This is a genomic window from Shewanella sp. 30m-14 (assembly GCF_052977125.1).
This window is the reverse complement of record NZ_JBRILW010000004.1, coordinates 115,344-230,686: the sequence shown is the minus strand read 5'-3', so window position 1 is coordinate 230,686 and position 115,343 is coordinate 115,344. Positions and strand designations below refer to the sequence as shown.

Annotated in this window: 101 protein-coding genes (2 of these 101 cut by a window edge); 42 read left to right on the top strand and 59 right to left on the bottom strand. The window is 43.8% G+C overall.

The window, feature by feature from the left end; translation table 11 throughout:
- The 3 genes from ACVBIU_RS05015 to ACVBIU_RS05005 all read right to left on the bottom strand — a co-directional run.
- On the bottom strand, positions 1–1,155 hold the 5' portion of the coding sequence (locus tag ACVBIU_RS05015; RefSeq protein ID WP_447160269.1) for an AAA family ATPase. 315 nt of this gene lie to the left of the window's left edge; the window shows 1,155 of its 1,470 coding nt (coding positions 1–1,155); the start codon lies at positions 1,153–1,155; its stop codon lies beyond the left edge, outside the window.
- A gap of 121 nt (positions 1,156–1,276) precedes the next feature.
- Positions 1,277–2,413 carry an HlyD family secretion protein gene (locus ACVBIU_RS05010; RefSeq protein WP_447160268.1) on the bottom strand — a complete coding sequence of 379 codons (1,137 nt, stop codon included), beginning with the start codon at positions 2,411–2,413 and terminating at the stop codon, positions 1,277–1,279.
- Position 2,414: 1 nt separating this feature from the next.
- Complete coding sequence (locus ACVBIU_RS05005) at positions 2,415–2,849, bottom strand: DUF3302 domain-containing protein (RefSeq protein ID WP_447160267.1); 435 nt, start codon at positions 2,847–2,849, stop codon at positions 2,415–2,417.
- 311 nt (positions 2,850–3,160) lie between these two features.
- On the opposite strand from ACVBIU_RS05005, the gene purT reads away from it, so the two are divergent.
- On the top strand, positions 3,161–4,336 hold the full coding sequence (purT, locus tag ACVBIU_RS05000; RefSeq protein WP_447163220.1) for a formate-dependent phosphoribosylglycinamide formyltransferase: 1,176 nt from the start codon (positions 3,161–3,163) through the stop codon (positions 4,334–4,336).
- 231 nt (positions 4,337–4,567) lie between these two features.
- On the opposite strand, the gene ACVBIU_RS04995 is transcribed toward purT, so the two are convergent.
- The 5 genes from ACVBIU_RS04995 to ACVBIU_RS04975 all read right to left on the bottom strand — a co-directional run bounded on the left by ACVBIU_RS04995 (position 4,568) and on the right by ACVBIU_RS04975 (position 8,739).
- Entirely contained in the window at positions 4,568–5,521 is a 954-nt protein-coding gene (locus ACVBIU_RS04995; protein ID WP_447160265.1) for a D-2-hydroxyacid dehydrogenase, read from the bottom strand.
- Positions 5,522–5,619: 98 nt separating this feature from the next.
- Positions 5,620–6,231, bottom strand: coding sequence for an outer membrane beta-barrel protein (locus ACVBIU_RS04990; protein WP_447160264.1), 612 nt, complete (start codon positions 6,229–6,231; stop codon positions 5,620–5,622).
- Positions 6,232–6,264: 33 nt separating this feature from the next.
- On the bottom strand, positions 6,265–7,044 hold the full coding sequence (gene djlA, locus ACVBIU_RS04985; protein ID WP_447160263.1) for a co-chaperone DjlA: 780 nt from the start codon (positions 7,042–7,044) through the stop codon (positions 6,265–6,267).
- A complete protein-coding gene (gene murU / locus ACVBIU_RS04980) occupies positions 7,044–7,712 on the bottom strand; it encodes an N-acetylmuramate alpha-1-phosphate uridylyltransferase MurU (protein ID WP_447163219.1) in 669 nt (222 codons plus the stop codon). Before murU ends, djlA begins: the two co-directional genes overlap by 1 nt.
- Before the next feature lie 25 nt (positions 7,713–7,737).
- Positions 7,738–8,739 carry an aminoglycoside phosphotransferase family protein gene (locus tag ACVBIU_RS04975; RefSeq protein WP_447163218.1) on the bottom strand — a complete coding sequence of 334 codons (1,002 nt, stop codon included), beginning with the start codon at positions 8,737–8,739 and terminating at the stop codon, positions 7,738–7,740.
- A gap of 156 nt (positions 8,740–8,895) precedes the next feature.
- Between ACVBIU_RS04975 and lptD the strand changes: the two genes are divergently transcribed.
- The 7 genes from lptD to ACVBIU_RS04940 all read left to right on the top strand — a co-directional run bounded on the left by lptD (position 8,896) and on the right by ACVBIU_RS04940 (position 17,995).
- A complete protein-coding gene (gene lptD / locus ACVBIU_RS04970) occupies positions 8,896–11,220 on the top strand; it encodes an LPS assembly protein LptD (protein WP_447163217.1) in 2,325 nt (774 codons plus the stop codon).
- Positions 11,221–11,347: 127 nt separating this feature from the next.
- Positions 11,348–12,652, top strand: coding sequence for a peptidylprolyl isomerase SurA (gene surA / locus ACVBIU_RS04965; protein ID WP_447160259.1), 1,305 nt, complete (start codon positions 11,348–11,350; stop codon positions 12,650–12,652).
- Between the two features lie 5 nt (positions 12,653–12,657).
- Positions 12,658–13,641 (top strand): 4-hydroxythreonine-4-phosphate dehydrogenase PdxA, encoded by a 984-nt coding sequence (pdxA, locus tag ACVBIU_RS04960; RefSeq protein WP_447160258.1) that lies wholly within the window; start codon positions 12,658–12,660, stop codon positions 13,639–13,641.
- Positions 13,642–13,657: 16 nt separating this feature from the next.
- Positions 13,658–14,461 carry a 16S rRNA (adenine(1518)-N(6)/adenine(1519)-N(6))-dimethyltransferase RsmA gene (gene rsmA / locus ACVBIU_RS04955; protein WP_447160257.1) on the top strand — a complete coding sequence of 268 codons (804 nt, stop codon included), beginning with the start codon at positions 13,658–13,660 and terminating at the stop codon, positions 14,459–14,461.
- A 153-nt stretch (positions 14,462–14,614) separates the two neighbouring features.
- A complete protein-coding gene (gene apaG / locus ACVBIU_RS04950; protein WP_447160256.1) occupies positions 14,615–14,995 on the top strand; it encodes a Co2+/Mg2+ efflux protein ApaG in 381 nt (126 codons plus the stop codon).
- 44 nt (positions 14,996–15,039) lie between these two features.
- A complete protein-coding gene (locus ACVBIU_RS04945; RefSeq protein WP_447163216.1) occupies positions 15,040–15,873 on the top strand; it encodes a symmetrical bis(5'-nucleosyl)-tetraphosphatase in 834 nt (277 codons plus the stop codon).
- A gap of 100 nt (positions 15,874–15,973) precedes the next feature.
- Positions 15,974–17,995, top strand: coding sequence for a methyl-accepting chemotaxis protein (locus tag ACVBIU_RS04940; protein ID WP_447163215.1), 2,022 nt, complete (start codon positions 15,974–15,976; stop codon positions 17,993–17,995).
- Positions 17,996–18,226: 231 nt separating this feature from the next.
- Here ACVBIU_RS04940 and ACVBIU_RS04935 read toward each other — a convergent pair whose 3' ends face one another.
- The 7 genes from ACVBIU_RS04935 to rplU form a co-directional block, all read right to left on the bottom strand.
- On the bottom strand, positions 18,227–18,622 hold the full coding sequence (locus tag ACVBIU_RS04935; protein ID WP_447160253.1) for a DUF3718 domain-containing protein: 396 nt from the start codon (positions 18,620–18,622) through the stop codon (positions 18,227–18,229).
- Positions 18,623–18,723: 101 nt separating this feature from the next.
- Positions 18,724–19,206 carry a type 3 dihydrofolate reductase gene (folA, locus tag ACVBIU_RS04930; protein ID WP_447160252.1) on the bottom strand — a complete coding sequence of 161 codons (483 nt, stop codon included), beginning with the start codon at positions 19,204–19,206 and terminating at the stop codon, positions 18,724–18,726.
- A gap of 113 nt (positions 19,207–19,319) precedes the next feature.
- Positions 19,320–19,793, bottom strand: a complete 474-nt coding sequence (locus tag ACVBIU_RS04925) for a threonine/serine exporter family protein (protein WP_447160251.1) — start codon at positions 19,791–19,793, stop codon at positions 19,320–19,322.
- Entirely contained in the window at positions 19,790–20,551 is a 762-nt protein-coding gene (locus ACVBIU_RS04920) for a threonine/serine exporter family protein (RefSeq protein ID WP_447160250.1), read from the bottom strand. The genes ACVBIU_RS04925 and ACVBIU_RS04920 overlap by 4 nt, the downstream gene beginning before the upstream one ends.
- A gap of 29 nt (positions 20,552–20,580) precedes the next feature.
- Positions 20,581–21,744, bottom strand: coding sequence for an Obg family GTPase CgtA (gene cgtA / locus ACVBIU_RS04915; protein ID WP_447160249.1), 1,164 nt, complete (start codon positions 21,742–21,744; stop codon positions 20,581–20,583).
- Between the two features lie 137 nt (positions 21,745–21,881).
- Positions 21,882–22,136 carry a 50S ribosomal protein L27 gene (gene rpmA, locus ACVBIU_RS04910; RefSeq protein ID WP_012154114.1) on the bottom strand — a complete coding sequence of 85 codons (255 nt, stop codon included), beginning with the start codon at positions 22,134–22,136 and terminating at the stop codon, positions 21,882–21,884.
- A gap of 15 nt (positions 22,137–22,151) precedes the next feature.
- The gene (gene rplU, locus ACVBIU_RS04905; RefSeq protein ID WP_028765847.1) at positions 22,152–22,463 is read right to left on the bottom strand and encodes a 50S ribosomal protein L21; all 312 of its coding nucleotides are present in this window, start codon (positions 22,461–22,463) and stop codon (positions 22,152–22,154) included.
- Between the two features lie 282 nt (positions 22,464–22,745).
- Between rplU and ispB the strand changes: the two genes are divergently transcribed.
- Positions 22,746–23,717, top strand: coding sequence for an octaprenyl diphosphate synthase (ispB, locus tag ACVBIU_RS04900; RefSeq protein WP_447160248.1), 972 nt, complete (start codon positions 22,746–22,748; stop codon positions 23,715–23,717).
- Positions 23,718–23,828: 111 nt separating this feature from the next.
- On the opposite strand, the gene mdh is transcribed toward ispB, so the two are convergent.
- Positions 23,829–24,764 carry a malate dehydrogenase gene (mdh, locus tag ACVBIU_RS04895; protein WP_447163214.1) on the bottom strand — a complete coding sequence of 312 codons (936 nt, stop codon included), beginning with the start codon at positions 24,762–24,764 and terminating at the stop codon, positions 23,829–23,831.
- Positions 24,765–25,116: 352 nt separating this feature from the next.
- Between mdh and argR the strand changes: the two genes are divergently transcribed.
- Both argR and ACVBIU_RS04885 read left to right on the top strand, forming a co-directional pair.
- Positions 25,117–25,587, top strand: coding sequence for a transcriptional regulator ArgR (gene argR, locus ACVBIU_RS04890; protein ID WP_439267726.1), 471 nt, complete (start codon positions 25,117–25,119; stop codon positions 25,585–25,587).
- A 253-nt stretch (positions 25,588–25,840) separates the two neighbouring features.
- The gene (locus ACVBIU_RS04885; protein WP_447160246.1) at positions 25,841–26,302 is read left to right on the top strand and encodes a cupin domain-containing protein; all 462 of its coding nucleotides are present in this window, start codon (positions 25,841–25,843) and stop codon (positions 26,300–26,302) included.
- An 80-nt stretch (positions 26,303–26,382) separates the two neighbouring features.
- Here ACVBIU_RS04885 and ACVBIU_RS04880 read toward each other — a convergent pair whose 3' ends face one another.
- The 5 genes from ACVBIU_RS04880 to ACVBIU_RS04860 form a co-directional block, all read right to left on the bottom strand.
- Entirely contained in the window at positions 26,383–27,315 is a 933-nt protein-coding gene (locus ACVBIU_RS04880; protein WP_447160245.1) for a Dyp-type peroxidase, read from the bottom strand.
- 246 nt (positions 27,316–27,561) lie between these two features.
- Positions 27,562–28,590, bottom strand: coding sequence for an ABC transporter ATP-binding protein (locus tag ACVBIU_RS04875; RefSeq protein WP_447163213.1), 1,029 nt, complete (start codon positions 28,588–28,590; stop codon positions 27,562–27,564).
- A 1-nt stretch (position 28,591) separates the two neighbouring features.
- The gene (locus ACVBIU_RS04870) at positions 28,592–30,223 is read right to left on the bottom strand and encodes an ABC transporter permease (protein ID WP_447160243.1); all 1,632 of its coding nucleotides are present in this window, start codon (positions 30,221–30,223) and stop codon (positions 28,592–28,594) included.
- Between the two features lie 307 nt (positions 30,224–30,530).
- A complete protein-coding gene (locus tag ACVBIU_RS04865) occupies positions 30,531–31,538 on the bottom strand; it encodes a Fe(3+) ABC transporter substrate-binding protein (RefSeq protein ID WP_447160242.1) in 1,008 nt (335 codons plus the stop codon).
- 226 nt (positions 31,539–31,764) lie between these two features.
- Entirely contained in the window at positions 31,765–32,514 is a 750-nt protein-coding gene (locus tag ACVBIU_RS04860) for a ferredoxin--NADP reductase (RefSeq protein ID WP_447160241.1), read from the bottom strand.
- A gap of 170 nt (positions 32,515–32,684) precedes the next feature.
- On the opposite strand from ACVBIU_RS04860, the gene ACVBIU_RS04855 reads away from it, so the two are divergent.
- The gene (locus ACVBIU_RS04855; RefSeq protein WP_447160240.1) at positions 32,685–33,251 is read left to right on the top strand and encodes a histidine phosphatase family protein; all 567 of its coding nucleotides are present in this window, start codon (positions 32,685–32,687) and stop codon (positions 33,249–33,251) included.
- Positions 33,252–33,898: 647 nt separating this feature from the next.
- Here the strand turns inward: ACVBIU_RS04855 and ACVBIU_RS04850 are convergent.
- Together ACVBIU_RS04850 and ACVBIU_RS04845 are read right to left on the bottom strand one after the other, a co-directional pair.
- Positions 33,899–34,162 (bottom strand): hypothetical protein, encoded by a 264-nt coding sequence (locus ACVBIU_RS04850; RefSeq protein WP_447160239.1) that lies wholly within the window; start codon positions 34,160–34,162, stop codon positions 33,899–33,901.
- Between the two features lie 103 nt (positions 34,163–34,265).
- The gene (locus ACVBIU_RS04845) at positions 34,266–36,047 is read right to left on the bottom strand and encodes an ABCB family ABC transporter ATP-binding protein/permease (RefSeq protein WP_447163211.1); all 1,782 of its coding nucleotides are present in this window, start codon (positions 36,045–36,047) and stop codon (positions 34,266–34,268) included.
- Positions 36,048–36,390: 343 nt separating this feature from the next.
- Here ACVBIU_RS04845 and ACVBIU_RS04840 point away from each other — a divergent pair, with 343 nt between their 5' ends.
- Positions 36,391–36,567 carry a hypothetical protein gene (locus ACVBIU_RS04840; RefSeq protein WP_447160237.1) on the top strand — a complete coding sequence of 59 codons (177 nt, stop codon included), beginning with the start codon at positions 36,391–36,393 and terminating at the stop codon, positions 36,565–36,567.
- Between the two features lie 73 nt (positions 36,568–36,640).
- Here ACVBIU_RS04840 and aroG read toward each other — a convergent pair whose 3' ends face one another.
- The 4 genes from aroG to ACVBIU_RS04820 form a co-directional block, all read right to left on the bottom strand.
- The gene (aroG, locus tag ACVBIU_RS04835) at positions 36,641–37,696 is read right to left on the bottom strand and encodes a 3-deoxy-7-phosphoheptulonate synthase AroG (protein ID WP_447160236.1); all 1,056 of its coding nucleotides are present in this window, start codon (positions 37,694–37,696) and stop codon (positions 36,641–36,643) included.
- A 619-nt stretch (positions 37,697–38,315) separates the two neighbouring features.
- On the bottom strand, positions 38,316–38,654 hold the full coding sequence (locus tag ACVBIU_RS04830) for a hypothetical protein (RefSeq protein ID WP_447160235.1): 339 nt from the start codon (positions 38,652–38,654) through the stop codon (positions 38,316–38,318).
- Between the two features lie 162 nt (positions 38,655–38,816).
- Entirely contained in the window at positions 38,817–40,067 is a 1,251-nt protein-coding gene (locus ACVBIU_RS04825) for an ammonium transporter (protein WP_447160234.1), read from the bottom strand.
- An 11-nt stretch (positions 40,068–40,078) separates the two neighbouring features.
- A complete protein-coding gene (locus ACVBIU_RS04820) occupies positions 40,079–40,417 on the bottom strand; it encodes a P-II family nitrogen regulator (protein ID WP_447160233.1) in 339 nt (112 codons plus the stop codon).
- A 266-nt stretch (positions 40,418–40,683) separates the two neighbouring features.
- Between ACVBIU_RS04820 and ACVBIU_RS04815 the strand changes: the two genes are divergently transcribed.
- Positions 40,684–41,226 (top strand): isochorismatase family protein, encoded by a 543-nt coding sequence (locus tag ACVBIU_RS04815; protein ID WP_447163210.1) that lies wholly within the window; start codon positions 40,684–40,686, stop codon positions 41,224–41,226.
- A gap of 89 nt (positions 41,227–41,315) precedes the next feature.
- Here ACVBIU_RS04815 and nrfA read toward each other — a convergent pair whose 3' ends face one another.
- On the bottom strand, positions 41,316–42,719 hold the full coding sequence (nrfA, locus tag ACVBIU_RS04810) for an ammonia-forming nitrite reductase cytochrome c552 subunit (RefSeq protein WP_447160231.1): 1,404 nt from the start codon (positions 42,717–42,719) through the stop codon (positions 41,316–41,318).
- Positions 42,720–42,962: 243 nt separating this feature from the next.
- Here nrfA and narQ point away from each other — a divergent pair, with 243 nt between their 5' ends.
- Together narQ and ACVBIU_RS04800 are read left to right on the top strand one after the other, a co-directional pair.
- Positions 42,963–44,675: a nitrate/nitrite two-component system sensor histidine kinase NarQ gene (gene narQ, locus ACVBIU_RS04805; protein WP_447163209.1), complete on the top strand. Its 1,713-nt coding sequence runs from the start codon at positions 42,963–42,965 to the stop codon at positions 44,673–44,675.
- Positions 44,676–44,770: 95 nt separating this feature from the next.
- On the top strand, positions 44,771–45,400 hold the full coding sequence (locus ACVBIU_RS04800) for a response regulator (protein WP_447160229.1): 630 nt from the start codon (positions 44,771–44,773) through the stop codon (positions 45,398–45,400).
- A 111-nt stretch (positions 45,401–45,511) separates the two neighbouring features.
- On the opposite strand, the gene ACVBIU_RS04795 is transcribed toward ACVBIU_RS04800, so the two are convergent.
- Together ACVBIU_RS04795 and fkpA are read right to left on the bottom strand one after the other, a co-directional pair.
- A complete protein-coding gene (locus ACVBIU_RS04795) occupies positions 45,512–45,883 on the bottom strand; it encodes a YacL family protein (protein WP_447160228.1) in 372 nt (123 codons plus the stop codon).
- Between the two features lie 267 nt (positions 45,884–46,150).
- On the bottom strand, positions 46,151–46,906 hold the full coding sequence (fkpA, locus tag ACVBIU_RS04790) for an FKBP-type peptidyl-prolyl cis-trans isomerase (protein WP_447160227.1): 756 nt from the start codon (positions 46,904–46,906) through the stop codon (positions 46,151–46,153).
- Positions 46,907–47,330: 424 nt separating this feature from the next.
- Between fkpA and ACVBIU_RS04785 the strand changes: the two genes are divergently transcribed.
- The 5 genes from ACVBIU_RS04785 to ACVBIU_RS04765 all read left to right on the top strand — a co-directional run bounded on the left by ACVBIU_RS04785 (position 47,331) and on the right by ACVBIU_RS04765 (position 53,117).
- Positions 47,331–47,573, top strand: a complete 243-nt coding sequence (locus ACVBIU_RS04785; protein WP_447160226.1) for a SlyX family protein — start codon at positions 47,331–47,333, stop codon at positions 47,571–47,573.
- 298 nt (positions 47,574–47,871) lie between these two features.
- Positions 47,872–49,239, top strand: a complete 1,368-nt coding sequence (locus ACVBIU_RS04780; protein WP_447160225.1) for a COG3014 family protein — start codon at positions 47,872–47,874, stop codon at positions 49,237–49,239.
- Positions 49,240–49,262: 23 nt separating this feature from the next.
- Positions 49,263–49,856: a penicillin-binding protein activator LpoB gene (gene lpoB / locus ACVBIU_RS04775; RefSeq protein ID WP_174208590.1), complete on the top strand. Its 594-nt coding sequence runs from the start codon at positions 49,263–49,265 to the stop codon at positions 49,854–49,856.
- Positions 49,857–50,072: 216 nt separating this feature from the next.
- The gene (gene pepN / locus ACVBIU_RS04770) at positions 50,073–52,715 is read left to right on the top strand and encodes an aminopeptidase N (RefSeq protein ID WP_447160224.1); all 2,643 of its coding nucleotides are present in this window, start codon (positions 50,073–50,075) and stop codon (positions 52,713–52,715) included.
- Between the two features lie 189 nt (positions 52,716–52,904).
- Positions 52,905–53,117, top strand: coding sequence for a hypothetical protein (locus ACVBIU_RS04765; protein ID WP_439267534.1), 213 nt, complete (start codon positions 52,905–52,907; stop codon positions 53,115–53,117).
- A gap of 518 nt (positions 53,118–53,635) precedes the next feature.
- Here the strand turns inward: ACVBIU_RS04765 and ACVBIU_RS04760 are convergent.
- Positions 53,636–54,196: a phosphoribosyltransferase gene (locus ACVBIU_RS04760; protein ID WP_447160223.1), complete on the bottom strand. Its 561-nt coding sequence runs from the start codon at positions 54,194–54,196 to the stop codon at positions 53,636–53,638.
- A 491-nt stretch (positions 54,197–54,687) separates the two neighbouring features.
- On the bottom strand, positions 54,688–56,451 hold the full coding sequence (locus ACVBIU_RS04755; protein WP_447163208.1) for an alkaline phosphatase D family protein: 1,764 nt from the start codon (positions 56,449–56,451) through the stop codon (positions 54,688–54,690).
- A gap of 207 nt (positions 56,452–56,658) precedes the next feature.
- On the opposite strand from ACVBIU_RS04755, the gene ACVBIU_RS04750 reads away from it, so the two are divergent.
- Positions 56,659–57,159 carry a toxin-antitoxin system YwqK family antitoxin gene (locus tag ACVBIU_RS04750; RefSeq protein ID WP_447163207.1) on the top strand — a complete coding sequence of 167 codons (501 nt, stop codon included), beginning with the start codon at positions 56,659–56,661 and terminating at the stop codon, positions 57,157–57,159.
- A 306-nt stretch (positions 57,160–57,465) separates the two neighbouring features.
- On the opposite strand, the gene ACVBIU_RS04745 is transcribed toward ACVBIU_RS04750, so the two are convergent.
- Both ACVBIU_RS04745 and ACVBIU_RS04740 read right to left on the bottom strand, forming a co-directional pair.
- Positions 57,466–58,617, bottom strand: coding sequence for an endonuclease/exonuclease/phosphatase family protein (locus ACVBIU_RS04745; RefSeq protein WP_447163206.1), 1,152 nt, complete (start codon positions 58,615–58,617; stop codon positions 57,466–57,468).
- 68 nt (positions 58,618–58,685) lie between these two features.
- Positions 58,686–59,630, bottom strand: coding sequence for a DUF808 domain-containing protein (locus ACVBIU_RS04740; RefSeq protein WP_447163226.1), 945 nt, complete (start codon positions 59,628–59,630; stop codon positions 58,686–58,688).
- 282 nt (positions 59,631–59,912) lie between these two features.
- On the opposite strand from ACVBIU_RS04740, the gene rpiA reads away from it, so the two are divergent.
- On the top strand, positions 59,913–60,572 hold the full coding sequence (rpiA, locus tag ACVBIU_RS04735) for a ribose-5-phosphate isomerase RpiA (protein ID WP_447160218.1): 660 nt from the start codon (positions 59,913–59,915) through the stop codon (positions 60,570–60,572).
- Positions 60,573–61,146: 574 nt separating this feature from the next.
- Positions 61,147–61,578 carry a hypothetical protein gene (locus ACVBIU_RS04730; protein ID WP_447160217.1) on the top strand — a complete coding sequence of 144 codons (432 nt, stop codon included), beginning with the start codon at positions 61,147–61,149 and terminating at the stop codon, positions 61,576–61,578.
- 535 nt (positions 61,579–62,113) lie between these two features.
- On the opposite strand, the gene ACVBIU_RS04725 is transcribed toward ACVBIU_RS04730, so the two are convergent.
- Both ACVBIU_RS04725 and ACVBIU_RS04720 read right to left on the bottom strand, forming a co-directional pair.
- A complete protein-coding gene (locus tag ACVBIU_RS04725; protein ID WP_447160215.1) occupies positions 62,114–63,442 on the bottom strand; it encodes a hypothetical protein in 1,329 nt (442 codons plus the stop codon).
- 908 nt (positions 63,443–64,350) lie between these two features.
- On the bottom strand, positions 64,351–65,652 hold the full coding sequence (locus tag ACVBIU_RS04720; protein WP_447163205.1) for an L-cysteine desulfidase family protein: 1,302 nt from the start codon (positions 65,650–65,652) through the stop codon (positions 64,351–64,353).
- A 207-nt stretch (positions 65,653–65,859) separates the two neighbouring features.
- Between ACVBIU_RS04720 and ACVBIU_RS04715 the strand changes: the two genes are divergently transcribed.
- On the top strand, positions 65,860–66,339 hold the full coding sequence (locus ACVBIU_RS04715; RefSeq protein WP_345773631.1) for an Lrp/AsnC family transcriptional regulator: 480 nt from the start codon (positions 65,860–65,862) through the stop codon (positions 66,337–66,339).
- Positions 66,340–66,666: 327 nt separating this feature from the next.
- On the opposite strand, the gene recJ is transcribed toward ACVBIU_RS04715, so the two are convergent.
- The 4 genes from recJ to brnQ all read right to left on the bottom strand — a co-directional run bounded on the left by recJ (position 66,667) and on the right by brnQ (position 72,377).
- Positions 66,667–68,391 carry a single-stranded-DNA-specific exonuclease RecJ gene (gene recJ / locus ACVBIU_RS04710; protein ID WP_447163204.1) on the bottom strand — a complete coding sequence of 575 codons (1,725 nt, stop codon included), beginning with the start codon at positions 68,389–68,391 and terminating at the stop codon, positions 66,667–66,669.
- Between the two features lie 139 nt (positions 68,392–68,530).
- Positions 68,531–69,259 carry a bifunctional protein-disulfide isomerase/oxidoreductase DsbC gene (dsbC, locus tag ACVBIU_RS04705; protein WP_447163203.1) on the bottom strand — a complete coding sequence of 243 codons (729 nt, stop codon included), beginning with the start codon at positions 69,257–69,259 and terminating at the stop codon, positions 68,531–68,533.
- Positions 69,260–69,593: 334 nt separating this feature from the next.
- Complete coding sequence (gene xerD, locus ACVBIU_RS04700) at positions 69,594–70,496, bottom strand: site-specific tyrosine recombinase XerD (RefSeq protein WP_447163202.1); 903 nt, start codon at positions 70,494–70,496, stop codon at positions 69,594–69,596.
- A gap of 537 nt (positions 70,497–71,033) precedes the next feature.
- A complete protein-coding gene (gene brnQ, locus ACVBIU_RS04695; RefSeq protein ID WP_447160210.1) occupies positions 71,034–72,377 on the bottom strand; it encodes a branched-chain amino acid transport system II carrier protein in 1,344 nt (447 codons plus the stop codon).
- 518 nt (positions 72,378–72,895) lie between these two features.
- Between brnQ and ACVBIU_RS04690 the strand changes: the two genes are divergently transcribed.
- Together ACVBIU_RS04690 and srmB are read left to right on the top strand one after the other, a co-directional pair.
- On the top strand, positions 72,896–73,636 hold the full coding sequence (locus ACVBIU_RS04690; protein WP_447163201.1) for a tRNA1(Val) (adenine(37)-N6)-methyltransferase: 741 nt from the start codon (positions 72,896–72,898) through the stop codon (positions 73,634–73,636).
- 78 nt (positions 73,637–73,714) lie between these two features.
- Positions 73,715–74,941, top strand: a complete 1,227-nt coding sequence (gene srmB, locus ACVBIU_RS04685; protein WP_447160208.1) for an ATP-dependent RNA helicase SrmB — start codon at positions 73,715–73,717, stop codon at positions 74,939–74,941.
- Positions 74,942–75,011: 70 nt separating this feature from the next.
- Here srmB and ACVBIU_RS04680 read toward each other — a convergent pair whose 3' ends face one another.
- A complete protein-coding gene (locus ACVBIU_RS04680) occupies positions 75,012–75,590 on the bottom strand; it encodes a hypothetical protein (protein WP_447160207.1) in 579 nt (192 codons plus the stop codon).
- A 357-nt stretch (positions 75,591–75,947) separates the two neighbouring features.
- Here ACVBIU_RS04680 and ACVBIU_RS04675 point away from each other — a divergent pair, with 357 nt between their 5' ends.
- The 4 genes from ACVBIU_RS04675 (at position 75,948) to ACVBIU_RS04660 (ending at position 83,561) form a co-directional block, all read left to right on the top strand.
- Positions 75,948–77,177, top strand: coding sequence for an efflux RND transporter periplasmic adaptor subunit (locus ACVBIU_RS04675; RefSeq protein WP_447163200.1), 1,230 nt, complete (start codon positions 75,948–75,950; stop codon positions 77,175–77,177).
- Complete coding sequence (locus ACVBIU_RS04670) at positions 77,177–80,320, top strand: efflux RND transporter permease subunit (RefSeq protein WP_447160205.1); 3,144 nt, start codon at positions 77,177–77,179, stop codon at positions 80,318–80,320. The genes ACVBIU_RS04675 and ACVBIU_RS04670 overlap by 1 nt, the downstream gene beginning before the upstream one ends.
- 276 nt (positions 80,321–80,596) lie before the next feature.
- Positions 80,597–81,205 (top strand): TatD family nuclease-associated radical SAM protein, encoded by a 609-nt coding sequence (locus tag ACVBIU_RS04665; RefSeq protein WP_447160204.1) that lies wholly within the window; start codon positions 80,597–80,599, stop codon positions 81,203–81,205.
- A 136-nt stretch (positions 81,206–81,341) separates the two neighbouring features.
- On the top strand, positions 81,342–83,561 hold the full coding sequence (locus tag ACVBIU_RS04660; protein ID WP_447160203.1) for a PAS domain-containing protein: 2,220 nt from the start codon (positions 81,342–81,344) through the stop codon (positions 83,559–83,561).
- Between the two features lie 42 nt (positions 83,562–83,603).
- Here ACVBIU_RS04660 and ACVBIU_RS04655 read toward each other — a convergent pair whose 3' ends face one another.
- The 8 genes from ACVBIU_RS04655 to tkt form a co-directional block, all read right to left on the bottom strand.
- The gene (locus tag ACVBIU_RS04655) at positions 83,604–85,025 is read right to left on the bottom strand and encodes a hypothetical protein (protein ID WP_447160202.1); all 1,422 of its coding nucleotides are present in this window, start codon (positions 85,023–85,025) and stop codon (positions 83,604–83,606) included.
- Between the two features lie 402 nt (positions 85,026–85,427).
- Positions 85,428–85,955: a hypothetical protein gene (locus ACVBIU_RS04650; RefSeq protein ID WP_447163199.1), complete on the bottom strand. Its 528-nt coding sequence runs from the start codon at positions 85,953–85,955 to the stop codon at positions 85,428–85,430.
- Complete coding sequence (locus tag ACVBIU_RS04645) at positions 85,948–86,685, bottom strand: winged helix-turn-helix domain-containing protein (RefSeq protein WP_447163198.1); 738 nt, start codon at positions 86,683–86,685, stop codon at positions 85,948–85,950. Before ACVBIU_RS04645 ends, ACVBIU_RS04650 begins: the two co-directional genes overlap by 8 nt.
- A 327-nt stretch (positions 86,686–87,012) precedes the next feature.
- Entirely contained in the window at positions 87,013–87,753 is a 741-nt protein-coding gene (locus ACVBIU_RS04640) for a DUF481 domain-containing protein (protein ID WP_447160199.1), read from the bottom strand.
- A 244-nt stretch (positions 87,754–87,997) separates the two neighbouring features.
- Positions 87,998–89,062 (bottom strand): class II fructose-bisphosphate aldolase, encoded by a 1,065-nt coding sequence (gene fba, locus ACVBIU_RS04635; protein ID WP_447160198.1) that lies wholly within the window; start codon positions 89,060–89,062, stop codon positions 87,998–88,000.
- Positions 89,063–89,354: 292 nt separating this feature from the next.
- Complete coding sequence (locus ACVBIU_RS04630) at positions 89,355–90,530, bottom strand: phosphoglycerate kinase (RefSeq protein ID WP_447163197.1); 1,176 nt, start codon at positions 90,528–90,530, stop codon at positions 89,355–89,357.
- A gap of 732 nt (positions 90,531–91,262) precedes the next feature.
- Positions 91,263–92,279, bottom strand: coding sequence for an erythrose-4-phosphate dehydrogenase (gene epd, locus ACVBIU_RS04625; protein ID WP_447163196.1), 1,017 nt, complete (start codon positions 92,277–92,279; stop codon positions 91,263–91,265).
- Between the two features lie 215 nt (positions 92,280–92,494).
- Positions 92,495–94,486 (bottom strand): transketolase, encoded by a 1,992-nt coding sequence (gene tkt, locus ACVBIU_RS04620; protein WP_447163195.1) that lies wholly within the window; start codon positions 94,484–94,486, stop codon positions 92,495–92,497.
- A 495-nt stretch (positions 94,487–94,981) separates the two neighbouring features.
- Here tkt and metK point away from each other — a divergent pair, with 495 nt between their 5' ends.
- The 3 genes from metK to ACVBIU_RS04605 all read left to right on the top strand — a co-directional run bounded on the left by metK (position 94,982) and on the right by ACVBIU_RS04605 (position 98,643).
- Positions 94,982–96,136 (top strand): methionine adenosyltransferase, encoded by a 1,155-nt coding sequence (gene metK, locus ACVBIU_RS04615; protein ID WP_447162158.1) that lies wholly within the window; start codon positions 94,982–94,984, stop codon positions 96,134–96,136.
- Between the two features lie 460 nt (positions 96,137–96,596).
- Positions 96,597–97,049 carry a GNAT family N-acetyltransferase gene (locus tag ACVBIU_RS04610; protein ID WP_447163194.1) on the top strand — a complete coding sequence of 151 codons (453 nt, stop codon included), beginning with the start codon at positions 96,597–96,599 and terminating at the stop codon, positions 97,047–97,049.
- 307 nt (positions 97,050–97,356) lie between these two features.
- Complete coding sequence (locus ACVBIU_RS04605) at positions 97,357–98,643, top strand: ImmA/IrrE family metallo-endopeptidase (RefSeq protein ID WP_447163193.1); 1,287 nt, start codon at positions 97,357–97,359, stop codon at positions 98,641–98,643.
- Positions 98,644–99,131: 488 nt separating this feature from the next.
- Here ACVBIU_RS04605 and ACVBIU_RS04600 read toward each other — a convergent pair whose 3' ends face one another.
- From ACVBIU_RS04600 to ACVBIU_RS04590, 3 genes are all read right to left on the bottom strand, one after another.
- Positions 99,132–99,827 carry a VC0807 family protein gene (locus tag ACVBIU_RS04600; RefSeq protein WP_447162161.1) on the bottom strand — a complete coding sequence of 232 codons (696 nt, stop codon included), beginning with the start codon at positions 99,825–99,827 and terminating at the stop codon, positions 99,132–99,134.
- Positions 99,828–100,228: 401 nt separating this feature from the next.
- A complete protein-coding gene (locus ACVBIU_RS04595) occupies positions 100,229–100,579 on the bottom strand; it encodes a hypothetical protein (RefSeq protein WP_447163192.1) in 351 nt (116 codons plus the stop codon).
- An 8-nt stretch (positions 100,580–100,587) separates the two neighbouring features.
- Positions 100,588–101,145, bottom strand: coding sequence for an N-acetyltransferase family protein (locus ACVBIU_RS04590; protein ID WP_447162163.1), 558 nt, complete (start codon positions 101,143–101,145; stop codon positions 100,588–100,590).
- Between the two features lie 296 nt (positions 101,146–101,441).
- Between ACVBIU_RS04590 and ACVBIU_RS04585 the strand changes: the two genes are divergently transcribed.
- Complete coding sequence (locus ACVBIU_RS04585) at positions 101,442–102,362, top strand: GGDEF domain-containing protein (RefSeq protein WP_447162164.1); 921 nt, start codon at positions 101,442–101,444, stop codon at positions 102,360–102,362.
- Between the two features lie 471 nt (positions 102,363–102,833).
- Here ACVBIU_RS04585 and ACVBIU_RS04580 read toward each other — a convergent pair whose 3' ends face one another.
- A complete protein-coding gene (locus ACVBIU_RS04580; RefSeq protein WP_447162165.1) occupies positions 102,834–103,049 on the bottom strand; it encodes a hypothetical protein in 216 nt (71 codons plus the stop codon).
- Between the two features lie 77 nt (positions 103,050–103,126).
- On the opposite strand from ACVBIU_RS04580, the gene ACVBIU_RS04575 reads away from it, so the two are divergent.
- Positions 103,127–103,540, top strand: coding sequence for an META domain-containing protein (locus ACVBIU_RS04575; RefSeq protein WP_447162166.1), 414 nt, complete (start codon positions 103,127–103,129; stop codon positions 103,538–103,540).
- Between the two features lie 215 nt (positions 103,541–103,755).
- On the opposite strand, the gene ACVBIU_RS04570 is transcribed toward ACVBIU_RS04575, so the two are convergent.
- Together ACVBIU_RS04570 and ACVBIU_RS04565 are read right to left on the bottom strand one after the other, a co-directional pair.
- Complete coding sequence (locus ACVBIU_RS04570; RefSeq protein WP_447162167.1) at positions 103,756–105,054, bottom strand: dicarboxylate/amino acid:cation symporter; 1,299 nt, start codon at positions 105,052–105,054, stop codon at positions 103,756–103,758.
- A gap of 168 nt (positions 105,055–105,222) precedes the next feature.
- On the bottom strand, positions 105,223–105,456 hold the full coding sequence (locus ACVBIU_RS04565) for a hypothetical protein (RefSeq protein ID WP_447162168.1): 234 nt from the start codon (positions 105,454–105,456) through the stop codon (positions 105,223–105,225).
- Between the two features lie 157 nt (positions 105,457–105,613).
- Here ACVBIU_RS04565 and ACVBIU_RS04560 point away from each other — a divergent pair, with 157 nt between their 5' ends.
- Entirely contained in the window at positions 105,614–106,057 is a 444-nt protein-coding gene (locus ACVBIU_RS04560) for an N-acetyltransferase family protein (RefSeq protein WP_447163191.1), read from the top strand.
- A 102-nt stretch (positions 106,058–106,159) separates the two neighbouring features.
- Here the strand turns inward: ACVBIU_RS04560 and ACVBIU_RS04555 are convergent, their stop codons facing one another.
- Complete coding sequence (locus ACVBIU_RS04555; RefSeq protein ID WP_447162170.1) at positions 106,160–107,527, bottom strand: L-serine ammonia-lyase; 1,368 nt, start codon at positions 107,525–107,527, stop codon at positions 106,160–106,162.
- A 172-nt stretch (positions 107,528–107,699) separates the two neighbouring features.
- Positions 107,700–108,986, bottom strand: a complete 1,287-nt coding sequence (locus ACVBIU_RS04550; protein ID WP_447162171.1) for an aromatic amino acid transport family protein — start codon at positions 108,984–108,986, stop codon at positions 107,700–107,702.
- Positions 108,987–109,542: 556 nt separating this feature from the next.
- On the opposite strand from ACVBIU_RS04550, the gene yjjX reads away from it, so the two are divergent.
- The 5 genes from yjjX to ACVBIU_RS04525 all read left to right on the top strand — a co-directional run bounded on the left by yjjX (position 109,543) and on the right by ACVBIU_RS04525 (position 114,565).
- On the top strand, positions 109,543–110,082 hold the full coding sequence (gene yjjX / locus ACVBIU_RS04545; protein ID WP_447162172.1) for an inosine/xanthosine triphosphatase: 540 nt from the start codon (positions 109,543–109,545) through the stop codon (positions 110,080–110,082).
- A 93-nt stretch (positions 110,083–110,175) separates the two neighbouring features.
- Positions 110,176–111,147 carry a bifunctional helix-turn-helix transcriptional regulator/GNAT family N-acetyltransferase gene (locus tag ACVBIU_RS04540; RefSeq protein ID WP_447163190.1) on the top strand — a complete coding sequence of 324 codons (972 nt, stop codon included), beginning with the start codon at positions 110,176–110,178 and terminating at the stop codon, positions 111,145–111,147.
- 76 nt (positions 111,148–111,223) lie between these two features.
- The gene (locus tag ACVBIU_RS04535) at positions 111,224–112,267 is read left to right on the top strand and encodes an NADP(H)-dependent aldo-keto reductase (RefSeq protein WP_447162174.1); all 1,044 of its coding nucleotides are present in this window, start codon (positions 111,224–111,226) and stop codon (positions 112,265–112,267) included.
- A gap of 97 nt (positions 112,268–112,364) precedes the next feature.
- Positions 112,365–113,576 carry an aminotransferase class V-fold PLP-dependent enzyme gene (locus ACVBIU_RS04530; protein ID WP_447163189.1) on the top strand — a complete coding sequence of 404 codons (1,212 nt, stop codon included), beginning with the start codon at positions 112,365–112,367 and terminating at the stop codon, positions 113,574–113,576.
- Between the two features lie 545 nt (positions 113,577–114,121).
- Positions 114,122–114,565, top strand: a complete 444-nt coding sequence (locus ACVBIU_RS04525; RefSeq protein WP_447163188.1) for a SufE family protein — start codon at positions 114,122–114,124, stop codon at positions 114,563–114,565.
- An 11-nt stretch (positions 114,566–114,576) separates the two neighbouring features.
- Here ACVBIU_RS04525 and ACVBIU_RS04520 read toward each other — a convergent pair whose 3' ends face one another.
- Together ACVBIU_RS04520 and ACVBIU_RS04515 are read right to left on the bottom strand one after the other, a co-directional pair.
- The gene (locus tag ACVBIU_RS04520; RefSeq protein ID WP_447163187.1) at positions 114,577–114,999 is read right to left on the bottom strand and encodes an HNH endonuclease; all 423 of its coding nucleotides are present in this window, start codon (positions 114,997–114,999) and stop codon (positions 114,577–114,579) included.
- 275 nt (positions 115,000–115,274) lie between these two features.
- On the bottom strand, positions 115,275–115,343 hold the end of the coding sequence (locus ACVBIU_RS04515) for a PH domain-containing protein (RefSeq protein ID WP_220759134.1). Its footprint extends 306 nt past the window's final position; 69 of the gene's 375 nt are visible here — the last part of the coding sequence; its start codon lies off the right edge, out of view; its stop codon occupies positions 115,275–115,277.

Here is a 115,343-nt window from a genome sequence, read left to right as displayed (position 1 = left end):
CTCATCCATACGCCCCTTACGCATCAACTCGGGGGGTAAGGCGCTAATATCATTAGCCGTAGCGACTAAGAACACATCTGATTTTCGCTCTGACATCCAGGTTAGAATTGTGCCAAGAATTCGCTTTGAAGTGCCATCATCACTACTACCACTGCTTAAGCCCTTTTCTATTTCATCAATCCACAACACACAAGGTGCCATTAAATCCGCAAGTTCTAACGCCTTTCGCAAGTTCTTCTCTGTCTCACCAATGTACTTATTATAAAGTGCTGACATATCCATCTTAAGTAATGGCCTTTGCCACAAGCCCGCGACAGCCTTAGCAGCCAAGCTTTTACCACTGCCTTGCACGCCCAGTAGCAATATACCTTTGGGTTTATCCTCCAGTATCTGCGTCTTTAATGACGGCGTTCTATAGCTCAACCATTGTTTAAGGTTATGCAATCCTGCAACTTGCGAAAAGTCACTGGTATCATATTCAAATTGAAGTACACCTTGCATATCGAGCAATTCAAACTTGCCTCGGTTAATACTGTCGATATCGGAATGGGTGATTGCGCCATCATCGACAATCGCTTTGTGCGCGAGTCGCCTGGCATCATCAAAGGTCACGCCACGTAGGTTTTCTGCAAGCTTAGCGACCGCACTATCATCGACATTGAGCCTGATCCCTTCACTGCGCACCTTATCTATTTGCTCATAAATTAGATTCAATAACTGAGCGCTATTAGGAAGTGATAGCCTAAAATGAGCACAATAGTGTTTGATTTCGGGAGGGATAGTGAAGGCATGGCTGACCAGCACCAGCGTATGTTTAAGTGACTCATACTCCAGCGCGATCTCTTTTAGCAAACGTACGTTTCTAGGCGCATCGTCAACAAAAGGGTGAAAATCACATAAAACATATATCCCTTGCTGCGTTGTCGACTTGATCTGCCCAAGAATATCGCCAGGTTCACAGTTAAATTTTTGTCTTCCCATGCCGCTATCGACTCGCATCAAGCCTTGGGTAATGCTCCAGCTAAACAGGGGTTGATACAGAATATTCGAAACTTTTCTAAGTAACTCTATCACCCGGTGCTCTTCATAGGTTTCTATGATAACTATCGGTGTATTCGATCGCAGTACTGCGGTGAGATCTTGAATATCTTGCATGTCATCTATTGCCTACACAGATTTAAATAGAAAAGGGGCCTATAGCCCCTTTATAGCCACTGTGGTTCTGTAAGTACCAGTAGTTAGTACCTGCAAATTCCACAGTGTTAAGATATATAAATTAATGGAACAGGTAATTGAGCCAGCCTTGCATTCTCAACAATACTTTTCGCATAATCGATACATGGGCAAAATGGTCAGTATAAATAGCTGCATGCCCAGAAACACCAGCTGGAAACTCAGTTTTCGCCTCATGATCTTCAAGCTTAATCAGTACTAATGCGCGGCCACGACTCATCACTCGCTGAGATGATATCAGTGAACCCGATGACTGAATTTCACCTTCAGCCATAGCAGGCAAGACTTTAGCCACTTTACCTTTAAATACTTGGCCCGGCGCAGCATCTAGAATGATTTCAGCTTCATCACCCTCTTTTAATCTGAGCAATGAGTTTTGCCAAAACGCGCCGACAAACATACGATCTTCATTTGGAATAAAGCTAATTAACGGCCTTAACGGCATAGGAACAGCAATAATACCTGGGCGCAATGCCATCTGAGTCACCATGCCATCGGCAGGCGCTTTGACTACCGTCTGATCTAGGTCAAACTGTGCTTTTTCAAGTTCGCCCTGGATCCCTGCGACCTTGGTATTCACTCCATCAACGTTTGACTCATAGGCTAAACGTACTCTTAGCTCTTCAGCATTAGCAGCAGTTAATAGTGCTTCTGATGCAAAATAAAGCTGACGCCTATTATCGAGTTCGAGCTCTGTAAAGGGTGAGTTAGCACCGCCACGCTTACGGCCTTTCTCATAACGGTCGAACGCAGACTTGGTTCTATCTCTGTCAGCGGTTGCTCGCGTCACTGCAGCTTTTGTCGCTTCCCATGCCGCTTCTAATTGTGGTACTTCAAGCTCCGCCGCCACTAATGCCGCACGTTTTTGCTTTACAATAGCCTGAAAAGGAGTGGGATCGATTTTAAATAATACATCACCTTTCTTAATCGGCGTATTGGGCTCCACCTCGACAGATACAACCATGCCCCTAACCGCTGGGTTGATGGGCGTTGTTACAAAATACTCTTTAGCATAAGGTGTATACGGATGGTTATAGTTCATCAATAAGATCAAGGCACCAACAATAAATATGCCGCCTAATATCGCCGTTGGAACGGTCCACTTAGTTAATGGGATCTTAAATATTTTAAAAATGGCAATACAGATTGCGGTGTAAGTCAGTACAAGTAGTAAATCCATATTACACCTCTGCTCTGTCTGTTGAACTATCGTCGATTTGAGTATCAACTTTAGTACCGGACTGATGATTACCAGAGCCTCTTACTTGTTTAGGCTGTTGTTTTGATAATTCCATCTCAGTGATTCTTTGTTCTAATTTTCTCACAGTTTCAGTCAAGCCTTGCACTTCACTCTCTAACAGTTGTTCTTTCTCGACGACCTCTTGGAATCCCCAACCACGGTCTTCACGATAAAGGGTTGCCCAGATCCATAAGAATGGCCAAATAGCATGTAAGGTAAATAGGCTCACCCACCCCGCAATATGCAGTGCATCTTGCTGTGGATGATTGCGCTTTTTGGCTATCTCATAGGGGATATCATGAATGGCAATGACCCCATAGAAAATAAAAATCGCAACGAAAAAAATAATTCCTAACGCAAAATAATCTAAAAACACATCGCTCTCCTTGTGAAACCTTGAGTTACAACGATAGACACTAAAAACATCATAGCAACATTAAAGCAATATTAACCCTACAACTGCATTTTTTCGACTTAAATCTGCATATTAGCGATCCCATATTTAGCATAACAAAGTGATCTTTCGCACACTTGCCACTAAATCTAACCTAGAGAAATACACGTCACGTTACACTAATCACAAATAAAATGGGGCACTAGAATGCCTCAGTAAAGTGTTGCTAGCTTGAGTGCCATACAGGCTCTGTAACCAATAACTACTCCCTACAATCTCAAAAGGTAATCATAATGATAGGTACTGCATTATCAGCTAATGCTAAACGCGCCATGTTGCTAGGCTGCGGCGAACTCGGGAAAGAGGTCGCCATTGAACTTCAGCGCTATGGTATTGAAGTGATCGGCGTAGACCGCTACCCCAACGCCCCTGCAATGCAAATTGCTCACCGCTCTCACGTTATTAATATGCTTGATAGTGTGGCATTAAAGGCGGTTATTGAACTTGAAAAGCCTGATTTGGTGATCCCTGAGCTAGAAGCGATTGCAACTCAAACCTTGGTAGAAATGGAAGCTAAAGGTGTCAACATCGTGCCAACAGCTAAAGCCACTCAACTAACGATGGACCGAGAAGGCATACGTCGCTTAGCAGCCGAAACCCTATCAATCCCAACATCACCTTTCTTTTTCTGCGATACCGAGCAAGAGTTTACCGATGCTGTCGCCACTATCGGGCTCCCTTGCGTCATCAAACCAGTGATGAGCTCCTCAGGTAAAGGCCAAAGCGTTATACGCACCCAAGATCAAATTGAGTCGGCTTGGCAATATGCACAAGAAGGTGGCCGTGCGGGCAAAGGACGGGTCATTGTTGAGGGGTTCATTGCCTTTGACTATGAGATCACCTTGTTGACCATCAGCGCGGTGAACGGCGTGCATTTCTGTGATGCTATTGGCCATCGTCAGGAAGATGGGGATTACCGTGAGTCTTGGCAGCCGCAAGCGATGTCAAATATCGTATTAGCTAAATCACAAGCCATAGGTAAAAAGGTAGTTGAAGCCTTAGGTGGTTATGGCCTATTTGGTGTTGAGTTATTTATCAAGGGCGATGAAGTTTACTTTTCTGAAGTGTCCCCTCGACCACACGATACCGGTATGGTGACCCTTATTAGCCAAGACTTATCGGAGTTTGCTCTGCATGTTCGTGCTATCTTAGGTTTGCCAATTAGTAACATCACTCAGCACGGTCCAAGTGCATCGGCGGTGATCCTTGCCCAAGGCAGCTCAAACAACATCCAGTTCTCAGGTTTAGCTGATGCATTAGTTGAGCCCGATACACAGGTTCGATTATTTGCCAAACCTGAGATTGACGGTAAGAGACGTTTAGGTGTGGCATTAGCCAGAGATACTGATATCGATAAAGCCGTTGCAAAGGCGCTAACTGCGGCAAGTAAGGTTAAGGTTACTTTTTAACTCTACATTAGAGTGACTGATAGATAATTTCAAAATTAAAAAGCCTCAGCCTTGATTAAAAGGTTGAGGCTTTTTTAAAGTGTTTATTATTCTCTTAGTGCCTGCATAATGCGCTAACGTTTAATACATTAGCTTTTAATGCACTAGCCATTAATGTATTAGACTTTGACGCACCAAACTTTGATGCACCAGACTTTAATGCGTCAGCCTTTAATCGCCAACTCCTATGTGCTAGTTAACCCGATTGTTCGCATTATCTGTTCTAAAGCTCACTAAATTTTCAATCGCAATATTAAGCAAATTCTGCCGTGCCTCTCGCGTTGCCCAGGCGTTATGGGGAGAGATGCTGATATTGTTAGCGCTAAGAAGCGGATTATCAGCCTTAGGAGGTTCAGTTGACAATACATCAACGCCTGCAAATGCCAGTTGCCCTTGATTTAACGCTGCCGCTAATGCCGCTTCGTCAACAAGCCCTCCACGAGCGGTATTAATTAATATGCTGTTAGATTTCATGGTACTTAATACATCTGCATTAATCAGCTTATCTGTCTTTACGGTAAGCGGGCAGTGCAAAGAAACAATATCTGCCTGCTTAAATAACTCCGCTTGTTCTACCCAACTACAGTTTTCAGGTAGTGGAACTTGCGAGTTTCGAGTATTGACTATGACCTTCATGCCAAAAGCCAGTGCAATCTGAGCCACAGTTTGCCCGATATCACCAAAACCAACTAACCCTATTGTTTTATCTTTAAGTGATTGTAGTGGCGTAAGAGTAAAACAAAAATCTGCCGACTCAGCCCACATACCACGCTTTACTGCATCGGAGTGCAGACTCACTTGCTGAGTGGCATGAAGAATATGAGCAAATACCATTTGAGCAACCGCATCTGGGCCATATCCAGGCACGTTTGTGACCACAATGCCGAGCGTTTTGGCCGCTGCGAGGTCGACCACATTAGTGCCGGTTGCGAGAATGCCGATATATTTAAGCTTTGTTAACTGCTTAAGTATCGTTTCATCAAGCACGGTTTTATTGGTCAGGATAAACTCAGCATCAAGGCTACGCGCTATCACGTCATTCGGTGCGCTGCGATCATAACAAGTGAGCTCGCCGAACTGCGCTAGAGCTTGCCAGCTTAGATCTCCAGGATTGAGTGTGTATCCGTCCAATACTACTATTTTCATCTAACACAGCCCTTGTTTATAAAATGATCGTCAGTCTCGTGGCTCTTGAAAGAAAGACTGCAAGCCGCACACTTGAGCTAAGAACTAAGAACTTAAAGCTAGAACTTAAAACTGGCACCCAGATTGGCTTGCCCTTGCCACATAATATCTGACTGAATATTCCATATACAGCCGTCATTACCACAGAACAAAGCGTTATCAGCATTGATAAACGTCGCGTAGCCCTTTACTTCAGCAAACAATGAAAAGGCTTCACTGACCTGGTATTCAATACCACCACCAAGAGCCACTGAAAAACGCGTTTCATTAGAGTAAGCGCCGCTTGGTCGCATATGGGTAAAGCCAAGGCTAGTGGTGACATAAGGTTTAACGCTTTGCATAGGGAAATATAAACTGCCACCAAAATGAAAGTAATCCACATCCATAGAGGTAATCACATTAGGGCTAAAGTTATCACCTGTTTTTAAATCGGTTGATTGGTGGCTATAAAGAAGATAGACGTTACCAGGGTCTTTTGTGGTAAAGCCCAGCATGACACCATAGTTTTGCGCCTCAGCTATTTTAACCTTTCCCGCTTCGTCGGTTTCTGTGCTAGCAATATCAAACTCACTAGCACCAAAGCTATAGCCACCAAAAGGGGCCACATATACTTCAGACACTGCAGGAAATGCACACAAAAAAACCAGTAATATTGCTAAGCTTCTTTTCATCATATATCCCTATTATTTTCTGATTATTAGTATTTAGCGCATGCCTCTATCAGCCTTAACTCTATCATAAGCAGCTTGAATATCTTGGGCTTTTGTTTTAGCAAGCTCCATCATCTCAGCAGGTAACCCCTTAGCGACTAGCTTATCGGGGTGATGCTCATTCATCAACTTTCTATAAGCTCTTTTGATCTCTTGATCAGACATCGACTCTGTCACCCCCAGCACACTGTAAGCATCTTCAATCGATGTTTGATGTCCAGCCCCACCACTACGATGAAAATTAAACTCTGCCTGCCAACGTGCTAATAAGTCATTGAGTTGCTGTTGGCTAAATCCGAGCTCTTTGGCAACCACGGACAGAATTGATAACTCTTTTTGATCTAACTGAGCATCGGCAAGCGCTGTCTGAATTTGGATCTCCAAAAACATCTGTAGCACTTCTTTACGACCCATAGAGATGAGTCTAAAGGTTTTTAGGCAAGCATTAAGATCAAAGTCAGGCTCCCTGCCTTCACGAAATGCCGCCTGTGCATCGGCTCTGGCTTGGCCACTTAAGTTAAGCTGATCCATTAACGAGCTCGCCATGCGAATATCGTTTTCAGTCACTTGTCCCGACGCTTTTGCTACATGCCCCATCACCGAAAAGGTGGTATTAAAAAACAGTGCCTGACGTTTTCCGCCGCCCGCGAGCCCCGCTTTTTGGCTCTGCCTGCGGTCATACATATGCCCTAGCCAAAGCCCAAAGATGGCGCCACCAAGACGACCCGCCATATAACCAATAATAAAACCGAAAACCTTACCCCAAATACGCATTATCTAACCTTTTTTGTTTCACGTTCTGTTATTTGTGCGAGTCGCTCAATCGTACCAACATCACACCAATACATATTAAAATGCTCACCACTAACCTGACTATGACTCATGGCTTTACGGAGCAAAGGAGCCAGTGCAAACGCACCTTCTGGTGTCTCTTTAAATAAAGCCGGATGGTAAATGCCCATACCAGAGAAAGTCAGTTTTTCTGCGCCACGATCACTCACCTTGCCACCTTGCAAAGCAAAGTCTCCTTGGGGGTGTTGCGATGGATTATCCACTAACCATAGATGCGCCAGCACTCCGGTATCGAGCGCCTTGATTCTCGGTAACTCATCAATAAAAATATCACCGTTTATCACTAAAAATGGCTCGTCACCTAACAGGCCTAACGCTTGTTTGATGCCTCCACCCGTCTCCAGTGCCGAGGTTTCTTCGCTATAACGAATCTTAACTTGCCACTGACTACCATCACCTAACGTCTCGACTAACTTATGGCCAAGCCAAGCATGATTAATGATGATTTCTGAAATCCCAGCCGCAGCGAGCTTTTCGATGTGATAAACAATTAGCGGCTTGCCCGCCACCTCAACAAGAGGCTTAGGCACTGAATCTGTTAAGGGGCGCAGTCGTTCTCCACGCCCCGCCGCAAGGATCATTGCTTTCATTGATCAGCCTTTTTGATATGAATCATTATTTATGAGCATTGAATGTTGGGATGATGACTTCACCAATCCATTGAGCAAATGGTTGCAGCTCGATATAACGACCTGCAATATCGCGAATATACTCAAGAGTCAGTGGAATATCGGCCATATAAGCCGGTTTATTATCGCGATAATTAAGCCTTGCGAAAATGCCCGCAGCTTTAATGTGTCTTTGAATCCCCATCAAATCAAACCAGCGTCGATACAGCTCAAATGTGACTGCCACATCAATCAGCCCAGCGCTAACACACTGGCTGTAATGTTGATGCATTAAGGCTTCCACATCGCTATCTGGCCAACGAATGTAGCAGTCTCGCAATAGTGAAACCGCATCATAGGTTACAGGTCCAAGCACTGCATCCTGAAAGTCGATAACCTTTAACTTGCCATCTTGCAGCATAATATTACGGCTATGGTAATCACGGTGCATGCCAACTTGTGGCTGAGCCAGTGCATTATCTACTAGCAGTTTAAATGCACTACTGGTGTGCGCTTTAACGTCATCAGTATCCAGCCCAAGATGATGCACGGCTAACCATTCAATAAAAATATCCAGTTCTCGTACCACAAAATCGGCATCATATTGAGGCAATGAAGCTGTTTGCGTCTCTGTCACATTGGCAATATCGTTAAGTAACACTAATGCTTGAGAATAATATTGCTGTAAGTTATCGCTTTTTAACACCGATAATAATTGCACGTCACCAAGGTCGCTAAGCAGCATAATGCCCTGTTCTTTATCGCTAGCGATCACCTTAGGCACAGCAATACCTTGACGCGCATAACTGTCCGCTAATTGAATAAACGGGGTGATATCGATAAGCTTAGGAGGGGAATCGACTACAATATAAGACAAGTTGTCGACAACAACTCTGAAGTAACGCCTAAAACTTGCGTCGCCTGAAATCAGCTGTGGCGAAACTTTTACATTAAAATACTGGTTTAGCCATGCATTTAACTGAAGAAATCTAGGATCTGACAAGGGCACCTCATGGCTCTTAAGAAGAAATTGCTTTATTATAACGACAAAATGGAATCAGCTAAGCAATTGAAAAGAATTATTTTGGCTGAGTTGCCCAAGAAAGGGTCAACTTTTCTCCTCTTTCACCGTCCAGACTAAGAAATCATAATTAATTGACCTAAGATGCAGATCCGTTATTTTCTGGCCTTGAGCCTGCTTCCCCAATTAGTCTTAGCAGACGAACCCGAAACTGTGACAGCCCCTGCGTCGCAGTGCGTAGTTGAACCTCCGGTAAAGCCGTACGTTCCGCTTTACGACATCAATAATCCAGCCGACTTAGCGCGGATCTATATTAGTTCTGATAGTTCTTCAGCCCAAATGGGTAAAGAAGCAACTTTTATTGGCGATGTAAGCTTCAGCCAGGGCGGTCGCAACATTGCAGCCGATGAAGCAATTTTAAATCAACAAACTGAAGAACTTCATGCCAATGGCAACTTAGTGTTTCAAGACGCTATGTTTACCGTTACAGCTGACTCTTTAGTTGCCAAAATGCGCAGTAACAGTGCGATCTTAAGTGGCGCTCAATATTGGTTACACGGTCAACAAATCCATGGTGATGCCGAAAGACTGGAGATCACTAAAGATAATAATCTATTGTTGTCTGGCACAAACTTCAGCACTTGTCCTGATAAAGATCCAGCTTGGCTATTAGAAGCTGACCGAATCAAGATTGATAGCTCCGAAGAGTGGGGAGAGATTTGGGACGCTAAAATTAAGATTGCTGGCGTACCTGTAATGTATGTGCCTTATATGACCATTCCGGTATCAGATAAGCGTAAATCTGGCTTTTTATTCCCAACATTTAGCACTAGTACCACCAACGGTGTTGAAGTTGCGACGCCATATTACTGGAATATTGCACCAGAATACGATTTAACCTTTACGCCAAACTATATGTCGGCTCGTGGACTATTCACCAAGACAGAGTTTAGATACCTAGCTGGCGAGAAGCAGAATGGTCAGTTAAATTTTGAATATCTAGCCAACGATAACAAGCTAGAAAATAGTCCAGATAGATACCTGTATCACTGGGAGCATACTGGCGCATTTAATCAAAACTGGCGCGTTCATGCAAACTACACTGATGTGTCAGATAACAACTATTTCAATGACTTGAATTCAGATGTTCAACGCGCGACAGATAATCAATTAAACCGAATTGGTGAAATATCTTACTTTGAGCAGAACTGGGATTTAAGTGCACGAGTACAAGATATTAAAGTACTTGGTGAAGAGGAAAAGCCTTACCAAGTGATGCCGCAGTTTACGTTTAACTACCGTGCGCCAAGCTATTGGCACGGCTTAGACTTTAACCTATATAGTCAAGCGACTAACTTTGAACATCAAGATAGTGAATACTCGGCTGCCACTCGTGTGCATATAGAGCCAAGTATCTCCTATCCCATTCATGGTCCAGCAGGCTCGCTGACCAGTGAAGTCAAATTGCTGCAAACTAACTATTGGCAAGATGATAAGGGCAACCTCTCTGATTCAGAGCTTCGCGATCGCGTCAACCGAACGCTGCCAGAGGTACGCATTCATGGTCAAATTAACTTTGAGCGCTTTACTGATTACTTCGACACCAACTACCGCCAAACATTAGAGCCACAGTTCCAATATCTTTATGTCGGTTACCAGGACCAATCTGATATTGGTATTTACGATACTGCGCCGTTACAAGAAGATTACAACGGTCTGTTTAGAGATCGACGTTTCTCAGGCCTAGATCGCATAGCCGATGCAAATCAGTTCACGCTCGGTTTAACCACTAAGCTATTTAACGAACAAAACCGCGAAGTATTTAAATTCAGCTTGGGGCAAATTATTTACCTCGAAGACAGTCGTGTTGGTATTAACGATGTCATGGGGAGTAACGATACTTTCACCCAAGAGAACACCTCGAACTCTGCAATTGCAGCCGAATTAAGTACTCAACTCTACGCAGATTGGTTTTTAAGTGGCTCGATTCAGTATGATGCTAAAGAGAGTGAAAATAAGAAGAGCGAAGTCACCGTTGACTATCGTCCGGGTACTAATAAGCTACTGCAAGCTAGCTACCGCTACGTACCGGATCTACTGAACACCAATACCAATGAGTCTGTCGATATTAAGCAGCTTGGTTTCCGGGGAGCCTGGCCGATTAACGACAGCCTCTACTTAGTGGGTAACTGGTATTACGATCTCAATGAAAGCCGAGCAGTTGAAACCTATACAGGTTTTCAATATGAATCATGTTGCTGGGCAGTCCGTTTGAGTTATCATTACCGCATCAAGACCAATTATATTGACGAAGATAATCCGGTACAGGATACTCGAGAACTATTTGAAAGCGGGATCTACCTAAACTTTATCCTCAAAGGACTCGGTGGTTCAGGCCCATTAGGGGTATCAGATATGTTAGATGACGGCCTATTTAATTATCGTAAACCGCTTTATTTGAAGAATTAGCAGATAAATAACGTAAATAAATGCTGAACCTAGCTGACGACATGCAGTCAAAGCAGAACTAAAGAATCATTAACCCGGTGAGTAATCACCGTAAATGACACTCAATAAATGCCAAGGATTTTAGTGGATGAAACGCTGTAACCAATTGATTTTTGCCCTTATAACATTGGCAATGAGCCAGACAATTCACGCTGCGCCAGAACCTCTAGACCGTGTAACAGTGCAAATAAATGAAGGGATCATTTTAGAAAGTGAAGTGACCGGAATGGTAAAGACCATCCAGGCAAATGCTGCTAATGCAGGTCAGAAGCTGCCGTCAGACACTGCACTGCGGACTCAGGTTATTGAACGTTTAATCCTAACTCGTCTGCAGTTACAGATGGCCGATAGAATTGGTCTACACATTGGTGACTTACAGTTAGACCAGACTATCGAAAATATTGCTAAAGAGCAGAAGATGACGGTTGCGCAAATGAAAGCGCAAATTGAAAGTGAAGGTACAACTTTTGCTCAATACCGCGAGCAACTACGTGAAGAGATCACCTTAGGTGAAATTCAACGTATTCAAGTTCAACGTCGCATTCAAGTCTCTACGCAAGAAATCAATAACCTTGTAAAGCTAATCAATGAGCAAGGTCTGAAAGAAGTTGAGTTTCAAATTGGTCATATCCTTATTGATGTACCAAGCGACGCTAACAGTCAGCAGCTAGAAGCTGCAAGTAAGCGCGCCGCAGTCGTGATGAAACGATTACAAGATGGTGATGACTTTAGAAGTATCGCAATTGCAGCCTCTTCAGGCCCTAAAGCACTAGAAGGTGGTATTTGGGACTACATGAACATCAACGAGATGCCAACCTTATTTGCAGAAGTGGTCACTGATGCGAAGACTGGTGATATCATAGGTCCAATTAAGAGTGCATCGGGCTTCCATATCATCAAGGTGATGGATGCTCGCGGTCTAGAAACCAAAGAAGTTAAAGAAGTTAAGTCTCGCCACATTCTACTTAAGCCGTCTCCAATTCTTTCGGAAGAACGCGCTAAGAGCATGATGGACAGATTCCTAGCTCAAGTTAAATCAGGTGAAGCTAAGTTTGAAGATTTAGCACGTCAGTATTCAGAAGATCCAGGTTCTGCTGCTAAAGGTGGTGAACTGGGTTGGGCCGATCCGAACATCTATGTTCCAGCATTTGCCAAAGAGTTAAATAGCCTTGAAATTGGTGGCTATAGCGAACCATTCCGTTCGACTCACGGCTGGCATATTGTTCAACTAGAAGAAAGACGTACAACAGATGCAACCGATAAATTTAATACGAACCGAGCTCACCAGCTGATCTATCGTCGTAAATTTAATGAAGAGTTACAAAACTGGCTAGATGAAATGCGCGCTGAAGCATTTATCGATATTTTCGAGCCAGAAACGAATCGAGGTTAATACTATTGTCAACTAAACGAATTGCCATCACGCCGGGTGAACCGGCGGGTGTAGGTCCCGATTTAGTGATACAACTAGCTCAGCAGGCTTGGCCTGCTGAGCTAGTTGTTTGTGCTGATCCCGAACTACTAAAGTCTCGCGCTAAGAAGCTTGGGCTGTCGATTACGCTACGCCCATACCAACCGAACCAGCCGCCTAAAGCACAGGAAGCTGGAACATTGACTATTGTGCCATTTACCCTTGAAGCCGACGCGGTGTGCGGGAAACTAAATGAAAACAATAGTGCCTATGTTGTTGAAACACTGAGATTTGCTGGTGAAAAGAACATGGTTGGTGAATTTGATGCTGTTGTAACTGGCCCAGTCCATAAAGGCATCATTAACCAGGCCGGCATTCCGTTTAGTGGTCATACTGAGTTTTTCGCAAACCAAGCAAATTGCCAGGATGTGGTGATGATGCTTGCAGCCCCAGGTTTGCAGGTTGCACTGGTAACAACTCATATACCATTGGCTTATGTGTCTAAAGCCATTACCCGTGATCGCTTGCATCAGATTGTCAAAATTTTACATACCGATTTAGTCGAGAAGTTTGCAATTGAGTCGCCGCGGATCTATGTCTGCGGTTTAAATCCTCATGCAGGTGAAGACGGCCATTTAGGCAGAGAAGAGATCGATATCATCATCCCTGCCCTTAATGAATTAAGAGAACTCGACATGGATATCGTTGGCCCATTACCAGCAGATACCCTGTTTCAACCTAAATACTTAGAAGATGCTGACGTTGTACTCGCTATGTACCACGATCAAGGGCTTCCAGTACTAAAATCTAGAGGATTTGGCAGTTCAGTCAATATCACTCTAGGATTACCCTATATAAGAACGTCGGTCGACCATGGTACGGCCCTAGAGCTTGCAGGCACGGGTACTGCTGATATTGGCAGTTTTGTCTGCGCATTAAATAAAGCCATTGATTTGGCTGCAAAGAATTAGTGATAAAAGTTACCTCATGAGCAATAAAGTACATTTAGGCCACACGGCCAGAAAACGTTTTGGACAAAACTTCTTAACTGACGAGAATGTGATTAATCGCATTGTTGGTGCTATTTCACCTGATAATGATCATGTGATGGTAGAAATTGGTCCCGGTTTAGCGGCATTAACTGAGCCTGTTGCAAGCGGTATCGACAAGCTTATTGTTGTCGAACTCGATAAAGACTTGGTTGAGCGTTTACAAACGCACCCGGTCCTTAAAGATAAGCTTGAAATTCACCAAGGTGATGCACTTAAGTTTGATTTCAATCAACTCGTGCGTGAAGACAAGCAGATGAAAGTGTTTGGTAACTTACCATATAACATTTCAACTCCGCTTATGTTCCATCTGTTTGAGTTTGCTCAGCATATTGAGAACATGCACTTTATGCTGCAAAAAGAGGTCGTATTAAGACTCTCTGCAAGCCCGGGTACTAAAGCTTATGGCCGCCTTACCGTAATGGCTCAATACCATTGCCAAGTCATGCCTGTGCTTGAAGTCCCACCAGGATGCTTTACACCACCACCTAAAGTGGACTCAGCTGTTGTGCGTTTAGTGCCATACAAAACTAAACCTTGGCCATGTAAAGATGTCGACCTGCTTAGAAACTTAACCACGACAGCATTTAACATGCGCCGTAAGACGCTTAGAAATAACCTTAAGCAGCTATTATCTGATGAAGACTTCGCCGCGTTAGGTATTGATGCAACGTTGAGGCCTGAACAGATCCGTGTTGACCAATACGTCGCTATGGCTAACCACGTTTTCGATAGGAAGTAGATTTATTCTCTGAATAATATACTGACCAACAAAAGGGCAATAACTGCCCTTTTTTTATACCTGCTCATAAATAATTACCTGTTAATTCAGATACTCTCCATTTAATATGGAAGCTCGTTAAAAATCAGATAACTCCATCTTTTAGAGGTCTATATGAGTCAATTAACAACGCCTGTTAGCGTCGACGTAAAAACAGAGTATATTGAAAATCAATCCTCCCCTGATGAAGAGAAATATCTATTTAGCTACACTATTACCATCAGTAATCTCGGTGATGATGACGTCACACTAAAAAGTCGCCATTGGTGTATTACAGACTCCAATGGGCAAAAAAGTGAAGTTCACGGTGCGGGCGTGGTAGGCCAAACTCCGACAATCAAGCCCAATAGCTCATATGAATATACCAGCGGCACCGTATTAGAAACCCCATTGGGTGTGATGGAAGGCAGTTATACCATGGTCGACAGCAGTGGCAATGAATTTACAGCCCCCATATCCGCCTTTCGTTTAGCCGTCCCAGGTTTACTTCATTAATCACAAAACATAATTAACAAAACATAAATAATGCATAGGTAAAAATGGCGAACTATTTTGTAGGTGATATCCAAGGCTGCTTTGACGAGTTAACGTTGCTACTCGAAAAGGTAGCCTTTAATCCATCAAAGGACTGCTTATGGACCGTAGGTGATCTCGTTGCTAGGGGGCCAGGTTCCCTTGAGACACTGCGTTTTTTTAAGTCCTTGTCTGGTTCAGCTAAAATTGTCCTCGGTAATCATGATCTTCATCTGCTGGCTATTCACGGAAAGTTAAAACGTGCTAACCCAAAAGATCATTTAACCCCTCTACTAGCAGCAGATGATATCGCTAATATTATCGACTGGTTGAGACTGCAGCCACTCTATCAAGACTGGCCTGAAAAGAACCTTATTATGACCCATGCGGGTGTGCCGCCTAACTGGGATCTGCACACCTTACGCACTCAAGCAGATCGAGTCAGCCTAACATTGCAATCTCCCAACTATCTAAATGATTTGATTAGTGAGATGTATACCAATTCAGTCGATGAGTTTAATTCAAATTTAACAGCGCTTGAACAACAGATCTATTGCATTAATGCACTCACCCGTATGCGTTACTTAAAAGCCGATGGCCGCTTAGATTTTGACTGTAAGTCACCACTACAAGATTGTAATCATGACTCCTTAGTCCCTTGGTTTAACCAACCTAGTCAGCTACCCACCGACTACACTGTGATTTTTGGCCACTGGGCTGCCATTATGGGGCAAACTCACCTCGCTAATAGGCAGGCACTAGATACTGGCTGTTGCTGGGGGGAGCACATGACACTTTGGCATATGGAGTCAAACCAGAAAATTACTCAAAACAAAATAAAAGCCGTTAAAAGAAGTTAAAAAAGAGTTAAACTATTGCAACATTTGGCCGATACAGTATACGAAATAGATGTCGGCCAGATGCTGAGACTTAGATAAAAATAATAATAATGGAGCTCATATGAAGTTAAATGTAGCCACTAGAGTGATAGGTGGGTTTACGGTAGTCACTTTACTGCTAATTGTACTTGGCGCAGCTTCTTGGTTTACTAACAACCAGTTAAAGACCAGTACTCAAGTCTTACAGGAGTTAAGTCTTCCTGCATTAAAAACCAGCAATCAGCTTTCTCAGACTCTTTCTCAACAAGAAAAACAAGTTTTGATGGCCTACCATAGCCAAAGTGCAGCGATGATCCCTACAATCAACGCTCAATTTACTACTGCCAGCCAGACCTTTGAGCGTGAGCTTAAAAAACTAACCGGCCTAGTCAGTAGCAATTCAGAATTAAATTCTGTTATTCGAAATCTTGATAATCAATACGCTAAATTCAATAGCATTAGTCATGAAATGATTACGACTCATGAAACTGCTTTAGTCACTACAAATAAAATTATCAGTAAATACGATGATATTGAGATAGCCGTCGATGATAGCGCCTCTTTATTACTCGACTTAATTGACCTAGATATGAGTGAAGATGTTGTTGAGCAAGAGATAGCAGCCACAGCAAGTTCGCTCGAACTCAGTTTTAGCAGCATCGCCAGCACCAGTTTTGACTTGATGGGCAGCACTGAAAAAGCAAAATTCGACATCATTTCAAAAGAACTCGATTATATTGTTAGCGATACAAAGAGCAAAGTTGATTATGTTACTAACCACTGGGACGGCGTTGTCGATGCCGAACTTATTGACGAGCTTAATGCTGAAGCCAGTAACGTATTTAGCATGGTTAGAGGCAATAACTCCCTCACAGCGTTAAAGCAAAAAGAACTTGAGCTTAATCGTAATACAAGCCGTTTGCTTGCTGATGTTGAACAAGCAGCAGCTAACGTCAACAAGCAGATGAAAACCTTAACGGCTAACATCGAGACCATCTCTGCCGAGATCAGTCACGATGTCATTGCTAATATCGATAGCGCGAGTATGCGCACCGTTTTATTGATGCTAGTCGCTATTATCGTTGCAGTCGTTGTTAGTATCGCAGTCGTTCGCCCACTGACTCGCTCATTAGAGAAAGTCAATCATGCTCTAAATGTACTAGCATCAGGTGATTTAACCCACAAACTTGATGAATCAGGCCATGATGAATTCGCAAAACTGTCAGCCAACTGCAATAAACTCGTCGATAGCCTAAGAGAGCTGATCCAAGGCATTTTAGAGCGCTCAGATCAGCTTGCCGCTGCAGCAGAAGAGACTTCAGCAATTACTGCCCAAACCACTGTTGGCATTCAAGAACAGAAGAGCCAAGTTGATCAAGTTGCAACAGCAACGACTCAGCTAAGCTCAAGTGCTCAGCAGGTGACGGCCAGTGCTGATGAGGCGCTAAGCCAAATCAAAGCCGCCGATGATGAAAGCCAACATATGCGCCTGATTGCTGATGAAAATAAGCGTACCATTCTAGCGCTAGCCGATGAAGTGTCTAAAGCCAGCGTCGTCATCAACAAGGTGCATGCAGATAGTGCCTCTATTGGATCTATTCTCGATGTTATTCGAGGCATTGCAGAGCAAACAAACTTACTCGCGCTAAACGCTGCAATTGAAGCCGCTCGAGCCGGAGAGCAAGGTCGAGGCTTTGCCGTTGTTGCCGATGAGGTGCGTAGCCTTGCATCAAGAACTCAGGATTCTACCCAAGAGATCCAACAGATGATTGAGGTCCTGCAACAAGGAACCCAAGAAGCGGTAGCCGTAATGGATTTGGGGCGCACACAGGCTAACTCTTGCGTTGATAAGACTGAACAGGCTAATAATGCACTTGAAAGTATTAGCGATGCTGTACATCGCGCTCACGACTCAGGAACACATATTGCTCATGCTGCGCAAGAGCAAAACTTAGTGAGTCAGCAAGTATCCGAGAAACTAGAGCATATTGCGGCGATTTCAGAGGAAACGTCGACTGGAGCCGACCAAACAGCCCAGTCAAGCCATCAAGTGGCCCAACTCGCAGAAGAACTGCAGGCTTCTGTTAAAGAGTTCAGAGTCTAATTTATACCCATTGCATTAAGTATCTGTTCATTCAGTGGGAAGCGCTATATTTGCAGCGCAATATTGACCGAGCTTAAGCAACAGATATAAATAAGCTCAATCAAGCTTAAAAATAAAAAGAGGCGCTAAGTTTAGCGCCTCTTTTTTGTTTTCTACCTGGTAAGTTCACTCGCTACAGACAAAAAAATACTGGGATAAGCCCAGTATTTTTTATTACATTGATTTCACGGTTTAACCACCTGCGATACGCTCTTTAATCGCTGCGGTTATCTCACTGCCACTGTGACCGTTACTTTCTGCCCAAGCAACAATTGTACTTCCATCACTTTCAGCAGAGCCTAAGTCAGCTGCAGGTAAGCGCTTTGCCACAAAGGTACCCACTTTATTTGAACCACTTTTCAGCGCTACTCTTAGCAGGCTATCACCATTACAAGATACGCCACTATAAATGTTGCGAAGCTTAACACGACTCTCTTTAAGCTTTTTACGTAGGCGATTTTTATCATCAGCCTGAACATAATTACAGATATTCGCGGTCAACTGGTCTTGGTTAGCAAGTGCAGTTGAAGGTACAGAAATTAAAGATGCAGCAATCAGTGTAGCGAGGCTCAGAGGCAACAAGCGCATCGGACACTCCTTATTTTTAGTTTTTATTTATTATTAGTAAAGTAGCGCTAACTAGTAGGCTTTCTTTATCGTTATACAGGGTACTAAACAACCCCTTAAATTTAACATTTTTTTACCAACTTGATAAAGCTATATTCAAGCTGTTTATCATTTTTCGCTACATCTCGAGAGACTTCTTGCCAGCTACCATCATTCCACTCAGGAAAGAAGGTATCACCCTCGACAGTTAATGCAATTTCAGTGAGATACAAGATATCTGCTTGAGCCAGTAACATTTCATATAGCTGGCCTCCCCCTATCACAACAAGCTCCGCACAGTCTCCTGCGGCAAGTTTAGCCTGCTCAAAACTCGTGACGGTTGTCACCCCTTCAATAACGAGATCTGCTTGACGGCTAATGACAATATTATGTCGTCCGGGCAATGGGCGCCCTATCGACTCATACGTCTTTCGCCCCATGACGACAGGCTTGCCCAAGGTCATGGCCTTAAAGTGGCGTAAATCTTCAGGAAGGTGCCATGGCATTTGGTTATCTTTACCAATGACGCGATTATTTGCCATTGCGGCAATCATAGCTATTTTCATGAAACTTCCTTTTATTTTTATATTGTCAGATACAGTATGTTTGGCTTACCTAAGCGTTAATGATTGAACACGTATTAGCTAAGAACGAATAACTATCGAATGAAAGATTCTAGTTACTTAATGACTGGACGCGAACGGAAATAGAGCAGACTCGGCATCGCAAGCCCCACAGAGAGTGCGCCTAAGATAAACACCGTTTTAAGGCCGTTACTGACAACTTGGTAAATCAGCTCAGGGCTCATATCGGCTTGCGCTGTTAGCTGCACCAAACCTATTACGGTATTAAATGCATAGGTGCCTGGGATCATAGGAATAATTGCAGCTACAGCATACATTAATGGCGGCGCTAAATGCTTTCTAGCAAACGCTATCGTTATAACGCCGACCAAAGCTGCGGCTAAAAATGTCGCCCACTCGATAGGCAAACCAAAGCTTAACCACATGGTACGGCTACCATGTCCCATTGCTGCCGCGATTGCACAGTAAGGCAAAAATCGACGCGGTACATTAAATACCATAGCAAAACCAATCGCTGGAATAGCAGAAAAAATGGCGTCATTGAGCATGGTTAATAATAATGAGATCACAGGAATAATCCTCCAATCTGCATTGCGATAGTAATGCCTATAACCGACGCTACCGTAAGCAAAGTGGCCTGTCCCCAGCGAGAGATCCCCACATTGAGGTGACCTTTAACCATATCCGATATGGCGTTAATCATTGGGAAACCAGGCACGAGCATTAATACACTTGCCGCCATAGGCAACTTAGGGGTATCAGTCAGGTCAAATTGATATCCCGTTTGTGCTATTAGCGTCGTCACGAAGGCTGTCACACTAAAGTTAAGCAGTAAATTATAATGACGTTTAGCAATTGATAATCTGACAAACATACCCGCTGCCGAGGCGAAAAAGGTAATCAAACAGGCCGTTAAATCACCACCAAATAAGTGGCAAAAACTTGCACATGATAAACCAATCATGGGCACGACATATTTAGCGGGGTAGGTTTTTGGTTGGATCCGGCCAACACGCTTACGTACTTCCGTTAGGCCATAAATGCCTTTTTCGGTGAGTAAACAGATACGTTGGAGTTCGCAAACTACGGTCATATTAATGCCATGTTCGCGAATGCGCCGCGTCGTTGTAATACAACGGCCGACGGCCAAGCTGGTAAGTACTAACGAGTTGGAAGAGATGGATATCTCAACGCTTTCTAAACCTAAGGCGTGGCCTAAGCGCTGAGTGATCTCTTCAACAAGTTCAGATTCAGCGCCATAAGCTAGCAGAAGTTGAGCAACCCTAACGACTTGACGAGTAATGTCATTTTGCGTTGTAGCGTACACCTTTTCTCAACTTCCTCTTATGCGAATAATTATCTTTGGTAGATAATCTCTACATCGTAGTCATCTTCATCAAAGTCGTCATCGAAATCATCGTCAAAATCTTCATTGACTGATTCGTTAGCGTTCTGATGATAGTTATCCCACTTGAACTCGACTTCGGCATCGGCATCAACTTCTTCTTCAGGAGGAAGTGAAGCAATAAAGTCTAGTAGTTTAAGGGCTAACTCAGCAGTACCTTCACGGTTATAAGCTGAAATCGTATAGATATCGCCATCCCACTCAAGTTCTTTAACGATATGGTCGATTCGCTCTTGTAGCTCTTCTTCCAACATCAAATCTGCTTTGTTAATCACTAACCAGCGCGGCTTACCCGCAAGCTTTGGAGAGTGCTTTTCAAGCTCACCTACGATAGCACGAGCCGATTCAACTGGATCGCTACCATCAATTGGCTCAACATCTAGAATATGCAGCAATACACGACAACGCTCTAAGTGCTTCAAGAATTGAACACCAAGACCTGCGCCATCAGCAGCACCTTCAATAAGACCTGGAATATCGGCGATTACAAAGCTTTGACCCGGTCTAGGGTTAACAACACCTAAGTTAGGAACCAAAGTTGTAAACGGATAGTCAGCCACTTTCGGCTTAGCCTTAGACACTGAGCGAATAAAGGTCGACTTACCTGCGTTAGGCATACCTAACAAGCCTACGTCTGCTAACAATAACAGCTCCAGCTTAAGGCTACGCACTTCACCGTCGGTACCTAACGTCTTCTGCCTTGGCGCACGGTTAGTACTACTCTTGAAACGAGTATTACCTAGACCATGGAAACCACCTTTAGCCACAAGCAATTTTTGCCCGTGAGTGGTTAAGTCACCCAGTGACTCCTCAGTATCGTTATCGATAGCGCGAGTACCTACAGGCACTTTAAGGATCAAGTCTTCACCGCCGTGACCGGTACAATCACGTCCACGACCATTCTTACCGCGCTCGGCAATATGGAAGCGTTCAAACTGAAAAGTGATCAGTGTGTTAAGGTTCTCATCGGCTTGTAGATAAACACTACCACCGTCGCCACCATCACCACCATCAGGACCACCATCAGGAACATATTTTTCACGTCTAAAGCTAACGCAACCACTGCCACCATTTCCGGCTTCTACACGGATAATAGCTTCATCGACAAACTTCATACCAACTCCTGGCACCACAGAATGAAAGAATTATACTCTTAACGATTCTAGTCGCCAAAACACAATTTACTTAATTTTGAAAAAACAAAGCCCCACCAATGGCGGGGCTTAATATTAATTATTAGCTGAGCTAAGAATTAATCTTCGATGCTGATGAACTTACGGTTCTGTGGACCTTTAACTTCAAACTTCACTTTACCATCGGTAAGTGCGAATAAAGTGTGGTCACGACCGATACCAACATTAACACCAGCGTGGAATTTAGTACCACGTTGACGAACGATGATGTTACCAGCTAGAACTGATTCACCGCCGAAGCGCTTTACACCAAGACGTTTACTTTCTGAATCGCGGCCGTTACGAGTAGAACCGCCAGCTTTTTTATGTGCCATGAGTTATTCTCCTAATTAAGCGTTGATAGCTGTAATTTTAACTTCGGTGAACCATTGACGATGGCCCATCTTCTTATCGTGGTGCTTACGACGACGGAACTTAACAATAGTTACCTTCTCCGCACGGCCGTGGCTGATAACTTCAGCAACAACCTTTCCACCTTCAACTAAAGGTGCACCTACGTGTACAGTTTCACCATCAGCAACCAAAAGAACTTGGTCAAATTCGATAGTTTCGCCTGTAGCGACTTCTAATTTCTCTAAACGAACTGTATGGCCGGCTTCAACGCGATGTTGCTTGCCGCCACTTTGAAAAACAGCGTACATAGCTATTTTACTCCGATATTTCTAACACGCCGCTCAAAACATATTTGTTTGATGCAGGGGTGCTATAAAAGCTTTAATGACAATGGTCGCGGAGTTTACGCTAAGAACAGGCTGCTGACAAGCCTTAATTAACTTAGAATAAAAAAAGACCCAAATAACTCTCACATTCATCTACAACTACTGTCTTGTACCGTAAATTTAGGTAGAATCCAATTATTATAACATTAAGCCTTAATTGAGCTGCAATGTTACTCAGCAGCCAACAAGAACTAGAGCCTACTTATGGATTTAAACGCCATTCGTCAATTGACTGATAGCGATATGCAAGCTGTCAATCAACTGATCTATAAACAACTAGAGTCAGATGTTGCCCTAATTAATCAACTTGGGTTCTACATTATTAACGGTGGCGGTAAACGCTTGCGACCTCTGCTATCTATTCTAGCAGCTCGCGCCATTGACTATAAAGGTGAATCTCACCTTAAATTAGCAGCCATTATCGAATTCATTCACACCGCGTCACTTTTACATGATGATGTTGTTGACGAGTCGATGTTGCGACGCGGCAGAAAAACTGCCAACGCCCTATTCGGTAATAGCGCTAGTGTATTAGTCGGTGACTTCTTATATACCCGCTCGTTCCAAATGATGACGGAACTCAAGTGCCTAGACGTGCTAGAGATCCTCGCTGACGCAACAAACGTGCTCGCGGAAGGTGAAGTCCTACAATTGATGAATTGTAATGACCCTGACACCACAGAAGACAGCTACATGCGCGTCATCTATTGCAAGACAGCCAAGCTATTTGAAGCCGCTACTCGCCTTGCAGGTTTGCTCGCAGACAGCCCTATTGAGGTGCAAACCGCACTAGCTGAATACGGTAAGTATTTAGGTACAGCATTCCAGTTAACCGACGATCTTCTCGATTACACAGCAGAAACAGAAGAGCTAGGTAAAAACATCGGTGACGACTTAGCTGAGGGTAAGCCTACACTGCCGCTTATTTTTGCTATGGCAAATGGTAACGACACTGAAAAGACGCTTATCCGTGAAGCTATCGAGAAAGGTGACGGAACTGAGCATATCGAGGTGATCCTTGCCGCACTTAAAAACTGTGGTGCATTGGAGTACACAGAGAAGCGCGCTATCGAGGAGTCTGACAAGGCCATTGCAGCACTGGCCATCATTCCAGAGTCCGATTATAAAGAAGCGCTCATCTCGCTTGCGAGAATAGCAACTCAACGCAGTAACTAAGAGAGAAGTAACTAATTATTCTCTTTAAATTAGCACCTTGATGCCATTGAGAAACAAAAAAGGAGCCTAAGGCTCCTTTTTTATTATGACCCACAAGAGGTCAGTCATCGTTTATTTAACGAATTCGATACCCAGCACAATATCAGCCTTTAGTGTATCTAGCATAGCGTCACGAGCATTCGCTTCAAATGCGCTTACATCGCCATAAGCAAGGACTTGCTCAACACCGTTCTTACCAAGTACAACAGGTTGTGCAAAGAACTCAGTATGCTCACTGCCGCCATCAACATAGGCGCATTCAATCACATTTGCTTCACCTTGAAGACCACGAACAAGTGATAAGCCGAAACGACATGCAGCTTGCCCCATAGATAGAGTTGCGCTACCGCCACCCGCTTTAGCTTCAACAACTTCCGTACCCGCATTCTGGATACGTGTCGTTAATGCTGCAACTTCTGCATCGGTAAAGCTTACGCCTTCAATTTGTGACAGCAGCGGAAGAATCGTCACTCCACTGTGCCCACCGATAACATTAACTTTAACGTCTGCAACGTTTAAGCCTTTTGCTTCAGCAACGAACGTTTCTGAACGGATAACATCCAACGTTGTAACACCGAACAAACGGTTCTTGTCGTAAACACCCGCTTTTTTCAATACTTCAGCAGCAATGGCTACGGTTGTATTTACAGGGTTTGTAATGATACCGATTAATGCCGTAGGGCAAGTCGCGGCACATTTTTCAACTAGATTACGAACTATACCTGCATTGATGTTAAATAGATCTGAACGATCCATACCCGGCTTACGAGCAACACCCGCAGAGATAAGTACAACATCAGCACCTTCTAGTGCAGCAGTAGGATCTTCACCAGCGAAACCTTTTACTTCTACCGCAGTAGGGATGTGGCTTAAGTCAACCGCAACACCTGGCGTAACAGGGGCAATATCATAAAGCGACAATTTTGAACCCGCAGGTAATTGAGTTTTTAACAGTAGGGCAAGCGCCTGGCCAATACCACCAGCAGCACCAAGTACAGCAACTTTCATAATGATCTCCGTCAATTCTCAGATTTTTGTGATTTAGATCCACCTTTCCAATGCCGCAACAGTACTGGATTCACAAAAAAAATTCAATTATCCCTTAGTCGTGTTGAATATAATCTAGAACGCTAATGTAAGATGGTAAATGAGTAAAGTGAGTGTACATCAGCGATACAGAGCTAAAACCATAATAAATTAGCATAACAAAATTTAGAATAATCATTCTAACTTAAGTTGAATCATTGAGTCTAACTGGGTTTATTAATGAATTTTTATTCAAAAAAACGAATACCAATTGACAAAAACGGCGAAAATATTCATGATGAAGCAGATTTTTTTGAATAAAGAATAATAATATATGCAAGCTAGTAAAAGCCCAGATGATTTAGTTAAGACGTTCAAATCTATTTTAAAAGAGGAGCGTTTTGGCTCTCAAAGTGAAATTGTTATCGCCCTTCAAGCAGAAGGCTTTAGCAATATAAACCAATCTAAAGTTTCTCGTATGCTAAGTAAGTTTGGCGCGGTTAGAACCCGCAACGCAAAGCAAGAGATGGTTTACTGCCTTCCAGCAGAGCTTGGCGTTCCTACTGCCGGAAGCCCGCTTAAAAACCTGGTACTGGATGTTGACCATAACCAAGCCATGATTGTTGTCAGAACTAGCCCTGGTGCAGCGCAATTAATCGCGCGTCTACTCGACTCAATAGGTAAGCCTGAGGGTATTTTGGGGACTATTGCTGGTGATGATACGATTTTCATCTGTCCATCTAGTATCCATAGCATTGAAGACACGCTAGAGACAGTTAAGTCACTGTTTAATTATGCTGATTAATTACGCCGACTAAACATAAAGCGACGATTTTTTTAAATGCTGTACCCTCAGGGCTACAGCATTTTTTGTTTGTTGCATAATCAGCCTCCATCACTCGACCGTTTACCTAGGCTCTGCACCGTAACCCAATCATTTAGCTTAATGCCCCCTGTATGAAACACTATGTTTTATACAATATATTGAATAGCAGCTTCTCTCTCGAGCAATAATCGTTATAATCCTCAATGACAGTACTGTTAGTCGAGGGCAAATAATGAATAAAAGTAAAATAATAAATATCAACGATATATGCTGGGAATCTTGGCAGCATGAAGATCAGTATGCCAGCGAGCAAAAGCACATTGGCGATACCGCCGGTGGAGAAAAAATTGGCGTGACCATGGAACGCTTAGCGCCAGGTAAGTCCTCAGCTGTTGCCCATTACCATACAAAAGAAGAAGAGCATATCTACGCGATGCATGGCGAAGCGACGCTATACATTGACGGCGAGCCTCACCCTTTTAGTCAGGGAGAATATATCTGCTTTAACGCTGACACGGGTGTGTCTCATAAACTCGTCAATCATAGTGAGCAAGAGTTTGTTTTTCTGGTCGTTGGTAACCGAGACATACATGACGTAGTTGTGTACCCAGAAAATAACAAGGTGCTAGTAAAATCTGTCAACGAAGTTTACGCCAAACGCCCCACCAATTATTGGGATAAAGACGAAGCTTAGCGCGAATAATTCACTTTGTTACGCCCAATAAAAAACGCACTTTACTGTGCGTTTTTTATGAGTCAGTAAAACCTTGCGAATTAGCCCGCTGTAATCATAAAGTCTAATGATGGCGCAAAGAATGACGAACCTGTTAATGCTTGAGTAAAATGCATTAAATGGTCATGGTTGCCTTCACTATCGCCATGCACCATGCTCTCTAGCATCTTTTCGAAATTAACTGAATTGCGGCAAGTAGAGATAAACATCAAGCCTTGCTCTTTAACTGAACCATAAGGCATGCTTTGCCTTAAGATCTCCATAGACTTACCTTCACTGTCTTTCAGGTTAACACGCTTAATGTGGCTCGTAAGCGGTTTATCAGCCGATGCATACTCGATATTGTCCGCTTTAGTACGCCCAATAACATCTTCTTGCTTCTTGACTGGCAGACGGTTCCACTTACTTAAGTTATGGGCAAACTTTTGTACATGAATATAACTTCCGCCTTTAAAACGGCTGTCTTCCTCGCCGATTAATGCAACTTCCTGACGACTACGTCCTTTAGGGTTCTCGGTGCCATCAACAAAGCCGCTCAAATCACGAGAGTCCATGAATCTAAAGCCACGCTCTTCATCAATGAGTTCAACTAAGCCTTCAAACATTTGATTAACTTCGTTAGCCACCAAGTGCAGAATATCAAAACGATCACAACGGATATGTACAAATAGATCATACTCGATAGCCGGCGCATCTCGATTACCTCGATTCATCGCAGGGAAAGGTTTTAGCTCTTCTGGTCGAGCATGGGGGTATAAGGTGTCCCAATAATTAGCACCAATGGCAACAAAACCATTAAAGGCACTATCAGAATATTGATCTGCTAATTCATAAATATACTGAGCCACATTCGCCACACAAGGGCGCATGTCAGACTCAACACTATCATTAGCATTAAACATTAAGTAGACACTGTGCAAGTTTCCTTCTGCACAAACTCCAAGCTGTTCACGAGGCATAACCTGACTATCCATTATTATAAGTAACCCTTAGCATAATTAATTTTCGGCAACATTATGGACAACTTTAGTGATTAATATCATTAACTGACGCACAATAACTAAAATCAATAGTCAATTCCTTGAACTAACTACAACTTAAGCAAGCAAGAAAATCTACTTTGCTCACATTATCTCACATGTAAAATAACTAAAACGCGTCTGTAAGCGGTGATGGCTTAACGATTAAGCGACTAGGACTGAGTGATTAAACTCTTTTAACTAGAACAAAACCAAACTATGGTTCTGACACGCTATAGCGACCCGCTGGCCAAGTACTAAGTCTCGCTGCGGACTGTGGATCTCTATGACAGTTTCATCGACCTGAACTTGATATTGGCAGATATTTCCTAAAAAGCGTCGCTCAATCACTTCGCCAACACCGTTAGCATCCGCTTTCAATAATAAGTGCTGAGGCCTTAGCAGCACTTCAGCCGTGGAACCGACTGGCAGCTTAAGTAAACTTTCACTCACGATTTCACCAATGCTAGTGGCAATGCAATAGTCACTAATAACTTCAGCCTTAAGGTAATTCCCCGCTCCTAGAAAATCTGCGACATATTTATCTGATGGCGCTAAATATAAGCCTTCGGCATCACCACACTGCACGATTTCACCGTGATTAAATAGCGCTAGCTTATCTGCAAATACAAACGCTTCATCTTTACTGTGTGTCACGAAAACCGCACTAACATTATGCTTTTTCAAAATATCGCGGATCTCGAGCATCATTTCACGGCGTACTTTGGCATCAATATTTGAAAACGGTTCATCGAGCAATAACACTTCAGGCTCATAAGCCAGCGCTCTTGCGATTGAGACCCTTTGTTGTTGACCACCCGATAACTCATGGGGGTAACGTTTCGCCAATCCTTCGAGTTTGACTAACGCTAACATCTCTTCTAAGCGTGATCGCCTGACTGCTTTATCACGAGTTCGTAAACCAAAAAGAATATTGTCAGCCACAGTTAAATGAGGAAAAAGCGCATAATCCTGAAAAATCATCCCAACGCCTCGCTGCTCGCTAGGAATAAAACAATCATCGGATGCCACGACTTTATTATTAATGATTATCTGGCCATGAGTAATCGCCTGAAGCCCCGCAATTGCGCGCAACAAAGTGGTTTTACCACAGCCGCTTGGACCAAGTAACGCGACAATCTCACCTTTCTCAACGGTTAAATCTAAGCCCTTTAAAACGACTTGCCCCTGGTAGTCGCTAACAACCTGTTGTACTTGTAATGTGGCCATATTAATTATCATGCTCCAAGGAACGATTTAGGTAGATAAGCGGAATAAGACCGACTAATACAATGACAATCGCCGCCAGTGCCCCGTGCTCTAGCTGCTCATCAGATACAAACTGAAAAACATAGGTGGCTAAGTTTTCAAAACCTATCGGCCTTAGCAATAACGCTGCAGGCAACTCCTTCATACATTCGATAAATACCAGCAATAAGCCAGCAAAAATACCTTTTCTCAGAAGAGGAATATGCACCTGTCGTAAAAGTCCTAATGGCTTAAGGCCCATAGTGATCCCCGCCATATCCAGTGAGGGGGAGATCCGTTTATAACTGTTTTCTATACTGCCGATAGCAATTGCGGCAAAGCGAATACAAAAAGCGCACACAATAATAAAGCTGCTGCCCGTTAAGATGAGCCCTGGGCCCTCAAAGCCAAAGTATTCGGCTATATCATTGATTGCAAAATCGAGTTGGGTAAAAGGTACTAAGATCCCAATGGCTAACACGGTACCTGGCAGAGCATAGCCCGTTGATGCTAAGCGAGAAGGAAGAATATCGGCCCGCCTAGGGCTAACCCTACGAATGAACATCAACACAATACCAATAGCCACACAGATGCAGCTCACCACCACCGCTATCCATAAGCTATTAAAGCTATATTCAAAGAACTCTTGATTCCAGCTTTCGGCAAAATAGCCATAGGCATACTGCACTAATATAATAAAAGGCAGTAAAAAAGCGACAAAGAGTAAGGCTGCGCAGTAACTCATTGCAGCCAGAGCTTTCAGCCCGGTCAGAGGATAGATATCGAGTTCGCCTGGCGTTGATTGTTTCTGAAACAACTTTTGTTTTCGCCTCGCGAAACGCTCAAAACCCACCATGGCAAAAATCACTAATAACATAATGGTTGAAAGCTTTGCAGCCGCTGCTAAGCTGCCATATTCAAACCAGGTATCGTAAACAGCCGTAGTCAATGTTGGCACGGCAAAATAGCTTACGGTGGCAAAATCTGCCGCTGTTTCCATAGCAACCAATGCCGCACCAACAGCCAATGCTGGACGCGTCATAGGTAAACTTAAACGCCAGAAGCTTTTCCAAGGCCCACAGCCCATCACTCTTGTTGCTTGACTTAAACTAGCGGATTGCTCCATAAAAGCCGTTCGTGCCAGTAAGTAGATATACGGAAACAACACGAGCGACAACATAATGGCAGCGCCGCCCAATGAGCGTACCTCTGGAAAGTAATAGTCTTGAGGTGTTTGCCAACCAAAAAATGTGCGCAAGCCGCGCTGCACAGGGCCAGCATAATCAAATAAGTCGGTATAAACATAAGCCACGACATAAGCTGGCATGGCTAAAGGCAGCAGTAACGCCCACTGAAAAATTCGACGCCCAGGGAAATGACATTTAGCCACCAGCCATGCGGCTGGGACCGCGATGATAAGTGAGCCAATAACGACCCAAAACATCAGCCACAGGCTATTACTGATGTAGGTGGGTAATACAGTATCAAATAGATGGGTAAATACAGAACCATCAGGCAAGAATGATTGACCGATAAGTGCAATAAGTGGCATAACAATCAATAGTGCCAAGGTATAACTTGCTACAGACCAGCCCTTGGCTAAGCCTAAAACCATAATCTTTACTACCTACATATAACGTGAAAAATTTTAGCCAAAAATAAGAAAACCTATCTCGATAGATAGGTTCAATGGTATTTCAATTGTTGGAACTAACACACTGCGAATATGACTATATACACACTTAGCAGGCTTTTCTAGAAGACTTAATCTAGAGGCTTGATCTAGAGGCTTAATCCAGAGAGCTTAATCAAGTAGAGTTGCTCTAGAGAGTTAGCCTAGAGGCTTTAACCTATCTGATTAACCTCAATAATTGAGTTTACGCCGAATATGTTAGCCCAACCTTAAATATTTTCACCATCAATTACAGATCGAACTTCACTTCATCAAGCAACTTAATCGCTGCACCATGATATTCAGCTAATTTGTAGATAGGTAAATCATCAGCTTTAAACGTTCCCCAAGAAGCTACTATCTTAGATGGTGCGACGTTGGCTTTAACTGGATATTCAAAGTTCACTTCAGCGTAAGTGTGCTGGGCTTTATCACCAGATAAGAACTCCATCAACTTAAGTGCAGTTTGTTTATTTTTGGAATATTTCGCCAGCGCCATACCCGAAACGTTAATGTGGGAGCCATAATTGTCTTGATTAGGGAAGTTAATCTCTATGGCATCAGCCCAAGCTTTTTGCTTAGGATCTTGTAACATCTTACCTAAGTAGTAACTGTTACCAATCGCGAGATCACACATACCTTCGCTTACCGCTTTAACTTGTGCGCGATCATTTCCCTGTGGCTTTCTGGCTAAATTGGCCTTCCACCCCTCTAACCAGGTTTTAGTTTCTTGCTCACCGTGATGTGCAATCATTGAAGCCACAAGAGAAACGTTATATGGGTGTTTACCACTACGCGTACAAATTTTACCTTTATATTTAGGATCCGCTAAATCTTCGTAGTTGATATCAAGTTTGCCGAGCCTGTCTTTAGAGCTATAAATATTACGCACTCGCATTGTGAGCGCATACCACTCATCATCTGGTGAACGGTATTTTGCAGGGATATTCTGTTTTAAGGTATCGCTGTTTGCTGGAGCAACTAAATCTTTTTCTACTAACTCCATCAAACGGTAAAAGTCAGATGTCAGCACTATGTCGGCTTTAGATAAACGCCCTTCACGCATCATACGTTCAGCAATACCCTTCTTTGAGAAAACCACGTCAACTTTAACGCCAGTCTCTTTAGTAAAGTCAGCCAATATGGGGTCAATAAGAAAAGCTTGGCGATAGGAATATACCGTCAGTCTTTCAGATGCATTTGCTATTGATGCAATACATGCAAGCCCCATAACAGCAAGACTCTTTACTATTTTCATTACGCTTCTCCCTTCAAGTGCTACCCTGCGACCACCAACTGATAGTGATAACAATTCTCAATTGCGTTAAGGGTAATCAAATTGGTAAGAAACAGCAAGTCATTGTGAGCGATTTAAACAAACAAAACTAAAATTGATAAAAATCAGTAAACACTTAACTTACATGCATTTAAATTAACAAATACTGATTAAACGATCCTTGTGGCCGAGATGCTAACAGTGCCGCTTACCAATATTTCTCAACCGTTATCTGCCCAGGTGCACGGCGTAGGTTTTTAGTGAGTCCTTTGTCTTTCAGCGCCTGCTGCGCCTCTGTAATCATTCCTGGATTACCACAGATCATCACCTGGGATTCAGTAGCACTTAGGGATAAGCCTGCTTTAGCTTCAAGTTCACCGCTTACAATGACATCTGGGATCCGCTTAGTTAATGCGCCATCAAATGGTTCACGAGTTACCGACAATATTAACTGAAACCGTTCAGGATAAGTTTGTTCAAATCGCTTTAAGTGCTCAAGATAGGCCAAATCTTTCCCTTCTCGTACACCATATACCAGCACCAGTTTTTCATAGTTAAGCCATGGCTCAGGGGTATCCATTATGGAGATAAAAGGTCCGACTGCTGTGCCAGTCGCTAAAAACCACAAATGCTTGCCCTGCTCTTCATCTTTAGGCAACTCATCTAAGGTCATAAAGCCGGTCGCTTTAGTAGCGACATCAATAACATCACCGACTTCTAATGCCTGTAAGTTTGGAGAGAGTTGACCATCATCGACGGCAACGGCTAACACCTCGATATAATCGCAACCTGGTGGATTAACTAACGAGTAGGCTCGTCCAATCCTTTTATCGTCAACAATGCGACTAAGCTTAATGAACTGCCCAGCAATAAAGTCACCAATATCAACTTTAATTTTGAGCGAAAACAGTTTATCGCTCCAATCTAATCTTTCAATAACTTGCCCTTCTATCCACATAAGACACTCCCCTTTCGTTTAATTGAGCATAAGCTTTTATTCTAACTTCAGAAAGATTAATCTAAAGACTGTTGTTATTTCATACAAGCAGACCCTCTATACCTTTGCTCCTCCTAGGGGAAAGTGATTTTTTAATTCGAAATTTTAGACGTTAATTCAGTAGGTAGTCGATGATTCAGGCCAAGAAAGCCCTCGCAATAACGCTAACCACCTTAGCGATTATCACTACAAGTTTTAGTTGCTACGCCCAAGAAAAGCTTGAACCTAAAGCAGACCATCAGGCAAAAATCATCGTATTGGTTAGGCATGCAGAAAAGCGTGATGATGGTTCTCGCGATCCCGAACTCAGTCAACAGGGCAGTATCAGAGCCAAGGCGCTAACAGAGGCTTTAGCTGATGTAGACTTGTCACAACTCATCGCGTCAAACTACCAAAGAACGCAGTTAACTCTGGCTCCTATAGCGCTTCAAAGAGGCTTGGATGTCGAAATCGTTCAAGTAAAATCAGGGATTAAAACCCACATAAATGACATCGTATCCTTAGTGCGTAGCTCACCGGGCAATAGCCTTATCGCTGGTCATTCCAATACTGTGCCCCTAATCATTAACGCGTTAGGCGGCCCTTTAGTGCAGCAGATAGATGAGGATAATTATGGTGAGTTATATCAATTACGCATTTCAACAACGGGGAAGGTCAGTTTGTTAAAGACCCGCTTTGGCCAACCTTTTATAGATTAAAGGGCTAGCTTACTCAGCAATAAAACCGATGACCCCCTATTCAAAGTGAAAACAAAATAAAGACAGAATGAGGGTAAAACAAAGACAATATGAAGACAATATGAAGACAATATGAAGACGAAATGAAATATAACAAATTAGGCTTGGTATATTTGTATTTAAGTGATTAAATACCTTCCTCACAAAAGCACTAAAAATGCAATCTTGGTCACACAAATAAAGTCTTGTTTATGCAAAATCTTGTGACCATCAGGAAGAGTAAGCGCTGAAAGAATACGCACAACAAACAACGCAAAACTTAACCCACTACTTTTAAAAGTGAACCAAAGCAGATCAGCGATTGCTTTATCATACGCCATTGCTGCTTGCTTTAACCAATGACAATGTTCAAATACGGCTTTAGCTTAATAAAAGATGAGCTAAAGACAAGCTAGCGCTTACTGGAGATCAGATATGGGCAACTTAAATACACAGCCAAACAATAGATCACTTTCATCTAGCTGTAGCAGTTGTGAGCGAATGACTGTGATAGAAGGAGAGTACATCTGCTTTATAGAGGGAAAAATCATAGGGTTAACCCAGATATCCGATCCCTCTCCAAAACCTAAACTCATTTGTGATGGTTGGAAAATTGGTAAGTTACACTTTTAGGCGCTCAGCATGCCTGCATAATCTCGAGCCGAGAATTTAGGCTCATGCAATAAGCCCGGTAACGAAGCGACAGGCGCAGCCTTCGCGAGACTTAGGCCACGGGTTGTCACTCGCATTCCAGCACATAATTCAAAATACGCTACTTCAAGTTCATCATTTTCTAGCCCGCGCTTTTTTAGCGTTGCCATAATCGCAAGCCAGTCAGTATTTACTTTACTCTCTTGCCCTTCAATCTGGGCCAGTATAGGTATATTTTTCATTGTGACCTTCTGCATTAGCTTCCCGTTAAATTATGTTCAATTATAGACATATGAAACTGAACCTATGCTGAACCCGAAACAGGCTTTTCTTAATCAATCAACTCTATCGACCTGATTCTTGCTGTACTCGCCATAAATTAGCATAAAGACCGTTAGCCGCAAGTAAATCACTATGGTTACCGGTTTCGACAACCTTGCCCTTACTCAATACTATGATTCTATCCGCATCAACCACAGTTGAAAGTCTATGGGCAATGACTAAACTCGTGTGGCCTTTTGCCACCTCCTTCAGTGCCGTTAAGATTGCCTGCTCCGAATGACTATCTAATGAGGAAGTCGCTTCATCAAACACTAAAATGGGCGACTTTTTCAATATGGCTCTGGCTATTGCGACGCGCTGCTTTTCCCCACCCGACAATTTTAAGCCTCGCTCACCGACTCGAGTTTGACCACCCTCGGGTAAGCTTTCGATAAATTGACTGAGATGCGCCATCTTTATCGCGCTGTTGACCTCTTCCATAGTGGCACTTGGTCGGCCATAACGCACATTTTCAATCAAGGTATCATTAAATAACACCGTATCTTGAGGGACTATAGCAATAGCCTGCCGCAAACTGTCTTGAGTAACGCTGCGAATATCCTGCCCATCAATACAGACTCGCCCACCAACCACATCGTAAAAACGAAATAGCAATTTAACTAAGGTCGACTTACCCGCGCCACTATCACCAACTATGGCCACTTTTTGGCCCGCTTCAATGGTAAAACTGACATCATCTAAAATAGTCCGAGAGTCATATTGAAAGCTTACATTTTCAAATGATACTCGCCCTTGCATTAGTGCTTGAGCTTTGGCATTCGCGGCATCGTTAATCATAGGAGCCCTGTCCAATAGAGCAAACATACGCTCAATATTGGCAAATGCGCCTCTTATCTCTCGATACACAAATCCTAAGAAGTTAAGCGGAATAAATAACTGCATCATAAAAGCGTTAACCAACACAAAGTCACCTATGGTCATATCGCCTTGAACAACATCGAAGGCCGCCATGCCCAGCATCAATGTCATCGCAACGGAGATGATACAAGCTTGCCCCGCATTTAACGCAAACAGGGATAAGCGATTCTTGCGCTTAGCCTGTTCCCATTGCGCCAATGCAGCATCATATTGGTTAGCTTCGTATTGCTCATTATTAAAATACTTCACTGTTTCATAGTTAAGTAAACTATCGATCGCCCGTGTACTAGAGATTGAATCTGCTTTTGCTGCGTCACGAACGTAGCCAGTACGCCACTCGGTAGCCACGATAGAATAGGCGCCATAGGCGATAACCGACAGTAATGTCACGCCAGCAAATGCATAGCCATAGTTATAAAATAAAATCCCTACAACCAAAATGATCTCTAAAATCGTCGGTACAATATTGAACACCATAAATCGCATCAAGAAACTCATGCCGCTGGTGCCTCGTTCAATATCTCGAGATAAGCCCCCGGTCCTACGCTCTAAATGAAACGCCATATCTAAACGATGTAGGTGCTCAAAGACTGCCATGCCTAATCGCCTAATTGCACGCTCGGTTACCCGTCCAAATAGGGTGTCTCTTACTTCCGAAATAATGGTATTGAGTAATCGAATACCGCCATAGGCGATAACTAATGAGATAGGGACTGCCACAAGCTCTTTCGGTGATGTACTTGATAACCCATCCACCAGCGCCTTAAGTAAAAAAGGCAGCCCAACACTGGCAAGTTTTGCTACGACCAAACACAGTAATGCCAGGCCAACCCTTTGTTTAAATTCTATTAAATATGGCCATAGCATACGCAGAACATGCCAATTTATGTTGCCAATCGGTTCATCAAAATACAGAGAGGGGCGCATTTTTTATCCCAAAGAAAATTTACAATTGACCCACTGACCACGACTCATTTAAATGACAATCAGCGAGTGATCTTAAGTACTATTAAAAAGCCATTAATGTAGCAAAAAAGTTAACAGACTCTGACGACTGTCTATGTTATCGTGCAACTTTAGCCTTACTAGGCTAAAGGAGTGGCTTTCTAAATGGGTTAGTTTGCACGTTTTTCGACAAACTTGTACGAATTAACGCAAATTCTGTTAACCCAAAGAAAAGAATTTGCTACTCTCTGCGCAATAAAACGAAGAGTGACAGGTTAAGAGCCAACTACAGCTCTTTCAAGTTAACTAGATAAAGGATGCAAACATGCTTGACTCATCCCAGCCAAAATATCCCCCCTTACCACTCATCCAAACATGGATATGGATGATGACTCAATCAGGAAATCCGGAAATTCAGGAAAAGGGTCAAAACAATCTAATTACTTCGTTTGGCAGCTTAGCTAAAGCCAATGAGTACTTACTTGAGCAAGGTAAGAAGTAATGCTAATCGAAGCTAATTGAATAAATTACTCGATCAAAAAAGGAGGCCTATGCCTCCTTTTTTGTATTGTAAATTAAGCGACTCTGCGCTTAACAACACTATCATTCAATGTTGCCAGCAGCTTTTCACTATCTTGCCACCCAATGCAAGCGTCTGTCACACTCTGACCATAGCAAAGAGACTGCCCTTCAATATGATCCTGACGCCCTTCAACCAAGTTACTTTCAACCATCACACCAAAGATAGACGTATCACCATTAGCCATTTGCGCTCCAACATCATCGCCAACCAACATCTGGCGCTCGAACTGTTTGCTACTGTTTGCATGGCTAAAATCAATCATGATGTTATTCGCTAAACCTGCCTTGTCTAATTGCTTATTAATCGCAGCAACATGCTCAGCGCTATAGTTTGGCTCTTTGCCACCACGCAAAATAATATGACAGTCAGGATTTCCTTTGGTCTCAACAATAGCCGAATGGCCAAACTTAGTCACAGATAAGAAATGATGCGGCGCGCTTGCAGCACCAATAGCGTCAATCGCCACCTTAATTGTGCCATCTGTGCCATTTTTGAAACCCACTGGACTTGATAGACCCGATGCTAATTCGCGATGTACTTGAGACTCGGTAGTACGTGCACCAATTGCCCCCCAGCACATGAGATCGGCAACATACTGCGGCGTGATCATATCTAAAAACTCACCCGCGGTAGGTAAGCCCATGTTGTTTAAGTCTAACAAAAGCTTACGTGCGGTACGTAAACCATCATTTAGCTTGAAGCTATTATCCATATCGGGGTCGTTGATCAAACCTTTCCACCCCACCGTGGTGCGTGGCTTTTCAAAGTAGACTCGCATCACGATTTCTAGCTGGTCTTTATAACGCTCTCTAAGTTCAACTAAACGCTTACCGTATTCAAGTGCTGCGACAGGATCATGAATAGAGCACGGCCCAATAACCACTAATAGGCGGTCATCTTTCTTCGCTAAAATATTATGTATGCTTTCGCGGGCATTAAATACGGTCGCTGATGCGTTCTGTGTTGCGGGAAATCGCTCCAAAATAGCAATTGGAGGTAACAACTCTTTTATCTTATTAATTCGAACATCATCATTTTGGTAATACATGGTAATACTTAGCTCCGTCTAGCCTATGAATACAGATCTCTCAATTGCGATACTGCATTCAATTTATCCAGTATGAACTTAGATTGCAATCAAGTTATGATTATTTCATATAATTATTTTTAACTATTTGTTTAAAAAGAAATTAGAAATTAAAAATTTATATAAAGTGTCAAAGTAAGCTGCAAATAAGCCCACTAAACTGTTAATTATTCCTAAAGATTACAATTTAAAAGCTAAAGCCTGCTGTACGCAAAAAATAATAAAATTTATCCATAAAATAAGCCTATACGGCTTGCCCGCGAGCCAATTTAAAGCGCAGTAGGCTCAGAAGTAAGTTCACCCTGTCAGTGAAACAAATGGACTCAATTAAGCTGCTTGGCGAGATAGAGCGAGACTATTAAGCGAAGCAGTTAAAGCGAAGCAGTTAAAGCGAAGCAGTTAAAGCGAAGCAGTTAAAGCGAAGCAGTTAAAGCGAAGCGAAAATAGTCTAGCAATATATGTGCGCTGACACTTGGCAGGACTCAAGATGAATCCCGAGTAACTCCTAAACTGCCGCGATGAATATACTAACAATACCTAAATCGAACGATTAGCGCAGTTGCTCTCAAGGACTCAAGCTCTAATCGAGCGGTACCTTAGCGCCCTGCTCTTTAGGAGAGTCGATTTGAATAAAAAGCTCCTTATTTTGGTAAGCATAAGGTCTGTAAAATAAACCTTGGCAGGAAAAGTATCGATAAGGCATTGCGAAAGGCACACAACCAAAAGGTAAGCTTTGCAATATTTGGATCTGTTGCTGATAACGCAGCGCTTCACGCCATGCATGCTGCCTTTGCACTTCATCCCTAACCGCAAATGCATCAAACGGCTCACTGGACTTTCGCACTATAACTTGGCCAGCGCTGGCACTTGTCGCCAGCGCCATAAGCAATATAGTGCTCAGTAGTTTCAATGCTTTCATAAAAGATCCATGCTCAACCCGCTGATAACTTACTTTAGCCTAATTCTGTTGAGCCTTAAACTCTCTGATCACATAACAATACATGAAACAAAAGAGCTTATACCCATAGGCATAAGCTCTTTATTTATATCACGGCTTGTAACGGTTGGTTACTCTGAAAGCCTAACTACCACTCTTAACCGATACAAACTCTGGATAAGCATCAATTCCGCAATCAGAAGCATCCATTCCATTATATTCTTCTTCTTCTGTAACACGGATCCCCATGGTCACCTTCAGTGCAAACCAAACCACAGTCGACGCTAAAAATACCCAGCCAAAAATTACGGCCGCGCCATATAACTGGGTCAAGAGTGACGCATCAGCATTTGATACTGGCACTAATACCAGTCCAAGCAATCCTGCAACACCGTGAACAGAAATCGCACCAACTGGATCATCAATCTTGATCCTATCGAAGGCAACAATCGAGAACACCACTAAGCCACCCGCGACAGTACCAATCACACCAGCCATGACTAATGAGGGTGACAATGGATCCGCTGTAATCGCTACCAGCCCAGCTAAGGCACCATTTAAGATCATGGTCAAATCAGCCTTCCCCCAAATCAGTCGACATACAATCAGCGCAGCAATCGCGCCAAATGCTGCCGCCGAATTGGTGTTAACAAATATTTTAGCCACAGCGCTGGCATTCTCAGCATCCGATATCAAAAGCTGCGAGCCACCATTAAAGCCAAACCAGCCCATCCATAAAATAAACATACCCAGCGTTGCCATAGGTAAATTTGAACCCGGAATAGGGTTCACTTGACCGTTAGCGCCATACTTACCTTTACGCGCACCGAGCAGTAATACACCTGAAAGCGCTGCTGCAGCCCCCGCCATATGTACAATGCCACTGCCTGCAAAATCAACAAAACCAGCTTCAGACAGAAAACCGCCGCCCCATGTCCAATAGCCTTCAACAGGGTAAATTACCGCCGTCATAAATACTGAGAAACACAAAAATGCCCATAATTTCATACGCTCGGCAACCGCGCCAGATACAATAGACATTGCCGTAGCCACAAACACGACTTGGAAAAAGAAGTCTGACTCCAATGCATGATCAGCCCCTTCCCCTTGAGAGCCAATTAATGAGCCGAATGAGGGCAACCATCCCCCTTCGGCATTACCAACATACATGATGTTGTAGCCCACAATCAGGTACATCACACAAGCAATAGAATATAGACACACATTTTTAGTGAGAATTTCAGTGGTATTTTTAGAGCGAACTAACCCAGCTTCTAACATGGCAAATCCTGCAGCCATCCACATGACTAGTGCGCCTGAAATCAAAAAATAAAATGTATCTAGGGCAAAGCGTAACTCTGTTACCGTCAGTCCCAACTTAGTTAAATCATCCATCAGCTTTCCCCTTACAGTGCTTCGTTATCAACTTCGCCAGTTCGAATACGGATAGCTTGCTCAAGATCCGTAACAAAAATTTTGCCATCGCCTATTTTCCCTGTTCTCGCTGCGCCAGTGATCGCTTCGAGTAACAGTTCTAGCCTGTCAGCTTTGATGGCAATTTCTAATTTCACTTTTGGTAGAAAATCCACTTGGTACTCTGCGCCACGATACAGTTCGGTATGGCCTTTTTGACGACCAAAACCTTTTACCTCTGTAACCGTCATCCCCTCAATGCCCACTTCAGCTATCGCTTCTCTAACATCGTCTAATTTAAATGGCTTAATTATCGCGCTTACCAATTTCATGGTTATCTCCCCAATTACATTCCCTATTTGCTTAAACATAATTCAAGCATTAGGCCAAAGTTATTAACCATTTAAATTCAACAAGATAAGATTTTACGCGCAATTAACACTGCATATTAACGCACCAAACAAGTGCAAGCATGCAGGGGCTGCACAAAGATAAAGCAGCAATATCGAGCCAGGTTAGACCTATTTCTAATTGGATAAACCAAACAGATCCGCTTTACTGAACAATTAACTCCCCTTGCAAAATAGAGAAGCCTAAGATGCTAAAAGCAGAAGAATGTGTATTGGTTGTGGTCGATGTACAAGGTCAACTCGCACGGGTTATGCACCAAAGTGAGCAACTGCATCGTAAGCTAGAGATATTAATTAAGGGGATACAGCTATTTGATATTCCAATTTTGTGGCTCGAACAAATACCACAGAAGTTAGGACGGACAAGTGAAAACCTAGCCCTGGCGCTGGCAAAAACCACAGAACCTATCGCCAAGGATCATTTTAGTGGTTGGCAAGCTGATACATTTAGAGAAAAGCTCAGCTCGATGGAGCGTAAGCAGGTTATCTTAGCGGGTATTGAAACTCACGTGTGTGTTTACCAGACCTGCAGAGATCTGTTAGATCACGGCTACCATGCTCATCTTGTAACTGATGCGATGTCGTCAAGAGAAGAGAGTAATAAGGTAAGCGGATTAGAGATGATGTTAAGTTATGGTGCAATGCAGACCAATGTTGAGTCACTACTGTTTGAGTTACAACATCAAGCTAATGGCGATCGTTTTAAAGCCTTGCTTAAACTCATCAAGTAAAAGCCAAAAAAAGCCCTCCGAAGAGGGCTTCTATGCTAAAGACTTATTCTAGACACTTAACTTATAAGCACTATATAGTGTCAGTAGACTTATTTGTAAGTCGCTTCACGCTTTTCAGCTTCTGCATCCCACTTAGGTAGCACAGTCTTCTTGAATTCAGCTTTATCAGCATTCATCTTATCCATATCCATACCTAGAGCCGCTTGCGCCTTAGCTTTAGTAGAGATATCTGGAAGAGCGATAGGCTGTGGTACGCCTTTCTTAGCAAGTAGTTGAGCTAGCTTAACGCGAGCATCAGCAGCTTTGTTTAGTGCAGTACCTAGTACACGTAGCGCTTCATCTGGAGCATGAGATGCTACACCATGAGAGGCGATTGCATAATCCCAGCGCCATTGACCGTGACGGATATCCAATAAGATTGGAGCCATTTCAGCTTCTGTTGCGCCGGCTTCCCAAGCTGCACCAGCTTCGAAGTGAGCTTTAACTAACTGCTCTTCAGCTTGAAGTTGGATCTGCTTAACCTTCGCTTTACGCTCGTTATCTAGGTTAACCATGAACTCTTTGCTTTGATCATGACAAGTACCACACGTTTCTTCGAAACGATCGAACGGGTTACCCACTTTGTGATCGGTAAACTTACGACCTTCAGCATTCTTAACTTTAGGCATGTGACAGTCAGTACAACTTACGTTGTTTTTACCGTGCATACCTAGCTGCCAAGTTTCATAACCTGGGTGCTGTGCTTTTAGCATTGGCGTCTTAGAGATGGCGTGAGTCCAATCTGCGAAATCGATAGCATCATAGTATGCTTCCATATCTTCTACAGTTGTGCCCTTGTCCCATGGGAACTTAACAAAACCTTTCTTATCAGCAGTTTTTTCGAAGTAGTACTCTACGTGACACTGACCACAAACCATTGATTGCTTGTCTTTACGAGAAGCTTCATCGAATGGTGTGCCAATTGCTTCCATACCGCGCTCAGCGAATGGACGAGAGATGCGTAGCTTAGACTTGCCTTTTTCGTGACAATCAGAACAGCCGATAGAGTTAACGATTTCTGGACCGCCTTTAGACCACTTACCTTTAAAGTAACCGTCTTCACCTTGCTCTTCGATCATGCGAGGTACATCTGGGCTCTTACAAGACCAACATGCCATTGGCATTGGACCATCTTCAGCAGTCTTTGGTGCACCAGAACGTAGTGTGTTACGTAAATCTGTCACTGCGTAAACGTGACCACGAGCCTTGTTATAATCTTTAGCAAAACCATAACCCGCCCAAAGAATCACTAGATTTGGATCTTGCTCAAGTGCATCAATAATTTCTACACTTTCAGATGTGTCGTGCCAAGTTTTATATTGGTTAGAAAATTTATCTTTATAAACTTCGTTACGCGGCTCAGTTTTATCACTTGCGAATGCACTGCCCGCCATTAGGCTTGCTGCTACGATTGCACTCAGTGCAAAAGACTTTTTAGTTAATGTTTTCACCATCTCATCTCCATGTTACTTTTATAATATTTATATAGTCCCACCTATTTCTAGGTCGAACTTAATCACTTCCAGTTAACAAAGACATACCCCTAAGGGGGTATCCGTGGTGAAGTTTGCGTTAGATCAAATTGTGAACGTGTTGTTGCTCACACTTTTGCATTTTTGTTAATGTAATCAAGTAACCACTAATGTAGAACCGCTACCAATGAATAACTCAAATACCATAACGATGAGATTTTATAAATGAAAAAAGGCAGACTCACTTCAGCGATTTGGGGCTTCATGTTAACGCTAATTTTGCTGTCGAGTGGACTGGCTATTTTTGCGATTATCAACCTGTCTTATAGCCTTGGGGATGCTAGAGCTATAAACGCTTCAGGTTCACTTAGAATGCAGAGTTATCGCTTAATGTTCTACGCCAATTCAGGTAGCGAAGCGGCTAATGAAAAAATTAAAGAGTTTGAAAATACATTAAATTCTCAGGCACTTAAGCGCTCACTTACCTGGTATACCCCTCAAGATCTTAAAAACAAATACCTTACGGTTATCGATAAATGGCAAGTGATGCGTTACTACATAGAAACAGAAAATTCACGCCTCTATGCGGAATCGCTTAAAGACTTTGTCGATACGATTGATTTATTTGTACTCGAAACCGAACAATACGCGGCACTCAAGCTCAAAATTTTGGCCATCAGCCAGATAGGTGGATTGGGCTTAATGTTACTGATTGCCTTTATTACGGTCAGAATTGCCAAACGCAAAGTTGTTAAACCGCTGCAACAATTAATGCAAGCCGCCGATACTATTTCACAAGGTGATTTTAATGTAGAGATGCCTAAAACAGAGTACCTAGAATTAAGTGCATTAAGCAGCGCGCTAGACTCAACCGTAAAAAAATTAGCCAGTGTATATCAAGGACTCGAAGAGCAAGTCCAAGAAAAGACCATAGCCTTAACTCGTGCCAACAATGAGCTAACCTTACTTTACGATACGTTAGTGATGCTGCACTCGAGTAAACTCGATAGTTACACTTTGACCCAAGCGCTCAATCAACTTCAGGCGCATGAAAAAGGCATACGCTTACGCCTTGTTCTAGTTCAAGACGCTGATGTAGTCGATATTATTGCAGCTGAAAGCACAACGGATTGGCCACTGCATAGCGAAAACAGCAAACAATTTCCGGTTAAATTTGAAAACAACAACTTAGGTTACCTTGAAGTCGTTTCCTCTAACGCCTTCTCTTTTCCTCTGTTTAATAACTTTGCCATCATGCTTGCGCGTTCAATGGTGATCTACAATGCGGGTGAACAACGTCAGCAACTGGCCTTGATGGAAGAGCGCGGCGTCATTGCCAGAGAGCTACACGACTCTTTGGGTCAATTGTTATCTTTCTTAAAAATTCAAGTGAATCTGCTTTCTAAAGAGCTAGATAAAACTTCAAAAAGCCCACGAGCTGCCGAGCAGTTACAAGAGATAAACGAAGGTGTTAATACCGCATACGTGCAATTACGAGAATTATTGTCTACGTTCCGTCTAACCATTAAAGACCCTAATTTAGGCCATGCTATGGAAGCGATGATAGAACAGCTACGTGGTCAGTCCAATGCCAATATTACGCTAGACTACAAGTTACCCGCACAGCTCTTAGGTGCCCACCAACATATTCATATTTTGCAGCTCACCCGTGAAGCGACATTAAATGCAATAAAACATGCAAGTGCGAAGCACATACATATTAGCTGCCAAACAATTTCCGATAAAAAAGTCGTGATCAGCATCAGTGATGACGGCGTAGGCATTGAAAAATTAAAAGAAAGGGATCAACATTTTGGCTTAGGAATTATGCACGAACGCGCCAGTCGCTTGTCGGGTGTGGTAGAATTTAGCCAGAATAAAAAAGGTGGGGCCACAGTGACCCTTAGCTTCTCTCCCCAACAGGAGCCAGCTGAATAACGATAATCGCTATTCCCGCTTGCTTTTTTAAGGGAATAGCATGATTTTATTAGCTGTTTTACTTAGTCGCACATACCTCAGCAGGAGGCCTAAAGATGGGCAAACCCTATTCAGTTCTAGTTATTGATGATCACCCACTACTACGGCGTGGGATCTGTCAACTTGTCACTTCGGACTCAGACTTTACCTTATTTGGTGAAGCGGGAAGTGGCCTAGATGCATTATCAGCGGTTAGTGATAATGAGCCCGATATTATATTGCTCGATCTTAATATGAAAGGCATGACAGGCTTAGATACACTGAACGCTTTAAGGCAAGAGGGCGTCACTTCACGTATCGTTATTTTAACCGTATCCGATGCAAAACAAGATGTGATCCGTTTAATGCGCGCTGGCGCAGACGGCTATTTATTAAAAGATACCGAGCCAGACTTACTGCTTGATATGCTCAAAAATGCCATGCTTGGCCACCGTGTGATAAGCGATAATGTTCAAGACTATCTATCGGAGTTAAATACTTCGGTCAATGAACAGGAATGGATTGAAAATTTAACACCTAGAGAACTTGAAATTTTGCAGCATCTCGCTGAAGGTCAAAGCAACCGTATCGTTGCCGAACAACTTCATATTAGCGAAGGCACAGTAAAAGTGCATGTGAAAAACTTACTGCGCAAAGCCAATGCGAAATCACGTACAGAAATGGCAGTACGCTATCTCAATCAGTGATCCTGCTTAGGCAATACAAATCAGTATTATGATAGAGTTTTAGATCAAAAAAGCAGCCAAAGGCTGCTTTTTTGGATTTATTTGTTCAGAAATAAATCTGAAGATCGGCAATCATTTTTCGTCTAAGAAATGACGCCAGCTGACAAGGACCTCATAAAAGTCCTCTAAACCACAAAACGCTTCGGACTCTCCGTCATAAAATGACATCGACTCATCGAGTTCTTGATCTTCGTTATCTTCAATATCATTAGCAAATATTCTTGCCTGCTCAGTATCAAGCTCAAGCGATAGCGCTTTACCTAGCAAACGCCATTCATTGCCCTGACCGTTTTGCAATCGCTCGATTTGCTGGCAGATCTCAACATACAACGGCCTATTATCGGCAAGCTCTTCCGATAACCAAAAACCTACCGCTTCATGATCCATACTAAAACGGGCAAACACCGTGTCAGTAATAGTATTGCGTAAAAATTCGTATTCCATAACTTGGCTCAAAATTAAAAATCACTCTCAGTGTTCATTTTAACGCACTTATACCAATCAGCATAAGAAACTGATCTACTCAGAGTGAATTTGGCAAACTAATTCAAGGCAAATAGATGGCACAATGGTTATCCCCTTGTGAGTCTATTCAACGCAGAAGTAGACAATTGCAGACGTAAAAAAGGACGCATCTGCGTCCTTTTTAAATTTGCTGAGATTAGCGTTACCTCCCCCGATATAAAGGAGTCGATAGCAATAACCTACAAATTAGTGTGCATGTTCAGCAGCTGGAGCCGCCTTTTCGATATCTAGCAGTTCAACTTCAAATACTAAAGTTGAATTAGCAGGGATAGTACCGGTATCACGATCGCCATAAGCAAGATTTGCTGGGATAACAAACTTGTACTTAGAGCCGACAGGCATCAACTGAACGCCTTCAGTCCAACCTGGAATAACGCGGTTCAGTGGGAAAGTAGCTGGCTCGCCACGTGCAACAGAGCTATCGAATTCAGTGCCGTCAGTCAATGTGCCCACGTAGTGAACTTTAACAGTATCTTCAGCAACAGGCTTGTCACCCGTACCTTCAGTGATCACTTCGTACTGTAGACCAGAGTCTGTCGTCACAACGCCTTCTTTAGCCTTGTTCGCATCGAGAAAAGCTTGGCTTTCAGCTGACGCTTTCTCAGCCAATACTAGCGCTTGTGCTTGACGCTTTTCATTTAGCTTCTCGTCAAGCGTTTGCAAAATTGTTTGCATCTCTTCTTGAGTCAGCTTTAACTCGTCGTTCAGGCCTTCGCTAAAACCAGTAACGATTAGACTTCTATCCACATTTAGACCAAGCTCTTCTTGCTCTTTAATGTGACCTGCCATGTAAGTACCAATAGACGCACCAACGCTGTAAGCTTCTTTTTGCGCTTCAGTTTTTAATTCTACAGGAGCTGTCGCAGCTGCTTGCTCTTGATTACAAGCAGTTAGACCAACTACGGCCAAAGCCACTAGTGAATATTTATAAATCGATTTCATGAAAGCTTCCTCAGCATTTACACGTGGTTACACAAACCTAATACTTTTATTTAGGCGAACCACTTTATACTAGTTAAATAGGTTATTCCAATCTGATTAATCAAATGCTTATCAACTGAAATTAAACGTACTTTTTCAATACATATTATGACAGTAGCGATGATTACGGTTTTGACCTACTAACTTAGCAATGATTATCTTATTAGTCATCTAACAGACAACAGAAATCAGCGTGAGTTCATTCACTTTGCCATACTAAACACGCTTTTATCAGCTTTCATTCAGCTTGCTGACTATTATTGACTTTGCGCCTAGTGCTTTTAAAAAGCGAGTTTCCATAAACCTAGGCAGGCGTTGTATACTCATACTCACCAATAGGGTCGCCCATTGATCCTTATGTTCCATTAAGCGGTGCACTCACATAATGAGCTCACCCTATCCATCAGAGGTCAATTTGGATAATTTAGAAAGCCGTGTCGAAGAATTAGAAATGAAGATTGCGTTTCAAGATGGCACCATTGAAGAGCTAGATCAGCAAGTTATCAAACTGAACCAAGCACTTGCCTTACAACAAGAGCAACTTAAGCTCTTAATCAGCAAATTTCAGTCGGTTGAGCCGAGCAATATGGCAAGTCAAGCAGACGAAACACCACCACCTCACTATTAACCGCCACACCTTTATAATGAGTCGTGTTAATCAAAGCGTAAATAGTACAAGATATCGAGTACTATTTACGCATAGGTTTACAGTATTCATGTTACGTTCAGCTTTCAAACGCTATAAAAGCCTTGATATAACCATGAAATATTGTAAGTTTTTATAGATACACTCTTGAGTAAACTTTTATCAACCTATAATGAATTGAAACACTCGGCTGATCCAATAAGGCTAAGAGCCTGTCGGCCTAACACTGTTAGCACTCAAGGAAGGCGATGCAACTAACGCAAATCAAAGAGAACCGAGAATGAGACGTTTGCTACTGCTGGCTACAATAATGCTCAGTCTAAGTGGCTGCGCGTTTAACAGTATCTTTATTAATTACCCTTCTCAAATTGCCCCAGTTAAGGCTCAGCTCAACTCGCCGACGCCGCAAAATGCAGCCAAAATAGTCGAATCTGAAACTAATGGTGCCGATGGACTCCTCTATGCGCAGGAGGCTGGACGAAGTGCACAGATTGCAGGCAACTTTGAGGCCAGTAAAAAATACTACCAGCAAGCCGTATCGGCCTATAAAGCTTTCGATGATAAAGCCAAACTCAGCCTTAGTGACGCAGGCGCCACTGCCAGCAGCCTACTAATCAACGATAACGTTATCCCGTACCGCGGCCCCGGATACGAACGTATCATGCTGCATCAGTATCAGGCCCTTAATTATCTATTTGCTGGCGATCCACAAGGCGCATTAGTCGAAGTTCGCCGCAGTAACGAGCTACAAAGCCAAGAGCAAAAGCGCTACCAAAAATCGAATAAGTCAGTGCAAGCTATGGCCAACGGCACCATTGACGCTGAAATGGACAAGCTCAGCAAGGCCGCAGGCACAACCACCAGCTCATTCTTAAATGCCTACAGCTACTACACAACGGGCATGTTACATGAGATTTTAGGTGAGCCGAATGACGCCTATATCGATTACCGCAAAGCTGCGCAGATCTCGCCTAACAATCCATACCTGCAAAAAGACTTAGTCAGGCTAGCCAAACAGTTATCAATGCCGCAGTACGAAGAGTTTAAGAAGCGTTGGGGTGATGCTATAGAGCCTAAGAAAGGCGAAGGCCAGGTCATCATCATGCTAGAGCGTGGTTTCGTCCCTGAAAAGCAAAGCTTCACCGTGCCTTTTACCATTAACGGTAATTGGCAAACCGCGTCGTTGGCAACCTATTACCCCAATAGACAACATGTCAGACCGGGGCAGATCCAAGGCTTAGGCACAGTACTTAAAACGGCACCGATTGCCAATATCGATGCCCTGGCCATCAATGCATTAAAAGAAGAGTTACCGGCAGCCCTCGTTAGGCAAGCGGCACGTATCTATGCTAAATCAGAGATGGCGCAGAGCGTTGAAAGTAAAACAAAAAAACGAAACAATGATATCGATTATGCCTCTATCGCCATGCAGATTTTTAACGTGGTTTCAGAGCAAGCCGATAGACGCAGTTGGCTTACGCTACCTCAGCAGGCACAAATAGCTCGTGCATACGTAAAACCAGGAAAATATTCATTAATGCTGGACAATGATCCGGCTGACCCCATTGAAGTTAAGAGCGGACGTACTACCTTAGTCTGGATAATTGACACTGGTAATTACACCCGTTTTTATTCAATAATCATTTAGCAATCACTTGTATGGAACTTACTATGAAACATTTAAAAGTCGTTTTTATTCTTGCAGCAGTAATAGGTTTATCAGCCTGCCAATCAAAAGTTGAATACGGTGATGCCACAGAAGTGGAAACCGTTAACGAAAACTTTGGCTCTACCGATCTACAGGCTATCGCCGCTAAGATGGTCGATAGCATGCTGACCTTCCCACCCGTTGTTGCCATGACAGCCAATGACCGCCCAATCATCTTCGTCGATAAAATTAAGAATAAAACCTCTGAGCACATCGATACCGAATCTGTTACCGATTCAATCAGCAATAAGCTACTTCGTTCTGGTAAGTTCCGCTTTATCGACATGACAAAAGTGGACTCAGTACGTAAGCAGCTAGACTACCAAAACAATTCAGGCATGGTTGATCCATCGACTGCGATTAACTTCGGTCGTCAAATTGGTGCTCAGTACATGCTATACGGCAACCTATCTAGCATAGTGAAGCAAGATGGTAGCACTAAAGATGTTTACTACAAGATGACCATGCGTTTAATGGACTTGGAAACGGGTCTTATCGAATGGTCTGACGAAAAAGAAATTCGTAAGGTTAAGTCTAAGTCTTTCTTAGGACTATAATTCTTTAACGAATTTTCTCGTCATAAATAAGCCAGCATCACGCTGGCTTTTTTATTGGCAAAAATTGAAGCGCGTTAATACTTCTTCGCTAACTAGAAATAAGGTAACTTATGGCCTTGCTGCTAGGATTAGACTGCAATTGCGTCACCAGCAGAGACTCTATTTAAAAAATAATAAACGCTAAGGGTCATTAGCTTTGATATTAAGGATGCTGTTTTGAAGTTGCTGCATATCGGTTTAACCGCTTTATTTTGTTCTGTGATTGCCGGAAATGCCAGCAGTAAACAAGTCAATATCCCGCGGGATAATACGCCCTACATCAGCCAAGAGGTTGCTGCGCAGCGCTCTGCTGTCATATCTGATGTGCATTATGATCTCGATTTCACCTTAACCGATCAGCAAAGCTTTAGCGCTACAAGCAAAGTGAGTTTTGAGCTTAGCGATACAGATCAACCGCTGAGCTTAGATCTCAACCAAGCAACCATTAACAGCTTCATTATTAATGGTACTAAGGTCTACCCCAACTATAACAACAGCTACATCAGCCTAAATCCACGCTTACTCAACAGCGGTAGCAACACCATTGAAGTGGCATTCACGCGAGATTACAGCAGTAATGGCGAAGGCCTGCACCGCTTTGTCGACCCTGTCGATGGTCAGGTCTACCTCTATTCTCATTTTGAGCCCGCTGCTGCCCAGCAGATGTTTGCCGTTTTCGACCAGCCCGATCTTAAAGCCCGTTACACCTTAGCGGTGACAGCTCCAAAAGAGTGGACGGTGATCAGTGCGATGAGAGAAACCTCAGTTAGCGACCAAGGAAAGCTGCGCCGCTGGCTATTTCCAGAGTCTCCTAAACTTAGCCCCTATAACTTCTCCATGCACGCAGGCCCTTATCACGAATGGCAAGATAACTCAGGCAAGTATCCACTGCGCTTATTTGCTCGACAATCAGTGGCCAAACAAGTTGATGAAAAAGACTGGTTTACCTATACCCAGCAGGGACTCACTTTCTTTGATAACTACTTTGGGATCCCGTATCCATTTAAAAAATACGATCAAGTTTTAGTGCCGGATTTTCTTTATGGTGCAATGGAAAACGCCGCAGCAATTACCTTTAGTGAAAGTCGTTTTCTCACCGATGGTGAAATGAGCCGCGTGCAACAACAACGGCTAGCCAGCGTGATCATGCACGAAATGGCCCATCAATGGTTTGGTAATCTGGTCACCATGAAATGGTGGAACGGTTTATGGCTAAATGAAAGCTTTGCCTCATTTATGGGGACACTTGCCACCAGCCAAGCCACAGAATTTAGCCATGCCTGGCGCAGCTTTTACGCCAAAAACAAACAGAGTGCTTATCATCAAGATAGCTCTGCCAGCACCCACCCTATAGAAGTGCCCGTTGCATCGAGCCAAAACGCCTTCGATAATATCGACGCTATCACCTACTCCAAAGGCGCATCGACACTTAAGCAGCTCAACTACTTGTTAGGGGAAAAAACGTTCCAACAAGGGGTTCAACATTATTTAACTCAGTTCAGCTATCAAAATGCTGAGTTAAAAGACTTTATTACCAGCCTTGAACTGGCCGCTAAACGCGATCTTAGCCAATGGAGCCAAGATTGGTTGAATCATGCGGGAGTCAACACCCTGCAAGCTGAGTTTAGCTGCAACAATGGCCGCATTAGCCGTTTTAGCCTAAAACAAACGGCTCCGAGTGGATTACCCACCTTAAGAGAGCAAAAAGTGCTGCTTGGTCTATTTACCCAGGGCCGAGATCGCTTACACCACAACATTAGTGTTCCCGTGATCTACAGCGGTGAAACCACAGAGGTTAAACAGGTCATCGGCCTGCACTGCCCAGCTCTAGTTTATCCCAACTATCAAGACTGGGGCTTTGTCAAAGTCAGTCTTGATAAAACATCATTTAACACTGCGCGCACGAACTTATCATCCGTAGATGACCCATTACTTCGATCCATGTTGTGGCAAAGCCTATGGGACAGTGTTGAAAACGGCGACTTATCGCTAAAAGACTACATGGGCACTGTGCTCATCAACTTACCCGGCGAACGCGACCTGATCATCTTAGATCAAGTGTTAACAAGTCTGTCTGATACCCGAGTTTATCTTGATAAAATGGAGCCTAGCCACCAGCACTACGCCAAGATGGCCATACGAGCGATTGAACAGATGAGTCTGCGTAAAGTGATGGTCAATACAGGCAATCATGATATTCAGCGGCGCTGGCTTGATACCTACATCGAATTTAGCCGCAGTAACAGTGCCTTAAATCATATCGATTCACTATTAAAGCAAACCGCCAATATTAAAGGCATAAAGATAGACCAAGATCTTCGCTGGAAAATGGTCATCCACCTCAATCGCTATGGGCACCGTAACGCAGGCTATTGGCTCAACAAAGAACGCTCTGCCGATAACTCTGATAGCGGCCAAAAATCGGCAATCGCCGCAGAGGTCATTCGTCCAGAACCGGGGAGCAAGCAGCTATGGTTAAGCCGCACGCAAGGTGTTACCAACCTGCCTTTTGCTAAGGTGCGCACCGTTATGCAAAACCTATATCCAAGTGAGCAGAAACGCCTTAGCGCCACGACCGCAGAGCAGCGCTTAAGCGCACTTATAAAGCTCGACGTAAATAAAGGCCCAGTGTTTATGCGAAGCTATAGCGAGACACTGATCCCACAAGATTGTAGCTACGGCAATGTTGTCACATTAAAGCAGATTATCGAGTCTGAAACGTCACTGTCGGCGCTCGCTGTGCGGGCATTAAAAGATGCGGTGCAGCAAGAACAAACCTGTTTACGGATCAAAACTAAGTTAGCGTTGGACGGGAAATAAGGTTCTAGGGAAAGCTAAGACCAATCAGTATAAGACGATAAAAGCCGGAAAAGCCAAACGAAATCCAAGGCTAAGATGTAACGCTGATGGCTGCTATACCTAGGACCTGCTCTTCCAAAGTCCAAATCATACTAAGTCCTCTTTTAGCACTATAATTGAGTTGCACTATTACTCATCAAGGAGCGACATATGGGGCCCTTTACGGTTGCCGCGCTAGCTATTATAGGTGTTTTTTCTTTCGCCGCATTTAAGGAATACAACAAAAATAAAGGGCGGGTCGAACTCGATGAATTAACGAACGTTAAAGCCGAACTTATCGAGCTTAAAGAGCGAGTTGTCACCCTAGAAAAGATTGTCACCGATAAGTCTTATCAACTTAAAGATGAGATAGATAAGCTTTAGGTTTAGGAAAAGCAGGAGAATAAAGTCCTAGATCCTAGGTCCTAGGAAAATGCTAAGACGGGATAAGCAGGAAAAACAAAAAAACCATCTATCCAGCTCAGCGAGTAACACTTTTGCCCTTTTTTACTCCTAGAACCTGCTTTCCTAGGGCCTTTTTTATAATGTAGGTCGGCATTTATGCCGTCATCTTTGATGGGCTAAAGCCCAACCTACATTAAAAAACACAATACCCTCTTTTGATTTTATAGCAGGACGAAGTCCACTCTCAACGCAAAGCGTGCTAGGTGCTAGGTGCTAGGAAAGTAAAAAATGGGAAAAACGGCAAAGCAAAAGATAACAGCTTGGCTTTTGCTGTACCTAGCAGGGCGAAGCCCGTCCTCGCAGCGAAGCGCCCTAGGATCTAGGTCCTTCTTTTAAAATAACAAAGCCACCTGTCGGTGGCTTTTTACTACTTATTCAAGCTAATGCAGCTCAGTTCAGTCCTGCTCAAGCTCTAGTGAACTGACACTGAAACAAGCTTAAACGAATAGGTGTTTAATGTTCTTTAAGTCACCCTTGCCTTCGGCAAGTTCTTCTGCCGACAGACCAGAGACTTCATGCGGGAATACCAACCATTCATCTGACTCATGAATGAAGTAGTCAGGCTTTAAAGGTACGGCGGTATTTTGAGGCTTATAGTATGGGCAGGCAATACGCACATCTTTTGGCATATTTAAGCGCATAAGGTCGCTCAAGTTTTCCATTAGTGCATGGATACTACGACCCGAATCAAACACATCATCAACAATCAATAGGCCATCACCGGCATTAGCGTTTTCTACAATGTAATGTAGGCCGTGCACCTTGATCTGCTTACTCTGCTTATTAATGCCATAGTAAGATGAAGTACGTACAGCAATATGGTCAGTTTCAACTTCCTTGAAATCGAAAAACTCTTGCACCGCAATACCGATTGGAGCACCACCACGCCAAATACCCACGATGAACTGTGGACGGAAGCCACTCTCGTAAACTTGTGCCGCTAAGCGAAAAGAATCTTCTAGCAACTCTTGCGCAGTAATAAAGCATTTCTCTGACATCTGACCGTCCCCATCTTGTTATTAATATCTAAATTAGGTCTTATACCTTTCATAACATCAATTGATCTATTTACAGCAACACTCTGACGAGGAGAGTTACAAATTAGATTATAAAAACAATAAGTTAATTTAAATAGTGTATTTCCACTAACTCACTGTCATCCAATAAGAATAGATCAAAAGTAGTTTAGCTGATTAGTACAAAAAGGCAGGTGATGACATCTATTCCAAGATCTGGAATGGGGCCTGTTAATCGTCAAAACGAATTAACCGCTCAAAGTCTAAGCACCCACCGGATTTTGGAGGCAAATTTTATACTAAATTAATCTGTATTGCTGCAAAAAAGCAGAAAAACTTATGTCGTTATCACTAAAAAATAAAGCCACCTTAAAAGGCGGCTTTGTTTTGTTCATCAGTTTTGTTCATCAAATACAGCTAAATCGAAACCATCTGTAAATGAAAGCTAAGGATAACGCTTAAGCATAGCTGTTTTAAGCTTTGGCCATTTCAAGTGTATGGCTACCGGCTTTCGTTACCATAGAGAAGTTTCGCTCGGTGTCTTCTGTAAAGTCGCGAGTATAAATCGTATCCACATAACGCCAATCGCTACGCACCTCTTCATGAGTAAAGGTCAGGGTCATTAAGCCTCGATTCATTAGATTCGCATAAGCAAGGTTATCGACTAAATCGATAATCGCCGCTTCAGTCGCTGGAATATCTTTAGCATCGATGCCAAGGTAATACTCAAGCCCAGGTGAAGATACAGAACTCGTCGCGAACTCAACCCCCACACCATCTCCAGCTGCATCTTTTAGCTCATTCGCCCAGGCATTATGAGTATCACCAGCTATCACCACTAGGTTTTTGGCTTGTGACTTAGCCGTTGCCAAAATCACTTCACGCTCGTAAGCGTAGCCATCCCATGCATCGAGGTTATAAGGGATTGATGGCAGCTGTAACAGTGCCATCGCCTGCGGCGTTAACTTATCGCCGTAAAAGGCTAAGTACTTCAACTCATCTTCAGTCAGAGTCGGATCGCCCGCCGCTTTTCTGGCTGCAAACTGGGCTAATGCGGCTAACTGACCAAACTCAGGAATAGACAACTGCTGAGTCGCAATCGCCGCAGGTAGCATCATCTTCCCCATCAATACCTGTTGCCCCAAGACCTGCCATGTGGCCGTCGACGTCAGTAGCGCCGTTTGCAACCAAGCCTGCTGTTCTTGGCCTAGCATAGTTCGATTTGTATCTGTGATATCTGCCATAAAGCGTGCGCTATCTAAGCCACCAGCACCATTCATATATTCAACGTAATCGAGCGGTTTATCACGGCCTATCAGGCGCGTATCTAGCATATGTAAATCGACTAAGTCGCCAAACTGGAATGAGCGGTAGATCTCTTCATGATTGCCTTCTCGCCACGGACGAATAGGCAGCCACTCGAAATAGGCTTGCAATGCCGCCTCTTTGCGCGCATCGAAATCCCCTTCGCCATCATTGTGATTTTCAGCGCCGTCACGCCAGCTATCATTCGCCACTTCATGGTCATCCCACACCGTAATAAACGGCGTTTTACCATGCAGCTTTTGCAAGCTAATATCACTACGGTATTGGCCATAACGAGTGCGATAGTCAGACAGACTCATAAGCTCGCCTTCAGGTAAGACTTCGCGTCCTAATGCCGCTGCGCGCTCGCTAGCATATTCACCACGGGCATACTCGTAAATGTAATCGCCAAGATGAATAACCGCATCAAGATCATCCATTCTTGAAGCCATCTCGTAGACATTAAAATAACCAGCTGGGAAGTTGGCGCAAGACACCACGGCAAACTTAGCACTATCGATAGCGCCCTGTGGTAAGGTTTTAGTCATTCCTGCTTGTGAAGTTTTATTGCCGGTTTTAAAGCGGTAAAAATACTGAGTACCAGCCTCGAGCCCCATGGCGTCGACCTTAACCGTATAGTCTCTATCGCTGTTAGTGATGGTTTCGCCATTACTCACTAACTGGGTAAATGCGGCATCGGTCGCCACCTCCCACGACACCTTAATGTCACCATCACTTTCTGGCGTAACGCGGGTCCAAAGTATCACCGCATCATGGCTAGGATCGCCACTAGCAAGGCCATGGAGAAACTCGGCATAGATGTCATTGTCATCATCGCTGCTACAGCCCATCAGGCCATAAGATACAACTGCAGCGCCCACACCTTTAGCAGACATGGCTAAAAAATCTCTACGAGTAACTGGTCGTTTCATTGTTATTATTCCTTTAATATTACGTTCTAGTTCTACTTATGTGGTACGAGGTCTAATCAGATGGAATGCTAAAGCACCACCATGACACGAAGAAGACAAAGATGTAAACCGATTGTTAAATATCAATTAATTTAATCGGCAGGTTATTGCTGTCAGCAAAGCATCAAAAAAATTTAGTGGTCTTCCACCTAAAAAGAACAAAGGATAATGTGTAGGGCTATTTCAGTATCGGCAGTATTAATTACGTTACTTAGCGGCTGTAGCAGCACAGAGCAAAGCGTGATCTTTGACGAGTTAGAGCAAAGAGGTGGTGTTATCTACTATCAAGACGCTCTCTATACTGGGATATTTTTAGATAAGGACAGCCAGCAAAGAGTTAGGGCTAAAGGTTACCTTATCGACGGTCTACTCCAAGGAGAAGTCATAAGCTATGACATCTATGCCAGAGTAACAAGAACCGAACACTTTAAAGATGGCAAACCGCATGGGATCATAACCAAGTTTTATGAAGATGGCACAGTAGAAGAACAAGGCCAATTTGAGGCGGGCGAAGCAGTCGGGAAATGGCTGCTTTATTATGAAAGTGGCGCCTTAGCTCGTGAATCTTTTCACAAAAATGACCGACCTACTGGACAGTGGACATATTTTAATGAAGATGGAACGCTCAAAGAAACACGAGTCTATAAAGACGGTCAATGGATAGAATAATACCAATCAGTATAAAGATTTGGTCGCTCAGCGAGAATTTAGCGGTTCTGATGCAAGGCAACGAGTGAAGAGCATAGTTGAACTAGGGTTTAGCTCCCTCTTGTTCATTAAGAGTCGCTGCAGCTGAGCCGCTAAAACTCGCCATTCTGGAGCGTTTTTGGCTGCCTACTTCAGCGTTGAACAGCTTTACAAGGGAATAGCCATTCTTACAGCTATTCGCCTTGAATTAGTTTGCCAAAAACCGCTCTGAGTAGATCAACTTCTTATACTGATTGGTATAACATCTCTACAAAGCCAGCTTTACCATTAGCGCCTAATGCGTAAGGTGCAAATAACTGGCGCGTGGTCGCTACTTTGGCTATCACGCTCAAAGCTTGGGTTCACTAAGTGCCTGTCTTCGGTGTGATAGTCACAAACTTCGGCAACACTATTATCAAAGCTTGGGTCAAAGTCTGCCGACAATAATATGTAATCCAGCACATTACCGCTGGCGCCGTAGTAATGAGTCGGCGCTCTCGATGCCCGTGCTTTAGCCAGCATTAACTCTTCCTCTACCGCAACGTCAACAAGACTTTTATCTGCAGTCTCCACGCCAAATAGATCCTGCAAACCTTGTTGAAACAGTTTGTAAGCATCCGTCAGCGGGAAATTCGCTAGCTCGCCCAGCCCCTCTTTTTCAAAACGTAGCTCGCGGTTAGTTAATGGCGATAATACCGAGCTTGTGAGCTCTTCATTAAAATCGCCCATTAACACCATTGGCTGATTGGTCTCAATCCGTCTTTGTAGCATGGCATGCAACAGTAACGCCGCTTCACTGCCGCGCTGAATGCTCGATGCCCACTGACCTAGACTGTTACGCCCTAATAACTCACCAAAGTTAACCAAAGGTGCGCTAGAGCCAGCCTTCTGCAGTGAAAGCTTAGGTTCAGAAAGTTTTGATTCTGAAAGCTTTGGTTCTGAAAACTTAGGCTGGGGCAATTCATCCAGGTGCGGGCGCTTAGATTTAAAGTGCACCACGTAAATATCGCAAAGACCAATTTGCGGCAACTGCACTGTCGCGCGAAGGGGTTTACGGCTAAATGCAAAGTTAGGGGTTAGCCCAAGCGCATGAATATACTCAGGCTCAGCTTCAATCGCGGTCACTTCTGTGAAAGGATATTTTGAGGCAAGAGCGACAACCGGATCGCGGCAAATATAATCGTCAATCACGGTTGGTTCACCCACTGTGGCAAAATGCGCATAGCCCACAGCTCGCATCTGCTCAGCCAAGGCTTGAGCCGAAAACACCTCTTGCAAGCCAATAATATCGGGCTGATGCTGCGCTAAAAACTCAGCTAACCAGCCCTGCTTTTTATGCCATTGTTCTTTGCTATAGATATTCTCAAAATCGTAATAAGCCAAAGGTGGCTCAATATAATTAAACAGGTTAAAGCTGGCGAGTTTGAGCCTGTTACTCATATTACTTGACCTACTCTTTGACATTGGGTTTTGTACCTAAAAATTACGTTATTTATCTGAGACACCCTCTATTTAACGGTTTTTTTATCGCCTTTTAGCTTCATAAACAGTTCCATCAGCAATACCGCTAACGCGCCAGCGATGACACCAAAAATCGCGTTTAAAATACTTGGTGTGATGAAGGCAACCACAGGTCCTACAAATTCAAAAGCCGCGATCCACTGCGCCGCATGAGTGATCTGCCCACCCACCCAATGCCAGCCATGGGTTAAGATCCCGCCGCCCACCATAAACATGGCAATAGTGCCGACAACCGATAAGGTTTTCATTAAGTAAGGGGCTGAATTTAATAACATCATGCCAAAGCGACGCTTAAAGCGTGCCCATACCCCCTCGCCAGGACGCTGACTTAAATAAAGCCCCGCATCATCGAGCTTAACAATCCCAGCCACTAAACCATAAACCCCAATGGTCATAACTATCGCGATAAAGCTCAAGGTGAAAAACTGCGTACTTAGACTCTTTTCGGCCACAATACCTAAAGTAATCGCAATAATTTCGGCAGATAACACAAAGTCAGTGCGTATCGCGCCCTTAACCTTATTGGCTTCATATTCCTTGAGATCGACAATCTCCTCTGCACTTGCCTCGGCTTCATCTATTTGATGGTGTTTTTTGGCGTGATAGCTGTGGTAAATTTTTTCGAAACCTTCATAGCAAAGGTACAGACCGCCAAACATAAGCAGCGGAGTAACAGCCCACGGAATAAACGCACTGATCAGCATCGCCGCTGGCACTAAGATACACTTGTTTTTAAACGAGCCGACTGCCACAGCCCAAACAACCGGTAGCTCCCGGTCGGCACTCACGCCTGTCACCTGCTGTGCATTTAGTGCCAGGTCATCACCAAGCACACCAGCCGTTTTGCGGGCTGCAATTTTACTCATTGCGGCGACATCATCTAAAATCGTCGCGATATCATCTAACAAGGTTAATAAACTCGCCCCTGCCATATCGACTCCTTTAATTACCCAAGACACTCCAAGAATGCCAAAATTCCGTCTAATACCAATCTAAATCACACTCATACTATAGCGGCTATTGTGAATAAGCTCATGACAATAAACTGTTAACTGCATCGAAAACTGCCGTTTTATCCACGGCAAATAAACGCCTTACCAATTATGCGTCACTTTTAAAGTAAATTTCAGGCACGTTCAGTGGCTTAAACGAGTATACTATCAGCAATATTTTTAACCTTTTCTTTAACATTTTCTTTAACAAGGGATTTCATAATGACTCAAGATGAAATGAAAAAAGCCGCCGGATGGGCAGCACTACAGTATGTAGAGAAAGACAGTATTGTTGGTGTAGGTACTGGCTCAACGGTTAATCACTTTATCGATGCACTCGCCACCATGAAGTATGATATCCAAGGTGCGGTATCAAGCTCTGAAGCATCAACAGAGAAAATGAAAGCCTTAGGCATTGAGGTTTTTGATCTTAACAGTGTTAATGAGCTATCTGTATACGTTGACGGTGCAGATGAAATCAACAGCCAAATGCACATGATCAAAGGCGGTGGCGCTGCGCTGACTCGTGAGAAAATTGTAGCTGCAGTTGCTGAAAAGTTTATCTGCATTGTTGATAACACTAAGCAAGTTAGTATCTTAGGTGAGTTTCCACTGCCAGTCGAAGTGATCCCTATGGCACGTTCATACGTGGCTCGCCAAATTGTTAAGCTTGGCGGCGATCCTGTTTACCGCGAAGGCTGTGTGACCGATAACGGTAACATCATCTTAGATGTGTACAACATGAAGATCATGAAGCCAACTGAGTTAGAACAGCAAATCGACGGTATTGTTGGTGTTGTCACTAACGGTCTATTCGCTAAGCGCCCTGCAGACGTATTGCTAGTCGGTACCCCTGAGGGCGTTAAAACCGTTACTTACTAACGGTTATATTAATACCTGAGGCATCAATACTTGGAACATTAATATCAACGATATTAATGTTCCAGACATGCAGCCCAGTTTAAAGCCACTCGATTGAGTGGCTTTTTTCATTCTTAAACCGACATCAATCGCAACTCTATTAGCTAGCCTGCATGGCGCTTGGCTCGGTATTTATGCCTTAGAGCCGGTAACGCCTCAAGTGAGCACAGCAGTAATCCGGTCCAGATCAGCGCCAAGCTCATCGCTTTTATTTGGACAAAATACTCGTTAAACACCATAAAAAAACGAAAAATCAGCAAGCGCTTTAAATGAAAGCGTAGCATGGGTAGCTGTTGAGGGTTGCAAAGAAAATTTACAAGAATGGATAGAAAATTAGAGTGGGACTATTGTCGCATTTCAGCGGCAATAAAAGCGTGATATATCATCCTATTTACCCGATTAACTCAAAGTAGTCATATATCATTCCAACACTTTATTGTTCGCCTGCAACGAACAGTGATAGGTTAGAACAGTCTCTTACAAAGAGAGCAACACGGAAGATTTTATTTAAAGAAATCACTTAAAGGAGTAAACAGTGAAGCAGATTATTATTGGGCTCAGTATCGTCCTAGCAACAGCATTTACATCGACACAAGTGTCAGCCCACACCTATGAAGGTAATTGGTATTTTGTTGAGGGTGAATACAAAAAACCAGATGGCACCATTCTCAAAGCCGACAACAGCACTTTAGTCGCAGTCAAATCAATCAAGGGCGATATCTTCTCGCTAACCAACACCGAAGACGGCGTGTTTCTAGGTTACCTAGCAGGTGATTTCATAGTCGATGGCGACAACTACACCGAAGCGGTAAAAACCGGCACTCGCGCCAAACACCACGGTAAAAACTACCACTTTAAAGGCTGGCTAGAAACCCGTGAAGAGAATGGCAAAACAGTCACCTACTGGCACCATGAAGGCGAAGTAGAAGGCATCAAAGAATACGAAGTATGGCGCAAGCTGCTCTAACCTATTGCCGCGAGAGATATTAGATTTTATCTGAGCAAGCTAAAAGCTTGCTCTATTAGATGGTAAAGCCGCGTTGTTAAGCGTGTGCAATTTAGCCCTCTGACTGTTAAGCACTCTTACCATTAACAAGCTGTTGCGACTCAAGCCAGCCCATAGCAACATCATGTGCTTTTTATAGCCACTAATTTAGTGATGACCTCGGCGTAATGCTGAACTTATAGATACCACAACTCCCCATCGAAGTTGCCGAAGTACGCAGATAAAAATGCCGTAGAGCCATCATGGATGATGGCTCAGGCTCGGGGGGACATGGATGTCCCATCTGAGCCGTTAGGCGATTTTTGTTGGAGTATGAGGCCCGTATTCAACGCATGTAACTTCGTCGGGGCATCATGGTGGATGCAAGGAGGATAAGGACGAGCAGTCCTCCTTGCCCGGGTGTGGGATGGAATCCCACGACTTTAGTTGTTAGACGCAGTCTAACTCAGCCTTAAATAATTAAATTAAATCATTAATCCGTGATTTACCAAATCAATTACATGAATGCCAACAACGGTGAGATACACAACAAAACACCCGTCACAATAATCAGGTTAGTTGCCCAGCCCTTATATTTGTTCAAGTGTGGCACCTTGTACACCAAGTAAGCCGGAATTAAACAACCCACCAAACCAAAAATTGGGCTACAAATAGAGGTGAATGAAAGGATTGGCGCGTTTAACGCAATTGCAGACCAAGCCAGTAAAATAATGAACACTGTGATTAATTTATTCACTAGCTCTTTATTAATCTGTGACTCTTTACGGCTACGCAGTAGCACGTTCATCGCTAAACCGCGGCAAGCCTCTTGGAACGCTAAGAACACACCAAAGAATGACGTAACCACCGCAAAGATGTTAATCACAATACCGGTCACTGTCGCCCATGACCCAGGGAAGTACTGCGCAATAATCGCCAGTGCTGAGATATTTTGATTCATCGCCTCAGTTGCTTGCGCTTGGCTAATGGCAAAGGTAAACGATATCGCAAAGAAGAACACCACGACAAACAGAATAGAGAAAGCAATTTTCATTGCGCGCTCAGCCTTGTAACGTGCGACCTCAATCGACTTCTCGTGTGAGCGATATGAGATCACCATTGGGCTTAACGACTGGATAAACAGAATAGAGGTTAAGGTAAATGGCAGGGTAATAATGGCATTTTTCAGCATTGGGCCAAACTCACCCATGCTTGGAATATTCGCCATATCCCAACGAGCCATCAGTAACACAGCCATTACCGCCACCAATGTCAGCACGGTCACCGCCATAAAACCTGACAGTTTAAATAGCAGCTTTTCGCCTTTTGAGCCGATAAAGGCTAGTACGCAGATTAAGCCTAAACCGTAGAATACATTGTCACTTAGCTTGCCCTCTGTTACGCCAAATGAATGCAGGTAAGAGGCACTGTCGTTAGTCACGGCTAACGAATAAACCAGCACCCAAATAACCAACATCAAGAAGTACAGCACACCTAATGCAATACCCCAGTTTTTGCCAAGATAGTTTTCAATCACGCCTGGATAATCGGTACACTTTTTTGACTCAGCTAAGGTATTAATGAATAACTTTTGGAATAAATACATTGCTGGGTAGCCAATGATAGATGACAGCAAAAATACCCATAATCCCATTACGCCAACCTGAACAGGTAAAAATACAATACCGGCACCGATAGCCATACCTATGCTCATCACTATCCAGCCAAGGTCAACACTGTCAAACTTGGTTGCTTGCTGCCATTCGGCCTTAGTCATATTGGCGCGTTGGTGTAGGGGTTGCGCTTGAATATCACCACTTGGTGTGCCTTGAATTACTTCACTCATTAGTCAATTCCATTAAATTTGGCCATAGCCACTGACATGAAAAAATTATAATTATGTTTATAGGAAAACAGCATTTTTATAGTGTTTACTTGGCCTGAGCATACCCAAGGATGGAGAGAATATTTTTATTTAAATTCATCGCTATTGGCGTCGATTTAGCAAAAAATACTCTCAATCTAGCGATTTTTTCACATCGTTTTTTCGTACTGATCCAGATCAAGAGTTAATCACTTTTAAACGCTCAATAGTTTGATGTCCTTCACCTTATTAGTCATTAATCATCCGCTAACAAGCCTTTAAAAGTGTGATTTATTTCAATGTTTTAGATTTTAACTTAGAGAGGTGTGGCGCACATTTCTCGAATTAAAGTGATAACCACAACTAAATTAAATCGATGTGTGAGCTAAATCACTAGCCAGCAAACCATATAAATAAGTATAAAAATCAACCTACTAGATGAGTATTTAGTCTGATTATTTAAAGCGAGAGAGAGTTTGAGGCCCGTAGATGACGAAATGCTGACTTGATGAGCAGTTCAATCTATAGGGATAACATGGACAGATAAATAATCAAAAACAGAGAAGTTGAAAGGGAAAGAGAAAATCTTACGAGTGCTGCTAGCAATGATTGAGGTGAGCATTCTCTTGAAACTAGCGGTCTTAAAAATAGCCATCTTGAAAATGGCTTTCGTGTGTTGCTTTATCGCATAGAGAAACTAAAAAGCCAAATCGGCATTCTTAATTAAGAACCGATTTGGCTTGAATTTTTTACTTTAAGTTTAAGCTTCAGGCTTATGCTTTAGGTTTATGCTTTAAGCTTGAGCTTATTGATAAGGGCTATTGATAAGAGCCATTTCTAAGCGCTATTACTAAGCTTCATCGAATACTAGGCTTTATCAAAATCTTGTCTTATTTGTGCATCATAATCTCTAAGATTTGCACATCGGTTTGGGTCATAGAGCCATTGGCTAATGCTGCAAGATTTCGGATGGTTTGATCAACATCATCAGCAACTATACCTTCAGTGCCCGTTACCCGAATACCATCAATGGCCATTAAGGCAGATTTTACCGCAGCTCCTGCCGATGAAGACACTTTCATTGCACAGGCTGTCTTTGCACCATCACAAATAACACCACTCACATCACCAATCATGCTGCAAATGGCTGCACTGACTTGCTCAATCTCACCATCAAGCAAATAGGTTATACCTGCTGCGGCCCCCATAGCTGCAGTTGTTGCGCCGCATAAGGCTGAAAGCTTGTTTTGATAGCTTTTAATATAGATAGCCGTTAAGTGCGACAACATGAGTGCGCGGATGGTTTGCTCCTCAGTTGATTTAAGAAAATCTGCACTGACAACAACAGGCATGGTTGCCGCAATACCTTGGTTGCCAGAGCCTGAATTACTCATCGCAGGCATCATAGCGCCATCCATACGCGCATCAGACGCCCCAGCGGTACGAGTTAATACGTCGGTCAGTAAGCCACCAGATAATAGGCCTTTCTCTTGGTTTTTAACGAATGTCGCCCCAATTTTCAAACCATAATTACCACTTAGGCCTTCAATGGATAAAGCATCATTTAGGCTTTTAGCCTGCATAATAAAACGTATGTCATCCAAAGGTATATGCATGGAAAAATCATAAATATCTTGCAGTTTTGCCTCGGTAAACGGGTTAGTTTTATCGCTATTATCATTAACAGTCGCCACCTGTGGAACAGATAAACACTGCTTACCATTTATTTCTATCGCGACAACCTTGGTGTGGCTATCGGCAATGGTGACACTCGCCGTTTGCTGCTGATAATAAACCGTGACTTTGGCGTATAAGACATTAGCCACATCAGCGACACCGACTGTCACTTGATTGTTTTCAAACATCAATTTAGCAACTTGAACGTCGCCATTGGTGAGATTTTTTAATACTTCAAGACCGGCATGACGTTCACCTGCTACCGCGCCAATTGCGGCCGCAATTGGCAGGCCAACCATCCCCGTACCCGGGATCCCCACACCCATGCCGTTTTTCATTAAGTTGGCAGAAACAGCAACCTCTAGCTTAATGCTACTGGCTTGGTCTTTTATCCCTAGCTCATCAATAGCAATTGCGGCAGCTAATGCCACAGAAATAGGCTCGGTACAGCCAAGGGCTGGGACGACATCGCGTTTAACTGCTTCAAGGAATAAAGGCCATAAGTGTTGTTTCATCGTTGTACTCACTTCTAGTAATCGACACTATTTGGAAAATAGTCATTGCAATCTTTGATTCATTGTAATGGATTAACTGAAGAATTATTTTTCCATTTTTTCTACCAACAAGGCAGAAAAGAGAAAGTTTTTCTATTAAAGTGCAATTGCAAACTATAAGAATGCTTAAATAAGCAACAGCAGATAATCTCAGTAAGGAATGACCTTGTGGTTGAAAAAGTAAAACTAGATAAAGTAGACCGACAGCTGCTCACCATGCTACAGCACGATGTCACCTTATCGCTTAACGAGTTAGCCAAAGCCGTTAATTTAACGACCACGCCTTGCTGGAAACGCTTAAAGCGTTTAGAAGAAGAGGGGGTTATTAACAAGCGAGTCGCCCTGCTCAACCCAAGTAAGATAGGCGTTGATTTCACCGCATTTGTGCAGGTTAAGACCTGTGACCACTCCCATGCTTGGTATGAGACATTTATTGAAGCGGTTTATGCCATGCCTGAAGTGATGGAGTTTTACCGCATGGCTGGGGAGTATGATTATATGATGCGGGTACAAGTTGAAGATATGGCGGCATTTGATCACTTTTATAAACGCTTGGTCAATCAAGTGGCAGGCTTAACCAATGTCACTTCAACCTTTGCGATGGAATCATTGAAATTCAGCACCGTTTTACCATTAAAGCCTGCGTAACTAGGGCTCATTGCCTACCCGCTTATTTAAACAAGTAAAGAGCCAGCCTTCGGAAGAAGGTGGTTCTCCTCTCAGTTGTGGCTCGGACTCACAGAAGGAATCTTTCCTACCGTGCTTTAGCAAGACGCCGTAAATATATCCCTATTGGCTCTGCGAAATCGTCCCTGATTTAGAAGCTTGCAAAATATTCATAGCAAACCTTCCATCAAACCTACTTAAGGCAAGCCTAATTAACGATACTGCCCTACAAAAGTTGAGGGTTAGGGCTAAAAACAAAAAGAATGCAACCAGTGCATCCTTTTTGTTCGGCTAGATTAGGGCAACTGCCTACTTAGGCTCTATCTGCTCAACCATCAGCTGCAAAGTCTGATTGCCTCTAAACTCATTCACATCAAGTTTGTACACCACCTGAGCATACTGAATCGTCGCATCGGGCCAGGTCTTCAAGTCCACATTAAACGCTATCGCATCGAGCATCACCCGGCCGCATTCGGTTTCTAGGATCAATTTTAAGTGCTTCTCACCCACAATGCGCTGTTGAATAACCCTAAAATAGCCATCAAATAACGGCTCCTGAAATGACTGCCCCCAAGGACCGGCATTTCTAAGCTCAGTGGCAAGCTCTAGCTTAAACTGCTCGGGAACCAGTTCGCCATCTGATACTAACTCACCGGTTAACAATTCTGGAGCTAAGATTTCACGTACAGCTTTATCATAAGCATCGGCAAACAAAGCAAACTGACCCGCTTGAATCGATAATCCTGCAGCCATAGCATGGCCACCGAACTTAATAATTAACCCTGGATGACGGCTATTAATTAGTTCTAACAGATCACGCATATGCAGACCTTTAATCGAGCGCGCCGAGCCTTTTATCTCGCCCTCGCCCGCTTCAGCAAAGGCGATCACTGGGCGGTGATATTTATCTTTAATGCGTGAGGCCAAGATACCAATCACGCCTTGATGCCAATCGGCTTGAAAAATAGCAATTCCCCACGGCAGCTCGGCTTCATTGAGCTCAATACTCTCTAAGCTCTTAAGCGCTTCTTGCTGCATATCGGCTTCTAAATCACGGCGCTCGGCATTGAGACCATCGAGCTCTGATGCCATACGACGAGCGAGCGAGATGTCGTCACACAATAAGGTTTCGACACCGAGAGCCATCTCATCGAGCCGGCCTGCGGCGTTAAGTCTTGGACCAACGGCAAAGCCAAAATCTGATGCGACAATACGTGACGGTGTTCGCTTAGCCACTTCCAGTAAAGCGGTAATACCAACGCGGCAGCGGCCAGCTTTAACTCGCTGCAGACCCGCCTCGACTAAAATACGGTTATTCGTGTCCAGCGATACCACATCGGCAACGGTACCCAACGCCACAATATCCAGTAGTTGAGCAAGATTAGGTTCGCTAATGCCTTGTTCTTGATACCAGTTACGGCGCCTTAGCTCAGCTCTCAGCGCCGACATCAAATAAAAAGCCACACCAACACCTGCGATGGATTTACTCGCAAAACCACAGCCATCTTGATTCGGGTTCACGATAGCGTCGGCATCCGGCAAGGTATGGCCCGGTAGATGATGGTCGGTGATAACAACTGTCATGCCCAGCGCTTTGGCTGCGGCGACACCTTCGATAGATGAAATGCCGTTATCAACGGTGATCAGCAGCTCTGCATTTCTACTGGCCGCAACCGCTACAATTTCAGGGCTTAAGCCGTAGCCATAGTCGAAGCGGTTTGGGATCAGGTAATCCACCTTTTGGGCGCCCATCATTCTCAGCGCAAGCACGCACACGCTGGTAGAGGTTGCGCCATCGGCATCGAAGTCACCCATAATGAGTATCGATTTTTGCGTCGCCATACCGTCGGCAATAATGTTAGCGGCCTGCTCAAGCCCAGCCATAGTGTCGGGGCGGAGTAATTTAGCTAAGCTTAATTCGCACTCAGATGCACTTACACCGCGGCTGGCATAGATCTGTTTTAAGATTGGCGAAAACGTATCAGGAAGGTGACTATCATCCACTCTCGGGCGGCGAACTATCTTATGGATCACGTTGGATTAAACCCTCATATAAATAATGTCAGCATATAAACCCTGCCAGCATAACAAAGACTGCTGCCAAAGGGGCACAAAAAAGGTGAGCCTAGACTCACCTTTTTGACTATAACTTTTTACACTCGCGGCTTTGAGATTACTGTGCCGACTCAAGCGTACGCAATAGTGCCTTAGGTGGCTGGTAACCTGGAATTAAGGTACCGTCTTCAAGAATAATTGCAGGCGTACCATTAATCCCAAAGGCTTGTCCTAACTCATACTGCTCTTTGATTTTGGCGTCACATGAAGCTTGTTTAACCGCTTTGCCATTTTTCGCTGCGCCCATGGCTTTTAATGGGTCAGCTGCGCACCATACTGATTCCATTTCATCAGCATTGGCTGAGGGAATACCTGCACGTGGGAAAGCTAAGTAACGTACAGTAATACCTAGATCGTTATACTCTTGCATCTCGTTATGTAACTTACGGCAATAGCCACAGCTAACATCGGTAAAAATAGTCACCACGTGTTTTTCATTCTTAGCTTTATAAACCAACATGTTTTCTTCAAGAGGCTTCATCATACCAACGCGAGGACCAGCCATAGCCGCTTCAGTTAGGTTCTTCATGCCCTTATCAAGATCATAAAGATTACCGTGAAACAGTTTTGAGCCATCTTTAGTAATGTAAAGCACACCACGATCGGTAAAGGCTTCATAAAGCTCTGAGATAGGTGATTGCTTAATAGAGATCACTTCAACGCTTAGCGTGTCACTTAGTTTTTGCTTTAACGCAGCGGTTTCGTCACCAGCGCTGTTTGATGCTGCAAATGCAGCAGGCGCAATCATCATTGCAATCATCAAAGAAAATGTTCGGGTGAACTTCATTGGTATTCCTACTCTCTGTAAGGGTCAGACTTATGGGTATAAACGATTAGACCTAGTTTGGAGCTGAAAAGTTACAGACTCAGCCAAGTTAAAGCAAATTATTTGCTGTAACTAAATCATTCAGACGTGAAACCCATCATATATTTTAGGAAAGTTTAGAATTGTTGAAACAATTTAACCAGTCAACAACTCTCAGCCTCAGCTTAAATCCGATTGAACTTAACCCTTGATTTAAGTGTGTTACGGCGAAGATTTATGCACATGCTATTTAAAAAAATTACAACACTAATCCTGAAAACTAAGCCTGAAACTAAGCCTGAAACTAAGTCAGAAACTAGCCCCTTGGGTGATGCTCGCTATGAAGCGTCGCTAGCCTTGCCGTTGCCACATGGGTATAAATTTGCGTGGTCGACAAGTCGCTATGACCAAGTAGTAGCTGCACCACACGTAGATCTGCCCCATGATTAAGCAGATGGGTAGCAAATGCGTGTCTTAAAGTATGTGGCGATAGATCTGTACTAATTCCAGCTCTTAAGGCATATAGCTTGATGCGGTGCCAAAAGGTTTGCCGTGTCATCTGCTGCGCCCGTTTTGAGGGAAATAACACATCGCTTTGCTTGCCTTTTAATAGCTCGGCTCTGGCAAATTTAAGGTAGGCCTCAATCTCAGTCACGGCCAGCTCTCCAAGCGGCACTAAACGTTCCTTGCCACCTTTACCGGTAATGCGCACTAGCCCTTGGCGTAAGCTTAACTGCTCCATGGTCAAACCCACCAACTCAGAGACACGAAGCCCTGTGGCGTATAACAGCTCTAGCATCGCTTTATCACGGCATTCGATTGGATCGTCATCAACGGGCTCAGCCAGTAAGCGGTCGATATCCTCTTCGCTTAATGAGTCCGGCAGTTTACGTGCCAGTTTAGGCGACTCTATTAATGCCATAGGATCGGTATCGATGCGCTTTTTGACGATAAGGTAACCATAGAAGCGTCTAAGGCTGCTCATCATGCGCGCGCTACTGGTTTTAGCGCAGCCCTTATCGAAACGCTCAGCAAGATAGTCTCGCACCTCAAGTTGCGAGCAAGTGAGTAACTCTGCGCCCTGTTTTTGTAAGTATCGGTCGAGGTGGCGCAGGTCGGTGCGATAAGCGCTTAAGGTATTATCGCTAAGCCCTTTGGTTGACCAAATGTCGTCTAAAAACAGATCGATTAAACTATCGGGCGTGTACTTATCGGCCACTTATTATTCCTATTTAAACCTAACTCGATATTATGTTTTTTATTGTAGGTTGGGCTTTAGCCCATCAAAGATGACGGCATAAGCGCATTATCGTTGCATTTCCGTCTTTTGCCTTTCTGGCTCTACCGTCTTAGCTTTTCCTTGCTCCTAGACCTAGATCCTAGATCCTAGGGCGCTCGCATACTCGCTGCGAGGACGCTTCGCGGCTAGAGCGGACTTCGTCCTGCTATACAGTCAAAAGACGGCATTGTGTATTTAATGTAAGTTGGGCTTTACCCATCATCAATGACGGCATAAATGCCAACCTACAAAAGCATTATGCTGTGGCATTTCCGTCTTTTGCCTTTCAGCTTTACCCGTCTTGCATCGTCTCAGCTTGTACCGTCTCTGCTTTTCCTAGAACCTGCTTTTCCTAGAACCTTCTTTTAAACCTTCTTGCCATAAAAAAGGCGATGCTTCTTAGAAACATCGCCTCAATATTATGTCATCGAACCATTTTGCGCTATACGCAGTCGCTCGACAATCTGCTTTCTCGCTTTAATTAACCGCAAGCTGCTCAGCAGGCTTTTTTACAAACATACAAGCAATAATCACGATAGCTGTAGGCAGTAACCATGCCATACCTTCGTTGTGTAAAGGCATGAAATTAAAAATGCTTACATCAACTTTAGCCGCTTTAAAGCCATCAATAATACCGAAGAACAGCGCCACACTAACGACCAGGCGATGCGCGGTTTTTGGATAAGCAAAACGTTCAGTTAAGAAAGTTACTGCAACCAATGCAATTGCGACAGGGTAAACCGTCATCAATACTGGGACACTAATGTCGATTAACTGCGCTAAACCAACGTTAGCAACGGTTGCACAAACAACGCTCACCAATACAACAAAGCGGCGATAAGATACCTTGGGTGCTAACTCATTAAAGTACTCACCACAGGCACTGATAAGGCCTACTGAAGTTGTTAAACAAGCAAGAGTAACAACTGATGACAACAATACCATGCCGCTCGCGCCAAATTTAGCGATAACGTAGTTAGTTAAGATCACGCCACCATTTTCAGCACCGGCAGCTAAGTCACCCGCTGTCGCACCTAGATAGAATAATGATACATAAACAAATGCCAAACCACTTGCTGCAATCAAGGCCGCTTTAATCAAATAGTTAGTCTGTGCTTTTGGCTCTGTAATGCCTTTCTTGCGTAGAATGTCGATGATCAACATACCGAAGATTAACGAAGCCAAGGTATCCATGGTGTTGTAGCCTTCCAAGATCCCTTTCGTTAGCGGGTTACTTTGATATTCACCAACCGCAGCGCCAATGTCGCTACCCGGGATCACAATAACTGAAACCGCTAGACCCATTAATAGTAAAATAAGGATCGGGGTTAATACTTTACCAACACTATCTAGTAGCTTACCAGGGAACAGTGCCAGCACCATTGAAAGCCCAAAAAACGCCAGCGTATAGAATAGTTGCGTGATGTTTAACGTTAAGCCTGCAAGCATAAAGGTTGCCGACGTATCTTCTAAAAATGGCTTAAAGCCAACTTCATAAGCAACTAGGCCGGTTCTTGGTGCTGCAAACGCAGGCCCTATAATGATGAAAATCGACACGGCGAGTGCTGTTGCTGCGATGGGAGGCAGCAACTGCATAATTTTACCGTTTGCTTTAGCGACAGCAATCAAAGTGATCAGTGGTAGGCCGACAGCTGTAATAAGGAAACCGAACATGGCAAGGGTAAGATTTTCACCAGCCATAAAGCCCGCTAAAGGCGGAAAAATTAGGTTGCCCGCGCCTAAGAAGAACGCGAAGGTCATGAAACCTAACCCTAACGTATCTGCGATACTCATTTGATTGTTTTGCACTTTATGCCCCATCTAGATTTTATTTTAGTTAACTATTTCATGCCATCACGCCACTAAGGCACCATATTTGGATGACAACAAAAATGCGTAATGATTAGTTTACACGGCTCCGTGGTAAATACGGCCTATACATGGCGAGTTTATGAACAGCAGCGGAAATATTATCGCTTAAATTGCTTTAAAACTGTTTTACCTTCTCTAAAACTGGGCTTTTACCGAGTAAAGAGGGGCATACTATTATCAGAGTAACTTCTAATAAACAAGCTGGCATACCTAATAAAACCCAATCTCGATACAGATAACAACAAGGAGTTAACAGTTAATTTTCATAACTTACATTCACCCTATTAGCACCCACAAGCAGACACATTCACGTTAATACCCAGCAAGCACTCTAAAGCTAGTAACCACTTACCAGCATGAATTCGCAACACATCCAAAAACATTAACAACAGATCATTTTTAGTAGATTACCGCAGAGGTTTGATTAGCGTACAATTAAGTTAACTGTTCAAACTGACCCTGTTGCAATGCCATTTACCTTTAAACAATTTCATATTGATGACAATCGCTGTGGTATGCCAGTAAGTACCGATGGAGTATTACTTGGTGCTTGGGCGCCCTTAAGTCAGGCACAGACTATTTTGGATATTGGGTCTGGCAGTGGCCTATTAAGTCTGATGGCCGCTCAGCGCAGCCAAGCTAAAATCACTGCAATTGAACTTGACGACCAAGCAGCACTCGACTGTCAGCACAATTTTAATGCCTCAGCCTGGTCAGATCGCTTAGAACTTATCTGTTGTGATATCCAGGCCTATTGCCAAAACGGCCACAGCAAGCAGTTTGAGCATATCATCTGCAATCCGCCCTATTTCGCTAACGGACCGCAGTCGAGTAGCGCTTCGAGAGCGACGGCGCGCCATACTGACAGTTTAAGTTTTGAGGCTTTATTAGCAGCGATTAAGCAGCTATTAGCGCCCGAGGGGCAAGCTAGCCTCATATTACCGACTGAGTCAGTCAGTCTGCTGGAAGCCATTTTGGCGACGCATAACTTGAGGTTGTGCCACAAACTGCTAGCAGCGAGCGTTGAAGGTAAAGCGCCGAATCGTCAAATACTGGTGCTTACCCATGATTTAACAGCAAAAAATATTATCGATTGCGATACAGATATACAGACGGCTTCTCAACAGCAGCTTTATATCCGAGAGAAAAATGGTCAGTACAGCAAAGCCTTTAGTCAACTGAGTCAGGATTTTTATTTAAAGCTTTAAGGATCTGGCGATCTAATCGTTTAAAGTCTCTGCTATAAGCTTTATAATGTCCGGCTATTATTTATTGAGATGCCACGCATGCAATTTGAAGATCTCCAGCTTGACCCTCGTTTGTTAGAGTCACTGAAAGCAATGGGTCATAACAAGCCCACTACCATACAACAACAAACAATCCCAGTTGCCATGGAGCAAAGAGATATCTTAGCTCGTGCGCCAACGGGTACTGGCAAGACTGCAAGCTTTCTTCTGCCTGCGTTGCAACACCTTCTCGACTTTCCACGTCGATATGGCGGCCGCGCACGTGTATTGATCCTGACACCGACTCGTGAGCTTGCTAGCCAAATTCATCGCTATGCCAGCCACCTTGCTACAGGCCTAGGTTTAGACAGCGTCATCATCACAGGTGGTGTCCCTTACGGTCCTCAAGAAGAAGCGCTACAGAAGAACGTTGATATTTTAGTCGCCACTCCTGGCCGTTTAATGGAATACCTAGACAAAGGTCATTTCAACGCGGAAGAAGTAGAAGTACTGATTATTGATGAAGCCGACCGCATGCTAGATATGGGCTTCTCTGCCGTTGTTGAAACCATTGCAATCGAATCGGTCGGTCGTAAGCAAACCATGCTGTTTTCTGCCACGCTTGAAGGCAGTGACGTAGGTCGTTTCTCGCATCAGCTGTTAACGAATCCCGTTAAGCTTGAAGCTGAAGCACCACGTAGCGAAAAAGCCAAAATTCATCAGTGGATCCACTTAGCCGATGACAAAGCCCATAAATTTGCCCTGCTGTGCGCACTGTTAAAACAAGAAGATGTGCAACGCACCATCGTCTTCGTCAAGACACGTGAAGCGGTCGCTAGCCTTGAAGGCTTGCTACAAAAAGAAGGGATTACTTGTGCATTTATGCGCGGTGATATGGAGCAAAAAGCGCGTTTCCAAGCACTGGGCCGTTTCACCAAAGGTGAAGTGAATATCTTGCTAGCAACAGACGTTGCTGCACGCGGTATCGACGTTGACGATATTACCCATGTTATTAACTTCGATATGCCACGCTCAGCAGATACTTACGTTCACCGTATCGGCCGTACTGGTCGCGCTGGCGCTAAAGGTACAGCTATTTCGCTAGTTGAAGCCCATGACATTCGTGTTGTTGGTAAAATCGAACGTTATATCGAGCAACCACTGAAGCGTCGTTTCGTTAAAGATCTGCGTCCAAAGAACAAAGAAGCGAAGCCGCCTGGAAAGAAAAAGCCGGGTCCAGTAGGCAAAAACTTCAGTAAGAAGAACAAAAAGAAAAAGAAGAAGTAATTCCCTTAGGGATAAGAGCGCTTCTTTCACATCAAAGGGACACGTTTTCGTGGCCCTTTTTTTTATCCCTTTACACTGGTATATGCACACCTAAACTACGCAATAAATGGTAATACGCCGTAACGGTTACAGCCCCCATACCGACAACCAAAATGACCCGATATTTAAAGCCATGCTGATGGTGTTTTACTCGGTCTTTATGCGTCACGACATCCATCATCTCGTCGCCAAAATAAACCGATAAGAAGGTACCAACAGCGCTGATTGCGAGGATGCTCCAATAAGGAATAGGTTGAGTCAGAATATGTTCGAGTAATCGGGTGAGAAACGTCAGTTGATAAGTACTTTCAGAAAAGCTAATAAAGTAAACATTGACCCCTACAGCAATAAACCACAGCACGACTTGAGTCGTTGCCATCTTGACTTTAAACAGTAAACGCACAGGAAAGGCGATGAGAAACCCACCGTCAGCAACGGGTGTGCACAGTACAAAAAAACTCCAGCTTAATATTGCTAATGCAAAACCTGTAGACGCATTATATTTCCAACTCATATACCCAAAATAAGCAACGATAATGACAAGTAAAGCCAGAAACTTTATCAGCGTTTCTTTGTGGGTTTCATGACTCGGATTAAATTTGTTGTTCATTGCGTTAACCATAATGACTCACTATTCATTGAGATCTAAATATTTAAGTATCTGAGTATCTATTTATCAATACCTCACTCACATCAAATAGAAGCTAAGCAAACTTGTGTTGTTGCTAGAGTCACCGCTAGATAATTTGACTTATACAATGTGAGTTGGATGTTGCTACCCACAACTTTAGTCATTGGATCGACATGGCGCCAAGTATTCACGTTTGATGCTCGATGCCTTAATTAAGCAATTACAGCGACACCCATAAAATGAAACAAATTTGTTACAAATAAAGATTCCACCTTAAGTCTGACTCTGGTAATTTATGCAATAAGAAGAAGTCTTTGCACGGAAAAGCAGGATCAGATGATAACTAAAATAAAAACCATTCTTCGGAGAATGACACCTCTCTTTATTCTTTTCGCCTTCGTTGTTGCGGCTCAGCTCTTGATCAACACCAAGGAAGCACCTGAGCAAAAAGATGATGAGGTCCCGCTCCCGATTGTTGATGTCACCGAGGTTAAGGTGCAAACCGTTTCGTTAAACCTCCCCTCTTACGGTATCGTGAGCCCTAAATATAAAACTCAATTGGTCACCGAAGTCCAAGGGCGCATGCTGTCTATCTCAAATAACTTTGTTGCCGGTGGCGTAGTCAAGAAGGGTGAGGAGCTGGCCGTTATTGAGCCATCTGATTATGAAGCAGACTTAATGCAAGCTCAGGCATCACTCGCTCAAGCAAAAGCGGCGCTAGAAGAAGAGGTCGCTAAAGGTGAAGTGGCTAAGAATGACTGGAAAGGCTATGACGGTGGCATTCCACCTGAATTAGGCCTGCGTCTACCGCAACTAAAGCAAGAACAAGCTAACGTAAAGTTTCAGCAAGCCGCTCTCGCCCGCGCACAACGTAACTTAGAGCGCACCGTAATTCGCGCACCTTTCGATGGCATTATCAAGGGCCGTAACGTCGACCTTGGGCAATACGTCACTTTAGGCACAAACCTAGGTGAGCTCTACGATACTCGCATTGCCGAGGTGAGATTGCCGCTATCAAATAACGACCTTGCCTATCTTGAATCCGTCGATAACCCCGATACAGGCGTAACCTTAAGTGCTGACTTAGCGGGTAAGACCGTAACCTGGCAAGGACAAATTATTCGCAGCGAAGGCGTTATAGATGCTGAAAACCGCATGGTTTACTTGGTCGCTGAAGTCAAAGACCCTTACCTTCGAGGTCAACGCAGCGAAGGTCAGTTACCGCTTAAGTATGGTACTTTTGTTACCGCTATCATTAAAGGCCGCACTGTCGAGGGGATCGTCAAACTGCCTCGTCATTTGGTTCGTGACAATCAAGTGACTATAGTCACTGACGATAACAGCATTGAGATCAGAGACGTTAATGTTGTCAAAAGCGATCTCGAAAATGTCTACATTAAAGACAGCCTTGTCGACGGTGAGCGTGTATCACTGACTAATCTTACCAATCCTGAAAATGGTCAGGTGGTTAAAGTCTTAGGTGAAGAGGCTAATTCAACTCAAGATACTGATACCGATAGCAGTGACAACAGCGAAGAGCAACTTGCTAATGCAGGTGCACAATAATGACCACTGAAAATGAAAACCAAAAAGGCTTAATTGCCTGGTTTGCCAAAAACAATGTGGCATCCAACCTATTGATGTGGATTTTAATCATAGGCGGCTTATTCAGCACCTTAATTATCAATAAAGAAATTTTCCCATCATTTGAGCTTAACTATTTACAGATCTCTGTTGCCTATCCTGGCGCCGCCCCTCAAGAAATTGAGGAGGGGATCAATATAAAAATTGAAGAGGCCATTCAAGATATCAATGGTATTAAAAAGGTCACCTCTATCGCCAGTGAAGGCGTCGGCCTGGTAACCATTGAAGTCGAAGACAGCTACGATCCACAAGATATTCTCGATGAAGCCAAGCTGCGTATAGACGCGATTTCAACCTTTCCCGTTAATATCGAAAAACCTAATATTTCTCGTATAAAGCCAGAAAACAACGTCATTTGGATTTCAGTTTACGGTGATCAGTCTCTGCAAGAGATGAAGGAACTGGCGAAAACGATTCGTGACGAAGTCGCCGCACTCCCCGCCGTCACCCGCGCTCAGGTTACTGGCGTACGCGAATACGAAATTGCGATTGAGCTCTCAGAGAATAAGCTCAGAGAATATGGTCTGACGTTCTCGCAAGTTGCTCAAGCGGTACAAAACTCCTCTATCGATCTACCGGGTGGCTCTATTCGCGCAAAGGATGGCGACATCTTACTGCGCACTAAAGGGCAAGCCTATACCGGTGAAGACTTCTCGAAAATTGTGGTGAGCACTCGCCCTGATGGAAGCCGCGTGATGCTGCCACAAGTCGCGACCATTAACGACAGTTTTGAAGAGCGCCTTGAGTACACTCGTTTCAACGGTCATCCTGCTGCCATTATCGAAGTGCTAAGTGTTGATGATCAAAATGCACTGGATATTTCAGCTCAAGTCAAAGAGTACATAGAACAAAAACGCGATGCATTACCAACCGGGGCTAAGTTAGATACCTGGGGCGATTTGACCCATTACCTTAAAGGTCGCTTGAACATGATGCTGTCGAACATGTTCTATGGTGCTTTATTGGTGTTCCTCATTTTGGCGTTATTTTTAGAAATAAAACTGGCATTCTGGGTGATGATGGGACTGCCTATTAGCTTCCTTGGTGCCATGCTATTTATGCCACTGGAGCCTTTCTCACTGTCAATCAACCTGTTAACCCTATTTGCATTTATTCTGGTGCTAGGGATCGTGGTGGACGACGCCATTGTCATTGGTGAGAGTGCCTATAGTGAAATAGAAAAACATGGTCACTCGTTGGAGAATGTAGTCAAAGGTGCGAATAAAGTCGCTATGCCTGCCACCTTTGGTGTATTGACGACCATTGCCGCGTTTATGCCAATGCTAATGGTATCTGGCCCGCAAGGGATTATCTGGAAATCCATCGGTATGGTGGTCATTTTATGCCTCATATTTTCCCTCATTGAATCAAAACTGATATTACCTGCTCACCTGGCCCATATGAAACCGCGTAAACCTCGTGAGCAATTAGGTTTATTAGGCCGCCTAAAGGCAGGGCTCAACGATAAGGTGCAGTACTTTATTCACAATATGTACCGTCCGTTTTTAGAACGTTGTATCGTGCAGCGCTACAATACGGTGGCGGTTTTTGTCGGCGTGCTTATCCTTTCTATCGCTTTGGTCATTAGCGGACAAGTGCGTTGGGTTTTCTTCCCGGATCTGCCATCAGATTTCATTCAGGTCCAACTTGAGATGGACGAAGGTAGCTCAGAAGAAAACACCTTAAAAGTTGTGCAAGAGGTTGAAGAAGCCTTATACGCAATGAATGAAGAGATGGAGCAAGAGTTTGGCTACCCAGTCGTAAAGCACAGCTTTATCAATATGAGTTCTCGCACTTCAGCCTTCTTGTTCGCCGAACTCACCAAAGGTGAAGATCGCGATGTCGATGGCGAGACGATTGCCAGTGCTTGGCGTAAACAGTTACCTGAACTCATCGCAGTCAAAAAGCTTAACATTAATGCCAGCACCAATGATGGCGGTGATATCTCTTTTAGATTAACCTCGAGTAATCTCGAGCAGTTATCGCAAGCATCTGAGGAGCTAAAGCTAAAACTTCGCAGCTATGAGGGTGTTTATGATATTGCTGATAATTTCTCCTCAGGTAGTCAAGAAATTAAGCTCAAAATCCGCCCTGAAGCCGAAGCGTTAGGCTTAACCTTATCAGACCTTGCTCGCCAGGTACGTTATGGCTTTTATGGCTATGAAGCGCAACGTATTTTGCGCAACAAAGAAGAAGTGAAGGTGATGGTGCGCTACCCACTTGAGCAGCGCCGCACTGTGGGGCATCTTGAGAATATGCTCATTCGCACCCCAAGTGGTGTTGCGGTGCCATTTGCAACGGTTGCAGAACTTCAATTAGGCGACTCCTATTCATCAATCACTCGTGTTGATGGCCGCCGTGCAATTACGATTAATGCCAATGCCGATACCAACAAAGTTGAACCATCGAAAGTGGTCAGTGAGATCCAAGAAGAGTTCTTGCCGCAACTGCAGGCTAAGTATCCCAATATATCAACTGCACTTGATGGCGGTAGCGCCGATGAGCAAAGCGCGTTAGTGAGCCTGTTACAAGGTTTCTTCTTCGCACTGTTTACTATCTACGCGTTAATGGCCATTCCGCTAAAATCTTACAGCCAACCTTTGATCATTATGTCTGTTATCCCATTTGGTATGATTGGCGCGTTATTTGGTCATTTTATCTTAGGCTTAAACATGAGCATTTTAAGCTTGTGTGGCATCGTTGCATTAGCAGGGGTTGTGGTAAACGACTCATTGATCTTGGTCGATTTTGTTAACCGTGCGCGCGCTGAGGGCCACAGTATTGTGAGAGCGGCTGTCGACTCAGGTTGCTATCGCTTTAGAGCGATTATCCTGACCTCACTTACAACCTTTGTTGGCTTAGTCCCTATTCTGTTAGAGAAAAGCCTACAGGCGCAGATTGTGATCCCGATGGCGGCGTCTTTAGCCTTTGGTATTTTATTCTCTACCGTGGTAACACTGATTTTAGTGCCGATCCTTTACATCATCTTAGATGATGTTAGGCGCGGCCTAAGCCGCTTCTACCATTGGTGGTGGCAGCCAAAGTCAGACCAAGCATCGGTATAACCCATGTTTAATAAAAGGGAGGCGTTGAGCCTCCCTTTTTAATGCTCTGCTTCGCGCTGAACAGATCGTAAAGGGATGCCAAATACCACGCAAATACACCCAGTCTAAGGCCATCAATATAACAATCGGTATAAGCCATAAACAGCTAAATATTAGCCCTGTCGTGCTCAGCTAAAATTGACCACATACAGAGTTTAGATAACTCGATCCAGTAAACAGATTTAATTAGCCTAAAGCATTATCCTTTGCCGATAGCAATTCTAGATAGGCGCGATGATGACTGTTTGCCAGCCCACACTTGTGTACGATATCCGTAATAGCCGTTACCTTAATATTACCGGTCGCTGCACCTTAAGGTGTCAGTTTTGCCCTAAACACAATGGTAGTAAACAGGTGCATGAGTATCAACTCGATCTTAACCGCCAACCCAAAGCCGACGAATTAATCGCGCAGCTTGGGAATGTGTCTCAATTTGATGAATATGTATTCTGCGGATATGGCGAGCCCACGCTAAACCTAACCACTTTGCTCGATGTCGCTAAAGAAATTAAGCTCCAAGGAGGTAAAGTGCGCGTCAATACGGATGGACTCGGTAACCTATTCCATAAACGCAATATTCTTCCCGAGCTAGCCACTTGTGTTGATAGCCTATCGATTTCACTCAATGCCGATACCGAAACACTTTACCAGCAACATTGCCGCCCCAAGTTAGCTGGAGCTTACTGGGCATTGCTTGATTTCATTAAGCTTGCACCTCAATTTGTTAACGACGTGCAAGTGTCAGCGATCAATGGTCTCGAAGGCGTCGATATCGAGGCATGCCGCAAACTGGTGGAAAACAGAGGCGCTCACTTTAAGCAAAGAGAGCTAGATATCGTCGGCTAGATAGCGGTTTAACTCTGGGGGAAAATACTGAATTAAATTGATGCTTTGCATTGCACAAACATGATTAACAAACATTATCTCAAATGTTAATTCATGTTAGTATGCGAGGCATAATAACTGTAATAAATATCAATACATGCTAACCCGCAAACAACCTTTATTAATCAGTGCTCAAGGGATCCGTTGGTCTCAAGCACGTATCTTAGCCGCCGCGAGCCAGCTCTGTATGCTGTTGGTTTCGATCATCATTCTGACTAATATCATTATCACCTTAGGTGAAAGGCGTTTGCAGGAAGACTGGGCAACCCAACGTTACAGTGAGCTACAAGCGGTTGGCGCACTAATCTCAGATAAAGTGTCATTCCAGCAGTTTAGAACGCAGATGTTTGCTAAAGCTGAACTGCTTAAACATTACCTGAATTTACCCTCTTCAGATAATCAGCAACAGCTGCTTAATAACTGGGACATTCTAGTCGATAACGTCCCTGAATTATTGGGTATTGCCCTTTACGATCCTCAAGGTCAACATAAATTTGCCACCAGCAACGATTTTGGTAATGAAAGCCTGCCCCCCGCGTTACTCGGTGGAGCTAGAAATATGGGGGGAAATGAAATCTACACCTCGCCATTAGAATTTACTCCGATTGATGGCCAGCTTGAGCCCTTTCTATATCAATTTGCTTGGCTAGAAAATCCAGATCAGAGTATTCGTGGCTACCTTGTTACCTATAACTCTATGTCTAAAATGCTTAAAAGTATTAAACCTGCTTATTCAAGCAAGCAAGCCCCCTTGATGATGCTAGATACTCAAGGTTTGCTTTATGCCGGTGCACAACAGAGCACGGGCGTGACTCGGCTCCCCGAAACCATGGGCGGTAGCTTAAAGCAGTCTTACCCGGCCCTTTGGCGTAAAATGGCGATGAGTAATTTTGGTCAGTTCCATGGCGATGTGGCCACCTTCGTTTACTTGAAAGTAGAGCTAACCACGCAATATGAAACGCGCAGAGAATACTTTTTGGTGTCTTATATTAAAAATACGGACATCGCAGCTAACTTTTCTCAATGGCGTAATATTCTTATCATCGGGTCAGTCCTGATCACACTATTAGCCTCTTTAGTGATTTTCTTAACTCACTTATATCGTATAGAGCAACGTTCCCGAGAATTCAGTATTGATATGACTAATCGCCTATTTGATAGCGAACTAGGTTGTATCATCGCCAACGATAGTGGTCGCGTGTTAACGGCGAACTCTTCAGCATCAAAATTACTTGCCTTGCCTATCGATGAGCTCTCCGATCGTAGTTTGCAGCGCATTCTCAATTTGAATGATGACCAATATCTAGATTTTATTAAGACAGTTGATGAAACAGAGCATTGGCAAAGCGAGCTATATACAGATACCACTCCCCATATTTGGCTGAAAATCAGTGTGCGCATAGAAGTCAGTAAGGATGAAAATCGCCGCTTTATGCTGGTAACCTTTGAAGACATTAGCGAACTTAAACAGATCCAAGAAGAGGCGATGTTGAATCGTTTGCTCCACAATGGCCCAACAGCCAGCGTACTCACCGATGCAAAAGGCGTTGTGGTCAAATCAAACTCGGCTTTCAACACGCTATTGCAAGTGGAAGACAGCACCAAACTCAATGTTATCCATCTTTTAAGTGAAGAGTTTAGTCATCACTGGCCTCAAATTTCCCAACAGCTACAGATCCAAGGTAGCTGGAAAGGACAGGTTTTTGCGATGATGAATCATGTACAAGACAGTTGCTTACAAGCCACGTTACAAGGCTATTTAGATAATTCAGGAGAGCTTGAGTATATACAATGTAGCTTTGAACAAGCCATAGTTAAGCACTCAAATAAAGATGGCCTTAATTCAGTACCAAAGCGAAGTACCATCTTTAACCACAAAGATGATTTAGAAAGATACTTCAATAACTTAACTCAGCACTGCAAGGACTTTTCTAGCCTGCTCATGATAGATATCAGTGCCGAGGATATGCTAAGCCATATGAGTGATATGGGCCAAATTGAATCTCGCCAAAAAGAAGTGGAGATCCATTTGTTACGCGATCTGCCTCACCGCTACCAGATGTCCCATTGGCAGTTAGGCAAGTTAATCGTTGTATTACCCGATACCGACTCCGATCAGGCCCATTATTTTGCCATTGAGACCTTAAATAAGCTCAATGATAACGGTCTAGGTGAAGGGATCTGTATCGGTATTGCCTCTTATCAAGCAGAGCAAAGCCTTGAGCAACTGATTGCCAATGCTGAAGTCGCGCTAAAGCGTGCTAAGCAAACCGGTCAGCAGCAAATCTGCCAGGCTTATACAAGGCAGCTTATTTAGTCTTCGCGTTAACACTTTTGAGTTAATGCAAAGCCCCTTCACTTACGCAGGGGCTTTAAGCTCCTCCTTAAAAGGCGCTTCCTCCATGGTCGTTACGCCTGACGGTAAATCACTCTCTGTGATCTCAATAATGGCCGAACGATTCATGGTGATTTTATAGCGTGCATATTGTGGCACCTGTTTACCATCTCGCAGAGCCAAGATCAGGTTTACTTGATAACGACGCTCAACGGATTCATTACTGATCTTTCCATCTTGCTCTTTATAGATCCTATCCTTACCACGCTCTAAGTTGCGGGCAAAAGGTGCAAAACTAAAGTTCACTTGCTCCTGAATAGTCGAGTATCCTGCTAAGAAGTCTTTCTGCGAAACCCGGGTATGGATGCCGTAGTGAAGAATCTCGGCATCGATTTTGTTTTGGCTATGTCGTTGAGTCAGGATCTGCGACACCATATCTGGCAGTTCTTTTTTACGCATAAACTCAAGCCAAACAAGTTGCCTAGCGACAATACTTTTACTGGTGGTATCACTTAGGAGCCGGCTCCAACGTGGTCGGCCTTTTTGGATAGCTCGCCACATGGCGTTACGAATATCGTCTTTAAAGATTTCACGAAAACCGTAAATCACCGCCAGCGTCAGCACTAAGGCGATGGTTAATCCGCTAAAGAAGCCTTGAGCTTTAATAATCAAGGCTGACACCACAAGCATCACCATGCCCGTGGCGATACCCGTGGTCATTTTCTTAAGCCCGACACCTAAGGTTTTTAAATCTTCTTTAAGGACGACACCTTGTTGTATAAGGCGTCTTAATAGCAGCATCTTATTGGCGATACGGTTTGGGTCTTTAACTGTTTGCGACGAGTTATAGCTACGCTCTTGACGATAAAGCGCCTCAGCGCGACAAAGTGCCACGACTCTATCGTTAATTTCATTAAAATCACTGGTTCTGGGCGCATGAGCGAGCAATTTTAGTAAGCGTTGCTCACATAACCAGGAAAGATAGTTATCGGCGTTTTCAAAGTAGGACTTCCACTTTTCATCACTGGGCTCATTACGTCTAAAACGCTTAAGCAAGCTCGTCACTTGTTCACTTAACTCATCGAGTGAACTATAAAACTTTTCAAAATCTTCAGTCTGAGCTAACTCTTTACTGTCGGTCTCAATGGCGACGGCAAACTGGTAGGCAAACAAGTTCAAGTAGAGCCTAAACTCCTCGACTGTACGTTTCTTTTGGCTGGCAAAGCGGCTTTGCACTAACGGCAGGTGCAAGCCGGAAGAATAATAGGAGCGACGACCAATTATCGAGGAGTGGAAATACTCCTCTTCATTTAGGCTTTGGGGATTAATCCCCATCTCTTTCGGAAGGAAAAAATACAGGTCCAGCCGGCGGCTATCACCCACCTCCATCTGGTGAAGAAATTTAATCGACAGTGCTTCTTCCTGTTTTATTCTGACTTTAGACACATACACCTTTTATATAACGAAGAAAATGACACGGTACTGACAATATTGAACTTTCTGGTATGGGGAACGCAACTCGCATCGACACGATAGTGTTAACGCTATCACAATTAACAATGACCTGTAATCGTATTAGAAATCATGCTCAATAAGTAACATAGACCTTGTTAAGTCTAACCGATATTGACACTTGTTGTGATTAAGCTTAGCTATTAAGCTTTTTTATTAAAATTAGCCATTAAGATTGCTCGCTAAGATTGCTCACTAAAATTTCCACTCCTGCTTGGAAACTCTTATTTCCCCTCCAGACTAGCAAGTCTTATTGGCAACTCTTTTAGCAATGCAGCTTAGGGATAGCTCTCTTTAGACGCGCCGCAAGACAAACCTCACCTAAAAAGAGAGTGATTAATCCAGTTTACAAGCCCATAGATGATTACCAGGATTGATTTGAATCGTCACGACTCCAGCCGCTTTATTCATCTCTAGCACCCTTATTTGAAAGGGTTTACTTTGCTCATCAACAAGGTGTTCTTGTGCTTGCGTTATCGCCGCTTGTAATGACTCACTATAATCAGTTTGCAATAAGCCTCGTAAATACTGACCCTGTGCCAATTCAACTTCATAGGTAAGAATAGGCGCCTTAATGGGGGTAACCGTCCCGTTCGCCATAACTTTATGGGTTAACTTATCCCCCTTGAAGAAGCTTAACGCTATATCAATACCCTTTTGAGTGTTAGTCATTTCGAGTCGTTGAGTCGCTTCAAAACCGGTGCCAACACGGTAGGAACCCGAGGTACAAGACAGGCTTGAATTATCATCAGGCTCAATGGCGTGATCAAGTAGCAGACATAAACCAAAGATAAAGGTTAATGTTGCTAGAATTGGCGTAGATTTGAAGCCTGAAAATGGCCCGCAATTTAATCCTTTACTCACAGAACCCAACCTCTTTTAGCCATGCTTCATCAATAAAGCGCCAATCATTAGCCACATTATTCACTTTTAAATTGTTACAAGCCTGACCGTCATCGGCTAAATTATTCATCAAGAACTCAAGTCGACTGCCATCACTCGACGGCGCAATATAAACCCGTTGCCACTTAAGCTTGTCACAGCTCGCCAACTGCAGCGACAACTCCTTAACTCTACTGTGAAAATTGTCTTTATCTGTATCGCTTGTATATATAGGTACGAGTATCGACTCGGTTCCTGCAATTTTTATTCTATCGGGTATCGACAAGCTAATATCCGATGTTGTTTGCAGATTAGTCGCTAAGAAAATGATCAGTAAGATCCCAAGAATGATGCAAAGCACATAGTTTTTAATTGAAATAGAATTGAGAGTGCAATTAAACATCGGCTTTTCTTGTGCCTTAACATGCAATAGATAACCCTGCTTATTAATCGCTTCAATCCAGCTAGCATGTTCTGCACCAAGAAAGCGTTTAATGTTTTGTACCGCGGTAGCAATGTCGTGATGGGTCACTACTGTAGGCAAGCATTCTTCGCACATAAACTCAGTAGATACAACTTGGCCTCTTGATGACATCAATTGATGTAATACCAAAAACTCAATGTTGGATAACTTGAACCCGGGCGCTGACTTTAAGCGGCTATGAACCAACTCTTGCAGTGTGAGATCAAATCGGTATGGACCTATATACACGTTAACGACTCTTACCTAATAATTGTATCCAGTTTACTGTGAATCCTCGGCGGAGTCCGTGATTAAATAACGCTAAAGCAGAGCTGATGCTGCTTTCGTGAGTTCTAGCACATAAAAATTATCGTTATTTAACAAATGCAAGTAACAGTCTGTTACGTTAGTAAGTCAAAGGTTGTAATGGCTGATGTTTTAAATAAAATGCTGCGCAAAACATCACCAACAAAAAACAAAAAAGGTACCGGATAGGTACCTTTGTTGACAAATATTTACAGTTACTAAGCAGTAGTACTCATTTCAAGCATCGAGTTCAGTTGCTTGTCAACGCCTTTAAAAGGCATATAACAGAGTCATGTTTGTCTCAGTATCTGTACTTTCTTTATCATCTAACGGCTTATCGTTATAACGTACGATAACGGCAAATTTCATTGCCAAGGCACCGATAATATTAGCTGTAATAGCAGTTTCAGAACGACCTTCTAAGCTATCGCCATAATCAGCAACAAATAACTGCGTGAACTTAGAGCTTTCGCTAATATCATAAGTGAAGTTAACCGCACCATGGGCAATAACACTGTCTTCATTATCAAAACCTAATAATGCAGACTGTTCTTCGTCGAGCTTCTTAAAAATATAACCAGGACCGATTTCGGCACTGAGGAACATGTCGCTGCTATCGATGAACTTATGACCATAACCCGCCGAAGCGACAGCTTTATAATCGTAACCCGTAAATGGGTCAACTTCGTAGTTAGCAGTGATGTACATGTAGTTCTTTTCATCGAACTTGTAGTCTCCCTGAATACCGCCATAGTAACGCTCAGCGGTAACATCACCCGTATCTTCCTTGTACAACCCTTCGAACAGATACTGGTTTTCCCAGTTACCCAGCTCTTGAAGCATGTTCAAGCGACCTTTCACTGAAGACGTTTCAGTGTTACCCGTGGTTAAAGTCGCACCCAGCTCAGCTTCACCTGCGAAAGTCTTATCGCCTTCTACAAAGTCAGCACCTGCGTGCGCAGCAAAAGGAGCAGCCATTACCACTGCCAAAGCTGTAAGCATTTTTTTCATATTATTAGTACTCCGTTTACCATATTCCCTAAAAATCGGCGCAATATTAACATTTTGTTCTAACAATTGAAAACGGGTAGTACACCATTCACCTAATAGCAAACTGAATATTTCTAACCATAGACTTAGCTGTTTAGATAGCGACTTAGATAGTGGGCTTAAATAGTTGGCTTAGTTGTACATTTCAGGCAAAAAAATACCTGCACATTGGCAGGTATTTTTAATCAAATTTATTCGTTAATGCTTACTTGATTTGTGGATCAAGTTCGCCAGACTGGTAAGCTTTATACATAGCTTGAAGTGACTTAGGCTTGATCTTAGAGGCCATTCCAGCACAACCAAAGGCTTCGTAACGTGTAGTACAGATATCAGCCATCGCTTCCATTGACGCCTTCAAGAATTTACGTGGATCAAATTCAGTAGGGTTCTCAGCAAGGAACTTACGTACTGCGCCAGTCGATGCTAAACGCAAGTCAGTATCGATGTTAACCTTACGCACACCGTGCTTAATGCCTTCGACGATCTCTTCTAGTGGTACGCCGTAAGTTTCAGGGATAGCACCACCATACTGGTTGATGATCTCTAGCCACTCTTGCGGTACTGAAGATGAACCGTGCATAACAAGGTGAGTGTTTGGAATACGTGCATGGATCTCTTTGATGCGATCGATTCGCAGCACATCACCGGTAGGCTTACGGCTAAACTTGTAAGCACCATGGCTTGTACCAATTGCAATCGCAAGTGCATCAACATGAGTGTCAGCAACAAAGCGCGCCGCTTCCTCTGGTGTTGTTAGCATCTGATCCATAGTCAGGATCCCAGCAGCGCCAATCCCATCTTCTTCGCCAGCTTCACCAGTTTCTAGGCTACCTAAACAACCGATTTCACCTTCTACTGACACACCACATGCGTGAGCAAAGGCTACTGTGCGACGAGTTACGTCAACGTTGTACTCGTATGATGCAGGTGTCTTACCATCAGCCATCAAAGAGCCGTCCATCATCACTGAAGACATACCTAACTGGATAGAACGCTGACAGATATCAGGGTCGGTACCATGGTCTTGGTGAATACATACAGGGATATCTGGATACTGCTCAAGTGCAGCAGCCATTAGGTACTTAAGGAACTGTGGACGAGCATACTTACGTGCACCAGCTGATGCCTGAACGATGACAGGGCTATCAGTTGCTTCAGCAGCTTGCATAATTGCACGCATCTGCTCAAGGTTATTCACGTTAAATGCAGGTACACCATAATCGTGTTCTGCTGCGTGATCTAACATTTGACGTAGGGAAATTAAGGCCATTTTTTACTCCAATAATAGGGTGAGTTGCCTCACCGGGGTCGCTATCGTTTGGATGGATTTTTATGCTCTAACGTTGCCAGTACCAAACCGACTAACATTAAAACGGTTACTGTTATTTATTATTTTTATATCAGTTGCTGTATCGGATTTTTAAACTGCTTGGATACACAACGTTTATCACTGTTTTATTGGCGGCTAGTGTAACTCCGACAAATGTCGATTTAAAGCCCGCCAACAAACAGTTTGGTAATTTTTTTGTTGCTTGGTCTAGATGAGTATCAAATCGTAACGATTACTCGCCTCGACTCTCAAGCATTGCCACAGCAGGAAGCTCTTTTCCTTCTAAAAATTCAAGGAATGCACCGCCACCAGTTGAAATGTAAGATACTTTATCTGCGATACCATACTTATCAACCGCCGCTAATGTGTCACCGCCACCAGCAATAGAGAAAGCATTAGATTCAGCAATCGCCTGCGCAATACGCTTAGTGCCTTCACCGAACTGATCAAACTCAAATACACCTACAGGGCCGTTCCAAACAACTGTACCGGCATTTTTGATGATTTCAGCAAGTGCTTCAGCGCTGTCTGGGCCGATATCGAAAATCATATCAGTGTCTGAAACATCGCTTACATCTTTCAGTGTTGCTGTCGCTGTAGGGCTAAACTCGCTTGCTACAACTACATCTGTAGGTACAGGAATATCGCCACCACGGCTTTGGGCATTAGCCACTAAACGCTTAGCTTCTTCAATCAAGTCTGCTTCATAAAGTGACTTACCGACTTGATGACCCGCAGCAGCAACGAAAGTGTTAGCAATACCGCCACCAACAACAAGTTGGTCAACTTTTGTCGATAGGCTTTCAAGTACAGTCAGTTTTGTTGACACTTTTGAGCCACCAACAATGGCCACCATTGGGCGTGCAGGGTTATCAAGCGCCTTGCCTAAAGCTTCTAGCTCACCGGCTAACAATGGGCCAGCACAGGCGATTGGTGCGTGTAGACCAACACCATGCGTCGATGCTTGTGCGCGGTGCGCAGTACCAAATGCATCCATCACGTACACGTCACAAAGTGCCGCCATCTTCTTAGCTAGCGCCTCATCGTTCTTCTTCTCACCGACGTTAAAACGCACGTTTTCAAATACAACCACTTCACCAACAGCAACTTCGATACCGTCTAGGTATTCGCTAGCAAGACGCACAGGGCAATCTAGCGCCTTTGTCAGGTAATCAACCACAGGTTGCATTGAGAACTCAGCGTTGAACTCGCCTTCAGTTGGACGGCCTAGGTGAGACATCACCATTACCGCGGCGCCTTTTTCAAGGGCTAGCTTAATCGTTGGCAATGATGCACGCAGACGGGCATCACTTGTCACTACGCCATTGCTTACTGGTACGTTAAGATCTTCACGAATAAGCACACGCTTACCTTGAAGGTCCAGATCTTTCATATTAAGAATCGCCATTTTCATGCTTCCTTACTATCTAAGTTAAAATTAAAGTTAAAAAATTTAAGTTGAGCAAAAATTCAATAAAACGGTATCGATAGACCGCCGGGACACAACACCAACGTTCTAGGTTCTAGGTTCTAGGTTCTAGGTTCTAGGTTCTAGGTTCTAGGTTCTAGGTTCTAGGTTCTAGGTTCTAGGTTCTGCATACCAAACAACACCAAGCTGGCTCTTTATAATCTTTCGTTTTCCGCTGCCGTTGATTCTCTGTCTATTCAGCTTTTGTTTTACCATCTTGCCTTTGCGGCCTTTGCCGTCTCAGCTTGTATCGTCTCAGCTATTCTCGACTTATCACCTGCTCTTTCGGCTTTATCTTCTTTAGAATCTAGAGCACTCGTAAACTCGCTGCGAGGACGCTTCGCGGCTAGAGCGGGCTTCGCCCTGCTATACAATCAAAAGACGGCATTGTGTTTTTTATGTAGGTTGGGCTTTAGCCCATCAAAGGTGACGGCATAAATGCCGACCTACTTTAGAACAAGGACCTAGATCCTAGGACGCTTCGCTGCGAGGACGGGCTACGCCCTACTAGGAACAGCAAAGTCCCACCTTGCGCCGTTTCTTAGCTTTTCCGTCTCTGCTCGCACCGTCTCAGCCTTTCCGGCCTTTCCCGTCTTCGCTTTTCCTAGAACCTAGAACCTTCTCAGCCTTTAACCTGCTTTTACCGTCTTTGACTTTCCTAGGACCTAGATCCTAGGACCTTCTTGCCTTAATCATCTCTAAACTGGTATCGAGCATACGGTTAGCAAAACCCCACTCGTTATCACACCAGAGTAATAGCTTCACCAAATGACCATCGCTGACTCGGGTCTGCGTGCCATCGACAATGCTTGAACGTGGGTCGTGGTTAAAGTCACACGATACTAACGGCTCATTGGTAAATCCGACCACGCCAGAATATGAACCTTCAGTTGCTTGTTTAAGCACTCGGTTCACGGTTTCGATATCGACGCGCTTATTGAGCGTAACGGAAAGGTCGATTGCGGTGACGTTAATGGTCGGCACGCGTACAGAGATAGCTTCAAACTTATCTTTCATGTGCGGCAAAATACGCTCAATACCCCGGGCAAGTTTAGTATCGACAGGGATGATTGATTGACCAGCGGCGCGGGTTCTACGTAAATCGTCATGATAGGCATCGATCACTTGCTGATCATTCATTGCCGAATGGATAGTGGTAATCGCACCACTTTTAACTTCAAAATGCTTATCGAGCACGTCGATCACCGGTACGATACAGTTAGTCGTGCATGATGCATTCGACACTATGGTATGTTCGGCTTTGAGTAAATCTTGGTTAACACCATAAACAATGGTGGCGTCGACATCGCTAGATGACGGGTTACTGATTAGAACTTGCTTAGCACCCGCTTTTATATGCGCTTCACATTGCACTCTGTCATTAAGCACGCCCGTCGCTTCATAAACAATATCAATATCCAGTTCTTTCCAGGGCAGATTTTCAGGATTAGGTTCATGCAGCAATTTAATGGCGTCGTCACCAATAATCATATGCTGATTATCAAGTGACACTTGGGTGTGGAAGCGCCCGTGGGTGGTGTCGTACTGAGTTAAATGAAGCATCGCTTCAGGTTTGGCCAACTCATTAATCGCCACTATCTGAATGCGGTCACGTTTGGCAGATTCATACACTGCACGAAGAATTGAACGACCGATACGGCCATAACCATTGATAGCGACTCTGATCATGTAAGCTTTCTATTTCCTTTAACAGCTTAATTATTGATACGACAACGGCCTACCTCAATAGGTAAGCCGTTGTATCATAAATGCTTAAAGTAAAAAATACGTAAACAATTATTCTGTATCATAGAGCAAATTATTGATGCAATACACTGATTAATCTTTCGACTCGCGCCTAGGTTAACCGCCCATTGCATCATTAGCTCTGACACGTTAGCTGATTATAGTCCGTTAACGGTTGCTACAACGTTTTCAACAGTAAAGCCAAAGTACTTCAACAAGTCGCCACCAGGAGCAGACTCACCGAAGGTGCTCATGCCCACAACTGCGCCGCCAAAGCCAACATACTTGTGCCAGAAATCAACGTGAGCCGCTTCAATCGCAACACGCTTAGTCACAGAGGCTGGTAGTACAGACTCTTTATAAGCCGCATCTTGCTTATCGAACTCGTTAGTTGACGGCATAGACACAACGCGAACCTTTTGGCCTTGCTCAGTCAGTACTTTTGCAGAATCTAGTGCTAGCTGAACTTCAGAGCCTGTAGCAATCAGGATTAGGTCTGGCGTACCAGCGCAATCACTTAGTACATAACCACCTTTAACAACGTTTGCTAACTGCTCAGCGCTACGTGCTTGAGCTGGTAGGTTTTGACGGCTGAAGATTAGCGATGTTGGCGCGTTACGGCGCTCGATTGCATTCTTCCAAGAAACCGCAGTTTCAGCCGCATCACATGGACGCCATACCGTCATGTTTGGTGTCATACGTAGGTTAGCAAGCTGTTCAACTGGCTGGTGAGTTGGACCATCTTCACCTTGACCGATAGAGTCATGGGTATAAACGAAGATGTTCTGAATGCCCATCAATGCAGACATACGTACAGCGTTACGTGCGTATTCCATAAACATCATGAACGTTGCGCCGTAGTTGATGAAACCACCGTGTAGAGAAGCACCGTTCATGATACCGCTCATGCCGAATTCACGTACACCGTAATAGATGTAGTTACCGGCTGGATCGTCTTGAATACCTTTAGAGCCAGACCAAAGCGTTAGGTTAGAACCGGCTAGATCTGCAGAGCCACCTAGCATTTCAGGTAGGATAGCACCAAATGCACCGATAGCATTTTGTGATGCTTTACGGCTAGCAATGCCTTCTGCTTTATCTTGACACTCTTGAACGAAAGCTTGTGCTTTCTCTTCAAAGTCAGCAGGTAGGTCGCCAGAAATAACACGACGCTTGTATTCAGCCGCCAATTCTGGGAATGCTGCTTCATATGCTGCGAACTTATCGTTCCAGTTAGCTTCGTTAGCTTGACCCGCTTCTTTAGCATCCCAACCCGCGTAAACGTTTTCTGGGATTTCAAATGCACCGTGGTTCCAGCCAAGGAATTCACGAGCCGCTGCGATTTCAGCATCACCTAGTGGTGCGCCGTGACAGTCGTGGCTGCCAGACTTGTTTGGTGAACCAAAACCGATTGTGGTTTTGCAGCAAATCATTGTTGGCTTGTTAGTAACTGACTTAGCTTCTTCGATAGCTGCGCGGATTGCGTCGCTGTCGTGTCCGTCTACGTTAGCAATGACGTGCCAGCCGTAAGACTCAAAACGCTTAGGCGTATCGTCAGTGAACCAGCCTTCTACGTGACCATCGATAGAAATACCGTTGTCATCCCAGAACGCGACTAGCTTGCCAAGACCTAGGGTGCCGGCTAGTGAACATGCTTCATGAGAGATACCTTCCATCAAACAGCCATCGCCTAGGAAGCAGTATGTGAAGTGATCAACGATGTCGTGACCAGGCTGGTTGAACTGTGCAGCCAGTGTCTTTTCAGCAATCGCCATACCTACAGCGTTACTGATACCAGCACCTAACGGCCCAGTGGTTGTTTCAACACCTGGAGTGTAACCGTATTCTGGGTGTCCCGGTGTTTTAGAGTGAAGCTGACGGAAGTTTTTCAACTCTTCGATAGGTAATGCGTAACCTGTAAGGTGCAGCAAAGAGTAAATAAGCATAGAGCCGTGGCCGTTAGAAAGGATAAAGCGGTCACGATCAACCCAGTCTGGGTTGTTTGGGTTGTGCTTTAGGAAATCGTTCCATAGCACTTCAGCAATATCAGCCATCCCCATTGGTGCACCTGGGTGACCAGAATTGGCTTTTTGAACAGCATCCATGGTCAATGCGCGGATTGCGTTTGCGAGTTCTTTACGAGATGACATGCTCTCTCCTGCTTCGTTTTGAGGTATTGAGGCTTAGATTGAGAAAAGGGCCACAAATTTGTATTTGCTTTTCCCTTCCCTACAGCAAATTTTGGAGCCATATTTTCGCCTACTCGCCAGTAGGACGCAAATTTAATTCACCCAGAATGAAAAATATTGGCACTTTTAAGTGAGATGAATGAAGCTTGAGCAAATTAATGCCATCAAATAATAGCTTTTTTCTATTTCAGCGGTGAATTTTTGGCAAAAATGGGCAAATTATTGATCATTCCTAAATCAGAACGCTGCGCATAAAACAGTAAAAATCACCTTTACTTACATAGATCTAATGTAAATCAAAAACCCTATTAAATATGTATCTAGCAAATAAAATGCGCGCGTGACTGCACAAAATTTAGTGAAAGGGGTGTCATCAACTCTGTTTTACACTAGAATAGCCGTCTAGATGTAGATACTTCTACACATTCAAATTGTTTAAAGACGAGATTTTCCATCATGGCAAAGCACTTGTTTACCTCTGAGTCGGTCTCAGAAGGTCATCCAGATAAAATCGCCGATCAGATTTCTGATGCGGTACTAGACGCAATTTTGGCGCAAGATCCAAAAGCTCGTGTAGCATGCGAAACTTATGTCAAAACTGGCATGGTTATGGTTGGCGGCGAAGTTACCACTTCAGCTTGGGTTGATATCGAAGAGATCACCCGTAAGACTGTACGTGACATTGGCTACACTCACTCAGATATGGGTTTTGATGCCGACTCTTGCGCTATCCTAAACGTAATTGGTAAGCAGTCTCCAGACATCAACCAAGGTGTTGACCGTGCTGACCCTAAAGAGCAAGGTGCTGGTGACCAAGGTTTAATGTTTGGCTATGCCAACAACGAAACCGACGTACTCATGCCTGCGCCTATTACTTATTCGCACAAGCTAGTTAAGCGTCAGTCTGAAGTACGTAAAGACAAGACACTTCCATGGTTACGTCCTGATGCGAAAAGTCAGGTTACTTTTGCTTATAACTCAGATGGCAGCATTGCTGGTATCGATGCAGTTGTTCTATCTACGCAGCACAGCGAAGATGTGACTCAAGCAGACCTCATTGAAGGTGTAATGGAAACCATCATCAAGCCAGTATTACCGGCTAAGTGGTTATCTAAAGACACTAAATACTTCATCAACCCAACTGGCCGTTTCGTTATCGGTGGTCCAGTAGGTGATTGTGGTCTAACGGGTCGTAAGATCATCGTTGACACATACGGCGGTATGGCTCGTCACGGTGGTGGTGCTTTCTCTGGTAAAGACCCATCAAAAGTTGACCGTAGTGCAGCATACGCAGCACGTTACGTTGCTAAGAACATCGTTGCAGCAGGTCTTGCAGACCGTTGTGAGCTTCAAGTGTCTTACGCTATTGGTGTTGCAGAGCCAACGTCAATCAGCATCGAAACATTTGGCACTGCTAAAGTTGGCGAAGAGCTATTGATTGACCTAGTACGTCGTCACTTCGACCTACGCCCATACGGTCTAACAGAGATGTTAAACCTAGCTCGCCCAATCTACCAAGCGACTGCAGCATATGGTCACTTTGGTCGTAACGAGTTCCCATGGGAAGCGACTGACAAAGTTGACGCACTACGCGCTGACGCAGGTCTTTAATCGTTACCGATTAAATCGGCGTTGCTGGTTCAACGCCTATGAAAAACCGCCACTTGGCGGTTTTTTTGTGTCTGGAACATTTATGACGATTTACCATGGATGACTTTTTCAAAACAGTAAATCGTCGTTGAGTCTGTAATTTGCTGTATTAGGTTTTGCATCAACGTGACACAATTACGCAAGACGCCATAAATAGCGTATTACAGTTAACTTCCAACTGCAGTGGTTCCAATGACCTGCGGTCGGCGTATGCGCAGATACTACTGAGACTCGCAGCAAGTACGTCCCTGTAAGCTCTGCGATGGCATCCATGCCATCAAAGGCCTCAGTCGCATCTACACTAGGTTAGAAAAGCAATATGACCTAACCTCTGGTGTTTGCTCTACAAGAGCTATCGCAAGTAGTATGAATTAGGCTTAGCATCATAATTTTCTTTTAGTCGGTAAGGATAAACAGCACAGTGCAATTAACTTGGTTAGCGCCTGATGAGCGTATCGAGGTAAAGAAGTTCTATCGCCAGCACATGCCTTATGCACGCCTGTTGCAGAAGGAGTCAGTCTGCGTGTTGACTCAAGAGGACTGCACTTCGACTAACGGCACCGACATAGCGTCATCAAAAATAGTAGCTAGTGCGCGTATTCGGCCTATTGGTCAGTTAGCCATTTTAACCGGCATGTTGGTGCATCCAGATTTTCGCGGCCAAGGTGTGGGTCATCAATTGATGGATGAACTTGCATCCGTTATCAATAACGACAAGACCTATATTTTTGCCTTAGCGCATTTGCAGGGGTTTTATTCTCAACATGGGTTTTGCGCTGTGTCATCAGCGCCGAATGATATTCAGCAGTTGTTTCTCAAATATCAGAGTTCTGATAAGGAACTTGTTTTAATGGGTATTGTTCCCACAGACTAGTGGGGATGAGGCCTTACGGCCTTTGACGCAATCAAGCTACGCTTGATAAACATCGTGGCGCTTCGCCCACACCAGATTTTTAAGGCATCAGGCTGCGCCTGACCAAAGTCGTGAGCTTCCAGCTCACACACGGCCAAGAAGGGATCTACAGCAATCCGCTCAAAAAAAATTTGTCATTATTGCCCACCACCATGTTTAACACATTGTTATTATTCGAGTTGCAATCAATAATACCGTCACCCTTTTACCTCTACCATACGTAAAAGGTACTTAGCTATATTAAACTTTAAGCTCAAATGGTACATAGATGAACACTGTTGATAAAGGCGATAAGCTAGAAAAAACTATCTTCGATATCTTCTCCGATGATATTGAAAATGATCGATTTTGGGCGCGTAAAGAGTGCTGCAAAATATTCACTAAAAAAGGTTATTACTCTAAAGATCGAGAAAAAAACATTACCTTCGACGTGTCTATTGAAATCTACCAGCCTGGGCAGAAAGAATACTCCGTATTAGTGTTGATTGAATGCAAGAATTACAATCACCGAGTGCCTGTTGATGATGTAGAAGAGTTTTATGCCAAAGCCCAACAGATTTCAGGAGCAAATATTAAAGGCATCATAGCCTCAACTAACTCATACCAAGACGGAGCTTTCAAATTTGCGAGGTCTAAAGGTATAGGCTTGTTGCGGTACTTCAATCCAGATAAACGTGAATGGATATTAAATCGTTCACCATCTCTCATAAAGGGCAGAAGCGAAAGCGTTACAGAGCGATTAACTGTATCAGAAGGCTTACTTGAACAAGAATATAAAAGCAAAGGCTTCGATTTCTACTGCTACTCGAGCGGGACTTATACAACTTCAACTCATCAATTAATATCTAACCTCATTTTGCAAAATGAACCTAAAGAGCATCAAAATATTGATACTCGCATTAAAACCATTCCCCCAAAAAAACACTCACTCGTAAAATACCTTGAAGTTGAAGTCATAGAGGATCTGTGCGCAGATGTACTAAAAGGTATTAAGTATTTTTCCGGACCAGTATCCGTAGAAGATCTACAACGATATGCTTTCGAACAGCATACTGTGAAAGTTAAGTTGGGTGTAAGCTTAGAGCTTGGTGTCCTAGGATGTGTAAACTTTGAAGATGGTGTTATAAATATTGACAACAAGCAATGTGAAACTGAATCAAGGACTAGATTTACAGTCGCCCATGAACTAGGGCACCTATTCCTCAAACACTCTGAGTTTATGGTTGGTGAAAACTGCTTAGACTCCCACCTTGTCAGTGTGGATCGTACCGATATTATATTAAAGGATGTCATGCGGATGGAGTGGCAAGCTAACCAATTTGCAGCATGTCTTCTATTGCCAAGGCGAGCATTTATTAAAGCTTTTCTAGCAGAAACTGAAAAGCGAGGAATTGTAGATCGTGGGTTTGGTTTACTATTTGTTGACGGACAAAGTTGCAATGTATCTGCTATGAACTCTATTTCAGTGTCATTAATGAAACGATTTAACGTATCAAAAACTGTTGTCATTATTCGCATGAAGCAATTACGTATTTTGCGTGAATCTGCAGCATGATTTTCAAATAAAAGAAATATGAGTATTCTCTACTAGCTTCTACGCTGAATAGCCATTTCTTGAAGAAACCAAATGAATCTTCAAGCTCACAGAAAACGCCAATTCCCCATCGGAGTTGCCGAAGTGCGTTGGAATAAATCGCGTGATGCCGACATGGATGTCGGCGTAGCTTTCGCGGGGCAGGATGCCCCATCGGAAGCGTTAGCGATTTATCCATAAGCATGAGGATCAACAACTTCGTAGGGGCGGCTCGGGTGATGCAAGAGGGGGAAGCTGTTGTCCCCCTTTTGCCCGAGTGTGAGCTGGAAGCTCACGACCTTTATCAAGCGAAGCTTGATTGCTCTACTCTGCTGCGGTCGAAGCGCCGCGACGTTAATTGTTAGATGAAGTCTAACTTAGAAGTCAGGCGCAGCCTGATAGATTTATCAAACTAAGTTTGATTGCTTCAAGCTATAAAGCGTAAAGTCAGCCGCAACCTGACACAACCATTATTGGTTTGCCAAAACCTCTTCCAGCTTAAGCCCTGTTAAATCTCGAATCGTGCGCCATAAATAATAAAAGGTGCCCATCATCATCAACATCGATGGCACGGCAATCATTGGGTAACTGTATAAGCTCAATTGCCCCAGCTGTTCATTGAACTCAGGGGTCCCAGTAGGGCTGGTGACTATCCATTTGGCCAATATGTAATTCATGGTGGCCGAGAACGCAAACGAGCCGGCAACAAAATAGGTGGCTGTCATGAGTCGCTTTTCAAACGCCGCCATACAATTGTTCTGTTGTAAGCGCTTCATGATCTTATCTACGTCCATCACCGCTGGATTAAAGACCAGGACTTTAATTAGTGGCTTAGAAGTAAAAGTCGAAATAAGCACTGCAATGCCGATAGCGGCTGGAATCGCGGCTTCTTTAATTGCCAACCATTTAAGGTCAAGCTCCAGTAAACCAATGCCGCCGGTTAACATCACATTGGCTAAGCCAAGCAGAGCAATAAAATTAAATTTTTTATACTTTATTCGCTCAAATATGCCCCACCCTAGCGGAAAGCTTAACGCCAACATTAATCCACCACTCGCCCCGAGCTGATCATCACCACTTAGCTTCATTAGAATAAAAGCGGGGATGACGATACTCACTAACAGGTCAACCATAGGCCGAGGTTTATGTGTCGATGTACTACTCATATGTTGTTTTCCAGCCGAAGCATGAAGCTTCGAAAAAATTTAAAGATAAACCAGCGCTGCTTCTATGATCTTAGACTAGCCACTCTATGATGCCAGCATTGATACTAAACCGCGTACAGGGGCGTAAAAATACCTTTTTCTACCTCAGGTGTCACTCTTGTTCAAACATAACTGAGACTCAGCATGTTAGCCGCTACAATGTCTGAAACTGTACAAAAGAAAGTTGGCGACTCTTCTATGCCGAATAACCATTCCGTTGAGCAAACTCCAATCGCCATAAAAAACAGCTGTTATCTATGGCGATTATCGAAATGGATTGGAAACTATTTATAAAAAGAGCGTAAACAGAGGAAGCCGTTGCCCCGCTTTATAGAGTGTGAACAAGAGGCTGACACTCTCTATCAACAATGATCAAAATGTGCGTTTTCCATGCACATAAACTCAACTTGTTGCATCGACAAGACTGGCGGTTGTAGAACCTGTATCGACTCTGGATTAATGTCATCTAAACTCGCGACTTCATCAATCACATTGCCGTAAGAGTTAGTCCGACCACAATAGATAAAATGCTTGTGCCAACGCACTAAGTACGCAGTTTGTGTTTTACCTTCAAAGGTTAATTCTGCTTCTAGCGCATGACACTCTTGGCCTTGGGCCGTTAATACCGCAACCACCAACTTAAGGTTATCAAACCCAGATAAGTTTAATGTTAGATACGGAGAGAAAATGGCTGCTACTGATTCAGATAACATAAAAATCCTTAAAAAAAGCTTTCGCTGGTTGGCAATACAAGCAAGTAATAATCACGGCCATCATAACTAATATAATCGACAACTTGCATACCGCCTTTACGAGTATGTGCGGCAAACGAGCCTGCGTTGTCTTCTGCGATAAAGGTCAACATATAAGGCAGTTCATTAGCGACCAGTTTTTTAATATAGCTCACAAGTGCTTCAAATATGCCCTGGCCGCGATGACGACTATCAATCCATATTGGCCCATATTGACAGCAGTTCTTCTCGGTGAGTTTTGCGCGCTCATAATCAAGACGAGGTAAACGATTTAGCAAGTTACGATAGATAGGCCATTGCTTGAAGAAAGACCATCGCCCCGCAATAACATAACCGACTATAGCACCTTCAACTTCAGCCACAACCACCCAATGCTGATCCACCAATGTCGTTAAATCGGCCTGCGTGAACGATTGCCCCTCAAGTGAATTGTCGCGCTTATCGGCAACAAGCTCATCTTGTAAGTGTTCTTGCTCCAGTGCAACTAAGGTTGCGATATCGGCGGTTTTTGCACGTCTTATATTCATCTCTGTCTTCTACACTCAATCTTGGTTCTGTTGGAGTAAAAACACTAATTAACTAGCAATTATAACTGAATAATCGTGAGGGTCGTTAGGCTTCAAACTATCGTTATTTTTTAAGGAAGTGCATAAAACTGTAAATCCTTAACCAAAGTGACCAGGTGAGCGTTACTTAGCCAGATACAGATCAGGTTTTTACATATTTAACATTCAAATAACCCAGCAAAGCCCGTATAGTTATTTGGCGATATAAGCTTGATAAAAGCCTGTCTAGGCCTCCATAACAATAAGCGAGCTCACTCATGTTAGCGCAAAAAATCAATCATAACATTTGGATTAGGGAACAGGATCATCCTGCTATTAGCTTGCCGAGATGGCAACAACAAGTAGACTTAATTAACGACCTTTATCAATCTGAAGCCACTGTTATTCTTCAGTCTAATGGTGATAGAGGCCAAATAACATGTAGCAGTCCCCAGCAGACAGGTAACGCCTTTGCCGCTGGCGATATGCTCCAAAGAGAAGGGCTTATTGATGCCATTTGCGAAACAGTCAGCTACGGGTTAGTGCCATTTGAACCCGCTAAGCTCGGTGGCAGCTTTGCTGTTTTTAACACATTACTCGCTATCAAGCTCACTTGGCCTGATGGCAGACTATTTGGTTGCCTTGTGATCTGTAACCCCGCCAGTGATAAAATCAGTGCGACCTCTGCAGCGGTCTGCGAAACGGTAAAAGCACTTATTCAAGGTGAATTGAAGCAGATGTATATGATGGAGCAGCTGCAGAGAATGTCGGTTCAGGACGAATTTACCTGTATGCTTAATCCTTACGGCTTCAATTTAATGGCTCCTAGGCAGTTAAGCTTGAGTCGCCGCTTTGGCTCTCATGCCGGGATTATTATTCTAGAAGATGTCCCCTCTTCCCAACATCAGAAATACACCGAGACACAACGTATTCGAATTATGGCTAGGGTTATTTCAGAAAGCATGCGTGAAGCTGATATATCGGCGCGAATTCAAAACCAGCAATTTATTATTCTCGCCTTTGTTGATAACGAGTCTAACTTAGACAGTTTAATCGCCCGTTTGCGCAAACGACTCAGCAAGGAAGCACCAGAAATTAATCTTGTCACAGGCAAATGCTTTTTTACCCCAGACACTCAATTAACGTTAATTCCGATGCAGGAGCAAGCGACTGCAGATCTTGAAAGAAATCGGGGTTAATAGAAGGCCCTGGATGCAAGGAGAAGCAGGGTTAATAGAAGATCCTAGGTTCTAGGTTCTAGGTCCTAGAAAATGCTAAGACGGTAAAAGCTGAAAGGCAAAGACAAAAAAGAGCCGGAAAGACCACATAGACGCTTGTGTAGGTCGGCATTTATGCCGTCATCAGTGATGGGCTAAAACCCAACCTACATTAACAAACACAATGCCGTCTGTTGAGGATATAGCAGAACAAAGTCCGCTCTAGCCGCGACTTTACGAGTGTTCTTGGCTCCTGGCTCTTTAAAGCATTTTTGTAGGTCGGCATTTATGCCGTCATCTGTGATGGGCTAAAGCCCAACCTACATAAAAAACACAATGCCCTCTTTTGATTGTATAGCAGGACGAAGTCCGCTCTAGCCGCGAAGCGTCCTCGCAGCGAGTTTCGAGCGCTCTAGGTTCTAGGTTCTAGGTTCTAGGTTCAAAGTTAAACCGCTATTGTTGATTTTGCTTTTGTGCCCACTCTAAAAATAGTGCGATAGGAAACGGCGACATCATCACCATTCCTAACCCTGACAAACTCGCAATAATAACCATGCCTTCAACTTGTTGTGACATATTGGACATAAAATAGATACCAAGTGCACACAACAGCATGCTTAACCCTATCCAATGGAATATTTTTAGGGTTTTAATTACACTTTTTTGCACTGCCAACCGCCTTTTATTATCGATTTTAGACTAATATATTCACAAGATATTGATATTAACCACTTTGGATCAAGAACATGATAAAACAATCCTTAATCGTAGCAAGTTTGCTATTGGGTTTAGCAGCTTGTCAATCAACGCCTCAAACTCAAGTAGAGGATTTAGCCATTGAAGGTACATGGCACATTGAGTCAGCACAAGGTCAGCCTGTCATCGATTATAGCCCTGCAGAACTGATTTTTGATGCCGAAGGTAATCTAACCGGTAACAACAGTTGTAATAACTTTTTCGGTGGTTATGTACTATCTGGTCAATCACTGCAATTACAACCCGCTGGTAGCACAATGAAAGCCTGTGTCGATGCTTTGATGGCGCAAGAGCAACGTGTAATGCAAGCGATGCCTAAAGTCACTCAAGCTGAAATGGCAAAAGGTAAGTTAGTGTTAAAAGATGCTGATGACAATACAGTTATGGTACTCAGTAAAAAGTAAGACTCATTTTAAATCATTGCTGGGCGAGCTTTTGTTCGCAAGACGTTTCATGGCATGTTTCATGGGAGCCAGTTTGTTAGCAGTGAGATAAGACATTTATGACATAAAGACGATTTTTTACCGTCCTTGGTAAATCGTCATAAGTGTTCCAGACACAAAAAAACCGCCTGTTGGCGGTTTTTTTATACGTTAAAACTCATCTTGGCAAAGGCTACTTAAGACTTTAGCTTTTCTGCCATTTCAGCGCTGTCTTCAGCATTGGCGTTGTAATGTTCAACATCAATTTCACCTTCTGATTTTGCAATCACGGTCGTTGCCACTAGATCGCCAGACACGTTCACTACGGTACGTGCCATATCCAAGATACGGTCGATACCGGCAATTAGGGCGACACCTTCAAGTGGTAAACCAACGGTGGTCAATACTAACGTTAGCATTACAAGGCCCGCACCTGGCACACCTGCGGTGCCGATTGAGGCTAACGTTGCCGTTAAAATAATAGTGAGATAATCAACCCAGGTTAAATCGATACCAAAAGCTTGTGCAACAAACAGTGCCGTTACGCCTTGATAAAGCGCTGTGCCGTCCATGTTAATCGTGGTGCCAAGTGGCAATACAAAGCTTGAGATTTTCTTGTTAACACCTAGGTATTCGCTAGCACACTTCATACTCGCAGGTAAGGTGCCCGCAGAGCTTGATGTTGTGAATGCCACCGCAAGTGCATTGCTAATACCTTTAAAAAATTGAATAGGATTGAGCTTAGCAAACACCACTAAAACAAAACTGTAGAAGCCCACAACATGCAAGAAGCAGCCAATGTAAACGGCAATAATCACCTTGATTAACGGCATCAACATATCAACGCCATATTCACCAGCTACCCAAGCCATCAAACCAAATACACCGTATGGTGCTAACTTCATCACCATATCAGTCAGCTTATACATAGCCTCGGCTAGGCTCTCAAACACCTTGATGGCAGGTTTGCCATGCTCACCAATCAACACCAAAGCAACGCCTAGCGCGACGGCAAACACAATCACTTGTAGAATTTGCCCATTTGCTAGCGCTGCAATCGGGTTAGTCGGTACGATATCAATCAAGGTTTGCATGATTGATGGCGCTTGCTTAACCACTTCCGTTGTTTCGTGAGCCACCATATCTAAGCCAACACCGGGCTGCATAAAGTGACCAACGGCTAAGCCTACTGTGATTGCAATAGAGGTTGTGCCTAAGTAGAAAGCGAACGACTTGAAACCAATGCGGCCCATCTTTGCAGTATCTTGCATTGAGGTCACGCCGACAATTAAAGAACAGAACACTAATGGCACAATCAACATCTTGATTGTATTTACAAATAGCGTTCCAATTGGTTTCAAGTAGGTCGCCTGCTCACCTAAGCCGATACCCGTTAAAATACCTAACAGCATACCTATCATTATCTGTAACCATAGCGGCACAGACATCCAGCTCGACCACACTTTTTTCACCAGTGAAGGTTGTTGACTTGACATATTTAAACCTTGAAACATTTAAAGGGAGGACTACCAGCACATGACTAGTTCAAAATAACGCGGCAGTTTAGCATAAGCTTTAGAAGTGAGAGATGATCTGTATCACGCCGATAAATTCCATGGATTAGCTACAACAATAACCGCTAACGCACTGAGGAATTCATAATTTTATGCATCAAATTTTGAGGTTTTCACATTTTTAGAGAAATGCATTTGATGAAGTGCTGCGGGAGGCTGATCTCGCTCAATAAGATAGCTCCAATAAGCATCATCGAAACCTGAAAATATCGCTTTACCTTCGGCACGTAAAATCAGCCACCACCAAACGATACCCCAAAGCCCTAGAGTGAGTAACGTCAGTACAAAATGCCACACATGTTTAATCTCTTGTTCCTTTTTCATCGCGACTCCACTTAGATGAGGGCCATAGAAAAAGTCTAGCAGAGTTCGACTTTAGTCGAATAACCATGGTTAGACTTTAGTCGAATAAGAATAGTTAAAAAAATATCTGAGAGGCTTAAACTTCATGTTAAAGTGAGCGAAAAAAGGAACCCGATAGATGATAATTCGTAAAGGTCAGATGGCAGATCTGCAAGCACTGGTTAACTTTAATCAAGCAATGGCAGAGGAAACAGAAAACTTAGTCTTAGATGCAACAACCCTGACAAAAGGAGTCAATACCCTGCTGACATCAACCGAAAAAGGTTTCTACCTTGTTGCTGAAGTTGACGGTGAAATTGCAGGCTCACTCATGGTGACATTTGAATGGAGTGATTGGCGCGCTAAAGACTATTACTGGATCCAGAGTGTGTATATTCGCCCTGAAAATCGCCGCCAGGGGATCTATGGCAAACTCTATCAAGCCGTTAAAGATATCGCTGCAGAAAACGATGGCGCGGCCAGTTTTAGACTCTATGTTGAAAAAGAAAATACCAATGCTCAGCGCACCTATAGCGCCTTAGGTATGGAGCAAAGCTACTACTTGATGTACGAAGAGAAGTAAGCTTTTATCTAGAAAAATACATATGAAAAAGGCCATCATTTGATGGCCTTTTTGCTTTTTTGACAGCGATACTACATGTAAACGCCTAGCTCACTTCAAAAATTAACCGCAGATGCTGGTTACTTTGATTGCTAAACCGCCCTGGCTCGTTTCACGGTACTTAACGTGCATATCTTTGCCCGTCTCATACATAGTCGCGATAACTTTATCCAAGCTCACCTTTGGTGCGCAGTTACGGCGCATTGCCATACGTGATGAGTTAATGGCTTTAACAGCAGCAATCGCATTACGCTCAATACATGGTACTTGAACTTGGCCAGCAACTGGGTCACAAGTTAGACCTAAGTTATGCTCCATGCCAATTTCAGCAGCCATACAGACTTGCTCAGGGTTAGCCCCCATTATTTCAGCAAGACCCGCTGCAGCCATAGAACATGCCACGCCAACTTCACCCTGACAGCCAACTTCAGCGCCAGAGATTGAAGCGTTACGCTTATATAGCGAACCTACTGCAGCCGCAGCTAGGAAGAAGCGAGTGTACTCTTGCTTGCCAACAGGCTTAATGAACTTGTCATAGTAAGCAAGAACAGCTGGGATAATACCCGCTGCGCCGTTAGTTGGTGAAGTCACTACGCGGCCACCGGCAGCGTTTTCTTCACTCACTGCCATTGCAAATACGTTGATCCAATCAACGATTTCCATTGGGTCGCTAGATAGACGTTCACCCGTTTGTAACTGGCGGTAAAGTGCTGGAGCGCGACGAGCCACTCGTAGCGGACCGGCTAGTACGCCTTCAGTTTGACAGCCTTTTTCAATTGCTTGATGCATGGTTGCCCATACTGCACCAAAGCCATCGTAAATCGCTTCTTCACTGTTGAAACACAATTCATTCTTGAACATGATAGTGCTGATGCTTAGGCCAGTCTCTTTACAGGTCGCTAGTAGCTCATCGGCAAAGTTAAACGGGTATGGCACTTCAACTGGGTTTTCAACTTCTTTGCCAAATTGTGATTCTTCAACAATAAAGCCACCACCAACTGAATAGTATGTCTTGCTTAATACTACGTCGTCGCCACTGTATGCGTGCAACATCATGCCGTTTTCATGCAATGGTAATGCGTGGCTATGGAAGATAACCGCATCGTGACCAAAGTCGACTAACTGCTTTTCGATGCCCATTGGCAGTTTGTGCGTTTTTTCGACGTCAGCAATAAAGCTTGGGATCCCGTCAATATCTACATCGTGCGGTGAGTTACCACCTAGACCCACAATAATTGCGATATCGGTATGGTGCCCTTTACCGGTTAACGACAAAGAACCAAAAATCTCTACGCTCAAACGTGTCACTTGTTCAAACTGACCCGTTTGACGAACATCATCGATAAACTCTTTGGCGGCCTTCATCGGCCCGACAGTATGAGAGCTCGATGGACCCACACCTATCTTAAAAATATCAAATGCGCTAAACATAAAAACACCTCGGGAAAAAGAGGAAAAACCGGGAGAACTCCTGGCTTAGTCAAACAAATGGAATCATAAAACTTAATGGATAACGCCTAAGCAAGTGCTTAAACATTAAAAAGCCAGGCTATCTCAAAATGCTATCGCATAAAGAAACAACCCAGCTTTTAGCGTTATCTTTTTACATCATACCAAACAGAATCGCAGTCATAGCAAGTAGACCTGCAACCACAACAAAGATGTTGCTGAAACGACCACGGTATGCAGCTAGAGCTGGCACTTTGTGAATCGCATACATTGGCATTAGGTAAAGAATCGCAGCGATGATTGGACCACCTAGCGCTTCAATCATACCCAAAATGCTTGGGTTGATAATGGCCACGCCCCAGATAGTGAAGAACATGAAACCTAAAATAAACTTGTTCAGTTTAGAATCAGAAACTTCTTTTCCACTCGAACGTAGTTGCTTAGTGATTAACCCTTTCATGCCTTCAGTCGCACCCATGTAGTGACCGAAGAATGAAGAGATAATCGCAACGAAAGCAATGAATGGACCGAAGTAGCTTACAAAGCCACTTTCATGCACGTTTGCCAAGTAAGAAAGAATTGGCAAGTTCATCGATTTCGCTTCAGCAAGTTGCGCTGGCGATAGTGCTAATACGCATGAAATTACAAACATCATCACGAAACCAACCAACATAAATGTAGTGTTACGTAAGATCACGTCTGCTTTGCGTGCTGCATTTTTACCATGTTCACGCTTCAATGACACAGAGAACTGTGAGATCGCTGGCGAATGGTTAAAGGCAAAAATTAGTACTGGGATAGTCAACCAAACCGTACCTAAGAAGTCTACAGTGTCTGGCACAACTTGTAGCGCATCTGTTTTCCAATCAGGGATCAGATATACAGACATGAATGCTAAAATCGCAACTAATGGGTATACCAATAGCTGAGTCACTTTAAGCATCATTTTTTCACCCGCTACCATCACTGACATCATGCCAAGAATTAATACTCCTGATAAAATGAAGCGTGGTGGCGATGCCATGCCTAGCTGGTTTACAATAAAGCTATCAACAGTGTTGGTAATACCCACACCGTAGATTAAAACGATTGGGTAGATAGCAAAGAAATAAAGCAAAGTAATTGCCTTGCCCGCACCCACACCAAAGTGCTCTTCCACTACGTGGGTGATGTCACTGCCTGGCTTGCTTGATGAGCAAACAAAACGCGACAAACCACGGTGAGCGAGGTAAGTCATTGGACCGATGATAGCAACCATCATCATTAGTGGCCAAAAACCGCCCATACCTGCGTTAATTGGTAGGAATAAAATTCCGGCACCGACAGCAGTACCGAACAAACTCAACATCCAAGTCGTATCTTGACGTGTCCAAGGCATTGACTTAGTCGTTGCCGTATCATTTTGTACCACTTCTTGTGTACAGATCGCGTCTTTTTGCATTCTTGTTACCTTAAAGGTGCTGACAGGCACCGTTTAATTTTGATCTCAGGAGTAATTTCGCGGTTAAGAGTATCCTAATGCATCCGCTAAATATTGATCTGGGTTCACATTCTGTAATTGATTTTCAAATCGTAATCAAATTGAGAGCTAGATCGCTTATTTGATGTAATAAGTTTTCATTTGTTCATCACAAACGCAACCGAATCGAACCTTAAACTAACATTAAGTTTACGTAAATCATGAAATACTCATGTACAGCCTCTAATCTTGAAAACTTCTGAACGGACATAGATCGCAAAAATACCAATTTACCGACACTGACCATCAACTCAATGTCGGTTTTTGAAGCGTGTCACAGCTTTAAAAGGCAAAATTCACCCTCTTATTAGGTAATCTAATGATAAATTTTGTTAATTTATATTGAACATTAGTTAACCAGCGTTAAATCCATACAATTAATCCTTTTTCAGGCCAATTATTTAATGGTGAAGATAAAGATAAATTACAATAAACTGGTGGGACAAAAGAGTTCCCTACTCGAGAAAAGATAACCAAAATGAAAGACACAATAACCATCATCGTGGGCTCAAAGAATCCCGTTAAAGTGGGTGCGGCTCAAAGCGCCTTAACCCGCCTTTTTCCCGATTGCCATATCGAGTGTCAAGGAGTGCATGCGCCGTCATTAGTGGCTGACCAACCGATGAGTGAAGCAGAAACAAAACTAGGCGCAATCAATCGAGCCAAATATTGCCAGGACAATTATCAAGCCGATTACTATATTGCGATGGAAGGCGGCGTTGACTTGTTTGATCATGGTCCTGCGACATTTGCCTATATCGCAATTGCACATAAAGCACAGGTGAGCGTGGGGCGCGGCGCACAACTGCCCTTACCCATGCAGGTTTATCAAGCGTTAACCCAAGGCCAAGAGCTAGGCCATGTGATGGATGACATGTTCAATACGGTCAATATTAAACAGAAAGGTGGCGCGATAGCCTTGCTCACTGAAGGTCATGCAACGCGTCAGGGGAACTATACCCAGGCGATCATTCTTGCCATGGCACCTATGCTACACCCGCATCTGTACATTAATTAGTCATCGCTTTATTATTTTTATCTTAAGACACTTGATTTTGAAAAGTAGTCCTCGTAAGTTAGGTGTTAATCGCAACTAAACAAGAACTGTTCGATGAATCAAGCTCAAGATAATAGCCCTTGTGTCGCTTCTCAATTACGCCGTCTCTCTAGGCAGCTTATCCGTCAACTAGGCATGTTAAATGCTGCCTGCGGTAATCAGCCTCTCTCCCCAGTTCAAGCTCATACGCTAATTGAGTTAGGCGAGAACACCTACTCTATTAAGCAATTGGCCGATATTCTCAATATCGACAAATCCAACGCGAGTCGAGCCGTCAGCCATCTGGTCGATAAAGGCTTTGCCAAGTCACAATCTAACCCAAGAGACAACCGCAGTTTAGTGGTGCAAATTAGCCCCAAAGGCAAAAAGCAGCTGGCCCTGTTAAATGAGCAGCAAAACCTACAGTTTAGTGAAATTATGGCCCAGCTCCCCGCTGAACATATTGCCGAGCTAGAGCTATCACTTAGACGTTATAACAAAGCTGTGATGCAATCTAAGTCGCAGCAAGGCTATTGCATTAGAAGCATTACAGCCCAGGACAATGAGCAGATCGCCCAGGTGATCCGCCAAGTCTCCGCCGAATATGGCCTAACAGCAGATAAAGGCTATGGCGTAGCCGATAAGACCCTAGATAGCTTGAGTGAGGTTTATCAGGCTCAAAACGCCCATTACTGGGTCATAGAGTTAGAGGGCAAGATCCTAGGCGGTGCAGGCATCGCCCCATTGGCAGGACACGCTGACACCTGTGAACTACAGAAGATGTATTTCTCCACCGAGCTGCGCGGCAAAGGGTTTGCTAAGCGCCTAGCCTTGCAGGCCATCCGTTTTGCTAGTGAGCAAGGTTATACCTCCTGTTATCTAGAAACCACTGCTAATCTTATTGAAGCGATTAAGCTCTATGAGTCGCTAGGCTTTAAGCATCTCGATAGGCCAATGGGTAATACTGGCCATGACGCCTGTGAGATAGCCATGCTGCGTTCGCTGTCAGTAGACGAATCGTTTTATATAAAAGAAACATTAAACTGACGATAAGCTCATGGTTTTTATCGCTAAAGCTTGCTAGCCTCAAGTTAAAGTAGCCTTCGGGTATAAGAGAGTTTTTATGGAATATAGACGTCTTTCGCATTCAAGTTTACATGTTAGTCAAATCTGTTTAGGTACCATGACTTGGGGTGCACAAAACACCCAGGCACAAGCATTCGAACAACTCGATTATGCTATTGGTAAAGGCATTAACTTTATCGACACCGCTGAAATGTACCCAGTACCGCCCGAGGCTGAAACTCAAGGTGAAACTGAACGCATTTTAGGTCAATACCTTAAACAAAGAGGTAATCGAGAGAACTTAGTGATTGCGACTAAGGTGGCCGCACCGGGTGGTAAGAGTGATTATATTCGCCCAGATATGGCGCTCGATTGGCGTAATATTCATGCCGCCGTTGACGCCTCTCTAGAGCGTCTGCAAATCGATACCATTGATTTATACCAAATCCACTGGCCAGACAGAAACACGAACTTTTTCGGTGAGCTGAGCTATAACCAGCAAGATGAGCACGAGCAACTTACACCGATTATCGATACCTTAGAGGCACTATCGGATCTCATCAATGCAGGCAAAATTCGCTACATAGGGATCTCTAATGAAACGCCTTGGGGCTTTATGGAGTATCTGCGCTTAGCCGAGAAGCATGACTTACCTAAAATAGTCTCGGTGCAAAACCCCTATAATCTGCTCAATCGCAGCTATGAAGTGGGGATGGCTGAAATTAGCCACCGCGAAGAAGTACCGCTACTGGCTTATTCACCGCTGGCTTTTGGCGCACTATCGGGCAAGTACCTTGATAACCAATGGCCAGAGGGTGCGAGAATGACGCTATTTAAGCGTTTTGCACGTTACAACGGTACAGAGCTAGCACTTGAGGCCACTAAAGCCTATGTTGAACTGGCGCGTGAATTTAATATGAACCCAGCACAAATGGCGCTAGCCTTTGTTAATTCAAGAAAATTTGTTGCTTCAAATATTATTGGTGCTACCAATCTTGAGCAGTTAAAACAGAATATCGACAGTATAAACTGCACTATTTCACCAGAGTTGATGCAACGCTTAGATGAGCTGGCGTTGATTTATCGCCTACCTTGCCCATAAAAACAGGCTCTTTTAGCAGTCTAACCTTGCTTTAGGCGCTTAGATCTTACAAGATCTGAGCGCCTTTTTATTTTATCGATAACCTCGGATCGGATTAATGGATCTCTCAACGCTGCGGTCACAATTCCCAACTCTTGCTCAGTCTAATGATGGCTACCCACTGTGTTATTTAGACACGGCCGCCACCAGCCAGAAACCGCAGCAAGTGATTGATGCTATGAACCACTATTATCAGCATGATAATGCCAACGTGCACCGCGCAGCCCACCAACTGTCGGCCCGAGCCACCAGCCAATATGAAGCGGTGCGCGATAAGCTAAAGCAGTTTATTCATGCCAAGCAACGTGAAGAGATTATCTTTACTCACGGTGCCACTGAATCGATCAATATCGTCGCTAATGGCTTAACCAGCCAAATCAAAGCTGGCAGCGTGATTCTAATTGATAGCGCCGCCCATCACGCCAACATCGTGCCCTGGCAAGAGCTCGCCAAGCGCACAGGCGCGATTATCAAGCCGATTCCACTGACGGCAGATTGCCGGCTAGACATTGATGCTTTCGAGGCTTTGTTGAAAGAAAAGCCCGCCATCGTGGCGCTGAGCCATGTATCTAATGCCTTAGGTACACGCAATCCGGTTAACGAGTTAGTAGCCAAAGCCAAACACGCGGGCGCCCTCACCCTGGTCGATGGCGCGCAGGCTATCGCCCATCTTCGGGTCGATGTACAAAGTATCGGTTGTGATTTTTATGTATTTTCGGGTCACAAGATGTATGGCCCTACCGGCATAGGTGTCTTATATGGTCGCTTTGATGCTTTAGATAGCTTAAGCCCATTAATGACAGGTGGTGAGATGATAAAAACCGTCAGCTTTGAGCTGACCGAGTTTAGTCAGTTACCTAATCGATTAGAGGCCGGCACGCCACCAATCGCTGAAGTGATAGGTTTAGGCGCCGCCATCGACTTTATTCAAGCACTACCAAAAGAGCAAGTACACGCCGCCGAGCAAGCACTGTTAAACTACCTGCAAGATGAGTTAACCGCGCTTGGTGATGTGGTACTTTATGGCGCTCACAGCGATAATATCGGCGCGGTAGCATTTAATCTTAGCGACGAGCACCATCAGGATGTGGGCATTTTACTCGACCAACAAGGCATCGCGGTGCGCTGCGGCCACCACTGCGCGATGCCCTTGATGCAAAGTTTAGGCTTAAAAGGCTGCTGCCGTGCCTCCATTGGCGTTTATACTAATAAGGCTGATATCGACAGTTTTATCAACGCCATGAAATCGGTAAAAGAGTTGTTGATTTAAAAAAAGGTTCTAGATCCTAGGAAAAGCAGGTTCTAGGAAAGGCCAAGACGGTAAAGATTTAAGCAACAGATGGAAAGACAAAAGCTGAACCGTCTGTTGACTGTATAGCAGGACGAAGTCCGCTCTAGCCGCGAAGCGTACTCGCAGCGAGTATACGAGCGCTCTAGATTCTGCGAATAAGAAGGTTCTAGGTTTTAGGTTTTAGGTTCTAGGTGCAAGAAAAGGCTAAGACGGTAACAGTCGAGTTAAGCCGGAAAAGCGCTGCAATCGAAGGCACTATTGTAGGTCGGCATTTATGCCGTCATCTTTGATGGGCTAAAGCCCAACCTACATAAAAAACACAATGCCATCTTTTGACTATATAGCAGGACGAAGTCCGCTCTAGCCGCGAAGCGTCCTCGCAGCGAGTATACGAGCGCTCTAGATTCTGCGAATAAGAAGGTTCTAGGTTCTAGGTTCTAGGTTCTAGGCAAAATCTAAGACGGAAAACAAAACCAAACACAGTTTTATTTATTGTTATATTAATCATTCAAATTAGGTCGAGTATGAGTCAGCAAGCAAAGCCCACCCAAGCAGAGTTTTTAGCATTAACACTTGAAAGTGATGCTCAAACGACACTAAAGCTATTTGAACAAGCCGGTAACTGGCAAGAGCGTTATCGTCAGATAATGCTGCTGGGAAAAAGTCTGCCTAAACTCGATGACAGTTTTCGTGTCGAAAGCGCTCAGGTTCGCGGCTGTGAGAGCAATGCTTGGCTATATCATAGTGAAATTGATGGTAAACACTATTTTGTTGCAGACAGCGATGCTCGCATCGTCAAGGGCTTAATCGCACTGCTACTGATAGCCTGCAACGGTAAAACCAGCAGCGAAATCAGCGCGTTCGCCCCTGACAGCTACTTTACTCAACTTGGGCTACATGGCCAGCTAAGCCCCTCGCGTACCAATGGCCTACTGGCACTGGCTAAAGCGATAAAGTCTGCTTCGTAAACCAAAAGAGCTTAACGCCATTTCTTCTCAGAAAGATTCGACTTGCCTTTATTACATGCTGCGCAAAGGATCTGCAGATTCTCAATATCCAAAGCCAGTTCAGGATATTGAGAGCGAGGCTTAATGTGGTCTACGTGCATTATTGCGCCTTGGTCTGGCGTAATACCGCAACATGAGCAACGGCTACCGTACTTCATTAAGGCTTCATGCCTCAGCGTATGCCACTTACCTGAACTATAAAAATCTTGCTCAATTGGCTCACTAAAAGGTAGCTCATCACAATCATTAAAAATCTTCGGCTCAGACCCTGGAGCAAGAAATACAGCATGGCCATCGTTCACTTTAAGCCATTTCCATATCGCTTTTAATGCCCCTTTTTCAGTTTTATAAGACGCAGTTCGCCTCCTATCACTTCTAAAAGTAACCGACCACATGCAAATCCTTTTGTATCAATTAATCTTGCGAACAGGCTAACATTTCACTTATACAAGGGCAAAGTAGCCCTGTACTCGAAAGCACAAATTGTTGGGGAGAGTCTTGTCAAAAAGCAATCAATATCAGGAAGCTCATCTCAACATCGACAATGGCTCAAAGGCTAGCTGCTATTAAGCTGATTGAATGCCTTACCCGCCTGCGCTTTTACTACAAAACGCCGGAATTAAAGGCATTACACACACGAAACAGCTTGTCGAGACGCATGCCGACAAACTTACAGAGACAGATTAGCGATGGTCTTTTGAATCCCTACTACATCGGTGCCACGCTTTAGCTCTTTAAC

Coding starts and splice junctions, on each gene's coding strand:
- ACVBIU_RS05010 (WP_447160268.1), bottom strand. CDS start 2,413: ATGGATTTACTACTTGTACTGACTTACACCGCAATCTGTATTGCCATT.
- purT (WP_447163220.1), top strand. CDS start 3,161: ATGATAGGTACTGCATTATCAGCTAATGCTAAACGCGCCATGTTGCTA.
- ACVBIU_RS04995 (WP_447160265.1), bottom strand. CDS start 5,521: ATGAAAATAGTAGTATTGGACGGATACACACTCAATCCTGGAGATCTA.
- ACVBIU_RS04990 (WP_447160264.1), bottom strand. CDS start 6,231: ATGAAAAGAAGCTTAGCAATATTACTGGTTTTTTTGTGTGCATTTCCT.
- djlA (WP_447160263.1), bottom strand. CDS start 7,044: ATGCGTATTTGGGGTAAGGTTTTCGGTTTTATTATTGGTTATATGGCG.
- murU (WP_447163219.1), bottom strand. CDS start 7,712: ATGAAAGCAATGATCCTTGCGGCGGGGCGTGGAGAACGACTGCGCCCC.
- lptD (WP_447163217.1), top strand. CDS start 8,896: ATGCAGATCCGTTATTTTCTGGCCTTGAGCCTGCTTCCCCAATTAGTC.
- surA (WP_447160259.1), top strand. CDS start 11,348: ATGAAACGCTGTAACCAATTGATTTTTGCCCTTATAACATTGGCAATG.
- rsmA (WP_447160257.1), top strand. CDS start 13,658: ATGAGCAATAAAGTACATTTAGGCCACACGGCCAGAAAACGTTTTGGA.
- apaG (WP_447160256.1), top strand. CDS start 14,615: ATGAGTCAATTAACAACGCCTGTTAGCGTCGACGTAAAAACAGAGTAT.
- ACVBIU_RS04945 (WP_447163216.1), top strand. CDS start 15,040: ATGGCGAACTATTTTGTAGGTGATATCCAAGGCTGCTTTGACGAGTTA.
- ACVBIU_RS04940 (WP_447163215.1), top strand. CDS start 15,974: ATGAAGTTAAATGTAGCCACTAGAGTGATAGGTGGGTTTACGGTAGTC.
- ACVBIU_RS04935 (WP_447160253.1), bottom strand. CDS start 18,622: ATGCGCTTGTTGCCTCTGAGCCTCGCTACACTGATTGCTGCATCTTTA.
- folA (WP_447160252.1), bottom strand. CDS start 19,206: ATGAAAATAGCTATGATTGCCGCAATGGCAAATAATCGCGTCATTGGT.
- cgtA (WP_447160249.1), bottom strand. CDS start 21,744: ATGAAGTTTGTCGATGAAGCTATTATCCGTGTAGAAGCCGGAAATGGT.
- rpmA (WP_012154114.1), bottom strand. CDS start 22,136: ATGGCACATAAAAAAGCTGGCGGTTCTACTCGTAACGGCCGCGATTCA.
- rplU (WP_028765847.1), bottom strand. CDS start 22,463: ATGTACGCTGTTTTTCAAAGTGGCGGCAAGCAACATCGCGTTGAAGCC.
- ispB (WP_447160248.1), top strand. CDS start 22,746: ATGGATTTAAACGCCATTCGTCAATTGACTGATAGCGATATGCAAGCT.
- mdh (WP_447163214.1), bottom strand. CDS start 24,764: ATGAAAGTTGCTGTACTTGGTGCTGCTGGTGGTATTGGCCAGGCGCTT.
- argR (WP_439267726.1), top strand. CDS start 25,117: ATGCAAGCTAGTAAAAGCCCAGATGATTTAGTTAAGACGTTCAAATCT.
- ACVBIU_RS04885 (WP_447160246.1), top strand. CDS start 25,841: ATGAATAAAAGTAAAATAATAAATATCAACGATATATGCTGGGAATCT.
- ACVBIU_RS04880 (WP_447160245.1), bottom strand. CDS start 27,315: ATGGATAGTCAGGTTATGCCTCGTGAACAGCTTGGAGTTTGTGCAGAA.
- ACVBIU_RS04875 (WP_447163213.1), bottom strand. CDS start 28,590: ATGGCCACATTACAAGTACAACAGGTTGTTAGCGACTACCAGGGGCAA.
- ACVBIU_RS04870 (WP_447160243.1), bottom strand. CDS start 30,223: ATGGTTTTAGGCTTAGCCAAGGGCTGGTCTGTAGCAAGTTATACCTTG.
- ACVBIU_RS04865 (WP_447160242.1), bottom strand. CDS start 31,538: ATGAAAATAGTAAAGAGTCTTGCTGTTATGGGGCTTGCATGTATTGCA.
- ACVBIU_RS04860 (WP_447160241.1), bottom strand. CDS start 32,514: ATGTGGATAGAAGGGCAAGTTATTGAAAGATTAGATTGGAGCGATAAA.
- ACVBIU_RS04855 (WP_447160240.1), top strand. CDS start 32,685: ATGATTCAGGCCAAGAAAGCCCTCGCAATAACGCTAACCACCTTAGCG.
- ACVBIU_RS04850 (WP_447160239.1), bottom strand. CDS start 34,162: ATGAAAAATATACCTATACTGGCCCAGATTGAAGGGCAAGAGAGTAAA.
- ACVBIU_RS04845 (WP_447163211.1), bottom strand. CDS start 36,047: ATGCGCCCCTCTCTGTATTTTGATGAACCGATTGGCAACATAAATTGG.
- ACVBIU_RS04840 (WP_447160237.1), top strand. CDS start 36,391: ATGCTTGACTCATCCCAGCCAAAATATCCCCCCTTACCACTCATCCAA.
- aroG (WP_447160236.1), bottom strand. CDS start 37,696: ATGTATTACCAAAATGATGATGTTCGAATTAATAAGATAAAAGAGTTG.
- ACVBIU_RS04830 (WP_447160235.1), bottom strand. CDS start 38,654: ATGAAAGCATTGAAACTACTGAGCACTATATTGCTTATGGCGCTGGCG.
- ACVBIU_RS04825 (WP_447160234.1), bottom strand. CDS start 40,067: ATGGATGATTTAACTAAGTTGGGACTGACGGTAACAGAGTTACGCTTT.
- ACVBIU_RS04820 (WP_447160233.1), bottom strand. CDS start 40,417: ATGAAATTGGTAAGCGCGATAATTAAGCCATTTAAATTAGACGATGTT.
- ACVBIU_RS04815 (WP_447163210.1), top strand. CDS start 40,684: ATGCTAAAAGCAGAAGAATGTGTATTGGTTGTGGTCGATGTACAAGGT.
- nrfA (WP_447160231.1), bottom strand. CDS start 42,719: ATGGTGAAAACATTAACTAAAAAGTCTTTTGCACTGAGTGCAATCGTA.
- narQ (WP_447163209.1), top strand. CDS start 42,963: ATGAAAAAAGGCAGACTCACTTCAGCGATTTGGGGCTTCATGTTAACG.
- ACVBIU_RS04800 (WP_447160229.1), top strand. CDS start 44,771: ATGGGCAAACCCTATTCAGTTCTAGTTATTGATGATCACCCACTACTA.
- ACVBIU_RS04795 (WP_447160228.1), bottom strand. CDS start 45,883: ATGGAATACGAATTTTTACGCAATACTATTACTGACACGGTGTTTGCC.
- fkpA (WP_447160227.1), bottom strand. CDS start 46,906: ATGAAATCGATTTATAAATATTCACTAGTGGCTTTGGCCGTAGTTGGT.
- ACVBIU_RS04785 (WP_447160226.1), top strand. CDS start 47,331: ATGAGCTCACCCTATCCATCAGAGGTCAATTTGGATAATTTAGAAAGC.
- ACVBIU_RS04780 (WP_447160225.1), top strand. CDS start 47,872: ATGAGACGTTTGCTACTGCTGGCTACAATAATGCTCAGTCTAAGTGGC.
- lpoB (WP_174208590.1), top strand. CDS start 49,263: ATGAAACATTTAAAAGTCGTTTTTATTCTTGCAGCAGTAATAGGTTTA.
- ACVBIU_RS04765 (WP_439267534.1), top strand. CDS start 52,905: ATGGGGCCCTTTACGGTTGCCGCGCTAGCTATTATAGGTGTTTTTTCT.
- ACVBIU_RS04760 (WP_447160223.1), bottom strand. CDS start 54,196: ATGTCAGAGAAATGCTTTATTACTGCGCAAGAGTTGCTAGAAGATTCT.
- ACVBIU_RS04755 (WP_447163208.1), bottom strand. CDS start 56,451: ATGAAACGACCAGTTACTCGTAGAGATTTTTTAGCCATGTCTGCTAAA.
- ACVBIU_RS04750 (WP_447163207.1), top strand. CDS start 56,659: ATGTGTAGGGCTATTTCAGTATCGGCAGTATTAATTACGTTACTTAGC.
- ACVBIU_RS04745 (WP_447163206.1), bottom strand. CDS start 58,617: ATGAGTAACAGGCTCAAACTCGCCAGCTTTAACCTGTTTAATTATATT.
- ACVBIU_RS04740 (WP_447163226.1), bottom strand. CDS start 59,630: ATGGCAGGGGCGAGTTTATTAACCTTGTTAGATGATATCGCGACGATT.
- rpiA (WP_447160218.1), top strand. CDS start 59,913: ATGACTCAAGATGAAATGAAAAAAGCCGCCGGATGGGCAGCACTACAG.
- ACVBIU_RS04725 (WP_447160215.1), bottom strand. CDS start 63,442: ATGAGTGAAGTAATTCAAGGCACACCAAGTGGTGATATTCAAGCGCAA.
- ACVBIU_RS04720 (WP_447163205.1), bottom strand. CDS start 65,652: ATGAAACAACACTTATGGCCTTTATTCCTTGAAGCAGTTAAACGCGAT.
- dsbC (WP_447163203.1), bottom strand. CDS start 69,259: ATGAAGTTCACCCGAACATTTTCTTTGATGATTGCAATGATGATTGCG.
- brnQ (WP_447160210.1), bottom strand. CDS start 72,377: ATGGGGCATAAAGTGCAAAACAATCAAATGAGTATCGCAGATACGTTA.
- ACVBIU_RS04690 (WP_447163201.1), top strand. CDS start 72,896: ATGCCATTTACCTTTAAACAATTTCATATTGATGACAATCGCTGTGGT.
- srmB (WP_447160208.1), top strand. CDS start 73,715: ATGCAATTTGAAGATCTCCAGCTTGACCCTCGTTTGTTAGAGTCACTG.
- ACVBIU_RS04680 (WP_447160207.1), bottom strand. CDS start 75,590: ATGAACAACAAATTTAATCCGAGTCATGAAACCCACAAAGAAACGCTG.
- ACVBIU_RS04675 (WP_447163200.1), top strand. CDS start 75,948: ATGATAACTAAAATAAAAACCATTCTTCGGAGAATGACACCTCTCTTT.
- ACVBIU_RS04670 (WP_447160205.1), top strand. CDS start 77,177: ATGACCACTGAAAATGAAAACCAAAAAGGCTTAATTGCCTGGTTTGCC.
- ACVBIU_RS04665 (WP_447160204.1), top strand. CDS start 80,597: ATGACTGTTTGCCAGCCCACACTTGTGTACGATATCCGTAATAGCCGT.
- ACVBIU_RS04660 (WP_447160203.1), top strand. CDS start 81,342: ATGCTAACCCGCAAACAACCTTTATTAATCAGTGCTCAAGGGATCCGT.
- ACVBIU_RS04640 (WP_447160199.1), bottom strand. CDS start 87,753: ATGAAAAAAATGCTTACAGCTTTGGCAGTGGTAATGGCTGCTCCTTTT.
- fba (WP_447160198.1), bottom strand. CDS start 89,062: ATGGCCTTAATTTCCCTACGTCAAATGTTAGATCACGCAGCAGAACAC.
- ACVBIU_RS04630 (WP_447163197.1), bottom strand. CDS start 90,530: ATGGCGATTCTTAATATGAAAGATCTGGACCTTCAAGGTAAGCGTGTG.
- epd (WP_447163196.1), bottom strand. CDS start 92,279: ATGATCAGAGTCGCTATCAATGGTTATGGCCGTATCGGTCGTTCAATT.
- tkt (WP_447163195.1), bottom strand. CDS start 94,486: ATGTCATCTCGTAAAGAACTCGCAAACGCAATCCGCGCATTGACCATG.
- metK (WP_447162158.1), top strand. CDS start 94,982: ATGGCAAAGCACTTGTTTACCTCTGAGTCGGTCTCAGAAGGTCATCCA.
- ACVBIU_RS04605 (WP_447163193.1), top strand. CDS start 97,357: ATGAACACTGTTGATAAAGGCGATAAGCTAGAAAAAACTATCTTCGAT.
- ACVBIU_RS04600 (WP_447162161.1), bottom strand. CDS start 99,827: ATGAGTAGTACATCGACACATAAACCTCGGCCTATGGTTGACCTGTTA.
- ACVBIU_RS04595 (WP_447163192.1), bottom strand. CDS start 100,579: ATGTTATCTGAATCAGTAGCAGCCATTTTCTCTCCGTATCTAACATTA.
- ACVBIU_RS04590 (WP_447162163.1), bottom strand. CDS start 101,145: ATGAATATAAGACGTGCAAAAACCGCCGATATCGCAACCTTAGTTGCA.
- ACVBIU_RS04585 (WP_447162164.1), top strand. CDS start 101,442: ATGTTAGCGCAAAAAATCAATCATAACATTTGGATTAGGGAACAGGAT.
- ACVBIU_RS04575 (WP_447162166.1), top strand. CDS start 103,127: ATGATAAAACAATCCTTAATCGTAGCAAGTTTGCTATTGGGTTTAGCA.
- ACVBIU_RS04570 (WP_447162167.1), bottom strand. CDS start 105,054: ATGTCAAGTCAACAACCTTCACTGGTGAAAAAAGTGTGGTCGAGCTGG.
- ACVBIU_RS04565 (WP_447162168.1), bottom strand. CDS start 105,456: ATGAAAAAGGAACAAGAGATTAAACATGTGTGGCATTTTGTACTGACG.
- ACVBIU_RS04560 (WP_447163191.1), top strand. CDS start 105,614: ATGATAATTCGTAAAGGTCAGATGGCAGATCTGCAAGCACTGGTTAAC.
- ACVBIU_RS04555 (WP_447162170.1), bottom strand. CDS start 107,527: ATGTTTAGCGCATTTGATATTTTTAAGATAGGTGTGGGTCCATCGAGC.
- ACVBIU_RS04550 (WP_447162171.1), bottom strand. CDS start 108,986: ATGCAAAAAGACGCGATCTGTACACAAGAAGTGGTACAAAATGATACG.
- yjjX (WP_447162172.1), top strand. CDS start 109,543: ATGAAAGACACAATAACCATCATCGTGGGCTCAAAGAATCCCGTTAAA.
- ACVBIU_RS04540 (WP_447163190.1), top strand. CDS start 110,176: ATGAATCAAGCTCAAGATAATAGCCCTTGTGTCGCTTCTCAATTACGC.
- ACVBIU_RS04535 (WP_447162174.1), top strand. CDS start 111,224: ATGGAATATAGACGTCTTTCGCATTCAAGTTTACATGTTAGTCAAATC.
- ACVBIU_RS04530 (WP_447163189.1), top strand. CDS start 112,365: ATGGATCTCTCAACGCTGCGGTCACAATTCCCAACTCTTGCTCAGTCT.
- ACVBIU_RS04525 (WP_447163188.1), top strand. CDS start 114,122: ATGAGTCAGCAAGCAAAGCCCACCCAAGCAGAGTTTTTAGCATTAACA.
- ACVBIU_RS04520 (WP_447163187.1), bottom strand. CDS start 114,999: ATGTGGTCGGTTACTTTTAGAAGTGATAGGAGGCGAACTGCGTCTTAT.